Source organism: Hoeflea marina, assembly GCF_003182275.1.
Lineage (GTDB): Bacteria > Pseudomonadota > Alphaproteobacteria > Rhizobiales > Rhizobiaceae > Hoeflea > Hoeflea marina.
On sequence record NZ_QGTR01000002.1, the window covers coordinates 724,237 to 836,675 of the forward strand.

Here is a 112,439-nt window from a genome sequence, read left to right on the forward strand (position 1 = left end):
CAGAGCCACCGAGCCCTGCTGGGCCGGGACCTGATAGGCGTCGAGCGCGGAGGAATCGGCGAAGGCGGCGGTGGAGGCTGCCAGGCTGATGCCGAGAGCGATGATGATCTTCTTCATTGTCGTGTCCTTGGTGCGGACATTGGATCCGCGATTGAATTTGAAAACCGCTGCTGACGTCACCCTTGGGCGTCCTGGAGCGGTATCGGATGGGCTTGCCCAGTTGGGTTGTGCGCCGTTCGATGAGCTGTAGATGTGCCGATCGAAGTCCGATTGCAAACCACAAAAATGTAACCGGTGTTCACACAAATATGGTCTTGTAATTGTCATATCACTGACTATACCCCAATAAAATGCAGCAATATCAGATATATAAAATTATAAGCGTGCTTATGAAATTTCCCATCGCGCGCGATTAATCACGAAGAAAACGACTTCGCTCTCGCTTCCGTGACCGACGGTGTCAGCAGTGTGATCGGTCGGCGAGTGCATTGCAGCAAGCCGACAGCGATTCAGGGGCGGATATCGGCGGAGAGAAACTCGGCCACACTCTCGATATCGGCTTCGTTGTGGCCGGCTCCGGTGATTTCCTGCATCAGCAGGCTCGCGTGGTTCCTCACCACGTCCCTGGCCGCCTTGTCTCCGGAGGCATGGATGCGCGAAAACGTGCGGGCCAGTGCCTGCGCCATCAGGATGTTGTTGCGCGAGGCGCGCCGCAACGGATGAAACGATTGGCCGAAGAACTGCTTGAAGACCTGTTTTGGAATGATGAGCCGCACGACGCCTTCCGCATCGGTGAGCACTGTCGGTCCGGGATTGTGATGCTCGCGCCGGGAGAGCGCGTCCGACAAGCCGTCAGCGGCGGCAATCGCCGTGAACGTGTCATTGACGCCGGGGGAGAGCGCCCTGAGCGCGATCTCGACCAGCAGGTTGATCGAGAACTGCATTGAACCGTCCTCGTGGCGCGAGGAGCGTACGGGCAGGCATTCGAGAATGGCATCGACGGTTTCCTCATCCATCTCGCCGGTGGCTCGCGCGATGACTTCGCCGAACAGCACGAAATCCCCCGGCGCCTTGCTCAGTTGCAGCACCATGTCGGCTCGCGAAACGATATCCAGCAGCCGCTCCCTCCGTGCCGCGCCGATATAGCCGGCCTTCCGGCAACAGATGTCGACCGTGAATTCGTCGGAATCAGGCACCTTCTCGTGGGATTCCCCTGCTTCGCCGGTTGCCGTCAGCTTCTGGGAAAGCCGGGAGGAGATCTCGGCGATCTCGTCGTCCACCGAAACGCTCTGTGAGACATGGCGGACGAAATAGATCAGTTGAACGACGGAAATGACCGCCAGGGCGCCGGCGCCAAGAATGATGATCAGCGGCAGCCGGTCGACCCGCAGGACCAGCAGGGCGCCGAGCGCATAAAGGAACGTGCCGCCCAGAATGCCCGCGGTGACCTGGTTGACGAGTTCCGACGTAAAGCGCTTGAGCAGGCGAGGGCCGATATTGCCCGCCGCCAGCGTGAACACCACCAGCACCAGCGAGTAGGTCAGGCTGAGCGCCGTCATCGCTCCCCCGGCGACGACGGTGAGGAAGGCGCGCGCGCTCTCCACGTCGAAATCCAGATTCAGGAATGACATGATCGCCAGATCGGCATCGAATGTGAGGAAATGCAGCAGGTAGGGCAGCACACCGATGGTTGTGGCGATGCCGGCCGGCAGGGTGAGCAGCACGACGATGGGGCGCTGGAGAAAGTAGAATCTGTTCATGGCGCCATGGCGCCGCGAATGGTCGATGGGGCGCCTGCTATCGATATGGCGCCGTGGAACGGCAAATTCATAAGCAAACTCCTTTGATGCGGCTCACCGGTGTCGCGACCATCTGGAATGCGCGGAAGACTGTGCGGTTCCCAACTTCTTGCGTGGTTGGCCTGAAGCGTTCTTCCGAGCGCCAGGCGGGCGACGGCCCCTTCGGTGATGGAACAATTTCCGGGGCCGGCCATTGGTGCTAAAATCAGATTCAACAATCCGGAGTCCCCCTTGACCGACCTTGAAGCTACCCGCAAAAATCCCGAGGCACAATTCTTTGATATCCTCTCCGGCACCCGGGCGGTGATGCTTGGCCTCAGCGAGGCAGGCAACCAGATGCAGCCCAATCATCTCCAGCCGATGGCGCCGCAGACGGGCCCCGATGAGAGGGTTGTCTGGTTCTTCACCAAGACCGGTTCCGATCTGGCGCGAGCCGTCATGCAGAAAAGCCGGAGCAGGGCGCAGATGTGCGTGGTCAGTGACGACCATGACTATCACGCCTCCGTCAACGGCCACCTGTTCCTGGAGCGTGATCGCGAGGTGGTCGAGCGCTTCTGGTCGCCAGTCGTGTCAGCCTGGTTCGAGAACGGCCGCGACGATCCCGAACTGGCCGTGCTGCGTTTCGAGCCGGCGGAGGCACAGATCTGGGCGTCGACCGGCAGCGGCATCCGTTTTGCTTGGGAAATCGCCAAGGCCAATCTCACCGGTTCGGAGCCCGACATGGGCGAGGTGGCGCGGATCACCTTCAGTTCGGCCGGCATTGTCGGGGAAGCCGCTGAATGACCGCGGTCACCTTCCTCAAGGCCTGGGGCGTCGCTGCTTTCGTACTGCTCCTGGCCGACGGTATCTGGCTGGGGCTCGTTGCCGGCAATTTCTACCGGTCGAACCTCGGCGACCTGATGCGCAGCGACATCCGGTTCGGGGTGGCGGCCATATTCTACATCATGTTCGCTGCCGCGGTGGTCATTCTCGCCGGCATGCCCGGCGCCAGGGCCGCCCATTGGAGCGCAGCGCTGTTCTACGGCGCGGTGCTGGGATTTGCAGCCTACGGCACCTACGACTTCACCAATCTGGCGACGTTGAAGTCCTGGCCTGTCATTGTCACGATTGTCGACCTGTGCTGGGGAACAGCGCTCACCGCTGTTGCCGCGCTGGCGGCGAGTCTCGTGCTGCGCGTCTCCCACTGATCGGGACACCCCATATTGTCTGGAACAATCTTCCTGAAGCCGCGTTGGTGTCGGCTTGACATGAAGAGAGGCTAATATTATGCGCCTGGCGCTGCTGCTGAATGAGGGAAGCGGGACTTTCCGGACGCTCGATATGGACGACTTCGTCCGCAAGGCCGAGCGCGTTCTTGTCGATCACGGCCACGAGGTGAGTGTCGAGCGGGTGAGCGGCGACGCTCTCGTGCCGGCCATCAAGCGCATCGCCTCCGGCGAGGGCCTCGACGCCCTGCTTGTGGGTGGCGGCGACGGCACGATTTCGGCGGCCGCGGCCCAGGGATTCAGGATTGGCATCCCCATCGGCGTTGTCCCCGCCGGGACGATGAATCTCTATGCCCGTTCGCTGAAGTTGCCGATGGATCCGCTGGAGGCCATCGGCGTGCTTGCCGCCGGCGGGATCCGAAATGTCGACATCGCCACCGCGGACGATCGTCCGTTCGTGCACCAGTTTTCCGTGGGTCTGCACGCACGTCTGGTGCGGCTGCGCAACGCCCGGCACTTCAGCTCGCGCCGTGGCAAGATCGCCGCGACGCTGAGTGCGCTGTTCGACGTCATTCGCAACCCGCCATCCTTCACCGTCACGACCGATGCGGGCGACGGGCCGCGGACCCGCAAGGTGTCGGCTGTCTCGGTCTCGAACAACCGCTTCAATGATCAGCCGGTGCCCTATGCTGAGTTGCTCGACGAAGGCGTGCTCGGATTGTACCATGCCCGCGCCATGACGCCGGGCGAAATGCTCTCGCTTACCCTGGACGCGACGATGCGCCGGATGCAGGACAATGAGAGCATCGACGTGGCGACCGCGCGCGAGGTTCAGCTTGTGTTTCCGAGGCTGCGACGCGACTCCCGGGCCGTCATAGACGGCGAACTCGTGAAACTCGCTCCCGAGGTCGCCTTGAAATGCCATCCCGGCGCGCTCTCCTTGCTTGCCCCCCAACCTGCCTGAGCTTGCCCGTCCGTTGCCGTCCTCTTCCTCGGAACCCTTTTCCTCCCCGCCCGTTGGCTCCGTGAAGGAGTCGAACCCATGCAATCTCTCGCTGCCGTCATGCTCGTTGTGTCCTGCACCCAGGTGCCCGAAAAATGCACGGAGATTCCGGTCCCGGTGCCTGCCTACGAGACCATGGCAGCCTGTATGGACGACCTGCGACCGATGATGGGCCAGGCGGATGTCCGCAAGGGACAGATCATCGGTGCATGTGCCTCCTTCGATTCCGCGCTGTTCGAGCGCGACGCCGCCATCGTCTGGGACGTGAGCGCGGCCGGCCGTCTGAGCGTCGAACTGGAAGCGGATTCGATGGCTGTGGCGAGCGCCGAAACGACGGTTCTTCAGCGCTGAACGGAACCAATTCCCTGAAAGACCGTTTCAACCCAGAAGGCCCCAAGGCCCTCTGAACAATGAAGGAGACGACCATGAACTGGGATACGATCGAAGGCAAATGGAAGGAATATCGCGGCAAGGCTCAGGCCCAGTGGGGCAAGTTGACCGACGATGACCTTGACGTGATCGAAGGCCGCCGCGACGAGCTGGCCGGCAAGATCCAGGCGCGTTACGGCATTGCCCGCGACGAAGCCGAAAAGCAGATTGATGACTGGTCCAGCAGGCACTGAGCCAGTCAGGCCTGCCCGGTTCGCCGGGCAGGCCGTTCCGCAGGGGATAAGCCATGACCAAGCATACGCCGCAGCCGGCAGTCGATTCAGCGAACCCGCTCGTCGCGCGTCTGGGTGCATCGGTGTTGCTGACCGAGGACGAAATCGATTACCTGGCAGCCATGCAGGCCAGCACGATTGACCTTGCCAAGGGCGACGAGTTCGTACGCGACGGCGAGGACATGCGGGTGACCTTCCTGGTCCATGACGGATGGATCATCCGCTACAAGATGACTGCCGCCGGTCGGCGCCAGATCATCGGGGTGTCGCTTCCAGGCGATTTCATCGGATTGCATATCAACTTCTCCCGAAGTTCCACTTTCAATGCCATGGCTCTGACCAAGGCGCGTCTGGCTCTTGTCGAGCCTGAGCGAATCCTCGAAATCCACCGTCGGTACCCCATTCTCGCCTCGGGGCTGGACTGGATGACAGTACGCAGCGCCAATATTCTCAGCGAGCACAATGTCTCGCTCGGCGCCCGTCCCGCCCCCCAGCGCATCCTGCATTTCATGCTGGAGCTGTGGACGCGGCTCGTCACCGTCGGCCATGCCTCGTCCGACGGCTTTCACCTCAGGCTCAGCCAGGAGCAGATCGCCGATTGCATGGGCCTCTCCAGTGTGCATGCCAATCGCAGCCTGCGACGGCTGGTCCGTGAAAACCTGATTGCGGTAGACTCCGGCAATGTGAGTTTCCCACGTTGGAAGGCCGCGGTGGACTACGCGGACTTCGACGACCGGTACCTGCAGCCGTTCCTCCTGCCGGGCAATGCCAGGCTGCGGAGACGGACGAAGGCCGGCGCCGCCGCGTGAGCCGCTCATGAGTGCGCGGCGGTGCGATGACCACCGACGACCGGATGGACAGGTTTAGGACGCTCTTCGTCAGCCATGCCTGATATTCTTTTGCACTGTTAACATATGTTGTGGCCGCCTCGGCGCAGGCGCGGCAAGAAGCCCCTGCGGTCTGTCGGGATTCGACATTTTTGAGTGCGAACTGCTTTCACTCTCGGCCAGGCTTCGGGGGACATCCCATTAGACGGTTAACGCTGATTCGAAGTGTCATTGCGCAAATGCGACGGAATGCTAGAACGCATCGTCATTTCAATTCGGCTTTTCTCATCATGAGACGCATTCTTCCCGGTGTTATCTTCGCCAGTGTCGCTTCTGTTGGTCTTCTGATGGCCGCTGCATCCTGGTTTGCGGTTGATCAGGCCAACCGCATCAATTTCAGCGCCGTTGCCGATGAAGCCGTCCGGAGGATTTCGGATCGGGTGGAGAGCCACATCCTGCTCATCCGCAGCACCGGAGCCTTCTTTGCAGCCTCCGGCCGCGTTGTCAGCCGAACCGAACTTGCCCGCTACGTGGAGGAACTGAGGCTGAGCGACGCCTACGCAGGCGTGCAGGGCATCGGGTTTGCCCGCCTGGTGCCGGCGCAACCCGACGGCGACAGCGCAGTGTCCGCCGAAATTGGTGGCAATTACGGCGTCGATGTCACGCCGTGGCCGCCGACGGATCAGCCGGATCGGGCTGTCGTCACCATGCTGGAGCCGGCTACCGACCGCAATCTCATCGCCATGGGCTATGACATGTACGCCAATTCGGCCCGCCGCAGCGCCATGGATCTCGCTGTGAAAACCGGGTCTGTGCAGGCGTCCGGGCGGGTGGAGCTGGTCCAGAACCAGAGTCAGCCCAAGCAGGCCGGCTTCCTCATCTACTCGCCGTTCTATGGCCCGCAGGGCGGCAAGCCCGGCGCGCGCCCCATCGGCTTTGTCTATTCGCCATTCCGGGCCAATGACCTGTTCTCGGTTGCGCTCAACCGCAGCCCCGACCTGCCCATACGGATTACCATCTACGACACCACCGCGAGCGAGCAGAACCTGCTCTTCCGCTCGGAGGGAATGACTGCGGTTGATGCGGAGCAGTACAAGGTTTCGACGACGCTGCCGGTGGCAGGACGTCGCTGGATCATCGAAGCGCGGCCGTCCCCTGACTATGTCCCGCCCGCGGACCAGTCGCGGTCCTATATCCTGGCCATTGTCTCGATCCTGCTTGCCGCCGCGCTGGCGCTGTCGTCGCGGGCCCAGCAGCAGGCAGTCATGGTCGGCGAGGATCTGCAGAAGCAGACGCAGAAGAATCTCAACGACCGCGAACTTCTGCTGCAGGAAATGAAGCACCGCATCAAGAACATGATCGCGCGGGTGATGGCCATGGCCCGCCAGACCGCCCGCAACTCGGCGGACATCGACCAGTTCACAACCTCGTTCATAGCCAGGCTCGACGCCATGGCCACCTCCCAGGATCTGCTTGCAAGGTCGAAGTGGCAGCGCGCCGATCTGCGGACGCTGCTGGTGCAGGAGCTTCGCCAGGTGTTCGGGGAAGGCCTGGACGAAACGCGGTTGTCGGGCCCTGCCGTCCAGCTCAACGAGGCGGCGACCCAGGCCTTCGGGCTCACATTTCATGAACTGGCCACCAACGGTCTCAAATATGGCTTTGCCCGCAACGCCGACGGCGAACTCAGCGTGCGTTGGGTGTTCGAAACGGCCGGCAATGACAGCAATCTTGTCCTCAACTGGACCGAGCGTTGCGAGAACGAGATTCCGGAAACGCAAGCGGTCGTCGGCGGACGGGCGGGCGGATTCGGCACCCGGTTGATTGATGCGACCATGCGCATCGAACTGGGCGGCACCATCGAGCGTAATCTGGGCCCAAGAGGTCTCACCGTTGCCATCACGGTCCCGGTGAAGAAGATTCAACCCGGGACCTGAGCCGTCGGCGGATGCACTCGACGACGGACGGGGTTGAACCGTGACGCCGGAGATCAGCATCAGCGCGGTGAGGGCCACGAATACCGGCGCCCGGGCAAGTCCCGTGCGGATGCCGCCGACTCCGCGGAATCCGGGCAGGCAGGCGATGGCGAAATGCCGCGGAGAATGATGCTCCACACGAGCATGGGCTGCCCCGTTTCCGCGCCGGGGCCGACCATTTGCAACGACCCGTTCGATTTATTGTTCCATCCCGGTGGCCGACAGTTGCAGCGGACCGGAACTTCCACCGCTACGGCGCGTTTGAGCGCCAACAGAGGGTCATCATGCGCCAGAACCGCCAGCCGCCGCCCACCATCCGCCTGCAGCCCAAGACAGGCCTGGCGCTGGGACTTTCCACCGGGAGCCAGGTCTCCGTCATCCTGCTGGGCATCTTCGCCACCTTCATGGCGCTCGATGCGGCGCAGGTGATCATGGCGCCAGTGTCGCTGGCCATCGTCACCGGCTTGATGTTCTCGCCCATCGCCCTGGCGATGGAACGGCGGGGCCTGCCGGTATGGGCGTCCGCGACCGTTATCGTGCTGCTCTTCCTGCTCATAATCGGCATCACGACGCTGCTGTTTGCCTTTCCGCTATCCCTGTGGCTCGATCGGCTTCCGGCTATCTGGGCACAGCTGCAGGCGCAATTGACCAACTGGCGCCATATCTTTGAATCCCTTTCGGGGCTGCAGGAGCAGATCCGCGCCGTCACCGGTTCGGGCTCCACCATGACTGTCGATGTGGCGGATGCCTCGACGGTCACGGAGATCGCCGTCATCGCGCCGACGATCGCGGCACAGATCATCCTGTTTCTTGCAAGCCTCTATTTCTTCGTCGCCACCAGGCACATGATCCGATTGAGCGTTCTGTCGTTGTGCTTCAACCGGCGCGCGCGGCTGCGGGCGGCCCACATGTTCCGCGACGCGGAATGGTTCGTTTCACGCTATCTGCTGTCGATATCGATCGTCAATCTGGGCCTCGGCCTCGCGGTAGGCCTTGCCCTGTGGCTGGCCGGCGTGCCGTCTCCCTTCCTGTGGGGCATGCTCGCCTTTGTGCTCAACTATGTCATCTATATCGGCCCGGCGCTGGTGGCGGTCATCCTGCTGGGAGTGGGCCTGGCGACCTATGACTCGATGTCGCTGGTCTTCATGCCACCGGCTATCTACCTGATGCTGAATCTCATTGAGGCGCAGGTGGTCACTCCGCAGGTGATCGGCCGCACGCTGACGCTCAACCCCTTCTTCGTGCTGCTCTCCCTGTCATTCTGGATCTGGCTGTGGGGGCCGGCCGGCGGCTTTATTGCAGTGCCGTCAATGCTGCTGCTGATGGCGGTGCTTCGCAACATCCTGCCAGAGCGCAATGCTGCGGCCGTCGCCGGGTCGCCGTCGAGCACCCCTTCCGCAAATTGAGAATTATCGCGGGAACCAAATGGATGACGCACCGTTTAGTCCGTGTCACCTCCCGCCGAGGCTGCAGATGTGAGAGCCTGAGGCCCCGGCGGGCGTACATAAATCTTATGCACAAGGAACACTACCATGATCCGCACTCTTCTCGCCAGTACCGCAATTGCCGCAGTCATGTCGACTGCCGCTTTTGCCCAGGACACCACCACCACCGCGCCGGCAGCAACGCCGGAAGCGACCATGTCCACCACGACGAACACAAACGCCTCGGCTGAGACCGCCGTGATGGCCGATGGCATGCTTGCATCGGATGTCATCGGTGCAGCCGTCTACAATTCGTCTGCTGATGACGCCGAGAACATCGGCGACGTCAACGATATCGTGCTTGCCGACGATGGTTCGGTCGAATCCGTGGTCATCGGCGTCGGCGGCTTTCTCGGTCTGGGCGAAAAGCGCGTGGCCGTGCCGTTCGATCAGTTGTCCTGGGTGAACAAGAACAACGATCGCTGGCTCGTGGTTGAAGCGACCCGCGAGCAGCTCGAAGCCCAGCCTGCGTTCGACGTTTCGGCTTACCGCCCGCAGCCTGCCGCCAATGACACCGCCGCGATGGACCCTGCCGCAAACCCGGCAAATCCTGACGCGAACACCATGACGGCGGCTCCGGCCGACACGGCGGCCAGCACGACGACAGCCCCTGCCGACACGGCAACTGCTCCGGCCGACACGGCCGCCAGCACGGCAACGGCTCCCGCTGACACAGCTGCCACCGATACGGCGGCCAATGACACCGCCGCCACCACGCAGGACACCATGTCGACGTCCTCGATCGACCGTTCGGCCCTGGTGGTTGTCACCAATGACAAGCTCAGCGCTGACAATCTGATCGGTCGCACTGTCTATGGCGCCAACGACGAGAACATCGGCGAGATCAGCGACGTGCTGCTCGCCGACGGGAAGGTCGACGGCTTCGTCATCGATGTGGGCGGGTTCCTCGGCATGGGCGAAAAGCCCGTCGCTGTCTCGTCCGACAATCTCGACGTCATGGCCGACGCCAATGGCGACGTGACGGTGTTCACGCCGTTCACCGAAGAGCAGCTGAAGAACCAGCCGGAATATTCGGAAGAAGCCTACAAGTCCAATCCGGACTCGGTGATTCTGATCGCTCCCGCTGGCTGATCCAGAAAACTAGCCTTATCAATGGCTTCAATGGGCCGCCGGTGTTTACCGGCGGCTTTTTGCACTGCGGGGAACTTTCCCGCCGCCAGTGCATTGTACGGATATCACTCATATAAGGAGACTATTCATGGCCACCGCTTCCCGCGCCCGCAAATCCTTCACCGCCAAAGCTTCGCAGACGGAGGCCGGTCTTATGGCCCGCGCGGAGCAGCTGCGCGCCGACCTCGCTCGGCTGGCTGATTCGATCGGCGCCGCCGGTTCGGACAAGGCCGACAGCATCGGTGCCGAGACGGCCAAGCGCATTGAAAGTCTCCGCAGCGCCAGCGACGACATGATTTCTGAACTGAGCGACCAGCTTTCCGGTCTCGAGCGTCAGGTCTCCGGCACCATCCGGGAGCGCCCGCTGCAGTCGCTCGGCGTCGCAGTCGCGGCCGGCTTCCTCGTCGCCCTCATGCTGCGCCGGTAACCGGCATGTTCGGCGCACTCCGCATTGCGGCGCGGCTTGCGGGCGACACCTGGAACCGCCAGAAGCGACGCTTCGTCGTTTCGGCGGCCACCTGGGTGGCGATCGGGGTTTGCCTGTTCATGACGGTCGCCGCGTTGTTCGCGGCGTTTGCCGTGGAAATGGGTCAGCGCTATGGAGCCGTGCAGGGCTGTCTGGCTGCCGCCGGACTCGGCATCGGTCTGGCAGCGCTCGTGGCGATCGCCAGTGCCATCGCCGGAGCCGTCAATCGCCGCCGCGCTCGCCGCCGCACCAAGAACACCGAACTGCAGTCGCTGCTGCTGCTGGCATTGCCGGCAATGATCTCGCGTCACAGCCTGCCGGTCATGGTGGGCGCCGCCGCGCTGGGCTTCCTCGCCGCATCCGCGATTGGCCGCGACAGCGACGACTGAAGCCTGGAATCGAAAGGAATTGACAAATGGCAGAAGAACTCAAGCCGGATGAGGCCCGCCAGGGTCGCGAAGGCCGTCCCGTCCTCAACGTGCTCAGTGTCTCGATGATCCTGGCCGTGCTGGTCGGCGTCGGCATCTTCACCTGGTTCATGCTGTCGGGAGACAGCAGCAATTTCATGACCGACAATTCCGTGACTCAGACCGACGGAACAGCAACCGAGCCGGCGCCGGCAGCGCCCCCCTCATGACGCGTGCCGTTCCGCCATCTGACCAGACCAAACCGAAAGGAAGTTCCATGTCCACCAAGCACCAATCCGAGAGCCTTGCCTCCGTCGTGGCGATCGACAAGATGAACATCGGGCTGCAGGCCGCCTATCGGGCCGACATCTCGAAGGACCTGTCATCGATCCTGGCCGCGACTTACCGGCTGACCATCAAGAGCCATATCTATCACTGGAATGTTGTCGGTCCGGTTTTCAAGTCGCTTCATGAACTGCTCGAGGAGCACTACAATGCGCTTTTCGGCGCAGTCGATGTGATCGCCGAAAGGATCCGCGCGCTTGGACACCTCGCCCCGGTCAAGCTCGACAAGACCGAATCCTTTGCTCCGTCGCATGATTCCGTCGATCACAAGACCGCCCAGGACATGGTCGCCGATCTGATCGCCGACCATGAGGAGGCCGTCCGCGCAATGCGCAAGGCCGCCACCAAGGCCGGAGACAATGACGACGTTGTCACCGAGGACATGCTGACGGCACGCCTGACTTTCCATGAGAAGGCACTGTGGATGCTGCGGGCAGTCATCGCCGGTTGACGAGACCGCCGGCCTTTGATGGCCGGACATCTGCGTGCGCCCTTCCAGCCCGCGGCCGGTTCCCTCAGGAACCGGCCGCGGGCTTTCCTGTCACTGGCGCCGCGTCGCTTCTCATCCGACTCCGTCCCGATCTGACAACAAGCGATTGCGGGCACATGGCTCAATGCGGCCGGGGGACAAAAAAATGCCTGCCGGTGAGGGCAGGCATCTGAAGTGTGCCGAAGACATGGATCGATGATCAGCGGACGAAGGACCGACTGACCAGGGGGGCGGACGTGGCGTCCGGCCCGTAATCTGACTCGCCGTTGATCGACAAGAGCTCCTGCATGCGGACGCGGGCACGATTGACGCGGCTTTTCACTGTGCCGATGGCGCAGTCCGAAATCTCCGCGGCTTCCTCGTACGAGAAACCGGACGCACCGATCAGCAGAAGTGCCTCACGCTGGTCGTCGGGCAGCTCGGCCAGGGCCCTGCGGAAATCCTGCATGTCCATCCGGCCGTACTGCTCGGGATGGCTTGCCAGAGAGCCCGCCATCAATCCGTCCACGTCCTGGACCTCACGGCCCTTCTTGCGCATCTGGCTGAAGAACTCGTTGCGCAGGATCGTGAACAGCCACGCACGCATGTTGGTGCCGGGCTCGAACATGTGCTGCTTGGCCCATGCCTTCATGATCGTGTCCTGGACAAGGTCATCGGCGCGGTCGTGGCGTCCTGAGAGCGAAAGCGCAAATGCGCGCAGGGGCTTGAGAGTACCGAGCATTTCGCGCTTGAACTCTGCGGTCGGCAACTTTTGCTCGGACTGCGGGAGATCATTTGTCTCGGTTTGCATTTTGGGCTCTCTCCGCTTCATCCAGCTTTTCCAGAAGGTTCATCAGATGATCCGGAACTGGCTCGTCCTCAACGGATTGATAGAAACTCTTGAGTTTTCCGGCGATATCGACGGCCGGTTGGTGGGAAACGGTCCCCCGTCCGGAATCACGGTCATCGCCGTTGTCAAACATGATCATGCTGTTGCCTGCTTTGCTTGTCATTCTTAGTGGCTCTAGAATGCACGGCTCGCAAAAAAGTTCCAACTGTCTGGAACTTTTTTATTTACAGTGCGTTTTCGAGCCATCAGCCGCGTTCTTTGCGGCCCGAAAAGGGGATATCCATGACGACGCTTTCGATGCGTATTGCACCACATCTTCCATATCTTCGTCGATTCTCGCGCGCGGTCACCGGCTCGCAGACCTCCGGTGACGCCTTTGTCGCCGCCACACTGGAAGCCCTGATTGCCGATCTGTCCATTTTCCCAAAAACGTCAAACGATCGCGTCGGCCTCTATCGCCTGTTTACGGAACTGCTCGGCAAGCTGTCTGTTTCCATTCCGGAAGTCAGCTCCAGCTTTCCCTGGGAGAAGCGCGCGGCTGCCAATCTCGAGGCCATGACGCCGGCGGCTCGGCAGGCGTTCCTGCTGGTGGCGGTCGAGGGCTTCGACGCGGGGGAGGCGGCTGAAGTGCTTGCGGTCAGTCAAACCGAATTTTCGGATCTGATCAATACCGCATCGACGGAGATCTCGCGCCAGGTCGCCACCGACATCATGATCATCGAGGACGAACCCCTCATCGCCATGGACATCGAGGAAATGGTGGAATCGCTCGGTCATCGCGTCACCGGCATCGCCCGCACCCATGCCGAAGCGGTCGAGATGTTCAAGTCGGGCAAGCCCCGGATGGTCCTGGCCGATATTCAGCTGGCCGATGGCAGCTCCGGTATTGACGCAGTCAACGAAATCCTTAAAGAGACGGCAATTCCGGTGATCTTCATCACGGCCTTCCCGGAGCGCCTGCTCACCGGGGAAAAGCCGGAGCCTGCGTTTCTGGTGACCAAGCCGTTCAATCCTGACATGGTCAAGGCGTTGATCAGTCAGGCGCTGTATTTCGAGGCCGCTCAGAGCGTGAGCGCCTAGACCCGCCCGCGCGGGAACCATCTTGGGTGCGGGGCGTTGACATCGCACCCAAGATGAATTGGAGAATCTGATGCTGTACTATGCTCTAGTGTTCCTGGTCGTGGCCATCGTGGCTGGCGTGCTGGGATTCGGCGGCGTGGCTGGCGCATCGGCGGGAGTAGCCCAGGTGCTTTTCTTCCTGTTCCTCGCCTTCCTGCTGATTTCCATCATGTTCAATTTCACCCGAAAGGTGTGACCGCCAGAGCGGTCGTTCGTGGATTGAAGATGCGGTTCCGAGCGCAGGATGGCAGGCGACCCATGGTTGGCTGCCATTGATTTTAACTGAATTGAGGCCGGTTCGCAGCCTTGTTTGAGGATACCGAGTGAAGACGTCTGACGCCATCCAAGCGGATCGGTTGCGCATCCTTCTAGCGGGAATCCGTCGGACAGGAATAACCGTGCTCTATCAGGATGCGAAGCTCAGGTGCCACCTCGTCGCGAATTCGCCTCAGCATTGGCCGGCTTTCGAGGACATGCGGGAACTGTCGGACGATGTGCTGTTCGACGAGGATACCGCGGTTCGCGTCCTTAAGCTCAAACGGCGGGTGCTGGAAACCGGCGAGCCTGCCAAGATCGAGGCTTCGGTTGATGACGGAGGCAACCGTCATTGGTACGCATTCAGCATCGAGCCCGACATCGACGCCAATGGCGAGGTGAGCGGGCTTTTCACCACGGCCACCGACATTGACGATGTGAAATACCGCGAGCAGGTGCTCAAGACCCTGCTGCGCGAACTCAGCCATCGCTCCAAGAACCTGCTTGCCATAATCCAGGCGATTGCATCCCAAACGGCGCGCTCCTCGACGAGTCTCGACGGATTTCTGGTGGCGTTCCGCGGGCGGTTGCAGTCGCTGTCACGGTCGCAGGATCTGGTCACCGATTCCGACTGGCGCGGAGCGGGTTTCCGCGAACTTGTCGAGGGCCAGTTGGGCCTGTACACCGACAACTCGCAAAAGCAGATCGCGATATCCGGGGTTGACGCGCATCTGCTGCCCAATGCGGCGCTTCATCTCGGTCTGGCGCTGCACGAGCTCGCCGTCAACGCCGCCAGTCGCAGCGCCCTCTCATCACCCGACGGGCGGATTTCCATCGTTGCCCAGGTGCGCAAGGGCGAGAACGGCGAGGGGATGTTGCATGTGGACTGGAATGAGTCGTTTCCTCAATCCGATACCACCCCGCCGCTGCCCGACATCAATGGCTTCGGCAGCGTGGTGCTTGAGCGCATTGTCCCGCAGGCGCTGTCCGCCAAGGCGAAATACCAGATCGACGATGGTCGTGTGAGCTATTCCCTGGTGATCCCGTCCAGCCAGTTCGAGGACGGTTAGTCCGGACGCAATCGCGTTGAGTGCCGGTTCAGACCGAAACGGCGGCCCGCAGTTCGTCCTTGGAGAGCGTGGTCTTGTCGCCGGATTTGACCACCGCGCCGCGCTTGAGCACGACGAAGCGGTCGGCGAGCGCGTGGGCGAACTCGAAATACTGTTCCACCAGCACAATCGCCATAGTTCCTTCCGACCGGAGATGGCTGATCACCCTGCCGATCTGCTGGATGATGTTGGGCTGTATGCCCTCGGTCGGTTCGTCGAGCAGCAGCAGCTTCGGCCGCGTCACCAATGCCCGCGCGATCGACAATTGCTGCTGCTGGCCGCCCGACAGGTCGCCGCCGCGGCGGTGGCTCATGTCCTTGAGCACAGGAAACAAGTCGTAGATCTCGCCCGGCACCCGCCGCTCGCCCCGCGGCAGGCAGGCGAATCCGGTCTCGAGATTCTCGGCCACCGTCAGCAGTGGAAAGATGTCGCGCCCCTGCGGCACGTAGCCCACGCCCTTGGCGGCGAGAGCATAGGCAGGCGGCCTGGCGATCGGCTCGCCATCCAGCAGGTAATGGCCGCCGCTCCTCGGGTGCACGCCGGAAATTGCCTTGAGCAGGCTTGTCTTGCCCACCCCGTTGGTGCCCATCACGCAGGTGACCTGGCCGACATGCGCCTCCAGCGAAACGCCGTTGAGGATCTGCGACTGGCCGTAATGCAGTGTCAGGTCGGAAATTTGCAGCATGCTCATCCTAGCGGCCCAGATAGACGTCGATGACGTCGGGATTGGCGGTAACGTGGTCGAGCGAGCCCTCGGCCAACACCGAGCCCTCGTGCAGCACCGTCACCTGGCAGTCGAGCCGGCGGACGAATTCCATGTCGTGCTCGACCACGATGACGGCGCGGGTCCGGGCAGCAGCCTTGAGCAGGTCGGTGGTATGCTCGCGCTCGCCCAGCGTCATGCCGGCGGCCGGTTCGTCAACCAGCAGCAGCTTCGGGTCCTGGGCCAGCAGCATCCCGATCTCCAGCCATTGCTTCTGGCCGTGTGACAGTTCTCCGGAGCGCCGGTGCAGTTGCTCGGCCAGCCCCACCTCGGCCGCGATCTCCTCGATGCGCGTCCTGTCCTCCGCGCCGGTCCTGTGGCGGAGCACGGCAAACGGCGACCGGTCCTTCTTCAGCGCCATCAGCAGATTGTCGAACACGCTCTGCGCCTCGAACACGGTGGGGCGCTGGAATTTGCGGCCGATGCCGGCCCGCGCGATGTCGCTTTCCCTCAGCTTGAGCAGGTCGAGGGACTGCTCGCCAAAGCGCACCCGGCCGCTGTCGGGACGTGTCTTGCCGGTGACGATGTCCATGAAGGTGGTCTTGCCGGCGCCGTTCGGGCCGATAATGGCGCGCAGTTCGTGCCCGCCGATCTGGAACGAGAGGTTGTTGATGGCCCGGAAGCCGTCGAAGGACACGGAAACCGAGGTGACCTCCAGCAGCGCATTCATCGAACTGGCGTCGTGGATCATGCCGGTCATGAGACGTCCTTTCTGAACAGCCGGTCGAACATGCCGCCGATGCCGCGCGGCGCATAAAGCGTCACCAGCACGAAACCGAGGCCGAGCAGCACCTGCCACCAGTCCACCCATCTGACCGTGTAGAAGCCGAGCGGGATGTCGGGCGCCTGTCCGCCGGTGAACCAGGACGACAGCAGCGACACCAGCGCCGCGCCGATGACCGCGCCGTAGATGCGGCCGCGGCCGCCGATGGCGACCCAGACGGCGAGATAGATCGAGGCGATCGGCGCCACTTCGGCCGGGTTGATGATGCCTGCCTGCGGATAGTAGAGCGCGCCGGCGACGGCCGCGATGAGCGCGGAGAGCACGAACACGACCAGCTTGTAGGCTTCCACGGAATAGCCAAGGAAGCGGATCCGCGCCTCGTCGTCGCGGATGGCGCGGATGACATGGCCGAACTTGCCCGACACCACCCATGCGGTGCCGAGATAGCCGAGCGCCAGCGCCAGCGCCGAGGCCCAGAGGAACCAGATCGAGATCACCGACTGCGACAGGTCGGTGAGGCCGGGAATGTTTTGCAGCCCAGACAGGCCGTTGTTGCCCCTGAGGCCGGAGTCGTTCTGGAACAGGTAGAGCGACAGCGCCAGCGTCATCGCCTGGGTCAGGATCGACAGGTAGACGCCGGTCACCCGGCTGCGGAAGGCGAGCCAACCGAACACCAATGCCAGCAGCCCCGGCACCAGCAGCACCAGGATGAGCTGGATGGCGAGGCTGTCGGCGAAAGCCCAGATCGCAGGGATCCTGGAGCCGCCGACGACGCCGAAGATCTGCGTGCCGATCGCCTCGCGGATCTCGCCCGCCGTCGCCGGCAGTTCGGCGGTTGCCATCGAGGCGATGACGATGTCCTTGGTCCGCGCCCACATCAGCCACATGCCGATCATGTAGCCGCCGAGACCGAAGAAGGCGAAATGACCGAGCGAGAGAATGCCGCAATAGCCCCAGACCAGGTCCATGGCGATGGCGACCAGGCACAGGCACAGCGTCTTGCCGAGGATCTTGACGAAGCTGGTCGACATCAGTCCGAGGCCGTAGCCGTCCGACAGCACCGTTGCGCCGATGGTGAACAGCGCCAGCAGGCCGAGGAAGACCAGCACCGACGGCTGGCGGATGAGGAAGCTGCGCTCCATGGCTCAGTCCCCCGCCGCGCGGCCCTTGAGGGCGATGATGCCCTTTGGCCTGAACTGGATGAAGACGATGATGAAGATGATCATGTAGGTCTGGGCCGCCAGCGTGTTGGACGGGTTGAAGAACTCGATGGCCTTCTGCAGCGAGCCGATCATCGAGGCACCGGCCAGCGTGCCCCAGATGTTGCCGACGCCGCCGACCACCACGGTCATGAAGCTCTGGACGATGTAGCCGGAGCCGAGCTCCGAGGTGACCTTGGCAAACAGCCCGATGGCGACGCCGGCGATGCCGGCAATCCCGGATCCGAGGCCGAAGGTGAGCATGTTGATGCGGTCGGGATTGATGCCCATCGACGAGGCCATGCGCGGGTTCTGCGTTACCGCCCGCACCTCGAGGCCGAGGCGCGTCCGGTTGAGGATGAACAGCAGCAGCACCAGGAACACCAGGGCGAGCACGAAGATGGCGATGCGGATGTAGCTGATCGACACCACGTCGTTGAGCACCCAGGCGCCGTCGAGCCATGCCGGCGATGTGAGAGGCCGCGCCTGGGTGCCGAAGATGTTCTTGGCGATCTGCTGCAGCGCGATGGAGATGCCGAAGGTGGCAAGCAGCGTCTCCAGCGGCCGGTGCGCCAGGTGGCGGATGACCAGCCGCTCCAGGGCGACGCCGGCCAGGAAGGCGACGGCGAAGGCGAGCGGCAGCGCCAGCAGGATCGATGCGGTGTAGTTGGGGATGAACTGCTGCACCACGTAGCCCGTATAGGCGCCGATCATGATGAACTCGCCATGGGCCATGTTGATGACCCCCATCACCCCGAAGGTGATGGCGAGCCCGATGGCGGCGAGAAAGTAGATGGATGCCAGCGAGAGGCCGTCGAGCACCAGGTCGAGGAAGCGGTTGAAGCCCACCTGCAGGCTGATCGAGGACAGCGTGTCCTCCGCCGCCTCGGTCAGCGTCGGGTCGGTCTCGGCATAGGCCTCGTAGAAGCGGTACCGTGCGACTTCCGCCTGCTTCATCTCGAGGGTGATCAGCGGCGGCACCCTGCCGTCTGCCACCAGCGCCATGTAGGCGCGGTCGCGCGCCTCCTGGGTGTCGAGGCTTGCCACCGGAATGCCGCCGACCTGGCCATCGGCCATGTGGGCGATCAATGCCTGCTTTCTCGCCTCGGTGGAGACCACCCGCGGCGCCTTGTCGGCATCCACCAGCATGCCGTAGGCGGTGTCGAGATCGATGCTCTTGCCGGGCGTGAGCATGCGGGCGACATTGACGCCGGCGGGGAGGTCCTCGGCGAATCCGGGAGTGGTTGCCACCAGCGGATTGAGCGCGCCGCGGGCGTCGACGCCGAGATCGCCGGCAAACGAGCGGATGGCCTCGGCCCGCCGCGCCGCGTCGGAGCCGAAGCGGATGGTGATGAGGCGTTCGAGCCTGATCTTGCGGGCCTTGAGTGCCGGATCGGTTTCGCTTTCGATGGCGCCGCGCAACGGTTCGAGATGGCTCTCGTTGGCGTCGCGCTCAAGCGCCGTCAGGGCCTCCGTGCGGCGCAGCGGATCGGGGTCGGACAGCTGGAACTCGACCAGTGTCGAGGCGATGACGGCGCGCACGCCGCTGTTGGGCTTGAGCTGGTCGATCGCCGACTTGTCGGCGAGACCGGCTTCGGCGCCGGTGGCAATGTCGATGAGCATATACTGACCGCCGTCAGCGGGCCGGGCGAAGAAGAACCGGCCGTCGTCCTTGCGCTGCCAGACTTCCTTTTCGCGCCATTTCTCAAGAAAACTCGAGACCGAAGGCAGCTTGCTGGCCACCAGCGCATCGAGCACCGGCTCGATCGTGCTGCGCGAGGCCTTCTCGATGGCGGCGCGGTTGGCCTGCAGCAGCATCTGAAGGTCGGAATCCTGCGCCTTGACAGGCGACAGCAGAACCAAGGTTGCGATCAGGACGAGGCAATGGCGAAGCATCAGGGGAACCATTCGTCGGGTAAGGGCCGCGGGCCGGGTGAGGGGAAGCCGTGAAGGCTTCCCCCGCCGTTGCGTCAGTGCGGTGTCGAAGTCTTAATAGTTCGACTTCATCTGCACGCAGGTCTTGGTGTCGGTGTTGTACATGCCGCAGTTGAGATCCTTCCAGTCGGCTTCCAGGACCTTGGATTCCGGCAGGAAGTCGGTCCATGCATCGCCGGGGACCGGCTCGGTCTGGCTGACGATGTCGAACTGTCCGTCAGCCTGGATCTCACCGATGAGCACCGGCTTGGACAGGTGATGGTTGGGTAGCATTTCGGCGGTGCCGCCGGTCAGGTTCGGAAAGGTCTCGCCGATGATCGCGGCGGAGACGGCGTCGACGTCGGTGGTGCCGGCCTTCTCGACCGCCTTCACCCACATGTTGAAGCCGATATAGGTGGCTTCCATCGGGTCGTTGGTCACGCGCTTCTCGCCTGCAAACGCCTTCCATTCCTTGATGAATTCGGCATTGGCGGGGGCGTCGGCGGACTGGAAGTAGTTCCAGGCTGCCAGATGGCCGACCAGGTTGGAGGTGTCGAGGCCGGAGAGTTCTTCCTCGCCCACGGAGAAGGCCACGACCGGGATGTCGTCGGCGGAGATGCCGGCTGCGGCCAGTTCCTTGTAGAAGCCGATATTGGCGTCGCCGTTGATGGTCGAGATCACGCCGACCTTCTTGCCGTCGGCGCCGAGTGCGACCACGTCAGCGACGATCTTCGACCAGTCGGAATGACCGAAGGGCGTGTAGTTGATGAAGATGTCGCTTTCCGGAATGCCCTTCGACTTGAGATAGGCTTCGAGGATCTTGTTGGTCGTGCGCGGATAGACATAATCGGTGCCGAGCAGGGCGAATTTCTGCACGCCGAGCTCTTCCAGGAAGTAGTCGGTGGCGGGAATCGCCTGCTGGTTCGGGGCGGCGCCGGTGTAGAAGACGTTCTTCGAGGATTCCTCGCCTTCGTACTGGACCGGATAGAACAGCAGGCCGTTGAGTTCCTCGATGACCGGCAGGACCGACTTGCGGCTCACCGAGGTCCAGCAGCCGAACATCACGTCGACCTTGTCGACGGTGAGCAGCTCGCGGGCCTTTTCGGCGAACAGCGGCCAGTCGGACGCCGGGTCGACGACGACGGCCTCGAGCTTCTTGCCGAGAATGCCGCCCTTGGCATTCTGCTGCTCGATCAGCATCAGCATGGTGTCCTTGAGCGTTGTCTCCGAGATCGCCATCGTTCCCGACAGCGAGTGAAGGACGCCGATCTTGATGGTCTCGCCTTCGGCGAGCGCCGCATTGCTCAGAAGGGTCGATGTCAGCAGTGCGGCAACACCCGCCATGCGAAGTTTGGTCGTGAAATTCATGGAAGCCTCCGTGTAATTATGTCCACGAGACCTTCCTTGCAATTCCTTTGCCAGTTCCTTCCAGGTGCGTCCAAAAACAGCAAAAGCTAACAAATACAGCGGATTGCGCCCCCGCGGCGACGCTCTCGCTCCTCCGCGCTCCAGCGAATTGCCTAAATATAATGCGATGCGCAATGAATGAGCAGAAATTTGAGGCGATGCCATATCTGCGGTAGCCCGATGTTATAGGGTGTGTCGGCCCCGGGAGGTCGCTGTGACAGTTTGACCGCGCCGTGGACGGCCGGCGAGGGCGCCGCGGTCTTGCGTCGGACACGCCGGTTATGTATCGGTGATCGCGGAAGTCTTCGCGGAATTGGCGGAATTCATGGTCGGACAACGACGCCATCACGGGATTGCAGGCTGGGCGCGGTTCTTCTGCGTGCTGTCGCTGGTTCTGGTCGGCTTTGCGCATCGTCCGGTCGCTGTTGCTTCGCCCGCGGCCGCGGAACTCTCCGCCTACGCGCTGCCCGACGGATCGCTGCCGTCGTTCTGCCTGCCGGGCGACGGATCCGACGGCAAGTCCGGCGCAAGGTCGGGCCATTGCGAATTCTGCCGCATTGCCGCCGGCGCCATGCTGCCGTCGCCGCTGGCCGTTGCCGACACGATGTTCGTGCTCGTCGGTCAGGCGCACCCCCCGGCGGCCGATGACCGGCCGGCCTCCCGTGTCTTTGCTCCCGGCACCCCGCCGCGCGGGCCACCCTTGCTCAACGCTTGACCGTCTGAAAGGCCTATTCTGCGCCGTCTCCGGCGCGGGTGAGGGCCACAAGTCATCGTTCGGCGTCGGCCTTTCCGGCGCGCCAAAGCCAAGGATCAGATCCATGAAAACGCTTTCCCTGTTCGCAGCCGCCCTGTTTGCCGCCATCGCCACTCTGGCGGTTCCCACCGTCGCCGCGGCCCACGAGTTCAAGCTCGGCGATCTCGTCATCCACCATCCGCACATGAAGGGCACCCCGCCCAACGCCCCGGTGTCGGGCGGCTACCTGACCATCGAGAACACCGGCTCCGAAGCTGATCGTCTTGTCTCGGCCGACACCGGATTCGCCGGCCAGACCCAGATTCACGAGATGAGCATGGAAGGCGACGTCATGAAGATGCGCGAACTCCCGGATGGCCTGGAAATCCCGGCCGGCGGCTCGGTGGAGCTCAAGCCGGGCGGCTACCACGTCATGTTCATGCAGCTCAAGGAACAGATGAAGCCCGGCGAAATGCGCAAGGCGATCCTGACCTTCGAGAAGGCGGGCCAGATCGAGGTGGAGTTCAAGGTCGATGACATGAGTGGTGCCGGCACCGACCATTCGACCATGAAGATGGGCAACGGCGGCTGATACCCCGACGATCCTGAGGCTGCCGCCGGCAACTGCGGCAGCCCGACCGGACGAAACGGGCCCTCGGCCCGCGCAACCCTGCTCGCAGCGTCATCCGGCGCTGCGGTAGGTCCGGTCGCGCCCTTAAGTGCCATGCAATTTCTCTGTTTGTCTCAATCTGGTGCTGCGCGGCTTTTGCGGCCTGCGGCAGCCATTCACGAAAGCTCCCTCGATGACCGACATTTCCACCGAATTCCCCGGGCGGGAGGCTTCGCGGCGCGACAAGCCGCTGGCCAGCCGTTTCTATCTCGCAGCCTGGCGCTGGCATTTCTATGCCGGGCTCTATGTCGCTCCGTTCCTGCTGATGCTCGCCGTCACCGGGCTGATCATGCTCTATACGATGGTGTTTGACGGCCGGGACGGGGAGAAGATCACCGTCGAGCCGGGTCAGGCGGTGGCCGCGCTGTCGCTGCAGGCCGATGCCGCCCTGGCCGCCGTGCCGGGCTCCGAACTGGTCGAGTGGATCGGCCCGATGGACGCCCGTGGCGTCTCCGTCTTCCGTGTCTCGCAGGGCGACGCGCAGACGATGGTGGCAGTCGATCCCTATCGCACGGAGGTGGTCGAGACCTGGAACCGTCAGGCCGGCTGGTACGATTTTGCCAACGACATCCACGGATCACTGCTGATCGGCGATCTCGGCGATCGGCTCATCGAGATTGCCGCCGGCTTCGGCATCGTGCTCGTCATCACCGGGCTCTACATGTGGCTGCCGCGGCGCGGCCAGGACTGGCGCAGCGTGCTGGTGCCTGCCGTCTTCGCCAGGGGCCGGGAGCGCTGGAAATCGCTCCACCGCTCCGTCGGCTTCTACGTCGCGATCCTGCTGGTGGCCTTTCTCATCTCCGGCATGTCGTGGACCGGCATCTGGGGCGACCGTTTCGTGCAGGCCTGGAGCACGTTCCCGGCCGCCAAGTGGGACAATGTCCCCCTCTCCGACAAGACCCATGCCGCCATGAACCACGGCGCCACCAAGGATGTGCCCTGGGCGCTGGAGAAGACACCGATGCCGGAATCCGGTTCCGAGGTCGCGATCGAGGCCCGTTCGGCGGGCATGAACCCGGATGTCGGCGCCATTGCCGCACTGGGGCGCGATCTCGGCCTGGAAGGACGCTTCCGCATCAACTATCCCGCCGGAGACGCCGGCGTCTGGACGCTGTCGCAGGATTCCATGAGCTTTGATTCCACCGATCCGATGGTCGACCGCACCGTGCATGTCGACCGTTTCACCGGCAACATCCTCGCCGATGTCGGGTTTGCCGATTATTCGCTGCCGGGCAAGGCCATGGCCGTCGGCGTCGCGCTCCACGAAGGCACCGCGGGTTGGTGGAACGTCGCGCTCAACACCGTCTTCTGCCTGTCGGTGATATTCCTGTCGGTCTCAGGGATCGTCATGTGGTGGATGCGCCGGCCCTCGCAGGCGGTGCGCCTGGCGGCGCCGCCGCGCGGTGCCGAGATGCCGCTGTGGAAAGGTGCCGCCATCGTCATGGTGCTGGTGTCGCTGATGTTTCCGCTGGTCGGGCTGACGCTGATCGTGGTTCTGGCGCTCGATGCGCTCGTTATCCAGCGCATCGGCCCGTTGCGCCGCCTGGTCTCCTGACCCGGCCCCGGCGGGCGGCCGGGCCGCCCGCCGGGTTGAAAATGACCAGCCGATGCCGTCGGCGGGATTGCGCAAGGCGGCCGCCTTGCCTATTCATGGATGCGATGGTTCCGCCGAGCCCAAGGCAAGGCGGATGAAAAAGGGAACACGGTGAGGTCGACCCGATGAGGGACCGAAACCGTGGCTGCCCCCGCAACTGTGAGCAATGAGCGACATCCGGACGACCACTGGCCGAGGCCGGGAAGGTGGATGAAGCGACGATCTGCAAGCCAGGAGACCTGCCATCGAACGCCGGCGCGTCACGCGCCACAACCCGTCACGAAACCACACGGTGGGTGTGGAAAGGAAGAAAATCATGCATATCGAACCCGGCGTCGTTGATGGCGCCAAGATCGTCCTGAGTTACGCGACCGCCGCCGCCTCGCTGGGCCTGGTCGGCAAGATGGCCGTCGACACCGTGCGCGAGCATGGCAGCATTGCCGCCGCCGCGCTTCGCTCGGTCGCCACGACCGCACTCGTCTTCACCTTTTTCGAAGTCTTCCCGCATGAAGCGGTGGGCGTCTCCGAGGTGCACCTGATTCTCGGCTCGACGCTGTTCCTGGTTTTCGGAGCGGGTCCGGCCGCCATCGGCCTCGTGCTCGGCCTGCTGCTGCAGGGCGTGTTCTTCGCGCCGTTCGACCTGCCGCAATACGGCATGAACATCACCACGCTGATCGTGCCGCTGTTTGCCATGGCGGCGCTGGCCAAGCGGATCATCCCGGCCCGCACAGCCTACAAGGATGTGAGCTACATGCAGGCGCTGACCCTTTCGGTGACCTTCCAGGGCGGCATTGTCGCCTGGGTGGCGTTCTGGGTTGTCTATGGCCACGGCTTCGGCGCGGAGAACCTCGCTTCGGTCGCCACATTCGCCGCCGCCTACATGACGGTTGTCGTCGTCGAGCCGCTGATCGATCTCGGCGTGCTGGCAATCGCCAAGAATCTGCACGGCCTGGGCGGCGCCACGCTGTTCCAGAACCGTCTCTATCACGCCAACGCCTGAACCGGATGCCTGGTCCTTGTGAAAGTTTGGGCAGGCAGAATAAAATACAGATACGGCGGCCTCGGGTCGCCGTATTTTTTTGTCCGGCAACGATTTCTGGTTATAATCTACTGAATCTGTTATGTGTCGTCGCAGATTTGATATGCTCATGTCGTAATATATTCAATCTGATGATTTGGTAGATGCAATCGCGACAACGGATCGGGGTGCCTCATGGATTTCGTGCGCAAGGATGTCCACAACTCTGAACTTCCGGTTCTGTGCCGATCGTGCGAATCGCGCCACCGCGGCATCTGCGGCGTGCTCTCGCCAGAGCAACTCGTCCGGCTCAGCCGCCACTCGTCCCGCCACGGCGCCGGGGCCGGGCAGGAACTCAGCGGCGAAAGCCTGGAGACCAAATCCTACTCCAACATCATTTCCGGCGTGGTCAAGCTGTCCAAGATGATGGCCGATGGCCGCCAGCAGATTGTCGGGCTGCAGTTCGCGCCGGACTTTCTCGGCCGTCCGCTGCGCCAGGAGAACGGCGTCACCGCGGAAGCCGCCACCGATGTGGAATTGTGCAGCTTCCCGAAGGCGGCGATGGACCGCATGATCCGGGAAATGCCCGAACTGGAACACAAGCTGCATGAGCAGACCCTCAACGAGCTCGACGAGGCCCGCGACTGGATGCTCACCCTGGGACGCAAGACGGCGTCGGAAAAGGTGGCGAGCTTCCTGCTGCTGATTGCAACCCACGCCGACCCGGAGCTGGAAACGGACTGCTCCGACTTCGACCTGCCGATGAGCCGCGGTGACATCGGCGATTTCCTTGGCCTGACCATCGAGACCGTGTCCCGGCAGATGACCAAGCTGCGCAAGGAGGGGATCATCATCATCGACCACAACCGTCATGTGGTGGTGCCCGATCTCTCCCGGCTGGCCGACCGCGCCGCCATCTGAGCGGCGCCGTCGCCTCGGCGGGTCCACGGACCGCGCGCTTGTCTGCCGAACCGGCCTTCCCCGGGTTCCAACAGCCGAGCGCCGTGCAGAGCTCCGAGGCTTGGGCCTGCTCCCGCCCACGTGGCATGCGGTCATGAAAATCACGATTGCCAGAAACAACCCGTTGGTGCGCTGGCCGCCATGCGGTAGCGTCGACCGGTCGGCAGCGGCGGGGAGGCCGCACCGGCGGCAATGGGGGCGTCGTGTCGGAGGGGCGGCGGGATGGAATTCGATTATGTGGTCGTTGGCGGCGGCTCGGCCGGGTCGGTGCTGGCCGCACGGCTGTCGGAAGATCCCGGCGTGACGGTCTGCCTGCTGGAGGCGGGCGGCGACGGCCGGGGAATTCTGGTTCGCGCGCCGCTCGGCGTTGTGGCCATGCTGCCGGGAAGACCGAAAATCAACAATTGGGCTTACGCCACCGAACCGCAGGCGGGGCTCGACGGCCGCCGCGGGTTCCAGCCGCGCGGCCGGATGCTCGGCGGCTCGAGCGGCCTCAACGCCATGCTCTATGTCCGCGGCCATCCGTCCGACTATGACGACTGGGCCGCCTCCGGCTGCGAGGGCTGGGGCTGGGATGACATGCTGCCCTGGTTTGTCCGCTCCGAGCGCAACCAGCGCGGCGCGGACGGGTTACACGGCGGCTCCGGCCTGCTGCAGGTCTGCGACCAGCAGACGCCGCGCGCCATATCGCGCGCCTTTGTCGAGGCTGCGGCGCAGATGCAGATCCGCCGGAACGACGATTTCAATGGGCCGGAGCAGGAAGGCGCCGGGCTCTATCAGGTCACCCAGCATTTTGACCGGGGCAGGCGGGGCGAGCGCTGCTCGGTGGCGTCGGCCTATCTGCATCCGGTGATGTCCAGGCCCAATCTGCAGGTGATCACCGGCGCCCATGCGACCAAGGTGGACCTGGATGGCAGGCGCGCCGTCGGCGTGGCCTACCGTCGGCGCGGCCGCGACCGCAGCGTTCGCGCGCGCCGCGAAGTCATCCTCTGCGGCGGGGCATTCAACTCGCCGCAACTGCTGATGCTGTCGGGGATCGGGCCGGGGGCCGAGCTTCAGCGCCACGGCATCGGCGTCATCCAGGACCTGCCGGGTGTCGGCGCCAACCTGCAGGACCACATCAACTTCACGCTGCTCTACCGGACGGCCGATACCGAAGTGTTCGGGCTCGGCCTGGTCGGGGCGGCCAGGCTGGTGGGCGAGATCCTGCGCTGGCGCCGCGACGGCTCGGGACTAGTGGCCTCGCCGGGCGCCGAGGCCGGCGCCTTCGTCCGATCGGATCCGGCGCTGCCGCGGCCGGATCTGCAACTGCATTTCGTCGGCGGGATCGTCGACGACCACACACGCAAGCTGCATCTCGGTTTCGGCTACTCCGCCGATGTCTGCGTGCTCCGCCCCTGGTCGCGCGGCGAAGTGGGACTTTCCGGCCCGAACCCGCTGGCGGCCCCGCGCATCGACCCGAACTATCTCGGCGACGGGCGGGATGCGGATCTGCTGCTCAAGGGCGCCCGGCTGATCCGCTCGATCATGGAGGCGCCGGCGCTCGCCCGCTACAAGACCGGCGAGCTCTACACCGAGGGGGTGGAGAGCGATGCCGACTGGATGGCGCAGATCCGCGCCCGCGCCGACACGATCTATCATCCCGTCGGCACCTGCCGCATGGGCCGCGATCCGCTGGCGGTTACCGACCCGCAATTGCGCGTCCGCGGCATCGACCGCCTGCGGGTCGTCGATGCCTCGATCATGCCGACGCTGATCGGCGGCAACACCAACGCGCCGACAGTGGCGATTGCCGAAAAGGCGGCGTCAATGATCCGGTCTGGCTGAGGAGCGCGAAGACGCGAACTGCCCGGCCATCCGGGGAGGATGCCGGAAGGCCGGGCAGGGGCCGGAGCGGGCCGCTGAATCCCGCGCCGGCTGGGCGGGAAGCGGAAGGCGAAGGGTGGCCCTGCGCCGTTCAGCCCTTCACATAGGCTTCGAGGGTCGCCCGGGCGCCGTTCTTCCAGAGCGCTGCCACCGCCTTGGCGAAGGCGGCGCGGAAGATCTCGTTGTCCGACAGCGAGCCGAAGATGTCGCGCATGTCGAGAAACTTCAGTGGCTCGCTGCGGGCGGCGTGACCGTGGACGCGCAGCCGTTCGGCCGACGGGTCATCGATCGTGTAGCTGCTGCCGTCCTCGCGCTCTCCGGCGCAATAGCGGCACCACAGCGCCACTTCCAGCGCCAGTCCGTCAATCGATTGTCCCGCCTCGAGCCGCGCCGCGATCGTCGGCAGGATGAATTTCGGCTGCCGGTTGGAGCCGTCGAGACAGAGCCGCGCGATCGTGTCGCCGAGTGCCGCATTGCCGAAGCGCTCCGCCACCTTGTGGTAGTAGTCGGTGAGGCTGACGCCCGGAATCTCCGGCACGGTGGGGATCATCTCGGCGAATTCGAGTTTCTCCAGGAACCCGGCGATCAGCGGATCGGCCATGGCGTCATGGGCGAATTCGTGGCCGAGCAGCGCCGATGAGTAGGCGATCACCGCATGGCCGCCATTGAGAATCCGGAGCTTCATCAGTTCGTAGGGGGCGACGTCCTTGACGAATTCGACTCCCACCGTTTCCAGCGCCGGTCGGCCCTGCGGGAAATTGTCCTCCAGCACCCACTGCCGGAACGGCTCGCAGACCACGGGCGCCGCATCATCGATGCCGAAGCGATCCCTGACCAGGTCGATCTCGCGTGGCCCTGTGGCCGGCGTGATGCAGTCGACCATGCCGCAGGGAAAGGCGACATGGGCGGCGATGTGGGCGGCGATGTCGCCGGGCATCTGCCGCGCCAGGCCAAGCACGGCGGCGCGGGCGACATGGCCGTTCTCCGGCAGGTTGTCGCAGGACATCACCGTGAACGGAGCGAGGCCCGCCTGACGGCGGCGGTCTAGGGCTGCAACGATGATCCCGAACACCGTTTTCGGCGCAGCGGGCGTGCGGCTGTCGGCGACGATGTCGGGATGGGAGGCGTCGAAGCTGCCGGTCTTGGCGTCGATGTAGTATCCGCCCTCGGTAACAGTCAGCGAGACGATGCGGATGGCCGGATCGGCCATGGCGGCAATGGTGGCCTCGGCGTCGATTTCGGCGAAACCGATCATCGAGCCGGTGATCATGCCCGAGAAGCCCTTGGGGTCGAGCTCGACCACCGTTGTCAGCCAGTCCTGCGCCTTAAGCTTGCCGCGCATGGCGGCATCGAAGCTCTTGATGCCGGCGCCGATGATGGCCCAGTCGTGGTCGCGGCCGCTGTCGAACAGCCGGTGCAGGTAGTGCGCCTGGTGGGCGCGGTGAAAATTGCCCACCCCGACATGCACGATGCCGGCGCTGAGATCAGCGCGGCTGTAGCTCGGAACCGAGACGCGTTGGCCGAGGTCGGCGAGCGTCGAGAGCGCGGGTTTCAGAGTCATGCTGGCGTCCTTGTTGAGACCCGCCGGCGGCATGGACCGCGGCAGGCAATGCTGTCTTTTCGAGCCGGCCGGATGGCTCAGCTCATCCAGTTGCCGCCGTCGACATTGTAGGTCTGGGCGACGATGTAGTCGGCCTCCCTGGAGGCAAGGAAGATGGCCATGCCGGTGAGGTCCTCTGCCGTGCCCATGCGGCCGAACGGCACGGCGGCGCCGACCTGGCGGCGCTTCTCCCCCAGCGGCAGGTTCTCGTGCCTGGCAAACAGCGCGTCGACGCCGTCCCAGTGCTCGCCGTCGACGACGCCTGGGGCGATCGCGTTGACATTGATGCCGTGTGAAATCAGGTTCAGTCCCGCCGACTGGGTCAGGCTGATGACGGCCGCCTTCGTGGCGCAGTAGACACCGACAAGCGCCTCGCCGCGGCGACCGGCCTGGCTTGCCATGTTGATGATCTTGCCGCCGCGACCGTTGGCAATCATCACGCGTGCCACCGCCTGCAGGGTGAACAGGGTGCCGGCCACATTGATCGAGAACAGGCGGTCATAGCTTGCCCGGGTGATCTCGGTGATCGGCGCCAGGTCGAACAGCGCCGCATTGTTGATCAGGATGTCGATGCCGCCGTGGCGGGCAGCCACGGTCGCCACGCATTCCTCGATCGAGATCTGGCTGGAGACGTCGAGATGCACGGCGAAGGCGCGATCACCTATCGCCTCTGCGGTTTCCGTGGCGCGGCCGAGGTCGATGTCGGCGATGGCAACGGTGGCGCCCTCGCGCACATAGGCCTCGGCGAAGGCGCGGCCGATGCCGCGCGCCGAGCCGGTGATCAGCGCGATCTTGCCCTCGAGCCGCTTCATGCCAGGGTCTTTCCCTGGGCGTCGAAGCGGTGGATGCAGGCAGGGTCGGGCGTCAGATGCACCGGCGCGCCGTACTTGAGCGCCGTATCGCCCTCGGTGCGAACCGTCATCGTGTCCATGCCGTCCATGTGGACGTGCAGGAAGGTGTCGGATCCGAGCCGCTCGGTGACGCCGATCTTGCCGGCCCAGCCGCTGTCGGACAGCTTGAGGTGCTCGGGTCGGATGCCGATCGTGTCGGCGCCATGCTTGGCAGCCTCCGGACCGGTGACGAAGTTCATCTTCGGCGAGCCGATGAATCCGGCGACGAACTTGTTGGCCGGGTGGCGATACAGATCCAGCGGCGAGCCGACCTGCTCGATGCGGCCCGCCGACAGCACGACGATCTTGTCGGCCATGGTCATGGCTTCGACCTGGTCGTGGGTGACGTAGATCATCGTCGTCTTCAGCGACTGGTGCAGCTCGGAAATCTCAAGCCGCATGTTGACCCTGAGTGCCGCGTCCAGGTTCGACAGCGGCTCGTCGAACAGGAAGGCCTTCGGCTCGCGCACGATGGCCCGTCCGATGGCCACGCGCTGGCGTTGGCCGCCGGAGAGCTGGCCTGGGCGCCGGTCGAGATAGTCGGTCAGGTTGAGCACCTTGGCAGCGCCATTGACCTTGGCGTCGATCGCCGCCTGGTCCATGCCCGCCATCTTCAGCGGGAAGGCGATGTTCTTGCGCACGCTCATGTGCGGATAGAGCGCGTAGGACTGGAACACCATGGCGAGCCCGCGCTTGGCGGGCGGCGTGTGCGAGGCGTCCTGGCCGTCGATCAGGATCTGGCCCGAGGAAATGTCCTCAAGCCCGGCGATCAGCCTGAGCAGGGTCGACTTGCCGCATCCAGACGGCCCGACAAAGACCACGAACTCGCCTTCGCCGATCTCGAGGTCGAGCGGCCGGATGACATCGGTGTTGCCGAAGGATTTGGTGACCTGCTTGAGGGTAATCTGTCCCATGTTCGTCTCCCCTATTTCACGGCGCCGAAGGTCAACCCGCGGACCAATTGTTTCTGGCTGAACCAACCCATGATCAGGATCGGGGCGATGGCCATGGTCGAGGCGGCCGAAAGCTTGGCGTAAAACAGGCCTTCGGGGCTCGAATAGCTGGCGATGAACGCGGTCAGCGGCGCGGCGTTGGCCGCCGTCAGGTTGAGCGTCCAGAAGGCTTCGTTCCAGGCCAGGATGATGTTGAGCAGCAGTGTCGAGGCGATGCCCGGCACGGCCATCGGCGTGAGCACATGGATGATCTCGGACCAGAGCGTGGCGCCGTCCATGCGGGCCGCCTCGAGGATTTCGCCGGGGATTTCCTTGAAATAGGTGTAGAGCATCCAGACGATGATCGGCAGGTTGATCAGCGTCAGCACCACCACCAGGCCGGGGACGCTGTCGAGCAGGCCGGTGTCCCGGAAGATCAGGTAGATCGGGATCAGCACGCCCACCGGTGGCAGCATCTTGGTCGAGAGCATCCACATCAGGATGTCCTTGGTGCGCCGGGTGGGCACGAAGGCCATCGACCAGGCGGCCGGGATGGCGATGAGCAGGCCGAGGAGGGTCGAACCGACCGATATGACCACCGAGTTGTAGAAATGGCGCGCATAGTTGGAGCGCGACTGCACCTCGGTGTAGTTTTCCAGCGTCCAGCTGAAGTTGAGGAACGAGGGAGGGGAGGCGACGGCTTCGGCCTCGGTCTTGAAGCTGGTCAGCACGGTCCAAAGGATCGGAAAGAAGATCAGGAAGCCGATCGACCAGGCCAGGATCGTCACGATCGTCTTGTGGCGGGTGGATACTGCGCGGGCCATGGTCTACGCCTCCAGGTTCTTGCCGATCATCCGCATCAGGAAGATCGCAACGATATTGGCGAGGATGACGGCGACGATGCCGCCGGCGGAGCCGCCACCCACGTCGAACTGCAAGAGCGACTGGGCGTAGACGAGATAGGTGATGTTGGTCGATGCATTGCCCGGGCCGCCATTGGTGGTCACCAGGATCTCGGCGAACACCGAGAGCAGGAAGATGGTCTGGATCAGGATCACCACCGTGACCGCCCGCGTGAGGTGCGGCACGACGATGTAGATGAAGCGGCTGAAGGTGCCGGCGCCGTCCATTTCGGCGGCTTCCATCTGCTCGCGGTCGAGCGACTGCATGGCGGTAAGCAGGATCAGCGCTGCGAACGGCAGCCATTGCCAGGCGACGATGAGAATGATCGAGGCCAGCGGCGCCTGGCTGAGAAAATCGAACGGCTGCAGCCCGACCGCCTTGGCCATGTAGGCGAACAGCCCGTTGACGGGATTCATGAACATGTTCTTCCACACCAGCGCGGACACGGTGGGCATGACGAAGAAGGGGGCGATGACCATGATGCGGACGAAGCCCTGGCCGTACATCGCCTGGTCGAGCAGCAGGGCCAGCAGCGTGCCGCCGATGACGGTGATCAGCAGCACGCCGCCGACGAGCAGCAGCGTGTTCTTCAGTGCGGTGAAGAAGGCCGGGTCGGTGAGGAAGTAGGAATAGTTGTCGAAGCCTGCCCACTGCTCCATGCCGGGCATCAGCAGATTGTAGCGCAGGAACGAGAAATAGATCGTCATCGCCAGCGGCACGATCATCCAGCACAGCAGCATGAGAACTGCGGGTGCTAACATGAAGCGGGCGGCAATTCGAGAATGAGCGGTGGCCATGAGAGTCGTCCCCGTTGTTCAGCCGTCCCGTGCGGAAGTCGGCGGAAGGCGCATGAGCGGAATCGGGTAGTGTCTTGAAAAGCAGGGCCGGATCCCGAAGGATCCGGCCCTCTCCGGGAGGAGCGGTTACTTGATGTAACCAGCCTTGGTCATTTCGCGCGTCGCCAGGTTCTGGGCGTTGGCAAGCGCTTCATCGACGGAGGTGGTTCCGGCAAGCGCTGCCGAGAACTGCTGTCCGACTGCAGTGCCGAGGCCCTGGAACTCGGGAATCGCCACGAACTGCACGCCGGTGTAGGGGACTTCGTCCACTGTCGGCTTGGTCGGGTCGGCCGCGTTGATCGAGTCGATCGTCATCTTGGCGAACGGGATCTTGGCGTATTCCGGGTTTTCATAGAGCGAGGTGCGGGTGCCGGGAGGAACGTTGGCCCAGCCTTCCTTCTCGGCCACAAGCGCCAGGTAGTCCTTCGAGGTTGCCCAGGCGACGAACTTCTTGGCGGAATCGACCTTCTGCGAGCCGGCCGGGATGCCCAGCGACCAGGCCCAGAGCCAGTTGCCGCGCTTGCCCAGACCGTTGTCGGGAGCCAGCGCGAAACCGACCTGGTCGGCGACCTTGGAATCGGCGGGGTTGGTCACGAAGGATGCGGCCACCGTGGCGTCGATCCACATGCCGCACTTGCCCTGCTGGAACAGCGCCAGGTTCTCGTTGAAGCCGTTGTTGGATGCGCCGGGAGGGCCCGATGCGTTCATCATGTCGACATAGAAGGAGAGCGTGTTCTTCCAGGCTTCGCCGTCGAACTGCGGCTTCCAGTCCATGTCGAACCACTTGGCGCCGAACGAGTTGGCGGCAGCGGTGAGGAACGCCATGTTCTCGCCCCAGCCGGCCTTGCCGCGCAGGCAGATGCCGTAGATTTCGGCATCCTTGTCGGTCATCTTGGCGGCGGCTTCCTTGATGAAGTCCCAGGTGGGCGCATCGGGCATTTCCAGGCCGGCCTTCTCCATCAGGTCCTTGCGGTACATGACCATGGAGCTCTCGCCGTAGAACGGCGCCGCATAGAGATTGCCATCAACCGTCAGGCCGCCACGGATGGCGGGCAGGAGGTCATCGACGTCGTAGCTGGCGGGCAGGTCGTTGAGGCTGACGAGCCAGCCCTGCTTGCCCCAGATCGGCACTTCGTAGGTGCCGATCGTCATCACGTCGAACTGGCCGCCCTTGGTGGCGATGTCGGTGGTGACCTTCTGGCGCAGCACGTTCTCTTCGAGCGTGACCCATTCCAGGTCGATGTCGGGGTTCTTCGCCTTGAAATCATCCGTCAGCTTCTGCATGCGGATCATGTCGCCGTTGTTGACGGTGGCGATTGTGAGTGTCTCGGCCAGTGCCGGCGACATCGCGGCGCACAGCGCCGACGCACCCAGAAGGGCGCGAACGAAATTCTTCATAATTTCCTCCCAAACTCCGATGGGCAATTGCCATCAATACGGGCAATTGTTCACATTGGGGCGAGCGAATGTCAACGAGATTCGTTTCCGCGCTGCAGCATGAAAACAGAAAAACTCAGGTTTTTCATTGAGAATTCAAAAGATTGGGAGAAGGATTTTTTTGCTCACAGTTTGAGCAAATGTTCTGCCGTCATCTCGTTGGTGATCAGCCCGGTGATCAGCTCGCCGACCAGGGCGCCGTGAATCGCCCGGACCTTGGCCTCGCCCGCGGCGACGCCGATGACGGGATTGAGCGGACCCGAGACCAGCGGCGCACTGGCCACACGATCGTTTGCGAGCCCGTCGATCAACTGGCCGTTGCGATTGTAGACCCAGCTGGTGATCTCGCCGGCCGCGCCCGCCTGGCCCAGTGCGCGGATGTCGTCGCGCGACAGGAAACCGTCCAGGTGCAGCGGCGCCGTCATGTCGATGTTGCCGACACCGACAAAGGTGACGTCGGCCTGGCGGCAGAGTTCGAGGATGTTGTGCACCGGTTCCTGGTTGTGCAGGATCCGTTTTTCCTCCGGCGAGCGGGCAAACACCGGCAGCGGCATCGGGTAATGGCGCGCATTGACCCGCTCGGCCATGCGGATGACGACGTTGTAGGCCGTGGCGGAGCCGTCCGACATCATGTTGCCGAGCAGCGAGACGATGCGGTGCTGCGGGCAGTCCATCGGCGAGAGCTGTTCCACCGAGGCGCGCAGGGCCCTTCCGGTGCCGATGGCGATGATCTTGGGATGGTTGGACTTGAGGTGGCGTTCCATCTCGGCCGCGCAGGCCTGCGCGATGCCGGTCGTCGAGGCCGGCGCGTCGGGATCGCTCGGGACAATGCTGCAGACCTTGAGGTCGAAGCGCTCGGTCAGCCGGTGGCTCAGTTCCATGCAGTTGGCAATCGGATGGTCGAGTCGCACCTTGACGAGTTTCTCGCTGACGGCCAGCGACACCAGGCGTTGCGCCGACTGGCGCGAGACGCCGAGATTGCGGGCGATCTCGTCCTGGGTCTTGCCGGCGACATAGTACAGCCAGCCGGCGCGGGCGGCATCATCGAGCCTGCTGGTTTCCGTCTCGATCTTGCTAGCCATGCGCCTTTGCCCCTGCCGCTGGTCCGCGCAGATACGGTTCCAGTTCGAAGAACTCGGCCCACCGCGAAAAATGTCGAATGCCATCGGCGTCATCGGGCCCGGCAATGTCAAGTCCGCGCATGTGCGAGGCGCCGATAAAACGCCAGACAGGCATCCCCGCGGCCCTTGCAGCCTCGACCCCGGGGCGAGAATCCTCGATGACGAGACAGGCCTCCGGCGCCACTCCCATGGATTGCGCCGCGTATAGAAAAAGATCCGGCGCGGGCTTGCCGTTGGCCACCTGGGAGGCGGTGAAGACATGCTCGCCGAAGCTTGCGGCCAGTCCGGCGAGTTCAAGCGAGCGGCGCGCGCGCTTCGGGCTGGAGCTGGTGGCGACGCAGGACTTCACGCCGAGCCCGGCGATCACCGCTTCCACGCCGTCGACGGGGCGCAGTTCGGTCTCGAAGGCCGCAAGCAGGTCGCTGCGGTAGCGCTCCTCGAATTCGGTCCCGAGCGTGAGGCCATACTGGATGCGGATTTCCGCTGCGACCTTGGGCCAGCTGCGGCCGAGGAAATGCCTTTGCACATGGGCATGATCGACATGCACGCCGACATCGCCCAGCAGTCGGATGAGCACCCTCGAGCTGATGATCTCGCTGTCGATGAGCACACCGTCGCAATCGAAGATCACGAGTTCCGTGCAAGGCGTCCTGTTCACTGCGGCATCTCTCCCTGTCGGCGCGCGGGCCGGATATGCATAGGGGCGAAACGTGCCCGCATTGTCAATTGCCAACCATCTTGGCAATTGCCCGTCAGGTCCTGAGCACCCGGTAGATGGCCGGAATGACCAGCACCGTGAGCAACGTCGACGAGGCCAGCCCGAACAGCAGCGAGATCGCCAGGCCCTGGAAGATCGGGTCGGTCAGAATCACCGATGCGCCGATCATCGCCGCCAGCGCGGTGAGCAGGATCGGCTTGAAGCGGATGGCGCCGGCCTCGATCAGGATCTCGGTCAGCGGCCGCCCCGCCATGTCGGAATGGCGGATGAAGTCGACCAGCAGGATGGAGTTGCGCACAATGATGCCGGCCAGCGCGATGAAACCGATCATCGAGGTGGCCGAGAACGGCGCCCCGAACAGCCAGTGGCCGCCAAGAATGCCGATGAAGGTAAGCGGGATCGGCGTGAGGATCACCAGCGGCACCTTGAACGAGCCGAACTGCGCGACGACGAGAATGTAGATGCCGAGCAGCGCCACGCCGAAGGCTGCGCCCATGTCCCGGAACGTCACCCAGGTGACCTCCCATTCCCCGTCCCACAGCAGCGTCGGATGGCTCTCGTCGGCCGGCTGGCCGTGCAGCGCGACGACCGGCTTTTCGAGCCCGGTCCAGTCCTGCGCGTCGATGGCCTTCTGAACCGCCAGCATGCCATAGAGCGGCGCCTCGAAATCGCCGGCGAGCTCCGCCATGACCATTTCCGCCGCCCGCCCGTTGTGGCGGTAGACGGGGAAGGAGGCGCGCTCGTCGGTCACCCGGATGACGTCGCCCAGTTCGACGACGCCGCGCGCGCCGGGCAGCACATTGGCCGGGATCGGCGTGGTGAGGAAGCGCTCGTCCATCGTCCGCTCGCCGCGCGGTCGTTCCAGCCGGATGGCGATGGGCTGGCGTCCGCCGCCGCGGTGGGAATAGCCCACCGTCTGGCCGCGGTTGAGGATGCCGATCGTGTCGAAGACGTCGCTTTCGTCGACCTTGAAGAATTCCAGGTCGTCGGTCGAGATCGTCGCCCGCAGCCGTCGGGCCGGTTGGCCCCAGGAGTTGTCGACATCGACGATGAACGGCACGGATCGGAACGCCGCCTCGACCTTCGTTCCGACCTTACGCCGCGTCTCGGCGTCGGGACCGTAGATTTCGGCCAGCAGCGTCGCCAGCACTGGCGGGCCGGGCGGCGGTTCGACAACCTTCAGGCTGCCGCCCTCGGGCAGCGAAAGGCCCGCGATGCGGGCGCGGATGTCGAGCGCGATGGCGTGGCTGGAGCGCTCGCGCCCGGCCTTGGGCGTGAGGTTGATGGCCACGTCGCCCTGCCAGGTCTCGGCGCGCAGGAAGCTGTGGCGCACCAGGCCGTTGAAGTTGAAGGGCGCGGCGGTGCCGGCATGGGTCTGCGCCGAGTGCACTTCCTCGAGTTCAAGCACCTTGCGCGCCACCGCCTGCGCCACCGCATCGGTGGTCTCCACCGAGGTGCCTTCGGGCAGGTCGATGGTCACGGCCAGCTCCGACTTGTTGTCGAACGGCAGCAGCTTGACGGTGACATGCTGGGTGTAGAACAGCGACAGCGAAGCCATCGTGAGCAGGCCAACCACCAGCAGGAACAGCCAGGAGCGGGCCTTGCTGGCGAGAATCGGAGCCGCCGCGGCGCGATAGGCGCGGCCCAGCCTGCCGCCGGATCCCGCGCCTTCGCCATGGGCGTGCACCGGCGCGTGACCGGCGATTTTCAGCATCAGCCATGGCGTGACCATGACGGCGACGAAGAAGGAGAAGATCATTGCCGCCGATGCATTGGCCGGGATCGGGCTCATATAGGGACCCATCATGCCCGAAACGAACAGCATCGGCAGCAGCGCCGCCACGACGGTCAACGTGGCGACTATGGTGGGGTTGCCGACTTCGGCCACGGCCTCGATCGCCGCCTGCCTGCGGTCGCGATCGTCGCCCATGCCCCAGTGGCGGGCGATGTTCTCGATGACGACGATGGCGTCGTCGACGAGAATACCGATCGAGAAGATCAGCGCGAACAGCGACACGCGGTTGAGCGTGTAGCCCATGACGCGGGAGGCAAACAGGGTGAGCAGGATGGTCACGGGAATGACCACCGCCACCACCATCGCCTCGCGGCGGCCGATGGCAAGCCACACCAGCGCAATGATCGACAGAGTGGCCAGACCGAGATGATAGAGCAGCTCGTTGGCTTTTTCGTTGGCGGTGTCGCCGTAGTCCCGGGTGACCTCGACCGTCATCGATCGGGGCACCAGCGATCCCTGCAGCTGATCAACGCGGCTGAGGATCGAGTGGGCCACCAGCACCGCGTTCGACCCGGCGCGCTTGGCCAGCGCAATCGTCACCGCCGGCGTCCGGGTGACGCCGTCGCCATCGCGGCTGACGGTGGCGACGATGCGCTCGTCACCGGCGGAATCGAATCCGATCGTCGCCAGATCGCGGACATAGACCGGGCGGTCGTCCCGGCTTGTCACCAACAGGCTGCCGATCTCGTCGGGCGAGAACAGCGTTTCGCCCGCCATCAACTGGATCTGCTCGCCCCCGTCACGCAATGTGCCCGCCGGGAAGGCCCTGTTGGCGCCCGTCACCTTGGCCTGCAGTTGCTGCAGCGTGACACCGTAAAGCGCCAGCTTTTCGGTATCCGGGGCGATGCGGATGATGTCGTCGCCGGCTCCGACCAGATAGGTCAGCCCGACATTGTCGATCTTGGTCAGTTCGGTGCGCAGTTCCTGCGCCACCCGGGTGAGGTCGCCGACGGTGACGGCCGGGTCGGCGCCAGCACGGGGGCTCAGTGTCAGCGAGACGATGGCGACATCGTCGATGCCGCGTCCGACAATCAGCGGTTCGGGGATGCCGACCGGGATGGCGTTCATGTTGGCGCGGACCTTGTCGTGCACGCGCAGCACTGCGGCGTCGGAATTGGTGCCGACGAGAAACCTTGCGGTGACCAGCACCTGGTTGTCGCCAGTCTGGGAATAGACATGTTCGACGCCGTCGATTCCCTTGACGATGGTTTCAAGCGGCTCGGTGACGAGCTTGACCGCGTCCTCGGCCTTGAGCCCGTCGGCGCGGACGCTGATGTCGACCATCGGCACAGAGATCTGCGGTTCCTCCTCGCGCGGCAGGGTAACCAGGGCGACGATGCCGAAGGTGATGGCCGCCAGCAGGAACAGCGGCGTCAGCGGCGAGACGATGAAGACGCGCGTCAACTGGCCGGCGATGCCGAGCCGGGATGTCTTCGCGCTCATGGCAGCACCACCGTGTCGCCGGCCGAAAGTCCGCTCATGATCTCGACATTGGGCTTGCCGTCGATGTCGATGGTCTCGCCGCGAACGACAACCCGTTCCTCCACCTGGCCGGCATGGTCGACCGTGACGAAATCGAGTCCGTGCCGGGTCTGCAGCGCCGCCTCCGGCACCGCGAGGGCCTGTCTGCTGCCCACTGGCACCTGCACCAGGATGCGGGCATTGACGAATTCGGTGTCGAGCCCGTCCACCTCGACATCGGCGATCACCCGCCCGTTGTCGATCTGCGGATAGATCCGCACCAGCACGCCCCTGGCCTCGCCCTTGGCGGTGGCGATGCGGATGGGTGCGTCCTGCCGGAGTTCGGCGGCGAAGCGCTCGGGAATGGCGAGCCTGAGATAGAAGCCGCCCGATCCGATGTTGACGACCGCCTCGCCGGCGAGGATGACGGCGCCGCGGCTGCTGGGAATGGTCAGCACCCGTCCATCGGCGGGGGCCACCAGCGCGCCTTCGCTCTGCTGCTGGGTGATGACGTCGCGTTGCGCTTCCGCCGCGGCGAGCGCGTTGCGCGCCACCTCGGCGTCGGTTGAGAGTTGCCCCAGCCGCTGCCTCGTGATGACGCCCTGCGCCACCAGCGTCTCGCCGCGCTTGAGCTCCGCCTCGGCGGTGGAGAGCTGGGCCTGCAGTGCCGCGAGCTGGGCATCGAGCGCGGCAATCTGGAAGGCGATCTTGTCGTCCTTGATGAGGCCGATCTGCTCCCCGGCCTTGACCGGATCGCCCTCGTTGACGGTGAGCTCGACGATGACGCCGCCGATGCGCGCCCGGGCGGGCACCACGTCGCGTGATTCGACCTGGCCGTAGACGGTCTTCCACTCGGTCACCATGCTCGGCTCGAGCGTCAGAGTTGCGGCCTGGGTGCCCGTCAGGCCGGCGCCCGTGAGCAGGGAGAATAGGAGGATCTTGAGCATCTGGTTCGTTCCCGTGAGCTTTCCGCCGCGCTGCCCGGTGCGGGCGTGCTTGACGATGAAGGCGGAGGCAGAATGCGCCAGCCGGTCCGCGACCGCATTGCGCTGGAGCAATATATCCAACTTCATTTATATGCACAGATATAGATGTTTTTCGGGATTGCAAGGGCTGGCGGGACGGCAACGGCCTCAGCCGGCCGGGCGGGCAGGAACGCGGTCGCGTCCGCGGGGCTGTCGGCTTTGCTCTTGACTGATCCATATCCCGATGGTTATGGATAATCGCATAGCCAGCGAGTTATGGATTGTCATGCAACAGACTCAGGACCTGATCTTCAAGGCGCTTTCCGATCCCAGCCGACGGGCCATTTTCGAGCGGCTGTGCCGCGATGGGGACCAGACGGTCAGGGTGCTGACGGCCGGGTCCGGCATCTCCCAACCCGCGGTCTCCAAGCATCTCGGCATCCTCAAGCGGGCCGGGCTGGTCCGCGACCGGCCGGAGGGACGGCAGACGCACTACAGCGTCGCGCTCGACGCGCTGGCCCCGCTCGACGACTGGACGGTGCGGATGAAGCGCTTCTGGCAGGGCCGCTTCGACGACCTTGATGACCTGCTCAGGAGGATGGACCAATGACCGGGACACTGCCCGAAACCCGCACGGTGGTGGTCGAGCGCGACTTCGCGCATCCGCCCGAAAAGCTCTGGCGGGCGCTCTCTGAACCGCACCTGATCGCCGAATGGCTGATGGGCAACGATTTCCGGCCCGAGATCGGCCATCGCTTCAATCTGCAGGGAGACTGGGGGGGCGCGATCGACTGCGAAGTGATCGCCGTCGAGCCCGGCCGGACACTGTCCTACAGCTGGAATCACGTGCACGACGACCCCGACTACGACCTGACGAGCGTCGTCGCCTTCACCCTGACACCGACGCCGGCGGGCACGCGGCTGCGCATGGAGCAGTCGGGTTTCCGTCCCGGCCAGAAGCGGGCCTATGGCGGTGCCCGCGCCGGCTGGCCGCGGTTCCTGGACAGGCTCGACCAGTTGCTCGTGCGCACCGGGTGACGCGGTCATCGCCGCGAGCACAGACACCTTTTCCAACCCGTCAAGGAGAGACCCATGAGCAGATGGACACGGCAGATTCACCGCTGGCTGTCGATCGCCTTCACGCTGGCCGTGATTGCCAATTTCGCCACCATGGCGTTCATCGAGCCGCCGGCATGGGTGGTCTACGCACCGCTGCCGCCGCTGTTCCTGATGCTGGTATCGGGTCTGTATCTGTTCTTCCTGCCCTATGCGGGCAGGGCGCGACGGCGGACGGCGGGCGCCGAATAGCGGCGCCCGCAACTGCAACGGCATCACCATGAGGCAACGGAATTCGAGGTTGGACAAGCCATGACACCATCCGAACGCATCGACCGCTACATCGCCGAGACCGCCGGTTGGCGCGGCGAAACGCTCGCCCACCTCCGCCGGGCCATCCTGGCCGCCGACCCTGAGATCGTCGAGGAATGGAAGTGGATGGGAAGCCCGACCTGGTCGCGCGACGGCCTGATCGCGGTCGGCAACGCCCACAAGGCCAAGGTGAAGCTGACATTCGCCCACGGTGCGCGCCTGCCCGATCCTGCCGGACTGTTCAATGGAAATGACACCGGGGCCACGCGCCGCTCCATCGACCTGTTCGAGGGCGACGGCATCGACGAGGCCGCTTTGAGCGCGCTCGTGCTCGCCGCCATCGACCACAATCGTGCGCATCTGAAGAAGAACGCCGCCCTCCGGGCGAAAGCGGCCAGCGCCAAGTCGCCCTGACGCGGTTCCGTATCCCGGACATGCAGTGCCGGACCCGGAAATGCGTCGAGCCCGTCACGCGAATCCGGATGGATGCGGGTGACGGGCTCAAGCGTTCAGGTCCGTCTGCCGCGCAGAACGGCTGCGCGACACGTGTTGGCCGGGTTTACCTTGGTTCGGACATCAGCCCCTTGACCAGGGAAAAGGCGCCGCCGAGCAGCACGACGGCGAACGGAAAGCCGGTGGAAACCGCCATGGCCTGCAGGGCAACCAGGCCGCCGCCGAGCAGCAGGGCGATGGCCACCAGGCCTTCGAAGGTTGCCCAGAACACCCGCTGCGGCGTCGGCGCGTTGACCTTGCCACCCGCCGAGATCGTGTCGATCACCAGTGAACCGGAGTCCGACGATGTGACGAAGAACACGATCACCAGCACGATGCCGATGAACGATGTGATGCCGGTGAGCGGCAGTGGCGCCAGCATTTCGAACAGCTGCAGCTCCAGTGATGCGTCCTTGACGGTGGTCAGCCCGTCATTGACGAACTGGCTGATGGCGGTGCCGCCCAGCGCCGTCATCCACAGCACGGATACCAGCGACGGGATGAGCAGCACGGCGATGAGGAATTCGCGCACCGTGCGGCCACGGCTGACCCGGGCGATGAACATGCCGACAAAGGGTGACCAGGAAATCCACCAGGCCCAATAGAACGCGGTCCAGCCCTGCGAGAAATTCGCGTCGGCGCGACCGAAGGGATTGGAGAGCTGCGGCAGATACTCGACATAGGCGGCGAGGTTGAGGAAGAAGCCCGAAAAGATCTGCATCGTCGGGCCGACCGCGATGATGAACACCAGGAGCAGGGCGGCAAGCGCCATGTTGATCTCGGAGAGGATCCTGACCCCCTTGTCCATGCCGGCCACCACGGAGGCCGTGGCGATCGCCGTGATGCCGAGCACCAGCAGGATCATGGTCGTGTTGCCGGCGGGCACGCCGAAGAGGAAGTTGAGACCCGCACTTGCCTGTTGCGCGCCGATGCCGAGCGATGTCGACAGGCCGAAGATGGTCGCGAACACCGCCAGAATGTCGATGACGTGTCCCGGCCAGCCCCAGACCCGTTCGCCGAGGATCGGGTAGAAGATCGACCGCAGCGTCAGCGGCAGGCCCTTGTTGTAGGAGAACAGCCCGAGCGCCAGCGCGACCACGGCGTAGATCGCCCAGGGATGCAGGCCCCAGTGGAAGATCGTGGCCGCCATCGCCAGGCGGCGCGAGCCTTCCGCGTCGCCCATGGCACCGCCCAGCGGCGCCCAGTCGGTCCGCACGCCGTTCTCGACCACCGGCCCGGCCATCGAGGCGCTGAAGTGGCTCATCGGTTCGGAGACGCCGTAGAACATCAGCCCGATGCCCATGCCGGCGGCAAACAGCATCGAGAACCAGGAGATGTTGCGGTAGTCAGGCGTGGCGTCGGGTCCGCCCAGTCGGATCTTTCCCAGCGGCGAAAGGATCAGGCCGATGCAGAGCACGACGAAGACGTTGCCGGTGAGCAGGAAAAACCAGTCGAGATTGCTGGTCAGAAGATTGCGCAGCCCGGTGAAGGCCGGCTCCAGCGTGGTCTGGAAGGCGAGGGTGAAGAAGGTGAATGCCACCACGCCCAGCGCCGAAACCGTGAAGACCACATTGTGGATATCAAACTCGAGCTTGAAGCCGCGGCAGTAGCTGACATTGTCCTGCCCGATTTCATAGGAGGTTTCAATGACCTCCGTGTTGCCTTGCGGCGCTCGAATCGCTTCGAATTCGGGATCGGCATCGTCGATCACTTTGTCGGTCAAATGGATTTCCTTTGAAGAATGCGCCCGTGCGCCGGACGCATGAATGTTTGCAGTTTGCTGGACACACCGTCGCCACCGCGCCACCATCGACGATGGCGCATGCGAAGCCGACGGATCAGTGCTGCGAACAGGGGTAACTAGGGCGGAAATCGGGCAGGTCAACCACGGTTTTGCCACAAAGTGCCAGTGGCGTCGTTTGGTGGCTGTCCTACCAGCTCTTGCCGCGGGCGCTCACCGGCCACAGGCACTCGACGAGGCCGTTGCGCACACCGACATACCAGTCGTGGAGATTGCAGGTCGGGTCGCAATGGCCGGGCACAAGCTTGAGCCGGTCGTTGAGCCTCAGCACGCTGTCCGGATCTGCAATCACGCCATGCTCGTCGGAGCAGCCGAGATATCTGACATCGTCGCGGCCGAAGACCACCGGCAGGCCGGAATCCACAGACTGCACCTTCAGCCCCGCGTCGCAGATGGCGCGGCCGGGCTTCACATGGCTCATGATCGAGGTGAGCAGGAACAGCGCATGGGCGAATTCCGGCATCGTCGCGCCGGACTCATCGAGCACCGTGCGGTAATCGGCGTCCATGAAGGCATAGGAGCCGCACTGCAGCTCGGTATAGACGCCTGAACCGGCCTCGAAGGGATAGCTGCCGGTGCCGCCGCCGGTGACGGTCGGGCAGGGGATTCCCTCAGCCCGGAGCACTGCAAGCGCCTGCCGGGTGATCGCCAGCGACGCCTCGAAGGCCGCCTTGCGGGCTTCGAAATCCGCGATGTGCTGCATGGCGCCCTGGTAGGCCTGGATGCCGCCGAAGCTGAGCCCCGGGGCGGCGATGATCGCATGCGCCAGGGCCGCGAGATCCGGGCCCGGAGCCACGCCGCAGCGGTTTGCCCCCGAATCGATTTCCACCAGGCAGCGCAGTTCGGTGCCGTGCCGGGTCGCCGCTGCTGAAAGCTCGGCGACCGTGGCAAGGTCATCCACGCAAACGCCGATTCTGGTGCCCGAGGCGCCGAGCTTCGGCAGCCGCGCCAGCCGGTCGATCTTGTTCGGGTCGGTCACTTCGTTGGAGACAAGAATGTCCGCGATGCCGCCGCGGGCAAAGGCTTCCGCCTCGCTCACCTTCTGGCAGCAGATGCCGCTGGCCCCGCCGATCTCGTGCTGCAGCTTCGCCACATCGACCGATTTGTGCATTTTGCCATGCACCCGCAGCCCAACGCCGGCCGATCGGGCATAGTCTCCCATGGCCCGCAGATTGCACTCGAGTGCGGCAAGATCGAGCACCAGGCATGGCGTCTGGATCTCCGCTTCGCGCATGCCCGGAAGAGCCGGCACATCGTAACCGGGCTCAAGATCGCTCAATCTGCGCGCAACATCCATTCTGGTTCTCCGTGCCGTCGGTCTCGTTCCTCGAAACTATGGCATCGACCGCGAGCGAGCGATAGCACCCGCATCGGAGGTTGGCGGCAGGCTACCAGGTGTAGCGGATCCGGGCGCTGGCCTCGTAGGCCTGGGAGCTCGTCGACAGGGCGGTATCGACCTTGCCCAGAATCGAAACGCCGTTGCCGAAAGCCATTTCGGCGCCTGCGGAGAGCAGCAGCGAGTTCGAGGCGCCATCCGCTCCCTGGACAATGAAGGCGGAGTCGGGGATTGCCTGGAAGCTCGCCTGCGAGAAGGTGTCGGTGCTGGTGTCATGGGCCCAGGCTATCTTGCCGCGAAGCGTCAGCACTGAACCGTTTTCGAGCGCGATGGTGTCGTCGAAGCGTGCGCCCAGTTCGGTGTGCAGCGAATTGCTTGTGCGTGCGGCATAATCGAGCGCAAAGTCGGTCGACCCGGAGATGGTGGTTTCGCTGTAGGACGGCGTGCGGAAGGATTGCACCTGCAGCCCCGCATAGGGAGTGATTCCGATCGATCCGCCGGCGGAACCGGCATCGGTGAGAGCGAAGCGGTAGCCGGTTTCGACCCGCGCAGCGAAGTCATGGGCGTTGAAGTTGGCCCCGTAATGTCCCGTGCCGCCGATGGTCACGAACCGGTCGGTGGAAACATCGTTGAACGAATAGGCGAGTGCGCCTGCGACATAGGCGGGACCAAAATCCTGGCGGCCATAGACCGAGGCCTGCAGGATGTCGCTGTCGCCTCCGCCATGACCACCCGAGAGGTCGAATTCATTGTGCGCAATGCCGAGCGCGATGCCGACCATGGTCTCGGGGCTGACATCGAAATCGACGCCGGCGGCGAGACCGTGGGTGTTGATGGTCCGGTCATAGCTGCCGACCGCACTGTTGCCGTCGCTCTCGCTCCAGCCGCCATAGGCTGTCGCCCAGACGCTCCACAGCGGCGTCCTGATGGCAGCCGGCCTGCCGCCGAACGATGCCACCGCGTCTCCGGCGCGCGTCACCGGCGCCAGCGGGCCGTAGCCGAGCACGCGTACGGTGGCAGGGCCGGTGTCGGGCTGCTCGACCGGCGTCTGCTCAGGGGGAGTGGGGGCACGGGTGTCGTCAATCCGGTCGAATACCCGCGACAGGAAGGAATCCATCGCCTGGCGCCCCGCCGGGGCGACCGCAGTTGCGCCCTGGCCTGACAATTGCGCCAGCGCCGCCTGCAATTCGGTTGGCGACAGGAAGGCGATCAGCGCCGCGAAATCCACCGGCAGGCCGCCGGCACCGCTTGCCTGATCAAGAACGTCGGCCACGGCTGCGGTGTTGGTGTCACTTCCGGCGGTGACATCGCCGATTGCCGCGGCCTGGGCGATGCAGACCGAGATGGTGTTGGTATCGAGCGTCACCGCGCCGTTGCGCGCCAGGGCCGAGCCGCAGATGATGGTCGCCGTGGTGTCGAGCGTGATCGAGGTGAGTGCCATGATATTGCCGGCAAAAGCAGTGTCGGTTCCCAGTGTGGCAGAGGCCCCGACGACGAAATAGACATTTGCGCCCTGGGCGCCATTGACGAGCGAAACCACCGAGTTGCTTGCGGTGGTCAGGCTGCTGTCAACGGTAATGATGAAGACGGCGTTCGGGTTTCCCTGCGCGTCAAGGGTAAGCGTGCCCGTCAGCTCTGCCTCGTCGGCGAAGGAATAGACGCCGGCGGACAGCGTCAGCCCGCCAAGATCCTGGCCGGTCAGGTCCCTGGTCGCCGGCCGGTTCATGAACGTGGTATAAGCGGTGGTCAGGTCGCTCTGTGCCTGAATCGCGACGCCGTCATTGAGGTAGATGGCGTAGGGGGCGGTGACCACTCCAGGTCCGCCCGGATCATCAAAACCGGTAATGGCATTGTTGGGGCTGACGCCGACATTTCCGTTGATCACGGTAGCGCCGGTATTGGTCACCGTAGTGCCGGCGAGAACGCCGAAGCTCGAAAGTTCCTGGGCACCGGCTATATTGGCCAAGGCCAGCGGCGCGAGTGTGGCGATCACCACCGAAGTCGTATACAGACGGCTCATCTTTTCGCTCCGCAAATCTGTCTGCCGGCCAATGCCGGTTGTCTGGAGATAAGCGGTTCAGGACATTAATGGACGGTTAATTTTTATTTTTATTACTCTGGAACCAAGTTAAGATTGAAATACTTCATCTATTGAATCGATCGGTCGAAAGGACTTTTCCCGGAAATTGTCGCATTGCTTTTAGATGTTAACGGCCCTATTTTTTGCATTACGAATTTATTTAATATGAAATACATGGAAAATGTTGTGAAGGAACGGGCTGTATAGACTGCTATGTCATACTGAAGGTGGCGGGCGCGAACGTCTATCGAAGCACTATGACGGGAGTGCCCACGGAAACCTTGTCGAAAAGCTCAGTGATATCCTCATTGTACATGCGTATACATCCGTAGGAGACTCGCCCGCCGATGCTTTTCGGCTTGTTAGTGCCATGGATCGCATACTCACCTCCGGAAAGGGTCATGGCGGCCGCGCCCATGGGGTTGTGGCGGGACCCACCGGGAATCATGTCCGGCAGGTTCGGACTGTCCTTTTTCACTGCAGCAGGCGGCGCCCAGTTGGGGCGAATATATTTTCCGCTGATCTGTACATTTCCTGCCCATTGCCGCCCTGCACGGCCCACTCCGACCTTGTATCGGAGCGCCTGGTGGTTTCCGAGAATCAGATAGAGACGTCGTTCGCCGGTCCGTACCACGATGGTGCCGGTCTCGCCGGAAGGGTAACTTACCAATGTTCCGGCTGCTTGCGCGGTTCCGGGCAGCAGTGCCAGGCCACCCAGCGAAGCCATCATTGCCAGCATCTGCAATGTTGCGAAAACGGCCCGACCACGTCTTGTGTGTTGGCCTGCTCGCCCGCTTGTGTCCTGATTTTTCATCGGAAACCTCGCCGTGGACCGTGCGCCGACCTGCGAAGCGGGTGCGTGGCGGTGGATCCTGATTGCGAGCTAACGCCTTCCGGGCTCAACAAACGCCGTGTAAACTCTGTAAAATTGTAGCTATCACGATATCGAACCCGGCCTCGGTTCGAAGTGCCTTCCGGCAGCGGCCCCGTCAGTGCTGCCACTGAGCGCCCGGTTGCGGAGCGCCGGGCAATATGGAATGGTTATTCCACTTGAGTTGCGATTGGATAAGGCTTGAAAACCATGGATGATATCCCCGGTCTGGAGACCGGTACCTTACCCGCGCCGCGCACATTCGATGCCTTGAAGGATCTGGTCGCCACCGGCCATGCGAGACTGCCCAAGCGGCTGTCGCAGGCGGCGCAATACGCACTCGCCCATCCCGACGACATCGCCCTCGGCACAGCCGCCTCCATTGCCGCGGCTGCGGGCGTTCAGCCCTCGACGCTGGTGCGGCTGGCGCATCATTTCGGCTATGGCGGATTTTCGGATTTCCAGCTGGTGTTCCGCGACCGGCTCAAGAGCCGCGCCTCCACCTACGAGGAGCGGCTGCGCAAGATCGAGGACGGCACCCTTGGCGGATCGGATGAGGTCGCGCTGCTCGGCGGGTTCATTCAGGCCGCCCGTTCCTCGCTCGATGCACTTTCAGACAGCGTCAGCCCGGCGCAGTTCGCCCAGTGCGTCGATGTGCTCGCCGGGGCCGATACCATCTATCTGGTTGCCCGTCGCAGGGCCTACCCGCTGGCCGCCTACATGGCCTACGCCTTCGCCAAGCTCGGCATCCGCTCCGTGCTGCTCGATTCGGCGAATGGCATCGATGGCGAGATCGCCGATCTCGCCCGGCCCGGCGATGCCGCGATTGCCTGCAGCTTTTCCCCTTATGCGCCCGATTCCGTGGCCCAGGCAAAGGCGCTGTCCTCGGCCGGTGTTCCTCTGATCGCGCTGACGGACTCGGTGATGTCGCCGCTTGCGGCCTGCGCCACCCACTGGCTGGAGGTGTCGGAGAACGATTTCGGTGGCTTCCGCTCGCTGTCGGCCGGCATGACGCTGGCCATGGCGCTTCCGGTCGCCATAGCCGAACGCCGCCGCCACCAGGGCTGAGCCTGAGCAATGTCGGCATTCGAAAAAGCGCGTTTATTTCGGATTGACATTGATTTGGAAATTTTGTTTCATTTTTCCACGTCTCACGCCGAACGATGAGGCTGGAAGGACGCCATGGCAACCCGGAAACGCCCCACCCTTGACGTGATCACCATCGGTCGATCGTCGGTCGATCTGTACGGGGAGCAGATCGGCGGCCGGCTGGAGGACATGGGATCGTTTGCCAAATATATCGGCGGGTCGCCCACCAACATCGCCGCCGGCAGCGCGCGGCTCGGCCTCAAGTCGGGTCTGATCACCCGCGTCGGCCATGAGCACATGGGCCGCTTCATCCGCGAGCAGCTGGTGCGCGAGGGGGTCGATGTCCGCGGCGTCAAGACCGATCCCGACCGGCTCACTGCGCTGGTGCTGCTCGGCATTCGTGACCAGAACAGCTTTCCGCTGATCTTCTATCGCGAGAACTGCGCCGACATGGCGCTTTGCGAGGACGATATCGACCCGGCCTACATCGCCGACAGCCGCTGTGTCGCCGCCACCGGCACGCATCTGTCCAACCCGAACACCGAAGCCGCCGTGCTCAAGGCGCTCAGGCTGGCCCGCGCATTCGGCGCCCGGACCGCGCTCGACATCGACTATCGTCCCAACCTCTGGGGGCTGAGCGGCCATGGCGACGGCGAGGCCCGCTACATCGAAAGCGCCAAGGTGACGGCGAAGCTGAAGTCAACGCTGCATCTGTTCGATCTGATCGTCGGCACCGAGGAGGAGTTCCACATTGCCGGCGGCTCCCCCGACACGCTGTTGGCGCTCAGGGCGGTGCGCGCGGTGACACCTGCGACGCTCATCTGCAAGCGCGGCCCGATGGGCGCGGTCGCCTTCGTCGAGGCCATCCCGGCAAGCCTGGACGAGGGCATCAGCGGTCCCGGTTTTCCCATCGAGGTCTTCAACGTGCTTGGCGCCGGAGACGGCTTCATGTCCGGGCTGTTGCGCGGCTGGTTGATGGGCGCCGACTGGCCCACCGCGCTCACCTATGCCAATGCCTGTGGCGCCTTCGCCGTCTCCCGACATGGCTGCACGCCGGCCTATCCGTCCTGGGAGGAGCTGGAGTTCTTTCTCGGGCGCGGTGTGAAGATCCCGGCGCTGCGCAAGGATGCCGACCTCGAACAGATCCACTGGTCGACCAACCGCAGCGGTGACTGGTCGGCCATGCGGGTCTTCGCCTTCGACCACCGCATGCAGCTCGAGGCCATGGTCGAGGACACGGAGGTCGACCGCGCCCGCATCGGACGCTTCAAGCTGCTCTGCCTCGATGCCGTCCGCGAGGTCTCCGCCGGCCGGCCGGGCTACGGTTTCCTCTGCGATGGCCGCCTCGGGCGTCATGCGCTGCAGGCGGGCGCCGGATCAGGCCTGTGGATCGGCCGTCCGGTGGAATGGCCGGGCTCGCGGCCGCTCCGGCTCGAGCCCGAGCTGGGCGTCGATCTCGGCGGCTTGCGCGAATGGCCGCGCGACCAGGTGGTCAAGGTGCTGTGCTTCTGTCATCCAGACGATCCGGGCGAAATCCGCGCCGGACAGGAGGCGACGATCCTGCGCCTGTTTGCCGCCGCCCGGCGCAACCGGCTGGAATTCCTGCTCGAGGTCGTTCCCTCCAGGGTCGGCGAGGTCGATGAGATGACCACCGCCAGGCTGATCGAGCGCTTCTACGACATCGGCGTCTATCCCGACTGGTGGAAGCTCGAGCCGATGACTTCGGACGCGGCGTGGCGCCACACCTGCGCGGCCGTCAGCGCCCGCGATCCCCACACCCGCGGCATCGTCGTCCTCGGCCTTGACGCGCCCATGGCCGAGCTGGAAGAGAGCTTTGCCGCAGCCTCCCGCCACCCTCTGGTCAAGGGCTTTGCCGTCGGCCGTTCGATCTTCCGCGACGCCGCCCGCGCCTGGCTCGATGGCCAGGTGACGGACGCCGAGGCGGTCGCCATGATGGCGGAGAAATACCGGAACCTGTGCGCGAGCTGGGACCGGGTTCGCCGCCTTGCCGAAAACGAGGCCGCGCCGAGCGTGGTCGCCGCGGGAGAGACAGCATGACCAGCATCCGATTGACGGCCGCGCAGGCGATGATGAGGCATGTGTCGGCACAGATGAATGAGGACGGCGTGCCGTTTCTCGCCGGCTGCTGGGCGATCTTCGGCCACGGCAATGTCGCCGGCATCGGCGAGGCGCTGCACGGCGTGCGCGACGAATTTGCCACCTGGCGCGGCCACAACGAGCAGACCATGGCGCATGCGGCGATCGCCTATGCCAAGCAGTCGGGACGCCGGCGCGCCATGATGGTGACCTCGTCGATCGGCCCCGGCGCGCTCAACATGGTCACCGCCGCGGCCCTTGCCCATGTCAACCGGCTGCCGGTGCTCTTGGTGCCGGGCGATGTCTTCGCCGACCGCGCGCCCGATCCGGTCCTGCAGCAGCTCGAGGATTTCGGCGACGGCACCATGACCGTCAACGACTGCTTTCGCCCGGTGAGCCGCTATTTCGACCGCATCATGCGCCCCGAGCAGCTGTTGACCGCGCTGCCGCGCGCCTTCCGCACCATGCTCGACCCCGCCGATTGCGGCCCGGTGACCTTGTCCTTCTGCCAGGACGTTCAGGCGGAAGCCTGGGACTGGCCGGAGAGCTTCTTCGAGCCGAAGGTCTGGCGCCGGCGCCGGCCCGAGCCCGATGCGCATGAACTGGCTGCGGCCATTGTAGCGTTGCGCGAAGCGAAGAAACCGATCCTGATCGCCGGCGGCGGCGTGCATTATTCCGGCGCCAGCGACGAGCTCCGGCGCTTTGTCGGGGCGCACGGCATTCCGGTGGCCGAGACCCAGGCCGGCAAGTCGGCGCTGCCCTGGGACCACCCCCTCAATCTCGGCCCGATCGGGGTCACGGGGGCGGCCAGCGCCAACCGGGTCGCCGCGGACGCCGACCTGATCTTCGGCGTCGGCACCCGCTTTCAGGATTTCACCACCGGCTCCTGGAACCTGTTCAGGAACCCGGAGCGGCGCATCCTGGCGCTCAATGTCGCTCCGTTCGACAGCCACAAGCACGATGCGCTGCCGCTGGTGGCCGACGCCCGCATCGGGCTCGGGCGCCTGCACGCGGCGCTTGGATCGCACCGCTTCGCCGTCCCGCCGGCAGGCCTGAAGGCCGCGTGGTTCGCCGACGCCGATGCGGTCACCGCCGCGCCGGCGGGCGAGGGCAACGCGCTTGCCACCGACATGCAGGTGATCGGCGCCGTGCAGCGCTCCGCCGGCGAGGACACCGTGGTCATGTGCGCGGCAGGCACCATGCCGGGCGAGTTGCACAAATTGTGGAAGGCCGGGCGGCCGATGTCCTATCACATGGAGTACGGCTTCTCCTGCATGGGCTACGAGATCGCCGGCGGCATCGGCATCAAGATGGCGGAGCCCGAGCGCGACGTCGTCGTCATGCTCGGCGACGGCTCCTACATGATGGCCAATTCCGAACTCGCCACCGCCGTCACCATGGGCATCAGGCTCACCGTCGTCATCACCGACAACCGCGGCTTCGGCTGCATCAACCGGCTGCAGATGTCGACCGGCGGCGCCGAGTTCAACAACCTGCTCGACCATGCAAGCCATAAGGTGCCGTCCCGCATCGATTTCGCCGCCCATGCCGGCTCGATGGGCGCGGAGACCCGCAAGGCGGCCTCGATCGCCGATCTCGAGGCGGCGCTGGCCGAGGCGAAGACGGCGAAGGGGCCTTTCGTCATCGTCATCGACACCGACCCCTATCCGTCGACCGAGGCCGGCGGTACATGGTGGGACGTGGCGGTGCCGGAAGTCTCCGTCCGCCCGCAAGTCAACGCCGCCCGCAAGACCTACGAAACCCGACGCAAGGCCCGCACCGAATGATCCGCTACGGAACCAATCCCATCGCCTGGTCCAACGACGACGACCAGACGCTCGGCGCCCATATCAGCCTCGAGCAGTGCCTGACCGACACGGCTTCCATCGGCTTCGACGGCATCGAGAAGGGCCACAAGATGCCGTCCGACGGCGAGGAGCTCAAGCGGGTGCTTGCCGCCCACGGATTGGCCTTCGTCTCCGGCTGGCATTCGCTCAATCTGCTTACCCGTTCGGTCGAGGACGAAAAGCGCGCCATCGCCCCGCATCTGGCGATGCTCAAGGCCAATGACTGCAAGGTCTGCATTGTCTGCGAGACCTCCAATGCCATCCACGGCAACGACGCCGTCGCCGTCAACGACCGGCCGCAGCTCGCCGACGCCGACTGGCCGGACTTCGGCCGCAAGGTCGAGGCCATCGCCGCCCATTGCCTGGATCAGGGCATCCGGCTGGTCTATCATCACCACATGGGAACGATCGTCGAGACCGAGGCCGAGATCGACCGGCTGATGGCCGAGACCGGACCGCATACCGGGCTGCTGCTCGACACCGGCCACTGCTATTTCGGCGGCGGCAATCCGCTGGCGCTCGCCCGCCGCCACATCGACCGGGTCTTCCACATCCACGCCAAGAACATCCGCCTCGACGTCATGCGCGACGTCCGCTCCGAGGGCCTGTCCTTCCTCGAGGGCGTGCGCCGCGGCGTCTTCACCGTGCCGGGCGACCCCGACGGCATCATCGATTTCGAGCCGGTGCTGGCGGTGGCCGCCGACAACGGCTACGAGGGCTGGCTGGTGATCGAGGCCGAGCAGGATCCCGTGGCGCGCGACCCGGTGACCTACCAGAGCATGGGCCTGAAGGCACTCAGGCAGGCGGCGGTCGCCTCCGGGCTGGACGACGCATGACGCGCAAGAGGAAGCCGCTCAAGATCATCGATTTCAGCCACCCCTTCTACCGGCCGAAATGGCGGCGGGTGGCCATCCTTGTCGTCACCGTCCTGTGGACGCTCATGGAATTTGCCACCGGCAACCCGGCCTGGGGCACCGGCGCCGCGCTGCTGTCGGCCTATCTGGTCTGGGGTTTCTTCCTGGTGCCGTTGCCCGAGCCGCCGGTGGAAGGCGCCGTCGCCGACCCGAACCGCGAACCGGAGGACCGTTCATGAGCCAATCGCATCTCCTGATCCGGCCGCAAGGCACGGCCGGCCTTGTCACCAGCGTCACGCCCGAAAGCGCCGGCTGGACCCATGTCGGTTTCGAGCTGCACCGGCTTTCGCCGGGCGGGACCGTCCGCGGCGGAGATTCGAGCCGCGAAACCTGCCTGGTGTGGATCTCGGGCAAGGGCAGGGCGCGCGCCGGGGCCATGGATTTCGGCCTGCTCGGCCGCCGCATTACGCCCTTCGACGGCCCGCCCGCGGCCCTCTACCTGCCCGCCGGCATGGACTGGGAGGTCAGCGCCGAGACCGCGCTGGAGCTTGCTGTCTGCACCGCGCCCGACAGGAGCGGCGACCTGCCGCCGCGCGTCATCGACCCCGCCGCCATGGAGCGGCTCAGCCGCGGCGTCGGCACCAATGTCCGCCACGTCACCAACATCCTGCCCGAGGGCGAGCCGGCGCAGTCGCTGCTCGTCGTGGAGGTGATCACCCCCGGCGGCCACACCTCGTCCTACCCGCCGCACAAGCACGACGAGGACAACCTGCCGCATGAATCACAGCTGGAGGAAACCTATTACCACCGCTTCAACCCGCCGCAGGGGTTCGGCTTCCAGCGCGTCTACACCGACGACCGCTCGCTCGACGAGGCGATGGCGGTGGAGGACGGCGACGTCACCCTGGTGCCCAGGGGCTACCATCCGGTGGCCGCCTGCCACGGCTACGATCTCTATTACCTCAACGTCATGGCTGGGCCGAAGCGCACCTGGAAATTCCACAATGCCGCCGAGCACGAATGGCTGGTGAAAAAATAATGCGGGGGAACGCCGATTGGGTGTAAAATCCGCTGGGTGGGGGTTGCTGGCAACTGGCGTCCGGTCTATAGCAGCCCCGCTGGTCACGGAGTGTAGCGCAGCCTGGTAGCGCACGTCGTTCGGGACGACGGGGTCGGAGGTTCGAATCCTCTCACTCCGACCAGTCTTTTCCCTGATGTTTTTGATGAAGTTTGCTTTTGCCGATGACGAGTGGAGAACCACCGTCGCTCCTGCCTGCCGTGGACGAGAGTTCGTGTCGGAACATCTTCAAATGATGTCCGAGGCCTTTGATTTTATTTGAAATGTTCTGGTTGCTACACGAGTGTCAAAATCGGCCGGATAATCACTGGCGAAAGTGACGCGGCGCACCGCTTGCTCTTACTCCTTCCAAATAAATTCTATCGAGTTCAGAGATTTCGCCTGTGAACTCCGCCGACCTGGCTGCGCTTTCCATCGCAGGAGCGAAACAGTTCGACTTCTCTTCGGCATTCAGCCAAGCAGCGCCTACTGATAGCGAAGGGGCTGATTTGTACGTACCACCATGGACTATCCTGGCTGGCCTTGGCTCGCTGGATCGATGTGATCTCTGTAACCTGCTGGCAAGCGTGGAAGAAACCACACTGCTTGGGATCTCTGCAGACAAGGCCACCGATCTCCTCGCGCACTTTAAGACCCGTCGTCCGGATACCGAAGCGACGGCTTTCGCCCTCCGCATGAAGAACGCCGCCGACAAAATGGTGTCCTCTGGCGTTCCAGATCGGACCCTGCGTATCCGCTTGTGGTTCCGGATCATGGCGGCGCTTGAACTCGATCCGGTGCTTCCACTCTCAAAGCGGACAGCCAACGCCCACTGCGCTGCCGTTGCTTATAAAGCAGCGGCGATCTCGGGGACCAAACCAGTTGACGAAACCAGCGATGGCAACCCGCCGACGCGAATTCAGCACCTATGGAGCAACATCAAGTCGATCCGCGGTGGCCAGGCCGTTGAGTTCGCTTCCCTGGTTGTCGACCAGGCAGAACTGGTTTCGCGTGCCGTCGCCGAAGCAGCCGAAACCGATGTCCTGTCGGACGAAGAGAGAATAGCCCTTGGCGGAAGGGTTCTGCATTACATTGAAGAACGGACTCCCGAGTTGAGGGACGAGGCCATGCGCGCAGCGCTGAAGTCTGGCGACCGCGCCGCACTCGCTTTGCTGCTCACGGGCGGTACCGCATTGGGTATCGGCCTCGGAGTGAATCTCGCGGGCTTCAGCGCCTACATTCTCGCCGCCCAGGCTTCGGCCTTTATCCCGATGGCAGGCGGTCCCGCGGTCGTGGCGACACTCTTCATGCTGGCAAATCCGTGGTTCAGCATTCCGATGCTTGCCGGCGGCGTCTATTTTGCGAACAGGCATGTCACAGGCGGCCAGGGCGCTCGTCTGGCGTCCCTCGTTGCGGTCCAACTTGCTCTTCGCGGCCTTTCTGCCGATCAAGGCGGGTTGCGTGTTGCCCTGAGCGATTTCAGGTCAGCGACACATGCCGACTTCTCGGCGCTCCCTGACGATTTTCGGGACGAAACACTTCGCAAGATCAGAGCCACAGGCAAGGAAACGGGTGGCACCCTTCCCGACGCTCCTGGAGCGTACCGCGCGGACCCAAGTCAAGGCGATCGCATGAGCCACCTCCTTGACGGAATTCTTTCAAGGAGAACAAAGGATGAGCTGGAAGTGGCGGCCGTCGCGGCCATCACGGCCGGCGACATGCTTTACACCGCGGTCTCAATCGATCCCGCCGTTCTGAATGCCGCGGATTTCTCGAGATCGGCGGACATCGGAGACATCTTCCAGTTCGGTGCGTTCGCTGATGGAATTGGCGCGATGGGCTCGACCGCGGCTGCCGGGGCAGGAAACAATCTTCGAGGTTATGTGGCCGAGCAGATCGTGGCTGCGCGGCTTGTGGAGACCGGCCATGTCGTGACGTTTCCCGATACAGCCAACAATCCCGGTTTCGACCTTCTCGTCGATGGACACCCTTTCCAGGTCAAGTGCCTGCTCGATATCAACGGGCTCCGGGCACATTTCGGCGAATATCCCGACATGCCCGTTTACGCCAACAGCGAACTGGCTGAAAAAGTCATCGGCAGTGGTGAGATCTGGGCCGCCAAGGTCTTCTACATTGATGGCTATGATCGCGAAATTGCAGATTTTGTCATGACGACATCGCTGGAGGCGGGCGAAGCCCTTGGCGACTTCAATATCCCCTATATCGCCATGGCGGTTTCATCGGCCCGAAATTTGCATCGATGGTGGCGGGGCAGAATCCCGTTGTCCGACCTTCCTGCCGCCGTGGTGCTGGACGGCAGCATCAAGGGTGGCCTGGCGGCTGCGGGCGGACTGGCCGGGAAGCTCCTCGGGCTATTGGTCTTCGGTCCAGCGGGGGCTCTGGTGCTCGGTGGTGCGGGTGGGGTCGGTGCCCTTCTTGGCGCAGGCTGGACCCGCGATCAGGCGACCCGGCTTGTGTCGTCCGGGTGGCATGGTGATCTTGAACTGGCAACCGACAGGTTTCGAGTGGCGCTGATTGAGGCGATTCGGAACAAAGTCGATCTGCTTGCTGATAAGCGGGCGCAGACCCTTGCAACGGAACGCCCGGACTGCCGATGGCTGGCGGAGCGATTTTCCGATGACATCGTATCGCTCTGCGAGACGATGCACGAGCTGCGCGTTGACGTCCTGACCCTCCGTCAGCCTTCGAAAGCGCGCGCCTGCCTGGAGATCATGACCAAAGCGAGCGTCCACCCGATGCCTGTCGAAGCCGAGCTCACAGGCCTTCTGGAGATGCTCAAGGCCGAACCGTCGGTGATCGGCGCGGCGGGCAGGAGGGCGAACAAGGCGTGGAGCGCTTTGCGGTCGAAAAGTCGGCCGCAGATATGACGTCTATCTTATCGGCCTGCCTGCCGATTCCAGGTAGTCGGCGGGTTCGCCGGCCACCCAGGGCTGGCCAATTGGCATACCATGTTCATTGAAGTTGAGTGTCGTTCTGACCGCTTCACGGATGTCGTTGGCGAACTCCAAGGTTTGTTGGATAGTCAATTCGTTAGCTTCCTCGGCAACCATGTAACGTACTCTGACGTAGTCGTTCCGATCCTTAATCACGGCTGCTCTTTTGACGGCTCTTCCCGGCAGAACGAGACCAAAGAATTTTGTTTCATCTATCATAATGGTAAAATCGTGTTGCATTCTCCGCAAATCTACCACGGACATTCCGTTCGATCTAAGGTGCGTCTTCAAGAATAATTCGGCGGCGTGGTAGCACAGAAGACGGGTAGGGCCAGCAACGCCGAAAGGGGACACTTTAGCTGATGCGCGGGCGGCCTGCAGAAAATCATCGGCAAGCGAAAAAATTCCGAACGGGGTTGCTCCTGCGCTTTCTGGTGTCATTTCGGTGCGGCTCGCGGTTAGCTGTCACTGGAGTCTGCTTTAATTGCTTGCGGTTGTGGCAGCGCTCAATATGGTCCTTGGGATTAAAGAGATATCGGAGAAGTGCATTGCGCCTGTTTTTGGCCTTTTTAGGCACGTTTGTCGGGCTTACTGCTTGGATTTCTTCCACTGAGGCGGCCGTGAGCATACACCAGATTTCTGTGGATGGTGGCGCAAACATCATCGTCATTAAAGGTGAATTCGAGTTCGACGATGACTCAGCTGTACTGGCACGCGAGGTCGCGGCATCCAACGCGCAGATTGTCACCTTCGACAGCAATGGTGGGAATATTTACGCTGCCATGGCGTTTGGCCGGGCCATACGATCTCTGGGTCTCAAGACCGTTCAGATTCGCTCCGCAGAGTGTGCCTCAGCCTGCGCACTTGCTTTCGTAGGTGGCGCGATGCGTACTGCGGAGCCCGGCTCCATTGGAGTTCATCGCTCCTCGTTTTCCGCCGCGTCAGATATTGACGGTCATTCAGCGGTAGCCGCCGTTCAAGCCGCCACGGCTGACATCATGCTTTACCTCATCGAAATGGGTATTGACCCGACGCTGCTGCAGCTAAGCCTATCGGTTGATAGTTCGGACATGCGGTATTTAACCGCCAGCGAAATGGCGGTGTTCCGGGTCACGTCCAGTTCACCAAGTGAGGAGACGGTGGAGGTGAGGGCCGACAAGTCCGTTCCCGTCGTGATCGAGCCGCCAATAAAGGCCGATGCTCTGTCAGCAGTTTCGGTCCAGGATCGTGCGCTCCAGTTTGTGGCTCGATACCACGAAGCTTGGTCTTGGCCGAACCGGAGGGCAATCGATTTCATGGAAAACGCCTATGCAGACACCGTCGTATTCTATGGGAAGGCGATCAGCATGGACAAGGTGATTCAGGAAAAAGTCACGTTTGCGGAGAGGTGGCCGGAACGGGCCTACAGTGTGAAGCATGGTACTGAGCGGGCGAACTGCGCTTCGATGTGCACAGTCAGTGCGACCGTCGAATGGTACGCACATAGCTCCAAGCGAGCCCGATATTCCTCGGGGGCCGCGGAATTTGCGCTCACTTGGAATCCGGTGACCGGCAAAATCGAATCCGAAAATGGAAAGGTCATCCAAACGGACAAGAAAGTGCATGCGCCGATCCGAATCTTCTCTCAGTGGCAAGAGCAGAACGGACAATGCCGCGGGGGCCCGGGAGATTCTGAAGATACGATGAAAGCATGTGAGAGGAGGGAAGCGATCGGAGCCAAACTTGAAGCAATCGGATGGTGCTACGGTCGGCCGGGGGAGTACGGCTACCAGATAGACTGGCATGTCTGTGGCCAATGAATTCAACGCCAAACATCCGGTGAATGCCTCCGGTGCATCCGGTCCGCCGTGAGAGTCACCGCCGGGAAATTCCCCAGCCGGTTGGTCCAAAAAAAAGGGGTCCCACGTCAATCGATGGGACGAACTCAAATCAATTCTGGAGAAAATTCGCGGCGGCAGGTCAGCTTATGAATTCGCCTGCTCGGAATGGGCGTCACAGCCCACGGGCTTGCCCGCCGGACGTTTTTCATGGGCCGGATTAGAGGAAGAATCCGCCCTGGCGGGAAAAACAAGGATGTATTCCACATATACGGCAGGTTGAGCACCGGCTAGCCTGATCCCTGCCGCATGAGGAGGTTCGTGCGGCTGGAGGACATCATGGCAAACATTCGGAACCGCGGCCGGCCTATGGCCGCCGGACGTCGCACGTCCGTGTCTTTTCGCGCAAGCGAAATCTCCGGGCGATGGCCTCGGACCCACCGATGCCGCTTGCGAATGCGCCGGTGCGCCACGCGACCGTGGTCGTTGCCCGGACGCCGCTTCCGCGGGCACGTCGATCCCGGCTCCATCAGTCGTTTGTCATGCAGTGACAGCAACCTGGCGTGGCCTGATGGGCCGGGTCGGGGTATTTGCCAATCCTAAGGGAGAGAGAACATGTCGACATTCATTCAACGAGTGGCCGCCGCGGCCGCGCTTCTGACGCTTGGCGCGGGCATTGCGCATGCCGCCGAGACGGCGCAGCCGTCCGGACCCGGAGCCGCTGGCGACTGCACCGGGCTTCAGGGGCTTTCCATTCCCCGGCAACTCATCGGACTGCCGACATCCGGCGGCGAGGTTGCCAGCGCCGAGACTGTCGAGGCCAGCGGCGAGGGCGCTGCGGCGGTTCCCCGGCACTGCCTGGTCTCAGGGCTGATCCACCCGGTCGATCCGGATGCACCCGACATCCGGTTCGGCCTCGCGCTGCCGGCGGACTGGAACCGCAAGGCCCTGATGCTGGGCGGCGGCGGCTTCGACGGGTCGGTCCCCAAGCTGACCGGTAACGTGCCCGCTGGCCCGGCCGACAAGCCGCTGCCGCTGGCCCGCGGCTATGCAGTGTTCGGCAGCGACTCCGGGCACCAGGCCAACGAACTCGGCTCGCAGGATGGCTCCTTTGCTCTCAACCAGGAAGCGGCGCGCAATTTCGGCGGCGACGCGCTCAAGAAGACGCGCGATGCCGCAGTCTATCTCATCGAGCAGCACTACCGTGCCGACACGATCGACCAGGCCTATTTCGCCGGCGGATCGACCGGCGGGCGCGAGGCGCTGGCGGCCATCACCCGCTGGCCCGACGACTGGGACGGCGCCATCGCCTGGTACCCGGCGTGGAACGATGTTGCAGCCCTGCTCGGCGGGCACCGGGCCAACCGGGCGCTGGCCCAGCCCGGCGCCTATCCCGATACGCCGCAGCGTAAGCTGATCTTCGATGCCGCCATGGCTGCCTGCGACGCGCTGGACGGCGTGGCCGACGGGCTCATCAGCAACCAGACCAGGTGCAATGCGACCTTCGATCCCCGGACGGCCCGGTTCGAGGGCAGGCCGGTGCTCTGCGCCGGCGATGAAGCGCCCGAGGCGGTCTGTCTGTCCGAGGCGCAGGTGACGGCGCTGGAAGTCATGAACACGCAGACCCGGTTCGATTTCCCGCTCGCCAGCGGCGAGACCCAGTATCCTGGCTACAATGTCTGGGGATCCGATCTCGGCATCACGTCGCGCGAGGCGGCAGTGCAGCCGATCGTCACCTTCCTCGCCCTCGGCACGACCCCGCCGGTTCTGCCGATGGCCCGCACCACGCCCTATATCAGCCTGCTGCTCGACCAGTGGATCAAGTATTCGGTGACCGCCGATGCCGACTTCGATTCGCTGTCGCTCGATCCGGAAAGCCCCGGCGCCTGGGCGATGCGGATCAGCGAACTGAGCACCCTCCTCGACACGGCAGTCGATCTCGACCGCTTCGCCGCCAACGGCGGCAAGCTCCTGCTCGCCCACGGCCTGTCGGACGTGCTCGTCAGCACAAGGGCCACGCAGCAATATTATCTCAGGCTGCAGAGCCGCATGATGCCGGAGACCGTCGACGACTTCGCCCGATACTACGAGGTGCCTGGCTATGGCCACGCGGTCAGTTCCGACTTCAACGCCGCATGGGATTCGCTGACGGCGCTGGAGAAATGGGTCGAGGAGAAGGAGGCCCCCGAAGATCAGGTGGTCACCGACACCGTCGGTGTGCCCGGCCGCACGCGGCCGCTGTGCGACTATCCCGGTTGGCCGCGCTATGCGGGGACCGGCGACGTCGATGACGCAGCATCCTTCGAATGCGTCAACTGACAGGCGGGTCGGTGGCTTCCTTCCGGTCGACGGCGACCTGATCGCCGTCGCCCCTCCGGGGCCTGGGCCGGCGCCGTTGCGGACTATTTCCGGCGCAGCATGGCTTTCTGCATCGGAAGCGGGCGCATTGCCCGCGAATGCGGCGGCCATTGCCCGCAAATTGGGCTAGCTATGCGTTTTTGGAATAGCTGCACTGCAACATGAACTCTGTTCCAATTTCGCAGATGCAGTATGTTGTCCTTATCGAAGTGATGCACCTCCTCCCGCAAAGCTTCGATGATCAGACGGCCTTATCCTCCTCCCGAGGTTGTCTGTAGGAATGGCGGCACTCCTCCTCCCAGCCGCTGTTCGGTTCTTCCGGAAAAAGCCTGCCGCACCTCCTCCCGCGGCGGGCTTTTTCTTTGGAACCGGGAGCGGGGCCATCAGGCCGGCCGCGGCGCCGCTCCGTCGCATCGCCCCTCCATCCCGCGCGATGTCTTCCTCCCCGCCACAGCAGCAATGCATGCCCAAACCGCGCAGCGTCTCGGGATCACGGATGCATGCTGGAAAGAAGAAAGCCCGGTGGGTGGATCTGATTTCACGCACCGTGCCGCAAGGCGCCGCGGCACGGCCTCCAGACCCGTTTGGCCGTTCCTCGACCTTCCCCGCTGTGATCGGTGGTCGGGCGGCATGCCGAACTGTGGTGATTGCGTGTCCGGCAATCCCCAGATCGGACGAGTTGATCCTGGCGTTCATTGCGGGGATTAGGAGCATCGGTGAAATCCCGCCGTCTGCCTTGCGAAGACAAGAGCAGACGTCCCAGACGGATCGGAATGCAACGGTATGTGGTTTGGACGAGAAGCGCGTCACCATCCTGGCTTGACCAGAACATGGCTTGCACCGGCCGTGGTTGTAGCGGCCATCAGCACTGCGATGTCCGAATGCTGACGACCGGCACGAGGAGCCCGATGTGACGCTCAGGGCTGTCTTTCTCAATGACACCTCCGGCAATCACCATTTTGGATGCGCGCGGGTGATGCGCACCATCGAGGCAGCCCTCCAGGCGCGCGGGATCGAGGTGACGGCAAAGAGCCTGGTGCGCCAGGACTGGGAGCGTGACACAGCCTTTCTCAGGGCACTGGGTGCTGCCGACATCATCGTCATCAACGGGGAGGGCACCCTCCACCACGGATCACGCCATGCCGAGAAACTGCTCCGGGTCGTCCGTCATCCGAACCGGAAAAGCATACCGGTCGTCGTCCTGAATGCGCTTTTCCAGGACAACCCGCCGGAGTGGGATCATCTTCTCGCCGGGATGTCGCTGATTTCGGTGCGCGACTCCAGGAGCTTCGCGGAGCTGAAAGGCCGCTATCCCGGTGAGCTTCACCAGACGCTGGATTTCTCCCTTTACGAACCTTTCGTGGCCGGCAGCAGTGTGGAGCGGACATCACTGATTGTCGGAGACTCGGTTTTCACGGATGTCACCGAGGAACTGGCGACGCTGTCCGACAAGTCGGCCGCGGACATATTTCTGCCAATTGTCAGGACCATCAAGAGTTCCAGGCCGCAGCTGTCCCCCGCCAGGCGAAGGATCAGGGAGGCAGTCATCTTCATGCACCGGATTGTGTTCGGGTTGCGCCACCCGAAGGCCCGGTTTTGTCAAGATGAGTTCGACTATTTGACTGAGCTTTCGAAAGGAGAGCTCCATGTCACCGGCCGCTTTCATTCGGTCTGTTTCTCCTTGCTGACCTTGACGCCGTTTCTGGCCCTGAGTTCGAATTCCTGGAAGGTCGAGGCCCTGATCGAGGATCTTGGATTGTCGTCCGACCGCCTGATGGCGCTGAAGGATATCCGCCAGGCGATCGATGGCTCGGGCATGCATGGGTTTTCCGATGCGGAGCTGCTGGCAATCGAGAATGGCCTTGAAGGGAACAGAAGAGCGATCAGTCGCGTTTTTGATCGCGTCGCGGAACTCGCGGCCGGAGATGAAGCCCGGAAGATTTCATCATTGGACAGTCAATCGGGCCGAATGGCCGCCCGGAAACTGGCGCCGTCCTGATTTTTCAAAGCATCAGAAGGCATATCGCATGGATTTCTACATCATTCATCTAGAGCGGGCGCGGCAGCGCCGAGCCAATGTCGACAGGCTCGCGAGGACCCTGCCAGGCCGGGTGAAGGTGATTGAAGCCGTCGATGCCTCGCAACTGACCGACGACGAGGCCGGAAGGCATCACTGCAACGCCCGTCATCTGCCCCGCTACCCTTTCCGCATGCGACGCACGGAGGTTGCCTGTTTCCTCAGCCACAGGCTCGCGTGGAGCCAAATAGCCCGGGCGGACGGTTCCTTTGCCATGGTGCTTGAGGACGACTGCGCGATTGATCCGGCGGTGTTCGAGCGGGCCCTCGCTCTGGCCACATCGGTTGCCTCGGAAGACGACTTCATCCGCTTTCCAACCTCCCTGCGCGAAACACCGCTCCATGTCCTCAAACGCGACGGGGAGTTCTCGGTGTTCCAGCCCAGGCATTGCGGTCTGGGAATGCGGGCCCAGCTTGTCGGCAGATCCGCGGCGCGGCTGCTGCTGGATGCAACGGAAACCTTCGATCGTCCCGTCGACACCACGCTTCAGATGACCTGGGCCTGCTTGCGCGGGATCTCCACGGCCTGGCCATCGGGTGTCAGCGATATTTCGAACGAGCTGGGCGGCTCGACGATCGGCTTCGACAAGACGCTGGCGGAGCAGGTCCATCATGAACTGGCCCGTCCACCCTACAGGCTCGCGATCAATCTGCTTGGCAGCTGGCACGCCCGATGAAGACGGTGGCGATCGTCGGCAACGGGCCTTTGGAGGAGGCCGACAAGCGCTTTGTCGGCGCGGCGGACATCGTGACCCGCTTCAACCTGGTGCCCCGGGAGCATCTCGCCCTGTCGGACCGGACCGACGAGCATTTCCTGTCGTGCTCATCCAAGCAGGTGGGCGACTATCTGGCAGCGGGCAGCTACGAATCCGATCCCTGCTTCCGCAACGCCGGGCGGATCGTCCTGCCCTACCATCCCGGCATCATCGCTGCCTGCATGCCGCAGCCTTCGTGGCTTTCCCGCCTCAAGGGCCGGCGCGCCGACTGGACATCCGTCTGCGAGCGCGCCGCCGCCCGTTTCGGCAAGCAACTGGTCATTCTCACTGAGGAGGACTATCGGTCTGCATGCCGGGCCCTCGGCATCGGCGGCGAGGGCCGCGATTTCTACCCGAGCAGCGGCTATCTTGCAGTCATGCGGGCGCTGAAGATCTATCAGCCGTCGATGCACCGGATTCACCTGTTGGGTTTCGGCTTCCAGGGATGGAAGCGGCACCCCTGGCCGGCGGAGGAGGCAGCCATTCGCGCCCTGCATGCGCAGGACAGGCTGTCGCTGCATGCCGTTGCCTGAGATACAGCCATAGGGCGACCGATCGCAGCGGTCCGGGCCGCGAGGTGCAGAGACAGGCTCGGACAAGCTCGGCGACTCATGCTCACACTCGGAATGATGGTCGGGCATCGGTGATTCTCCGGCCTGCAGGGGTTCTTGCTCCTGATTGCGCAATTCGTCAGACGAGTGACCGTGCGTGCCTCATACCGAGATTTCTTGCCGGCGCACCGCTCGGCCTTCGTCACAGGCTGCCCCATGACCAGACTGCTCTTCGTCATTCCGCCCTATTTCAATGCCGCCGATTACATCGACAAGGTTCGCAATGCGGTGCTGCCCGCCTTCACCATTCCCTATGGCATCCTGTCGATGGAGACCTATCTCAAGGCCAATTGCGAGACCGCGGTGGAGATGCGGCTGGTCGATCTCAACGTGACGCTGAAGGCACTGGTCGAGGAGGGGCGAGCCGAGCACCACGAGGCGATCTTTGCCGCCGAACTCGCTTCCATCCTCGAAGATTTCAAGCCGGATATCGTCGGCGTTTCTGCCTTGTTCAATTCCTCCTTCCGCTACATCCAGTCGCTGGTCGCCACCGTGAAGGCGCATGACGACTCGATCCTGACCATTGCCGGCGGTGGTCTGCCGTCCGCCGCCCACGCGATGATGCTGGAGCGCTGCCCCGGTCTTGACGCCATCTGCAAGGGGGAGGGTGAGCGACCGCTGCAGGTCCTGCTCGATGCCGAGGATCGCGACCTCGTGCTTGCCGACCACAAGTCCTGGGTGACGCGCGAGGGCGTGGCGCGCGGCAAGGTGCCCGCGCATGATTTCATCGACAATCTGGACGACATCCCGCAGCTCAATTACGGGATCGTCGATCTCAGTCACTACAACAACCGCTCCATCGACAAGCGCTACGCCACCGAGCCGCGCCGCGAGATGGCCATCCACACCTCGCGCGGCTGTCCGTTCCTCTGCGTCTTCTGCTCCAACCCGTCGCTGCACGGCCGCACCGTGCGCTTCATGTCGATCGACCGCGTGGTCGAGGACGTGCGCCGCATGCGCGATGAGTTCGGCATGACGGTGCTGATGGTCGAGGACGATCATTTCTTCCAGGACAAGGAACGTGCCAAGCGGCTGCTGGCCGCCCTTGCCGATCTCGGCGTGCGGCTCGAATTCCCCAACGGAGTCGCCGTCTACGCCATCGATGAGGAAGTGGCCGAGCTGTTTGCGAAGGCCGGTGTGTCGGCCGTGGCGCTGGCGGTGGAATCGGGCTCCGACCATGTGCTCAACAATATCATCAAGAAGCCCTTGAAGAAGAAGCTGATCAAGCCGGCGGTCGAGGCGCTGCGCAAGTTCGGCGTCCGCAGCCATGTCTTCATCGTCGCGGGCCTTCCCGGCGAGGAGGACGAGCATCGCCAGGAAACGCTGGAGATGCTGCTCGACAACGGCTTCGACTGGACCCATGTCTATCTGGCGATTCCCATCTATGGCAGTCGCCTCTACGACATCTGCGTCGAGAACGGCTATCTCGAATCGGCCGACAACGACGATTTCGTCGCCACCAAGACGGTGTTGAAGATTCCTGGCCAGGACCCGAAGAAGCTCGAGGCCTATGCCTATGAGACCCAGTTGCGCGTCAATTTCATCGAGAACTACAACATGCGCACCGGCCGCTACGACGTGGCCATCCCCTACATGAAGAATGTCTGCGACAAGTATCCCGACCATGCGCTCGGACATTACTATCTTGCCCGCTGCTACGCCGCCAGCGGCGAGCAGGAACTCGCGGTCTCCCATGCGGCCACGGCGCTGGAAATCTTCGAGCGCGACCCATGGTGGCGGGAACTCGCCGGCCGTCACGGGGTGGATTATGCCGACTGCCTGCCGTTGGCTGGCGGAATGCCCGCATCCCCGCTCGCTCTCGCGGTCGGCGCCTGAGGCACGTCGTCGACGACGGATCCCGACGGCGAACTCTGCCGGCGTTTTCGACGCGGGACAGCGGAAGCTCATATTGTGGACGCTCGGGGATAGGGCGATTGCCTGCTTGCAGTGCACGCATGTCGTGCTACCGCAGGTCATGCGTATTCTCATCGTCAATGAACGAATGTCGAAGCGGACAGGCACGGAGATCGCCACCCGCGATCTCGCGCAGGGACTGAGCCATCGCAGGCACGAGGTCGTCGTTCTGGCCGAGGAGACAGGGCCCTTGGCAGAAGAGGTGCGGGCCGCCGGCGTCCCGGTCACCGACACCATTGCCGGCATCGGGATGTTTCCCGATGTGATTCACTTCAACGATCTCGGTATGGCGGTCGAGGTGTCGTCCGCGTTTCCCGCGGCCGCAGCCTGTCTGCAGTGGCACCGGACGGTACCGGCAACATTCTCCATCGCCGGCACCAACATCAGCGTGCTCTGCGGTGTTTCCCCGCGCATCAACGAGAAGATGGCCTGGTTCGGGGGTGTCGACACCGATGGCCTGCTCAACAACACCGTGGACCTGACCGGCTTTCGCGCCCGCGCCACGCCGCTTCCGCCGGTGCCGGGCAGATGGCTTCTCGTTGGCCAGCAGAAGCGTGGATACGGGTTGATGCTGAAATTGAAGTGGCTGGCGATGAGGCATGGCGCAACGCTGGATCTGGTGGGGCCGCGCTTTTTCCGCCGCGTCTCCAATCTGCCCGAGCACACCCGCAGTTACGATCTGGTCTTTGCATCCGGGCGCTGCGCCCTCGAGGCTGCCTGTTCGGGCGCAGGCGTGATCGTCACCGACTATCATGGAGTGGCCGACTTCCTGGGTTCAGGCAGGGTGAAGCGCTACTATCAGGGGAATTTTTCCTATCGGCTGTTCGGCTCGCCGGTGACTGCGAGATCCCTCGCAGCGGCGATCGCCGAGTATGATCCGGAACAGGCCGCGCTTGCGTCGGCCTGGCTACGCACCCATGCCGATCTTGAGGTCGGGCTCGACAGGACGCTCGCCCTCTACAGGCTGGCCATCGCCAGGCGCGCGGGCCGGTTGGCCTGAAGTCCGCGTGCGGGTGCCCGGAGAAACCCTTCCGGCCTTGAGCAGGCTCCGGCCGGTGGCGCGATGCCGCCGGCCGGGCGCTCACGTCGCCGGTCTATTTGCTCCGGTCCGGGCCACCGGTGTGGCCGCTGCGGGTGGCGGAGACCGGATCGCTGGCGGGGAAGCTGTCTTCCAGCCCTTCCTCAAGCTCGTCGTCGGCCTCCTGGTCGAAGGATTTCGACGGCTGGTCGCCCTTTGCGGCTTCGATGGCGAGTTCGCGGGTGGCGTAGACCGGCGAATGGCGGCCGTCGACCACGTAGGCCCAGCCGCCGTCCTTCTGTTCCAGTGTGTACTCTTCGCTTTTCATGTCGAACTCCTTTTCCTGCTTCCCAACGCCGCCGGTCGTTCATCGTTCCCTGCAGGGCGCGATCGCGATGCTGGTGTTCTCGGCCATTGGCGTGGCTTCCTAACGCGCTTCGAAGCTCTCAGCCGGACTCAGGGCACGAAGCGTCGATCGACCGAGTCCGGTCGGCCGGGCAGGTCAAGCCGCATCGGCGACTTCTCCCGCCGGGCGACGATCCTGCCGCCGGCCACCACCAGAAGCCGCGTGGCGCGCAGCCGCAGCGCCTCCACCGGGCTGCCCGCATCGAGCACCACAAGGCTCGCTTTCTTGCCGGCCTCCAGCCCGTAATCGGCAAGGCCCATGATTGCGGCACTCTCGGTGGTCACCATGTCGAAGCAGCGCCGCATTTCGGCAGGGCTGGTCATCTGCGCCACATGCAGGCCCATGAAGGCGACATCGAGCATGTCGGCGGTGCCGAGCGGATACCAGGGGTCGAGCACGCAATCTTGGCCGAAGCCGACGCGGATTCCGTGCGAGAGCATCTCCGGCACCCGGGTCATGCCGCGGCGCTTCGGATAGGTGTCGTGCCGGCCCTGGATGGTGATGTTGATCAGCGGATTGGGAATGGCCGAAACCCCCGCCTCGGCGATCAGCGGCAGCAGCTTGGAGACATAGTAATTGTCCATCGAATGCATCGAGGTCAGGTGCGAGCCCGCGACCCGGCCCTGCAGGCCGAGCCGCTGCGTCTCGTAGGCCAGCTGCTCGATGTGCCGCGACATCGGGTCGTCGGTCTCGTCGCAATGCATGTCCACCATCAGCCCGCGGTCCGCGGCGATCTCGCAGAGCTCGGTCACCGAGGCGCGGCCGTCTGCCATGGTGCGCTCGAAATGCGGAATGCCGCCGACCACGTCGACGCCCATGTCGAGCGCCCGCAGCGTGCAGTCGCGCGCCTGGGGCGACCGGTAGAGCCCGTCCTGAGGAAACGCCACCAGCTGCAGGTCGATATGGGGCGCCACCAGCCTGCGCACTTCCAGCAGCCCGCGCACGCCGATCATCGCCTTCTCGTCCGACGTGTCGACATGGCTGCGGATGGCCAGCAAGCCCATCGACACCGCCCAGTCGCAGTAGGAAAGCGCCCGCTCGATCACCGCCTCCTCGGTGATGATCTGCTTGAGCTCGCCCCACAGGCCGATGCCCTCGAGCAGCGTGCCCGACGCATTGATCCGCGGCTGGCCGTAGCTCAGCGTCGCATCCATGTGGAAATGCGGATCGACGAAGGGCGGCGAGACGAGCTGCCCGGAAATGTCGATCGTCTCGCCGGCTTCGCCATCGATGTGCGGGGCAATCGCGGCAATGCGGCCGCCGGAGATCGCGATGTCGGCGGTGCGGCCATCGGGCAGCACACCGCCCTTGAGAAGGATGTCGAAGCTCATCGCTCGCCTTTCTGGTAGGGGATCATCAGCGCCTTCGGATAGGTCGCGCGCCGGGCGACGATGACCAGCGCCGCGATCGACAGCACATAGGGCATCATCAGGAAAACCTGGTAGGGAATGGCGCCGCCGGTCAGTTGCTGCAGCCGCACCTGATAGGCGTCGAAGGCGGCGAACAGGATGGCGCCGAGCACCGCCTTGCCCGGCCGCCAGGAGCCGAACACCACGAGTGCTATGGCGATCCAGCCGCGTCCGTTGATCATCTCGAAGAAGAACGAGTTGAACGCCGACATGGTCAAGAACGCACCGCCGATCGCCATCAGCGCCGAGCCCGCCATCACCGCGCCGACGCGGATGGCGGACACCGAGATCCCCTGCGCCTCGACGGCGGACGGGTTTTCGCCCACCGCCCGCACCGCGATGCCCACCGGCGTGCGGTAGAGCACCCAGGCCACCAGCGCGACGGTGACATAGGCGAGATAGGTGAGCGGCGTCTGGTTGAACAGCGCCGGGCCGAGGATCGGGATCTCCGACAGGCCGGGCACCGCAAACGGCTGGAACGGCTCGATCTTCGGCGGCGAGGTGACTTCCGGCAGCAGAATCCGGTAGGTGAAATAGGTGAGGCTCGAGGCGAGCAGCGTGATGCCGATGCCGGTCACATGCTGAGACAGGCCGAGCGGCACGGTGAGAAAGCCGTGCAGCAGCCCCAGCATGGCCCCGACGAGGGCCGCCACCATGACTCCCGTCCACAGGTCGCCGCCGGAATAGACCGTGAACCAGCCGGCGAACGCGCCCGCCGTCATGATGCCCTCGATGCCGAGATTGAGCACGCCGGCGCGCTCGCAGATGAGCTCGCCCATGGTGGCGAAAATGAGCGGCGAGGCGATCCGGATCGCGGCGACCCAGAAGCTGGCGGTCAGCAGGATGTCGAAGGCCTCCATCAGCGGATGCCTCCGGTGTCGGCGACAGGCATTTCCGCCATTGACCGCTGTGGTGCCGGCGGCATTACCCCCCTCTGTCGGCTTCGCCGACATCTCCCCCACAGGGGGGGAGAGTGGGTGCCCGCATTGGCTGCGCAACGCAGAGCAACCCCACCCCCGGCTGCGCCGGACCCTCCCCTGGCAGGGGAGGGAAAACCATCGTGCCAGCGGCGACCTTCTCGGCCACCACTCCGGGAGATGGCAGCAGCATGGATCGAGCTGACAGGAACACGGTGCCCAAGGCGGGTTTTCCTCCCCCTTCGAGGGGGAGGTGGCTCGGCTCGTCCGGGCCGGAGGGGGTGTGCTTCAGGAGGGGAGGGGATTTCTGCGCCGGGAATTTTCAAAATTGACCACTGTGGTGCCGGCGGCATTACCCCCCTCTGTCGGCTTCGCCGACATCTCCCCCCTTGCGGGGGAGATGTCACCGCAGGTGACAGAGGGGGGTGAGTTCCCGAAAGTCCATGCTTCCCGATCATCATCGCCTCCACCTGATCCGGTAGCGCATCAGCATCATCGCGGTGACCATGGTCAGAAGCGCGGTGGCGACCATCACCTGGGCGATGTAGCTCGGCACATTGGCGCTGCGGCTCATGGCGTCGGCGCCGACGAAGATGCCGGCGACGAAGATCGCCGCGACCACGACGCCGAGCGGGTTGAGCATGGCGAGCATCGCCACGACGATGCCGGTGTAGCCATAGCCCGGAGACAGATCGAGCGTCAGGTTGCCCTTCAGCCCCGCTACCTCGGAGAAGCCGGCGAGCGCCGCCAGCCCGCCCGAGATCAGCGCGGTCTTGACGAGCACCATGTTGACCGGGATGCCGGCGAAGCGCGCGGCTTCCGCATTGTGGCCGACGGCGCGCATCTCGTAGCCGAGCACGGTCTTCTTGATGATCACCCAGACGATCCCGGCCGAGACCAGAGCCAGCACGAAGCCGTAGTGCAGCCGTTTTCCCTTGATCAGCCGCGGCAGCTGCGCCTCGGCGATGACCCGCTTCGACTGCGGCCAGCCCATGCCGGTGGGGTCCTTCAGCGGGCCTTCGAGCAGCATCGAGACGAACAGGATGATGATGAAGTTGAGGAGGAGCGTGGTGACCACCTCGTCGACGCCTAAGCGGGTCTTGAGCACGGCAGGGCCGAGGAGCAGCAGCGCGCCCGCAAGCATCGCCGCCATCATGATCAGCGGGATCAGCCCCGCCGACGGCATCTGGATGGCCCCGGTGCCAAGCACCACCGTCATCACCGCGCCGATATAAAGCTGCGCCTCGGCACCGATGTTCCACAGCCGCGCCCGGAAGGCCACGGCAACCGCAAGGCCGGTGAAGATCAGCGGCGTCGCCCGCGTCAGCGTTTCGAGCAGCGCGAACTGGCTCCCCGCCGCTCCCCTGGCCACCAGATAGAACACGGTGAAGGGCGAGGCGCCGGCGATGAGCACCAGGAGCGAGGTGAAGACCAGCGTGGCGGCGATGGCTGCCGCACCCCAGGCCAGATTGACGCCGAGCGACGTGGCGGCTCTCGGTTCAAGCCGCATCTGCGTCTCCCGCGGCAAGCCCGTGGCCCGCCATCAGCTGGCCGAGCTGCATGACGCTGCGCTCGCCTCGCGCCGACGCCGTCGACAGCCGTCCGCGCGACATCACAACGACGCGGTCGGACAGCACCTGGATCTCGTCAAGGTCCTCGGAGATGAGCAGGATCGCAGCCCCCCGGTCGCGGGCCTCGACGAGCCGCGCATGCACATAGGCCACCGCGCCGACATCGAGCCCGCGCGTCGGCTGGCTGGCGAGAATGACGTCCGGGTCACCGTCGAGCGCCCGGCCGAGAATGAGCTTCTGCATGTTGCCGCCCGACAAGAGCCGCACGCGGGCGGCGGGCGAGGGGCATTTGACGTCGTAGGCCTTGATGATGGAGGCGGCAAAGCGCGTCGCCGCCGCCCAGTCGAGCAGGCCGAAGCGGGAGAAGCGCCGGCTGCGATAGGCCTCTGAAATCACGTTTTCGGCGACACTCATGTCGCCGATCATGCCGGTTGCATGCCGGTCTTCGGGAATGCGGCCGATGCGGTTTTCGAGCGCCGTGCGCGGCGACCAGCCCGAGACCCGCCGGCCGCCCACCTGTATGCCGCCGCCGGTCATCTGCAGGGTGCCCGCGATCAGCGCGGCAAGCGCCGCCTGTCCGTTGCCGGAGATGCCCGCCAGCCCGGTGATCTCGCCGCCGCGAAGCTGCAGCGAGACGCCGTCGAGGCCCTGTCCGCCCATGGCCGGTGTGGACACGGAGCTGAGTTCGAACAGCACCGCGCCGGGCCGGCTGGGCGCGACGCCCAGCGTCGGCAGTTCGCCGCCGACCATCAGTTCCGCCAGCTCATGCGCGCTGGTCTCCCCGATCGGCCGCTCGCCGGCGACGCGGCCGCCGCGCAGCACGACCACCCGGTCGCTCACCGCCATCACCTCGTTGAGCTTGTGGGAGATGAAGATCACGGAGAGTCCGGCGCCGACCAGCTTCTTGAGCGTGGCAAACAGCGCTGCGGTCTCCATCGGGGTCAGCACGGCGGTGGGTTCGTCGAGGATCAGGATCCGGGCGTCGCGATAGAGCGCCTTGAGGATTTCCACCCGTTGCCGTTCGCCCACCGAGAGGTCCGAGACCAGTCGGTCGGGATCGACCGTGAGGCCGTAGTCGGCGGCAAGTGCGGTGATGCGGGCGCGCGCCGCGTTCCGGTCGTAGCCGGGCCGCCACAGCGGCACGGTGCCGAGCACGATGTTCTCGACCACGCTCATCTGGTCGGCGAGCGTGAAATGCTGGTGCACCATGCCGATGCCGGCGGTGAGCGCGGCATGCGGATCGCCCGCGGCAAGCGGCTTTCCGAAGACCTCGATCGTGCCCTCGTCGGCGGTGTAGTGGCCGAACAGGATGTTCATCAGCGTGGTCTTGCCGGCGCCGTTCTCGCCCAGCAGCGCCACGACTTCGCTCTTCGCCAGCGACAGCGAGATCGCGTCGTTGGCGGTCAGCGTCCCGAAGCGCTTGGTGATGCCGGCGAGGCGGAGAACGGTCCCCGCCTGCCGGTGGCTGCCTGCGTCCATCAGCTGGACTTGGGCTCTTCGTCGTTGATCTCGACCTCGAAGCTGCCGTCCTTGATCGCGGCTTCCTTCTCGGCGACCAGCTTCATGGCCTCCTCGGGGACCTTGCCCTCGAACGTGCCCAAAGGCGCCAGCGACGCGCCGCCCTCCTTCATGAAGGAGAACTTGCCGTAGTCGGCCGCCTTGAAGGTCTTGGCCTTGACCATTTCGATGGCGTGTTCGAGCGTCGGCTCGAAATGCCACAGCGCCGAGGCCACGACGGTGTCCGGATAGTCGGCCTGGGTGTCGATGACGTTGCCGATGGCGAGGATACCCTTTTCCTTGGCCGCATCCGAGACGCCGAAGCGTTCGGCATAGAGCACGTCGGCGCCGGCATCGATCTGGGCGAAGGCGGTTTCCTTGGCCTTGGGCGGGTCGAACCAGGAGCCGATGAAGGCGACCTGGAACTTGATCTCGGGATTGCTCTCCCTGGCGCCGGCCATGAAGGCATGCATCAGCCGGTTGACCTCCGGGATCGGGAAGCCGCCGACCATGCCGATATTGTTGCTCTTGGTCATGGCGCCGGCGATGATGCCCGACAGATAGGACGCGTCCTGGATGTAATTGTCGAAGACGGCGAAGTTCGGCAGCTCGTCCTTGGGCGCAAAGCTCGAGCCCATCAGATAGGCGGTTTCGGGATAGTCGGCCGCCACCTGTCGCGCGGCGTCCTCGACACCGAAGACCTCGCCGATGATGAGGTCGTGGCCGGCCTCGGAATATTCCCGCATCACCCGCTCATAGTCGGTGTTGGAGGTGTTTTCCGAATAGACGTATTCGATGTCGCCGCGTTCGACGGCGGCGTTTGCGGCCTTGTGGATGCGACTGACCCACTGCTGCTCCACCGGCACGGTGTAGATGGCGGCAACCTTCAGCTTTGCGCCCTGGGCGCGCACGGAGGTGAGAAAGCCGGGAAGCGCGAGCAGCGCCGCGCCGGCCGCCGCGCCCTTGAGGATCTGGCGGCGCTGGAAAAGGGTAGTGATGAAATCTGACATGGCTGATCGTCCCTGTTGCGGAGAGAGTGTGGCTGTACCCGGCTTGTTTTTTGACCAAAAGATAAAACGCAAGATCGCCCTTGGCAACAGCGCTCCTCGATGTTCTGCACAATGTTGAGGCGAATTCGCATCTTGCCTCTCGGCTGGGCGGCCCCGGCCCGCGCCATGGTGAGCGGCCGGGCTCCGGGGCGCCGGTTGCTTGACGCTGCGTCGGCGGTTTTCCCGTCTTTCGCGCCAGCGGAGACTTGCCAGGAGAATGGCTTTGCGCCAGTGTCGCCCCGTTCTCAGGGCGGGGTGCAACTCCCCACCGGCGGTATGCTGCGCAAGCGGCGAGCCCGCGAGCGCCCTTCCTTCGGGCAGGGGTCAGCAGACCAGGTGCGATGCCTGGGCCGACGGTCACAGTCCGGATGAGAGAGAACGCGCCGAAACGGACGCCAGCGATGGCGGACGCGCCGGCTCGTGATCGCCTTGGGTGACGTGTCTGTTGCTGAAAGGAGATCCAAATGACACACACCCGCTATGCATTCATCAAGGCCAACTGGCACGCCGAGATCGTCGATCAGGCGCTCGCCGGCTTTTGCGAACTCATTCCCGCCTCCCAGGTCGATGTCTTCGACGTGCCGGGCGCCTTCGAGATGCCGCTGCTTGCCCGTGACCTCGCGCAATCGGGCCGTTATGGCGCTGTTGCCGCGGCAGCTTTCGTCGTTGATGGTGGAATTTACCGCCACGATTTCGTGGCCCAGGCGGTGGTCGACGGGCTGATGCGCGCCGGCATGGATTCGGGCATTCCGGTGCTCTCGGTGTCGCTGACCCCGCACCATTACCAGGAGACAGATCACCACAGGGCGATCTACAAGGCGCATTTCGTCGAGAAGGGCCGCGAGGCCGCCCGTGCGGCCCTCATGATCGGCAGGACCCGCGCCGCACTCGCCGCCTGACGCCACCCCCCCGATCAATCCGGACGGCGTCCGCAGCGCCGTCCGGGCCCGCTCCGCAATTCCTGCGCGATGGCACCTGGCCTTGCAATCGCATTTGGCTTTTTTATTCCATGCAACTTCGCACATGACATTTTTATGACGGATTTGTGACAGTCGCGATTGCATTCCTTTCAAAAACGCAGCAGTCTTGCGAATGCCTGGGAGATCAGGACTGTTTTTGGGAGGAAACATCATGAAAAGAACACTTTACGCCTCTGCGGCGATGGCGGCCCTGTTGCTTGCCGGTTCGGGTGCCGCCCGCGCCGAGAGCGTGACGCTCTATTGCAGCGCCGACGAGGCCTGGTGCCAGCTGATGGCGCGCGGCTTCGAGGAGGAAACCGGCATCACCGTCGACATGACCCGCAAGAGCTCCGGCGAGACCTTCGCCCAGGTCAAGGCCGAGAGCGCCAATCCGAAGGGCGATATCTGGTGGGGCGGCACCGGCGACCCGCACCTGCAGGCGGCCGAGGAAGGCCTGACCGAGGCCTATGTCTCGCCCATGCGCAGCGAGCTCAATGACTGGGCGGTTCGCCAGGCGGAATCGGCGGGCGACCGCACCATCGGCATCTATTCCGGCGCGCTCGGCTTCGGCTACAACAAGAACCTGCTGGAAAAGAACAACCTCCCGGTGCCGGCCTGCTGGAAGGACCTGACCAAGCCCGAATACAAGGGCCACATCCAGATCGCCAACCCGAACTCCTCGGGCACGGCCTACACCACGCTCGCCACCATGGTGCAGCTTTTCGGCGAGGAGGGCGGCTTCGACTACATGAAGGCGCTGCACAAGAACATCAATCAGTACACCAAGTCCGGCTCGGCGCCGATCAAGGCGGCTGGGCTGGGCGAGAACACCATCGGCATCGTCTTCATGCATGACGCCGTCGCCCAGACGGCCAGCGGCTTCCCGATCGTTACCGTCGCCCCCTGCGAGGGCACGGGCTACGAAATCGGCTCGATGTCGCTGATCTCGGGCGCCCGCCATATGGACGCGGCCAAGAAGTTCTATGACTGGGCGCTGACGGCAGAGGTGCAGTCGCGCGCCAAGGATGTGAAGTCCTTCCAGGTCCCGTCCAACAAGAACGCCACCCAGTCGGAAATGGCGCCGGATCTCTCGTCGATCAAGCTGATCGATTACGATTTCAAGAAATACGGCTCCTCCGACGAGCGCAAGCGGCTGTTGCAAAAGTGGGATGAAGACGTCTCCACGCTGCCGCAATAGACTGTGAAGCGACACCGCAAGGACCACCTCCTGCATCCGACCGTCGTCCTGTGGATGGCGGTCGGGTGGCTCGGCTTCGCCGTGCTGCCCTGGTACGGGCTGGAGAGCAATTTCTTCGCCTTCGGCTGGCTGTCCCGCGGCTATCCCATGGAGCCCGAGCTGGCGCCGGCGCTGTTTCTTGTCGGCCAGGGCAAGACGCCCTGGCTGGCGCCCATGGCCTTGCTGCTGGCGCTGCCGCTCCTGGCCTGGCGGCGGCAGAAGAGCGACCCGTTCTTCGCCACACTCCTGATCACCGTCGGCGCGCTGGGCCTCGTCTGGTTCTTCCTGCAGGGCTACGGCATCGGCCTGCGCGGCTGGCGCTTCGAGTGGATGACCGCGCTGTTCGGCGAGCTCGGCGACCGTCAGTTCGGCATGGGCTACGGCGCCTTGCTGGTGGGCGGCTCCTTCCTTTTCCTCATGTCGCTCGGCATCGCCGCCCGCGGCGCGGTCGGCGGCGATGTCTTCGTCGTCAGCTCCATCGTCTTCGTCGTCGCCATGGTCACGCTGTTCATCTTCGTGCCGATCCTGCAGATGCTGGCCAACGCCATGCTCACCGACAAGGGCGGCTATTCGCTGGGCTCCTTCGGCGGAAAGCTGTTTGCCGCCAGGCTCTGGGGCCTCGACTGCCTGTCGGGATCGGGACGCTGCGGGGTGGCATGGAATTCGCTGTTCCTCGCGATCGTCGTCGGCATCGTCACCACACTGCTGGGACTGGTCTTCGCGCTCGTCGCCACGCGGACGAGCATGGGCTTCCGCAACGCCCTTCGCGCGCTCACCGTGCTGCCGATCATCACTCCGCCCTTCGTGATCGGCCTTGCCATCATCCTGCTCTTCGGACTTTCCGGGGCCGTCAACCAGGGCCTTGCGGAGGTCTTCGGCTATCAGCCGACCCGCTGGGTCTATGGCCTTCCCGGCCTGCTGATCGCCCAGGTGCTGGCGTTCACGCCGATCGCCTTTCTGGTTCTCATCGGCGTCGTCGAGGGAGTCAGCCCGTCGATGGAGGAGGCGGCGCAGACTCTGCGCGCCAACCGCTGGCAGACCTTCGTCCATGTCACCCTGCCGCTGATACGGCCCGGCCTTGCCAACGCCTTCCTGCTCGGCTTCATCGAGAGCATGGCCGATTTCGGCAACCCGCTGGTGCTGGGCGGCAATTTCGACGTGCTGTCGACGGAGATCTTCTTCGCCATCGTCGGCGCGCAGTACGACCAGGCCCAGGCAGCGGTGCTGGCGCTGGTGCTGCTCGCCTTCACGCTGACGGCGTTCTATGCGCAGCGCTTCTGGCTCGGCAAGAAGTCCTACACCACCGTGTCCGGCAAGGGTGACGCCGGCGTGCATCCGCCGCTGCCGCGGCCGGTGGCGCTCGCCATCTTCACCATCGCCGGCCTCTGGATCGTCTTCACGGTCATTGTCTACGCCACCATCTTCTACGCCAGCTTCGTCAGGCTCTGGGGCATCGACAATTCGCTGACGCTCGCCCACTACATCCAGGCCTTCTCCGTAGGCTGGAACGAATTCGGCATCCACTGGTCGGGTTCGGCCTGGAGTTCCTTCTTCACCACGATCATGATTTCGCTGATCTCGGCGCCGCTGACCGCCGTCATCGGGCTGATAACCGCCTATCTGCTGGTCCGGCAGAATTTCCGCGGCAAGCAGGGTTTCGAGTTCGGCACCATGCTCTCCTTCGCCATTCCCGGCACGGTGATCGGCGTCTCCTATGTCATCGCCTTCAACGTGCCGCCGATCGAGCTCACCGGCACCGGCATCATCCTGGTGCTGTCCTTCATCTTCCGCAACATGCCGGTGGGTGTGAGGGCAGGGGTGGCCTCGATGTCGCAGCTGGACAAGAGCCTCGACGAGGCGGCGCTGACGCTGGGCGCCAACTCGTTCCAGACCTTCCGCAAGGTTATTTTGCCGCTCTTGCGGCCGGCGATTCTCGCGGCGCTGGTCTATTCCTTCGTCCGCGCCATGACGGCGATCAGCGCCGTGATCTTCCTCGTCTCGGCGCGCTACGACATGGCCACCAGCTACATCGTCGGCCGCGTCGAGAACAATGAGTACGGCATCGCCATCGCCTATGCGACCATGATGATCTTCGTCATGCTCGTCGTCATCGGGCTGATGCAGCTCGCCGTCGGTCGCCGCGACATCGGCCGGCGCGACATCGGCGGCGATCCGCAGAAGGCGGGCTGGCGCTCCAATGTCAGCCTGCCCGCGGGCGGCGCCAATCAAGCCATCGCAGGAGGCGGTTGAATGACTGACATCAAGGGCAAGGCTGCCTCTGTCGAGTTCCGGAACGTCACCAAGGTCTATCCCAATGCCAGGGTGGCGGCGGTGGACCAGGTCTCGCTGTTCGTCGAGCCGGGCAGGCTGGTGACGCTGCTCGGTCCCTCGGGCTGCGGCAAGACCACCACTTTGCGGATGATCGCCGGGCTGGAGATGGTGACCAGCGGCCAGATCCTGATCGGCGGCGAGGACGTGTCCGCGCTGCCCGCCACCGATCGCGACGTCTCCATGGTGTTCCAGTCCTATGCGCTGTTTCCGCATATGAGCGTGCGCGAGAATGTCGAGTTCGGGCTGAAATTCTCGGGTTTCGCCAAACAGGAGATCGGCGATCGCGCCATCGCCGGGCTGAAGCTTGTCGGCCTCGACGGTTTTGGCGAGCGGTTGCCGAGCCAGCTCTCGGGCGGCCAGCAACAGCGCGTCGCCGTTGCCCGCGCCCTGGTGCTCGAGCCGCAGGTGCTGCTCTTCGACGAGCCGCTCTCCAATCTCGACGCCAAGCTCCGGCGCCATGTGCGCGAGGAGATCCGCGAGATCCAGCAGACGCTGGGGCTGACCGTGGTCTATGTCACCCATGACCAGGAGGAGGCGCTGGCGGTCTCCGACCGCATCATCGTCATGAACAACGCCGTCATCGCCCAGGAGGGCACGCCGCGCGATCTCTACGATGCGCCGGCGAGCGCCTTCGTCGCCGACTTCATCGGCGAGGCCAATCTGCTCGACTGCGAGATCCGCAGGGTGGACGGCGAGACCGCCACCGTCGCGCTCGGACCGGTGACGCTGTCGCTGGCTGCGCGCGGCCTGCCCGTCGGTCCCGGGCGGCTTGCCATCCGCCCCGACCGCATCGAGATCGCGCCGGCGGGCACCCCCAACAGCCTGCCCGCCACGCTGAAGAAGGTTACCTATGCCGGCAGCCATCTCGAATGCGTCGTCCAGAGCGGGGCCGGCGAGATCTTCGCCATCTGCGGCGATGTCGACGCCCCGATCAAGGCCGGCGACGCGGTCGGGCTGAGCTTCCCCGCGCGCGGGCCGGTGCTGATCGTGCCGTGAGGGCACTTCCATAGACAGAGAGATATCAGGCGCAGAGACTGAGCCTTTGCAGCAAGGCCTATCCGCCGCTGTCGGTCAGCCCACCCAGCCAATAGCGCGCATGACGACGCTCTCCGGTCCGCGTCAAGGCCCCTTTCAGGACCAGGTCGGCAAGATCGCGGGTTGCCGTGGGGCGCGATGTTCCCGTGATGGCGATATATTTCTCGGCGCTCAGGCCGCCCTTGAAGCCGTCCGGTCCTTCACGGAACATCCGCGCAATCGCCTTTTCCTGCCGCTCGTTCAATTGCCCGCGCAAGCGGACATAGAGTTTCGTCTTGGCGATCAGGTGCTCGATCAGGCTGAGGGAATAGTCTTGCGCCTTCAGGATTGTCTTCGCGAAATACACGAGCCAGACGGTGATCTCCGGGGCCTTGGTGTATTGTTGCAAATTGAGATAGTAGGCCTTTCTGTCGGCCTGGATCGTATGCGACAGCGCCAGTAGGGTTGGATGTCCCAGGCTTTGCGAGAGCGCCTTTTCCGCGATGGCCCGACCGATACGCCCGTTCCCGTCTAAGAACGGATGGATGGATTCGAAATAGAGATGCGCGATTCCTGCCCGGGTGACCGGCGGCAGCGCCCCACTGCCATTGAACCAGTCAAGAAACCGGGCCATCTCGGCCTTCACCTGTCTGGAGGGTGGCGCTTCGAAGTGAATTCTGGCGTCGTAGTCGGCTCCCGACACGATCTGCATTGGCTCGTCATGGGTCCGGTAGCGCCCGATATCGCCAAGATCCGTCCGCCCGCTTGTGACCATTTCGTGCCATTGGAACAACGCCAGATCACTCAGCGGATCGTCGAAGGTTTTGTACAGCGAAGTCATCATTTCGGCGATGCCCTGTTCGGCGGGCGTCGCCTTGCGGAAGGGGGCTCCCAGTCCGAAATTCCGTTTAATGGATGCCTGCACGGATTGACGATTGAGGATTTCGCCCTCGATCTCCGACGTCTTGACGGCCTCGGTGCTGATAAGCTCGACGATCAGATCATCTTTCTGGCTGTCACTGACATGTTTCAGCGCGCCCACGACAATGCCTGACTGGCGCTGAAACTGCGCCTCCAATGGGGCGAGCGCCGCGCTGTCATGGGTAAATTGCGGCCAATCCGGATGCTGCCAGTTCCAGGGCATGAGCTATAGAAGTCCTTTCTATAACTCATCATACCGCATTTTCATGATCGATAGAACCGGTTTCTATAACTCATGCTGCGATGTCGATTTGCCCAAAAACCCTGTGGGACCAGCCGCATGCCGGTCATTTGTGAATCAGTCCGGCAAGGAGTTCAAGCAGCTTCTACTTGACGAAATGCCGGTGGGCGATCTCGGCGATTGCGTCGTAGACGCCGGGTGCTCCCGCCAGCACCATCGTGCCCGACATCAGCACTGTCTCCGGATCCGGCTCGACGATTCTGCCGCCGGCTTCCTCGATCATCAGCAATCCAGCCAAACAATCCCAGGAGTTCATGTGCTCCTCGATATAGCCGATCAATCGGCCTGCGGCGACATAGGACAGCATCAGCCCACCCGAAGCATTGCGGAAGAAGATGCCGCCGGCATCCATGAGGTCGGCGATTATCGGTACGATGCCGCGCGGATTCTTGCGGCCGGAGAAGCCGGTGCCGACCGAGCCGTCCGACAGGCTCACCGACTTCGACACCGCCATTCGCTTGCCGTTGACGAAGGCGCCGTGGCCGCGCATCGCCGAGAATGTCTCGCCCGAGCAGGGTTCGTTGATGGCGCCGATTTCGGTGCGGCCCTTGTAGGTGACCGCGATGATGACGCACCATTGCGGGATGCCGCGGACGAAGTTGGCCGTCCCGTCGATCGGGTCGATAACCCAGTCCCAGCCGGTCGTCCCGCGCTTTGGTGCATCTTCCTCGCCGACGATGCCGTCGTCGGGATAGGCCTTGGCGATCTCGGCGCGGACGAAGGCCTCGGTCTCCTTGTCGGCGTTCGACACCAGGTCCTGATGCCCCTTGCTCTCGATCGTCAGGCTGTCGATGGAGCCGAAGGCCTCGAGCGCACGGGCGCCGGCGGCTTTGGAAAGGGCGATGGCGAAATCGAGACGGGACGTGTCGAGAGTCACGGAAAGGTCCTTTGGGGCGGGATTCGGCTACGCGGAAAGCAGTGCCGACAATAGCCATGGCTTGTGTCATGTCCAGCATTGGGCAGGCGATTTCGGCGTGGAAAGACGATGCGAGAGAGTCGAATGGCAGGCTGTAAATCAGCTATCCGGTCTGGACAGGATTTCTACCTCCCCCTTGAGGGCAGGTCGGAGAAGCGAGCGTAAGCGAAGCTGATCCGGGTGGGGGTCGCGAACCATCAGCGAGAGCCGAATCTGCGTTGGATCCCGGCACCCCCACCGGCTCTGTCCCGGCTCCGCCGGTCCAATCGCCGTCCTGCGGACCCCCTCAAGGGGGAGGCAGGGTGCCGCGCTCTCCGCATTTCCACCTTTCCCCTTGTGGGAGAGGAAGCAATTTCAGCGTCTTGACGCCTTCACCCCGGCCCGCGAGCCGGGGGACTCCTGGAGTGTCACCTCGAAAAGGAGTCTCTCAACGCGCTGACGCGCGGTGGCTGGGCCCCCGGCTCGGCGGCCGGGGCGACGGGTGAGGGTGCGGCGCGACGCGCTGGCTCGGAGTGTGTGGAGAAGCCCGCAGTGGTGCCTGACGTTCCTGCGGCCTCTCTCTTCGCCCTCATGCCGCCGGCGCCAAAGGGCGGCACGCTCTCTCTTCCGTCCCGGTCCGGCCACCTCCGAAATGTGTGAATCGCGTGGAGTTGGAGCCGCGGCGAAACTCGGATAAGAAGCGCCGAACCACGGAGACCGACATGAAGATCGTTGCCCTGACCATTTCCGACCGCGCCAGCCGCGGCGAATACGAGGATCTGAGCGGTCCGGCCATGGAAGCCTGGCTGCGCAAAGTGATCGCCTCGGAGTGCGAGATCGTCCGCAAGATCATTCCCGACGGCATGCAGAGCGTGCGCGACGCGCTGATCGCGCTCTGCGACGAGGACGGCGCCGATCTGGTGCTGACCACGGGCGGCACCGGACCGTCACCGCGCGATCTCACGCCCGAGGCTATGCGTGAGGTGATCACCATGGAGCTTCCGGGCTTCGGTGAACTGATGCGGCGCGTGAGCTTCGAGGAAGTGCCGACCGCGATCCTGTCGCGGCAGACGGCCGGCGTGCGCGGCCGGACGCTGATCATCAACGTTCCCGGCAAGCCGGCGGCGATCGACACCTGCCTGACCGCCGTCTTCCCGGCCGTGCCCTATTGCCTGGATCTCATCGGCGCCGGCCGCATCGAGACGCGCGACGACGTGCTCAAGGCGTTCCGGCCGAAGGGGGCGTGAGCCGCGCCCGGCGGCTGTGAGCGCAGCCTCCGGATCCCGCGGCAAATCCTTACTTCCGGCGTTGCCGACGGCGGCGGCTCAATTGCGGCGGAACGAGAAGCGCGACGTGTTGCGGGTCTGGCCGTCGACCTTGTCGATCACGGTCAGCTCAAAACTGTTCTCGCCCGAGCGGGTCAACACCATCTGCGCGGCGCGGTCGCCGTTGACAGGTCCATTCCAGGCCACGGCCAGGTTGAGCCGCTGGCCCTTCACCGCGCCGCTGAGCCGCGCCGGACCGGTCTTCGATCCCGTGTAGGTACCGGTGACGCGGTTGCCATCGGTGGATTTGAGCTTCAGCCCGAGCGCCTGGCGGAACACCAGCAGGCCGCAGTTGCCGCTCATGGCCACGGTGCGCGAGGCGCCGTCGACCGACAGCTTGCAGGTCGCCGAGACATCTCCCATCTTGGCGAGATAGGCCTTGCCCGACCCGGACCACTGGCCGGACAGGTCGGAGAAGAAGTCGCGGGTGGCAGCCTGGGCGGGCAGGGCCAGGGCGGCAAGCGACAGGGCGGCGGCGATCAGGGGGATTTTCATATGTGGGAACCTCATGTTGCGCAGACAACGCCAGGGCCGGCAAGATGTTCCGTCCGTCGAGGCGCACGGACGGCACCTCGCACAAGGACCAGCAGATCCTTGGGACAGGCCTGAGTATGACGGGTCCGACGGTTCCCGGACTTGACTAGGACTGGATGCCAATAGGCAGTGTCTGCGATTGGCTGCCGCGGAACCCTTTGCGGCTCGACACGTTCAGCCTGCGAGCCCCGAATTTTTGCAAGACAGGCAACCCACCCATGGATCTCGTTCGCATTCTCATCGCCATCCTGCTGCCGCCGCTCGGCGTGTTCCTTCAGGAGGGCCTCGGCAAGCATTTCTGGATCAATCTGCTGCTGACGCTGCTCGGCTACATTCCGGGCATCGTCCACGCCGTCTGGATCATCGCACGCCGATGAGCGCGGAACTGCGCCGCGAGCTCTCCAGGCTCGACACCCTTGCCAATGCGCTGGACTCGCAGTTCCGCATCCCGGGCATCGGCATGCGCATCGGCTGGGACGGGATTCTCGGCCTGGTGCCGGGCGTCGGCGATGCAGTCACGCTGCTGCCGGCGGCCTACCTGCTCTACAAGGGTCACAGGCTCGGGGCCCGCCGGATGACGCTGATGCAGATGGCGCTCAATTCCGGCATCGATCTCGCCATCGGCGCGGTGCCTCTGCTGGGCGATCTCTTCGACATCGGCTTCAAGGCCAACAAGCGCAATGTGGCGCTGTTGCGCCGCGACATCGAGGCTCGCATCGAAGAGGTGGCGTGACGCTTTGCGGCGGACCGGGAGTGTTGCCGGGATGGCGGCTCGGGATCTGCCAGACCGGTGTTTGTGGTTTGGCCGATGCGCGCTAGAATGAGGCGGGTCATTGTCCCGCGGTTAGAGATCATGCCGACCGATGCTGTCAGCCTGGATTTCCTGGCAAAGCAGGCCAAGCTGAACCTGGACGAGCTGCGGGTTGTCCGGAAGGAGATTGCGGAGATGATGCGCCTCATCTCCGCCAACTATGAGCTGACCAGGCGCGTCGCGCGGCGGCAGGGCGAACTCCGCGCTCCGATTGCGGGAAACGGAAATAGCACCAGGCCGGAACTCAGTCCCTGAACGTCCGGTCCAGCAGTCCCAGCCAGTTGTCGAGGCAGAGCTTCCTGACGAGCTCCTCGGAATAGCCGTGGACGCGCATTGCCTCGGTGAGCGCCGGCAGGCCGCTGACATCGGTGATCGGGTCGGGAATGGCTGCGCCATCGAAGTCGGACCCCATGCCGACATGATCCTCGCCGAGGATCCCGATCAGGTGGTCGAGATGCCGCAGCATCGGCTCGAGCGTCATGTCGCTGGAACGGCGCCCGTCGGGACGCAGGAACACGGTGGCGAAGTTGAGCCCGACCATGCCGCCGGATTCGGCGATCATCGACAGCTGCCGGTCAGTGAGATTGCGTGTCGACGGCGTCACCGCATGAGCGTTGGAATGGGTGGCGACCAGCGGTGCGTCGGAGAGTTTGGCGACATCGTCAAACCCCTTCTCGTTGAGATGCGACAGGTCGATCATGACCCTGAGTTCATTGCAGGTCTTGACGAGTCGCTTGCCGGCGTCGGTCAGGCCCGGCCCGGTGTCGGGCGTGCCCGGAAAGACGAAGGGCACGCCGTGGCCGAAGGCGGTCGGCCGGCTCCACACCGGGCCGATCGAGCGCAGGCCCATGGCGTGGAAGCTGTAGAGTGAATCAAGATCGGGATCGATAGCCTCGGCGCCCTCCATGTGCATGATGGCGGCAATCGCGCCGCGCGTGATCGTCTCCCGCACTTCGGAGGCCGTGCGACAGATCCTGAACCGGCCCTCGCTCGACCGCTCCATCCACAGGAGATGACCCGCCATCGCCAGCGCCACCGTCTGGGAATAGCCGAGATCGAGCTCCCGCGGCAGGTCGAGCGCGTAGGGCGGGTTGTCCATCAGGTCGTCGCGGTCGTCGGGCCGATCCTCCGGCGGCGAGGGGATGTAGATGGCGAAGAAGCCGCCGGCAAAGCCGCCCTTCCGCATTCGCGGCAGGTCGAGATGGCCGCTGCCGTCGCCCTCGAGCCATGTCGCGCCGCGCTTTTCCGGCGCGCGCAACAGGCGCAGCAGAAAGTCATTGTGTCCGTCGAAAACCGGAATCATCGTCATTGTGCGGTCCTGTGTCAGGCTGGAATGGCGGCTCGGGTGAAGCCAAGGCTCGCGGCCATCAGATTTCGTGTGTAGTCCTGGGTGGCCCGGCTGGCTTGCAGGGCTTCCCGAGTCAGCGCCTCCACGGCGAGGCCGTGCTGCATGACCAGCAGGCGTTCGCACATATGGGCGACCACGGCAAGGTCGTGGCTGACCAGCACATAGGTGAGCCCGCGCTCGGCGCGGAGCCGGTCGAGCAGGTTGAGCACCTCGGCCTGGATCGAGGCGTCAAGCGCCGACGTGGGCTCGTCGAGCAGCAGCACCTTCGGCTCCAGGATCAGCGCCCGGGCGATCGCCACGCGCTGGCGCTGGCCGCCGGACAATTGATGCGGGTAGCGGAACCGGAAGCCCTTGCCGAGGCCGACCTCGTCGAGCGCCTGCTCGATGCGGTTCTCGCGCCGGTCGAAGCCATGGATGGCCAGCGGTTCGGACAGCACCCTGTCGATGGTGTGGCGGGGATGCAGCGAGGCGTAGGGATCCTGGAACACCATCTGCACCCGGCGGTAGAAGGCCGGGTCGCGCGGAGTGGCAAGCGCCTTGCCGTCAAGCGTCACCGTGCCGCCGCTCATAGGCGTCAGCCCGCAGATGGCGCGCAGCACCGTCGACTTGCCCGAGCCGCTCTCGCCGACGATGCCGTAGCTCTCGCCTTCGTTCACGCTGAACGAGACCCCGCGCAACGCGTGCACGGCGCGGGCGCCGTGGCCGAAGGTGACCGCCAGGTCGTGGATATCGAGCATCGCCATGGTCAGCCCCCCGCTTTCAGCCAGGCGGCGTCGCGTGTGAGCACCGGCAGCGGCCGCACGCCGCCTTCGATCTTCGGCAGGCAGTTGAGCAGGCCGCGGGTGTAGGGATGCCTGGCGTTCTGCAGGTCGGCCGCATCGATTTCCTCGACCACCTGACCCGCATACATCACCAGCACCCGGTCGCAGAAGGTGGAGACCAGATGCAGGTCATGGCTGATGAAGATCAGTCCCATTCCGCGCTGCGTGACCAGATTGTCGAGAATGCGCAGCACCTCGATCTGGACGGTGACGTCGAGTGCCGAAGTCGGCTCGTCGGCGATCAGCAGGTCCGGTTCGGTGACCAGCATCATGGCGATCATCGCGCGCTGGCCCATGCCGCCGGAGAGCTCGTGCGGATAGGCGGCCATCACCCGTTCCGGGTCGCGGATCTGCACGGCTTCCAGCATCGCCAGCGACTTGTCGCGGGCCTCCGCCTTGCCGCCATGCAGTTTCACCGCCTCGATGAGCTGCTTGCCGATGGTCATCACCGGGTTGAGCGAGAATTTCGGGTCCTGCATCACCATCGACATGCGCGCGCCGCGCAACGAGCGCCAGGTCTTCGGCGTGGCGTGCCGGAGGTCGACGCCGTCGAATTCCAGCCTGTCGGCGGTGGCGCGCCCCGAGGGCGGCGTCAGCCCCAGCAGCGCCCGGCCGGTCTGCGACTTTCCGGAGCCGCTTTCGCCGACGATGCCGAGCCGCTCGCGCCCGAGCGTGAACGAGACGCCGCGCACCACTTCCACCGGGCCCTGCCGGGAGGGGAAGGAGATGCGCAGGTTTCTGACGTCGAGAAGCGGGCTCATTTCTGCGCCTTCGGATCAAGCACGTCGCGCAGCCCGTCGCCGAGGAAATTGAACCCGAGCGATACGATGAAGATGGCAATGCCGGGCATGGTCGCGACCCACCAGAAGTCGATGAGGAATCGGCGGCCGGCGGCGATCATCGCGCCCCATTCCGGCTGCGGCGGCTGCGCACCGAGGCCGAGGAAGCCCAGCCCCGCGGCGGTGAGGATGATGCCGGCCATGTCGAGCGTTACCCGGATGATGACCGAGGGCAGGCACAGCGGCACCACATGGCCCCAGATGATCCTGAGCGAGGAAGCGCCCTGCAGCCGGATTGCGTCGATGTGCTCGGCGTTGCGGATGGTCAGCGTCTCGGCGCGCGCCAGTCGCGCATAGGGCGGCCAGGAGGTGATCGCGATGGCGATGATGGCGTTCTCGATGCCGGGCCCGAGGGCCGCCACGAAGGCCAGCGCAAGGATCAGCCGCGGAAAGGCAAGGAAGATGTCGGTGACGCGCATGAGCACGGTGTCCACCCAGCCGCCGAAATAGCCCGCCGACGTGCCGACCAGCAAGCCGACCGGCGTGGCGATGGCTGCGACCAGCGCCACGACCACCAGCGTGACCCGCGAACCGTAGACGATGCGCGAGAAGATGTCGCGGGCGAGGTCGTCGGTGCCCATCAGGTGATCCCAGGAGGGCGGCAGCAGCCGGGCGGTGCGCAGGTCGCCGCCGGTCAGCGGATCGTAGGGTGCGATGAAGCCGGCGAAGATTGCCACCAGCACCAGCACCACGACGATGCCGAGTCCGATCATGCCGAGCCGGTTGGAGCGGAAGGCGAGCCAGGCGCGGTAGGACTGGCCGAAGCGGGCCTGCCGTCGCGAACTCGGCTGCTCGGAGAGCAGCCATTGGCGAAGGCCGGGCTTTGCCGGAAGGGTGTCGAGCGATGTCAAAGCCGTGTCCTCACGCGAGGATCGAGCAGCGTGTAGAGCAGATCCGAGAAGATGTTGAGACCGACAAAGACGATGCCGATGAGCAGCGTACCGCCGAGAACGGCGTTCATGTCGGCATTCTGCAGCGAATTGGTCAGGTATTGTCCGAGGCCGGGCCAGGCGAACACGGTTTCGGTCAGCACCGAGCCCTCGAGCAGATTGGCGTAGGACAGCGCGATCACGGTCACCAGCGGCACTGCGGCGTTCCTGAGCGCGTGCACCCAGATGATGCGCCATTCGGCCACGCCCTTGACCCGGGCGGTGACCACATATTCCTGCGCCAGTTCATTGAGCATGAAGCTTCGCGTCATCCGTGCGATATAGGCCATTGACAGATAGCCGAGCAGGCAGGCGGGCAGCGCGATGTGCGAGACCACGTTGCGGAAGGCCGCCCACTGGCCCTGCATGGCGGTGTCGAGCAGCATCAGCCCTGTGGTCGATGTGAAGGAGTACTCATAGGAAATGTCGATCCGCCCGGGACCGGCGACCAGTTCCCATTTGGCGTAGAACAGCAGGAGACCCATGAGGCCGAGCCAGAAGATCGGCGCCGAATAGCCCACGAGCCCGAAGATCCGCACCAGCTGGTCGATGAGCCGACCCTGGCGCACGGCCGCCCAGACGCCGGCCGGGATGCCGAGCAGCGTGCCGATGATGATGCCGACGGTGGCAAGCTCCAGCGTGGCCGGGAAGGCGCGGGCCAGGTCCGAGATGATCGGCTTCTTGGTGAGCAGGCTTTCGCCGAAGTCGCCGGTCACGGCCTTCTTGGCGTAGAGATAGAATTGTTCGTACAGCGGCCTGTCGAGCCCGAGCTCCAGATAGACCTTCTCGTAGGTCGATGGCGAGGCGCGGTCACCGACCACGGACAGGACCGGATCCACGGGGACCACGCGGCCGATCAGGAAGGTGACCAGCAGCAGGCCGAAAAGGGTGAACGCCACGGTAGCCGTCAGCTTGCCGAGCTTGAAAAGCCAGCCTGGAAGGGCGCTTGCGCGCCCTTCCGATTGAATGGTCATGTCCGTCACTTACTTGGTCACAGCCTTGAACGAGTTGTCGTTGAACGACGGTCCGACAATAAAGCCCTCGACGTTCTTGCGCCGTGCGATGACTTCGATTTCCTGGAACATGATGACGAAGGGCGAGGTTTCCTGAGATTCCTTCTGCAGTTCGACATACATCGCCGCCCGCTTGTCCGCATCGGGTTCCAGCACCGCCGCATCGGCCTTCTTGGTCATTTCCGGAATGTCCCACGCATTGCGCCAGGCCAGCGGCTTGGACTTTGCGTCGTCGGAATTGTCCGGATTGCGCGCGAAGGTGTCCGCATTGGTGTGCGGATCCTGGTAGTCCGGACCCCAGCGGCCGATATAGATGTCATGGGTGCGGGCGCGGTACTTGGTGAGCGTCTGGCCGCCGTCGCCGGGGATGATTTCCAGCTTGATGCCGGCCTCGGCGAAGGTCTGCTGCATCGCCTGCGCCATCGCGGTGATGTCGGGCGTGTTGCGGGTGTCCATGGTCACCGAGAAGCCGTCGGGCAGACCGGCTTCGGCCAGCAGTTCCTTGGCTTTCTCCACGTTGAGCGAGAACGGATTGTCTTCGAGCGCGCCCAGGAAGCCGAGCGGCAGGAAGGCCTGGTGCTTGATGACCATGCCCTTCATGATCGTGTCGGCGATGGTGTCGTAGTCGACGAGATACTTGAGCGCCTGGCGCACTTGCGGCTTGGCGAGATACTCGTTCTTCTGGTTCAGGCCGAGATAGTAGATCGAGCCCTTGACGCCCTTGTCGATGGCGATGTCGGGATTGCTCGAGAGCGCCTGGATTTCGTCCGGGCCGAGCTTGCGGGCGATGTCGATGTCGCCCTTCTCGAGCAGCAGCCGTTCGGTGGAGGCTTCCGGGATATGGCGGTAGATGGCGTGCGCCATCGGCGCGGCGTCGCCAGAATAATTGTCGTTGCGGTCGAGTGCCACGACTTCGTTGGCACGCCATTCGCGAATCGAGAATGCGCCCGAACCGGCATAGTTGGTCTTGAGCCAGTTGTAGCCGAAGTCGCCGTCGACCTCATGGCTCTTGACCAGCTCGCTGTCGACGATGAAGCCGACGGTCGCCGTCAGGCAGTAGAGCACCAGCGTCGGCGCGTAGTTCTTGTCCATCTCGAATTCGAACGTCATGTCGCCCGTCTTGCGGATCTTGGCGTCGACATTGTCGGCCGAGAAGCCGAACTGGGTCAGGATGAAGGCCGGCGATTTGTCGAGCTTGACCGCACGCTGCAGCGTGTAGACGGCGTCCTCGGCGGTGATCGGGTTGCCGGAGGCGAATTTCATGCCCGGACGGATGGTGAAGGTGAAGGTCTTGCCGTCTTCGGAGACTTCCCATTTCTCCGCCACGACGCCGAAGATCTTGGAGACGTCCTTGACGTCATAGCCGATCAGGCCCTGATAGGCGTTGCCCAGCAGTTCCGAGGCGGTGAATTCGAACACTTCCGCCGGATCCAGCGAAATGATGTCATCGATGGCCCAGGCCTGGATCAGCGTATCGGCGGGTGTTTCCGCCTGCGCGCCCTGCGGCAGAAAGGCCAGCATGGTCGACACTGTGGCCGCTGCCAACAGTTTGGATAGATGTTTCATTCAAGACACTCCCGGATCATTTATTGTAGCGTTTTCAAACACCTCTGGTCATGAGCAGGCCTCAGCCCGCCAGCCGGATGGAACGAAATAGAGTGCACGCGGCCCTGGCGCTGTCAAGCAATCGCGGAGCCAATTCGCCCCTGGCTGTGCACAGGCTTGTATCTGCATAAACTTTTGGCTGTCTGGTGGGCGATCTGCCCTCAAACGGGCCGCCGCCGATCCGATGTGCGCCCCTGCGCCGTCAGGCGGGAAGCATCAGTCGACCGCCGGCGGTTTCCAGGGCCGTGGCTATCTCGGCGTCCGGCGCCGCATCGGTGACCAGGTGGTCGATGCCCGAAAAGCCGCAGACCGACACCAGCCCGCGGCGTCCGAACTTGCTCCTGTCGGTCACCACATGCGTCCGCTCGCCGCGCGACAGAACCATGCGGGCGAATTCCGCCTCCTCGAGATCGTAATCCATCACGCCGGCCTCGGCATGCACCGCGCCGGCGGAGATGATGGCGTGCGCCACGGAGAACTTGGCGATGAACTCGATGGCGGAGACGCCGAAGGCGGCGCCGGAATCGCTGCGCAGCTCGCCGCCGGCCATGTAGACACGGTTGCCGTTGACGGTGGCCAGCGTCCTGGCAATGTCTGAGGAATTGGTCACCACGGTCAGCCTCCGGTGACCGAGCAGCTCGCGGGCGACAAAACTGGTGGTGGTGCCGGTGTCCAGCATGATCGAATCGCCGTCGCGGATCATGCCGGCCATGGTCCGGGCGATGGCGCGCTTGGCGTCGGCGTGCTCGCGCATGCGGCGCTGGAAGGGTGCTTCGCCCAGCTGGCCGGCAAGGCCGACCGCGCCGTGCATCTTCTGCACAGCGCCCGACTGGGTGAGCGGCCTGACATCGCGGCGCACCGTCTCCAGCGAGACACTCAGCCGTGCGGCGAGGTCGGCGATGGTGATCGTTCCTTCCTCCGACAGCAGCCGCAGGATTTCCGTGTGGCGCTTGGACAGCATCTCTTGTTCACTCCGGGTGCGGCGGGCTTCATCGGTTCTTCGCCCGTTTTCTATGCAGAAACCCGGATATTGGCAACCACATCGGCATCAAACGGGCACAAAAGGCAGAAATAACCACAAAACTTGATTGACAAGATCCTGAAGCTGGTGTGGGATCCACCCCTTGAGAACGAGAGTGCGCACCAGCAGGCCTCCCCGTTTGAGTGGCAGGCCCGGGACAAGCGTCGCCGGCACAAACCATTCATCGGGCGAACAGGAGGCACAGCATGCAGTCATCCACGAATACGGTCCGGAGATCGCTTAGATGCGGCGCGGCGGCGCTGGCCATGGCGGCGGCCTCCTGCGTGGCGCTCTCGGCTGTGTCCGCCCAGGAATCCACCGACACCATCACGCTCACCCTGCATGACTGGACGGGCCAGCTCATCACCACCAATATCATGGGCGAGGTGCTCAAGCAGGCGGGCTATTCGATCGAATACGTGCAGGCTGATTATCTCGCCCAGTTCGCCGGCCTCGAGACCGGCGATCTCGATATCGCCATGGAGATGTGGGAGACCACCGGCCGTGAGGCGATGGACGCGGCGACCGCCACCGGCAAGGTGGAGAATTTCGGTCCGACCGGCATGAAGGCCAAGGAAGAGTGGTGGTATCCCGAATACATGAAGGCCAAATGCCCGGGCCTGCCCGATTGGACTGCCTTGAAGGAGCCGGCCTGCGCCGAGGCCTTCTCGATTCCGGAGACCGCGCCCAAGGGCCGCTATCTCGGCGGTCCGGTCACCTGGGGCGGTTTTGACGATGAACGCGTCGAGGCGCTGGACCTGCCCTTCGAGGTCATTCACGCGGGTACCGATGCGGCCCTGTTCGCCGAACTCGAGAGCGCCTACCAGCGCGAAGCGCCGATCATGCTGTGGATCTATGCGCCACACTGGGCCCCGGCGAAGTACAAGGGCGAATGGGTCGAGTTCCCGGAATACACCGCCGAGTGTTATTCCGACCCGGCGTGGGGCTCCAACCCGGACATGGCCTATGACTGCGGCAAGCCGTTCGGCGAGATCTGGAAAGTCGGCTGGTCCGGCGTCAAGGACAAGTGGCCCGGCGCCTATCAGGCGGTCAAGGCGTTCACGCTCGACAATGACGAGATGGGGTCGATGATCACCGAGGTCGATCTCAACGGCAAGTCGGTCGATGCCGTGGTCGCCGACTGGATGGCGGCCAACAAGGATCGATGGTCGGGTTGGATCAAGAAATAAGCCCTGAATTCCTGATTCAACCGAAGGACTGGTGGACCGCGCGGCGGCAGGCGTAACGAGTATTTGCCGCCGCGCGGGATCTTGCCACAGTTCGACCCGTGATGCCGAACCGGGCGCAGGTCCGGGCGGTCGAGGCCAGCCAGGCGCTTGCCCGCCCGCGATGCCGATGGATCCGACATGAGCTTCCCCGACCCCAAACTAGTCTGCCGCAATGTGTGGAAGCTGTTCGGCGCCGATGCACGGTCCTGGCTCGAGGCGGGCGGCACCGCCGCCGATGGCGAAGGCATGGCCGCAGCTGGCCTGGTGGGCGCCGTCCGCGATGTCAATCTCGAGGTGCGCGAGGGCGAGATCTTCGTCATCATGGGCCTGTCGGGCTCCGGCAAATCGACGCTGGTGCGCTGCCTGTCGCGGCTGATCGAGCCCACGAGCGGCGAGATCCTGTTCAAGGGCGAGAACCTGCTTGCCGCCTCCAGCCAGCGCATGATCGAGATCCGCCGTCATCTCATGGGCATGGTGTTTCAGCATTTCGCGCTGCTGCCGCATCTGAGCGTCCTCGACAATGTCGCCTTTCCGCTCGACATCCAGGGCATGGGCCGGGCAGGGCGCGAGGCCCGCGCCCGCGAGGTCATCGATCTGGTCGGGCTTGCGGGCAGGGAGGACGCCTTTCCGCGCCAGCTCTCCGGCGGCCAGCAGCAGCGCGTCGGCATCGCCCGCTCGCTTGCCGTCGAGCCGGAGATCTGGTTCCTCGACGAGCCGTTCTCGGCGCTCGATCCGCTGATCCGCCGCGAGATGCAGGACGAGTTCATGCGCTTGCAGTCGGTGCTGAGGAAGACCATCGTCTTCATCACCCATGATTTCGACGAGGCGATCAGGCTTGCCGACCGCATCGCCATCATGAAGGACGGGGTGATCGTCCAGGCCGGCACGCCCGAGGAGATCGTGCTCAAGCCGGCGACGGACTATGTGTCCGAATTCACCCGCAACGTCACCCGCGCCAAGGTGGTGCGTGCCGAAAGCCTGATGACGGCCGGCGGCTCCGAAGACGCCGGTCCGAAGGTCGACGCCCGCGCCACCATCGCCGAGGCGGCGCCCCTGTTTCTCGACGGCGCTTCGCAATTGGGCGTCACCGGTGCCGACGGCGCCGTCATCGGCACGCTTCACCGCGACGCCGTCGTCTCCCTGATGCTGAAGGGCTGAGCATGGCGAGCCCGGACGCACACCTCTCCTCCCCAGCGGCCGGCCCGTGGTCCGCAAGTCACGCGTCGCGCGTGCCGGTCGTCTGGGGAGTGGTGCTCATCGCCTTCGTCGGCTTCTGGCTCTATGGCCGGTCGCTCGCCGGCTGGGCCTTCGATTATCCGCGCGGCTGGACCGTGCCGGCGGCGCGCTGGATCTCGGCGGCGATGAAATGGCTGATCAACGACGCCACCTTCGGCCTGTTCAGCTTCACCGACATGACCCGCTTCATCTCCGCCATCGTCGAACTGCCCTACCGGCTGGCGCAGAGCCTGCTGTCGACCGGCTTCCTGGAGGGCAGCGGCTCGTCTGCCGTACAGATCCTGCCGCCGCTGCCCTGGCTGGCGGTGGTCGGGGCCGTGGCCCTGATGGGCCATGCGCTGGGCGGCCGGCGGCTGGCGGCTCTGGTGTCGGCCTGTTTCCTGTTCATAGCCGTCTTCGGCCAGTGGTCGAGCGCCATGACCACGCTGGCCTCGATCCTGGTGGCCGCCCCGCTTGGCGTCATTCTGGGCCTGCTCTGCGGCGTCGCCGCCGTCCGCTGGCGCGGCTTCGAGCGGGCGCTGTCGCCGCTGCTCGACCTGATGCAGACGATCCCGGTCTTCGCCTATCTGGTGCCGGTGCTCTTCCTCTTCGGCTTCGGCCCGACGGCGGCGGTGATCGCAACGCTCATCTATGCGACGCCGCCGATGACCCGCATCACCATCCTGTCGCTGCGCGCCGTGCCCTCCGAGGTCATCGACCTGGGCAATATGGTCGGCTGCACCCGGCGGCAGATGACCTGGCGCATCCTGGTGCCGACGGCGCGCGAAAGCCTGATGGTCGGCATGAACCAGGTGATCATGCTGTCGCTCAACATGGTCATCATCGCCTCGATGATCGGCGCCGGCGGTCTCGGCTTCGACGTTCTGGCGGCGCTGCGGCGCCTCGATTTCGGAGCCGGGCTTGAGGCTGGCCTGGCGATCGTCGCGCTCGCCATCGCGCTCGACCGGTTGAGCCAGGCCGCCGCCCACCGGCTGGCGACGCCGCTCAAGTCCGATGCGCGGAAGGGTTTCGCCGCCCGCCATCCCTATCTGCTGGCGGCGCTTGCCACCATCGGCATCGCCAGCCTGCTGGCGCTGGTGCTGCCCTGGGTGCACACCTATCCGCAGTCCATGCAGCTCTCCACCGGCGCCTTCTGGTCCGACGTGGTGGCCTGGATCAATGTCAACTACTTCGACACGCTCGAAGCGGCCAAGAACGCGGTGCTGCTCAACATCCTCATTCCCTTCAAGCGGCTCCTGGCGACGCTGCCCTGGCTCGGCGTGGTCGGCCTGCTCGGCTTTGCCGGCTTCAGGCTGGGCGGGCTGCGGCTGGCGCTGCTGACGGCGGGGCTGTCGTTTCTCATCGCCGCCACCGGGCAATGGGAGAAGGCGATGATCACCGTCTATCTCTGCGGCATCTCCGTCATCATCGCCTCGCTGATCGGCATCCCGATCGGCATCGTCACCGCCTCGCGCGACCGGCTCTGGTCGGTGGTCCAGGTGATCATCGACACGCTGCAGACGCTGCCGAGCTTCGTCTACCTGATGCCGGCGGTGATGCTGTTCCGCGTCGGCGATTTCACCGCCATGATCGCCATCGTTGCCTTCGCCGTGGCGCCGGCCATCCGCTACACCGTGCTCGGCATCCGCAAGGTCGACCCAAGGCTGATTGAGGCCGGCCGCGCCATGGGCTGCACCGAGTGGCAGCTGCTCACCCGCATCAAGCTCAAGCTCGCCTTTCCGGAAATCATGCTCGGTCTCAACCAGACCATCATGTTCGCGCTCTCCATGCTGGTCATCACCGCGCTGGTGGGCACCCGCGATCTCGGCCAGGAAGTCTACATCGCACTCACCAAGGCCGACACGGGCAGGGGGCTGGTGGCGGGCCTCGCAGTGGCCTTCATCGCCATCATCGCCGACCGGCTGATCTCGGCCGGCGCCGGCCGGGTGCGGGCCCGGCTGGGGCTGGAGTGAGCGTCATGGCGGACATCATTCGACCCGCAACCGAAAACCGCATCCGGGCGCTGCCGTGCTTTTCCGGCGCCATCGCCATCGAGCCGCTCAAGGGCGGGCTGTCGAATGAAAGCTGGCTGGTATCCGACCGTGCCGGCCGCCATGTGGTGCGCTTCGGCAGTGATTATCCCTTCCACCATGTCATCCGCGAACGCGAGATCATGACCGCGCGCGCCGCGCATGAGGCGGGTTTCGCCCCCAGGGTGGAACATGCCGAACCCGGCATCATGGTCTCGGAGTTCATCGACGCGCGCACCTTGGACGCCGCCGATGTGTGCGCCAATGCCGGTCGCATCGGCCGTTTCATCGGCGATTTTCACCGCACCATGCCGCGCCATGTCCGCGGTCCCGGCTTCATGTTCTGGGTCTTCCACGTCATCCGCGATTATGCCCGTACGCTGGAGCAGGGCGGCTCGCGCATGGCCGAACGCCTCGGCTTCTGGCTGGCGATGGCCGAGGAATTCGAGGCGGCGCAGGTGCCGCTGCCCGTCGTCTTCGGCCACAATGACCTGCTCCCGGCCAACTTCATGGATGACGGCTCCCGGCTCTGGCTGATCGATTTCGAATATTCCGGCTTCAACACCGCCCTGTTCGACATCGCCGGCGCCGCCTCCAATGCCGGCATGGCCGCGGAGCAATCCGCCGAACTCATTCAGTCCTGCATCGGTCATGCGCCCGACGCGGCCTTCCTGCGCGCCTTCGAAGCCATGCAGTGTGCCTCGCTGCTGCGCGAAACGCTGTGGAGCCTCGTCTCCGAACTGCATCTCGATGCCCCCGGCGTCGACTATCAGGCCTATACGGCGGAGAACCTAGCCCGCTTTCAATCCGCCCTCGACAATTGGCGAACCACCCACGGCATCAAGACCAACGGAAAGATCCATCCATGACCCTCCCGGACAGAGCCCAGATCGTCGTCATCGGCGGCGGCATCATCGGCTGCTCCACCGCCTACCATCTGGCCCGCGATCACAAGGCCGATGTCGTGCTCATCGAACAGGGCAAGCTCACTTCCGGCTCGACCTGGCATGCGGCAGGCCTGGTCGGCCAGTTGCGCTCCTCGGCCTCGATCACCAAGGTGCTCAAATATTCGGTCGATCTCTACAAGCGGCTCGACGCCGAGACCGGGCTCGAAACCGGCTGGAAGATGACCGGCTGCCTCAGGCTTGCCACCAATGAGGACCGGTGGACCGAATTCAAGCGGCTCGCCACCACTGCCGGCTCCTTCGGCATGGACATGCACCTGCTTTCGCCCGCCGAGGTGAAAGCCATGTGGCCGCTGATGAATGTCGATGATCTGGTCGGCGCCAGCTGGCTGCCGACCGACGGGCAGGCGAGCCCGTCGGACATCACCCAGTCGCTGGCCAAGGGCGCGCGCATGCACGGCGCCAGAATCCACGAAAATGTTCGTGTCACCGGCTTTGACATGCATGAGGGCCACATCGTCGCGGTGAAGACCGACCGGGGCGACATTGCCTGCGACAAGGTGGTCAACTGCGGCGGCCAGTGGGCCCGGCAGCTGGGCGCGATGGCCGGCATCAACGTGCCGCTGCAGCCGGTCAAGCACCAGTACATCATCACCGATCGCATCGAGGGGCTCGCGTCCGACGCGCCCACCATTCGCGATCCCGACCGGCGCACCTATTTCAAGGAGGAGGTCGGAGGCCTGGTGATGGGCGGCTACGAACCCAACCCGCAGGCCTGGACGACGGGCGACGTGCCCAGCGACTGGGAGTTCCGGCTCTTCGACGACGACTTCGACCATTTCGAGCAGCACATGACTCAGGCCATGGAGCGGATTCCGGCGCTCGGCCAGGTCGGCGTCAAGCAGATGATCAACGGCCCGGAGAGCTTCACGCCGGACGGCAATTTTATCCTCGGTGCAGCACCCGAATGTGACAACATGTATGTCGGCGCCGGCTTCAACGCCTTCGGCATCGCCTCGGGCGGCGGCGCCGGCTGGGTGCTGGCCGAATGGGTGATGGCGGGCGAAGCGCCGCTCGATCTCTGGGTGGTCGACATCCGCCGCTTCGCCGGGATGCACAGCGACCGGCAATGGGTCTGCGACCGCACGCTCGAGGCCTACGGCAAGCACTACACGATCGGCTTCCCGCACGAGGAGTACACTTCGGGGCGGCCCCGCATCGTCTCGCCGCTTTACGAACGGCTGAAATCGCACCGCGCCGTCTTCGGCTCCAAGCTCGGCTGGGAACGGCCGAACTGGTTCGCGCCCGAGGGCGTCGAGCCGCGCGACATCCCCGCGATGGGCCGGCAGAACTGGTTTGATGCGGTGGGCCTCGAGCATCGCCATGTGCGAGAGCATGTCGGCATTTTCGACCAGTCCTCCTTCGCCAAGTACGAAATGACCGGCGCGGACGCGCTGGCTGCACTCAACCGGATCTGCGCCAACAGGATCGACAGGCCGGTGGGCCGGCTCACCTACACGCAGCTCCTCAACTCAAGGGGCGGTATCGAGGCGGACCTGACCGTGGCGCGGCTCGGCGAGGAGCGCTTCTACATCGTCACCGGCACCGGCTTCCGCACCCATGATCTGGCCTGGATCCGCGAGCACCTGCCGGAGGGGGGCGATGTCACGCTCACCGACATCACCGAGACCTTCGGTACCTTGTCGCTGATGGGGCCGGACGCCCGCCATGTGCTGGAGAAGGTCACCGACGCGGGTGTCGGGAACGTGGCGTTCCCCTTCGGCCATGCCCGCGAGATCGCCATCGCCGGCCACACGGTCCGGGCGCTGCGCGTCACCTATGTAGGCGAACTCGGCTGGGAACTGCATGTGCCGATTGCGGCCACCGGCGAGGTCTTCGACGCGTTGATGGCGGCCGGTGCGCCGTTCGACATCCGCCCGGTGGGCTACCGGGCGCTGGAATCATTGAGACTCGAAAAGGGTTACCGCGCCTGGGGCTCCGACATCACCCCCAACGACACCCCCTTCGAGGCGGGACTCGGCTGGGCGGTGAAGCTGAAGTCCAACATCGACTTCATCGGCGCCAGGGCCTTGCGGGCGATTGCCGGCAAGCCCTTGACCAAACGGCTGGCCGCTTTCGTCATCGACGATCCGGATGCGGTGCTGGTCGGGCGCGAGACCATCCTGCGCAACGGCCAGCCGGTGGGCTATCTCACCTCGGGCGGATACGGCTACACGGTCGGAAAATCCATCGGCTACGGCTACGTCCGCGACGAGGACGGCGTGTCCGATGACTTCCTTGCTAGGGGCGATTACGAACTGGTCATCGCGCTCGCGAAATTCCCGGCGCGCATCCATCTCGCACCGCCGGTCGATCCGGACAACGCGAGGGTGAAGGCCTGATCTCCGGAAGCGGGCAGCGCAATGCCATGTTTTCGGCGCAGCCGGATCACAGGCAAACCAAAGGGCGCGAAATCTCTCTCGCGCCCTTTGGCAAATCAGGAGGGGCGGCCAGGATCAGAACCCGATCTGGAACTTGCGGATCAGGCCGATGCGGGCGGTGTACTGGTCCTTCGAGCCGGCGGCGATCAGCGGCGAATCGGCCGCGTCGCCCACCAGTCGGTTCCAGCTGGCGCCGGCTTCGCCCGCCCAATGGTCGTTGAAATCATAGCGCGCATTGACCGCCACGCCGACCGACTTGAGCCCGCCGCCGGCGCTGTAGGCCGAGTAGCCCGACGTGATCGATTCCGCGGGGGTCACGCCGAAATAGGCATTCATGTAGTCGGCCGAGGCGAAGGAAAGGCGCGGTCCGGCCGACAGCGTCAGCCGCGACACCGGCTCGATCAGATAGTCCGCGCCGATTTCCGCCACGATGCCGTGGTGGCCCGACACGCCGTAGCGGACGTCGCCGAAGACGCTGACCGGGCCGGCGGTGTATTTGAGGCCGGCGCCGAGCTCGATCGCGGCATCGACCGGCTCCATGCCGGTGAGAGCCGGCTCGTCGCCGGCGTCACGCTCGCCGATGTAGCGGAAGGACGGTCGGAAGTTGAGGCCCTCGTTGTCGCCGCCGCCGAGCGAAAAGCCGTTGGAGAGCCTGAGATAGTTGAAGCTGATGATCGGATAGGGGCTGAGCAGATAGCGGTTCGAGCCCTCGTAGCTGGGTGCCACCATGCCGCCAAGGCCGACTTCGAAGCCGATGCCCGGCGCCGATGCGTCCTGGGCCGAGGCCGAAAGCGGCAGCACAAGCATCGCCGCTCCGCAGCCAAGCATCAGGGTCGTGGTGCGCAATCTCTGCATGGTCATGAACGTCGCTTTCATTGGATCTCGGCCGGCCGGGCAGGGCGGTGGTAGCACCCATTAAGCGGCGCGATCCCTAAATATTGTCTTTCATTTTTGCAAATCGGCCGCTTTCCCCCTCACCGTACCTTCATTGCCACACAGCGGCTCGGTTCGGTGCCGGCTTCGCCGGGCATCGAGATGTAGGGGCCGGTGTCGTCGATCAGCTTGAGCATTCCCTTTTCCTCGAAGGAGGCCACATGGGCGCCGAAGCTGCTCGCCCACATGAGATCCTTGATGGTCAGCACGATCACGCCCCCGGGCCGGCAGATGCGGACGAGGTCATCGAGCCCTTCCGATCCGACATGGCCGGCAGTGAACACGCCGGTCGAGATAATGGCGGCGAAACGGTCGCTCGGAAACGGCAGCTCGCCGCCGAGCGGTGCCCGGTGCAGCGCGGTATAGATGCGCTTGCGTTCGGCCACCTTGAGCATGCCCTCGGAGATGTCGAGCGCCTCGGCTTCGGGATAGCCGAGGATCGCCAGCCACTCGCCGATCAGGCCGGTGCCGGCGCCGGCGTCGAGCAGCGGCGCCGCGCCTTTTTCGACATGGCGCGCGAGCATGGCGAGAGCGATCGCCGGGTGGCGGTAGCCGACCTTGGACATGTCGGCGTCGTAGTTCTCCGCCCAGTCGTTGTAGAGACTGGCGAGTTCCTCGGGCTTTTGCGCCGAATAGACCCCGCTGAGCCGCGCCGTCTTGTCCTGGTCGTTCATTGCGTTCTCCGATCGCGATTGCATCTTTGCCTGCCAAACCATAACCTTGGCCCGGACTTTGTGAAACTGTGCCGGACAAGATATTGCGGCGGGCCGGGCCGGCGGAGGCGAGAGCATGGACACGGAATCCGAACACCGGCTTCAGCATGCGCTGGCGACCATCGCCGCGCTGGACGGTCACATTGGTCCGGTCGAACGGCTCGGCGGCCTGACCAATCTTGTCTTCCGCGTCGGCGACTACTGCCTCAGGCTGCCGGGCAAGGGCACGGAGGAGTACATCAACCGCGCCCATGAGGCGGTCGCGGCGCGCGAGGCGGCCGGCGCCGGCGTCAGCCCAGAGGTGGTCCATGTCGATGCCGCCACCGGCATCATGGTCACCTGTTTCATCGAGGGGGCGAGGACGATGTCGCCGAGGGCCTTCCGCGACGACCCCGGCTCGGTGCGCCGCGCCGGGGAGGCGTTCAGGCAGTTGCACGGCTCGGGCGCGCAATTCCCCTCCACCTTCGACCTCTTCGCCATGATCGACGACTATCTGTCGATCCTGTCGAAAAAGGACGTGGCGCTGCCTCATGGCTATCATGATGCCGTAGCCCTGGCGGAGAATGTCCGTGCCGCGCTCGCCGCCCGTTCACTGCCGTCCGTCACCTGCCATTGCGACCCGCTGTGCGAGAACTTCCTCGACACGGGCGAACGCATCTGGATCGTCGACTGGGAATATTCCGGCATGAACGATCCGATGTGGGATCTCGGCGACCTGTCGGTGGAGGGCGAATTCGACGCCGACCAGGACGAGGCGTTGCTCGATGCCTATTTCGGCGGCGTGCCTGCTCCCGCCGATCGCGGTCGCATGGTCATCTACAAGGCGATGTGCGATCTTCTGTGGACCCTGTGGGGACTGATCCAGCTCGCCAACGGCAATCCCGCGGATGATTTCCGCGCCTATGCAGAGCGCCGATTTGCCCGCTGCCGCAAGCTGATGGCATCGGTGGAATTCGCCACCAGTCTCGAAGCGGTGCGCCGCGGCTGATGGTTCGTGTGTCCGTGTCTGGAGCAGAGCAATGAACGAGGTCGAGCTCAAGCTGATCGTCGACGAGGCCCGGAGCGCGCAGATCTGGCCGCGCGCGGTGGAGCTCGGCCTCTGTCCGGAGCTGCCGGCGCCGCGCGAGCTCGATTCCACCTATTTCGACACGCCCGGCCACGATCTCAAACGCGCGGGGATCGCGCTCCGGCTCCGGCATGACGGTCCCGACTGGGTCCAGACGGTCAAATGCGGGCGGCAGTTGCATGGCGGGCTTTCGCGGGCGACCGAACTTGAATGTCTTGTGCCCGAAGACCGGATCGACATCGAGGTCATTGCCGACAGGCGGCTGCGCAAGCGCATTCGTCGCCTGGTCGGTGAAGCCGCGCTGGAGCCCGTCTGCCGGACGCGCATGCAGCGCATGTCGGGTCATCTGTCGCTCGCCGACGGGTCCCGGGTCGAGCTTGCCGTCGACATCGGCCGAATTTCGGCGGGCGACAGGTCCGCGGACTTTCGTGAAATGGAGATCGAACTCATCGAGGGCGAAGCGGCATCGCTGTTCCGGCTGGCGGGCGAGTTGCTGCCCGCTGGCGGCCTGCGGTTTTCACGCCACTCCAAGTCGGAGCGCGGTTACATGCTGGCCGAGCAGGGCCATATCGAGCCGCCGCTTTCGCCGCGCAAGGCCGCGTCCGTGCCGCTCTCGCCCCACTGGCCGCTCGATCGCGCGGTGCTGGAAACGCTGCGCGAATGCATGGAGCAGATCTCGGTCAACACGGTGGTGACCTGTCGGATCGAAGACCCGGAAGGACCCCATCAGCTGCGCATCGGGCTTCGCCGGCTGCGAAGCCTGTTCTCTGTCTTCGCTCCGGTCATGACCGGGCCGGACATTCGCGCCCTGCGCAACGAGGCCCGCTGGCTCGGCCGTGAGGTTGGTCGCCTTCGCGACAGCGATGCCGTCGCCCGCGACGTCGTCGCGCCGCTGGCGGGTCGAAACCGCGAGGATCCGGGATTTGCCGCGCTGCTCGTGGCCATGGACGTGGAAACAGCCGAGCGCCGCAATGCCCTGCGCACCGTGCTCGCGGGTCCGCGCACCCAGGCCCTGCTGCTGGATCTCGCCCGGGTGATCGAGACATGGGGCGAGCGGGCACCGGCCGACGCCGAACGGGCCGAACTGCTTGCCCGGCCGGTGGGCGGCTTTGCCGCCAAGGCGCTTGACCGGCGCTGGCGCAAGGTGCGCGCGAAGTCCGGCGGGCTCGACGACCCGGCAGTCGAGGCGCGCCATGAACTGCGCAAGGAATTGAAGAAGCTGCGCTACACGACGGAATTCCTCGCGCCGGTCTACCGCGCCCGGCGGGTCCGACCGTTTCTCCGGCACCTCAAGCGGCTGCAAGCCATTTTCGGAGGATTCATGGATGCGGAAACCACGCAGTCGCTGCTCACGGGATACGAGCTCGCCGGAAACCCGGATCTGGCCCTCCAGCGCGCCATAGGCTGGACCATCGGCGCCAGCCAGACGCGCGCCGAGCTGAACTGGACCGATGCCAGGAAGCGATGGGCGGATCTCGAAAAGGTGAAGCCGTTCTGGAAGTAGCCGCGCTCACCGCCCGGCGCCATCGTCACGCGACCTGGCGGGGCTTTTCGGCTCTTGAGCTTTTCACCGAGTAGGCCTGGACGGCCGAACCCGCGCCAGGGGGCGCCACCTCAATGCGGTTCTTGCCATTGCGCTTGGCTTCATAGAGCGCATCGTCGGCCCGTCGCATCAGCGCTTCCGCTGTTGCGTCCCCCTGCCGGATCGCCAGGCCGATGCTGACGGTGACCTTCGTCGCCGTGGCGCTGCCGGGCTCGGCCAGCCGCAGGGATTCGATCGCCGAACGGATCCGCTCGGCCACGCCGGCAGCATGAGTGGGGGAGGTGTCGGTGAGCACGATGAGAAATTCCTCCCCGCCATATCGCGAGACAATGTCGCTGTCGCGCAGCACCTCGCGGATTTCGACCGCGACCGCCTTGATGCAGGTGTCACCGGCGGTGTGGCCGTAGGTGTCGTTGAGGCGCTTGAAGTCGTCGATATCGATCATCAGGAAGGCGATTTCCGACTGGGAATTGTCTCCCTCATTCCAGATCGTGTCGATATGGACTTGCGTGGAGCGGCGGTTCTGGATCCCGGTCAGCGGATCGAGATTGGCCACCAGCTGCAGTTCGTCATAGAGCCGGGCGAGTTCCGCCTGGTCGCGCAGCTCGCGGATGCGGGATTTGAATCCGTTCCACTGGCTGCGCAGCGCCGCCCTGCGGGTGGTGGCGAATGTCAGCATGGCCGAGCTGTAGAAGACGCCGACCATTAATGCATGCGCGGGTTCGGTCGTCGGGCCGAGCACAAGCAGTGCGACATGCAGCGTCACGGCGGTCAGCACGCCGGCTATGGTCCAGCGGAATTCGATCGGGAAGAACAGGATCGCGGTGGCGACGGTGAACAGTCCGCCGGTGAGGTAGCGCTCATAGAGGGGGAAGCCCCCCAGGGCGCCGATCGCGCCGGCTTCCAGCATGACGGTGATCGCGACGGCCGTCAGCGTCGCCCCCTGGACCCAACGCGGCCGCTGTTGGCCCCAGACCATGTAGATCGCAAACAGAATCGAGGATCCGAAGATCCCGCGGATGACCAGACTCGGCACCAGTACGGCGGGATCGAGAACCGTGTCGAAGAGGATCAGCAGCAGGTTGAAGAAGAAGGTCCATTTGAGCCAGGACCGCGGCTTCAGAGAGTGAGCCGCCCAGTAATAGCGGTCGTAGATCTCGATGAGCTCCGGCGAGCTGGCACCAAAACTGCTGGCGGCGGCAAGCTCGCTGTCGGGCAAAATGTCGCTGTTGGCGGTCGCCGCGCTCAAGGCGTCATGATAGACGCGCCGGCTGTCGTTCCGGTGCTTTTCGGCGGTGTGTTTCAACATCGAGACAAGGTGGCCTCAATTCATGAACAAAGCCTGCGCCGGTTGATGAAACTTTTCATCAGCTGAAAATAGCAGTTGGCCGACGGACGACGCCCGTCCGCATCCGCTATTCGGTGTTCTCGATCCGGCTCTCGGAGCGATGCGTGGCCGCGAAGTCGCTTTCACGGAAACGTCCATGAGATGTGTGCGCAGGGTGATGGTCAAAGTTGAGGTACATTTGCCGCTGGCTGGGGTAAGGATGATTTTCCGAATTCGCTTAGCCAGCAAAGCTGTTGCCGGGGGCATTCGCGCAAAATCGCAGCAATCGGCTATCGAGGACGCCGGCCTGGCGATGGACCATCGCCTCGCGATAGATCGGGTCTTTCATCATGTCCACAAAAGCCCCGACGCTTGGATATTCTGCAACAAACGCAATGTGCCAGACCTCGCTTTGCGGTCCGACCATTGTCAATTCGTGTCCACCGCGCCAAACGATCTTGCCGCCTAATAGCTCAAATACGGGCGCGCTGATGTCACTGTAGCGAGTGTAAGCCTCTGCCCCCGTGGAAGCGCGGCCATCGGCGTAGTCCGCGTGGTCGCGCAGTCGGATGAGGTTCAGCATCTGGAGTGGACCCGGTCGCTGAGCGGTCTTGAATGCCTCCCATGTCTGTTTGGAGAAGCTTGTGTGAAAATCGTGATCTGACATTTCAATTTCCTTTGTAGTGTGGCGTCCGTCGGGCGATCCAGGCGTTCAGGCCTTCATGAACATCGTTGGTTGCGGCCATGCGGGCGAATTGTTCGCGTTCAATCAGCAGGCCTTGCTCAATGGTGGTGTTAAGGCCCCTGGTAACAGCCGTGATGATCCGCGCGGCGGCGAGAGACGAATGCCGGATGATGCGTTCCGCCAGATCAAAGGCTGCGGGCAGCAGGTGCTCATGCGGCACGACTGAGTTCACCAGCCCCAACTCGAAGGCTCGCCCGGGAGAGAAAGTTTCGCCCGTCAAAAGCAGTTCCAGCGCCCGCTTGCGCCCCGCCAGCCGGGGCAATCGCTGGGTTCCGCCAAATGTGGGCGGAATCCCTATGTTGATTTCCGGTTTGGCAAAGATTGCCTTCTCACTGGCCACGGCGAGATGCACGGCTTCGGTGATTTCACATCCGCCACCGAAGGCAATTCCATTGACAGCCGCGATGATCGGTTTCGGAAAAGACTCCAGCCGGGCCGTCATCGTCTGGCCACGCTTGCAAAAATCTCTGACGGCAATGTCCACGCCTGCTTTGACGCTTTGCGCGAACTCATGGATGTCGCCGCCGGCCGAAAATGCCCGGTCACCCGCGCCGGTCAGAACAATGGCCCTGACCGATGGATCGCACTCGATCTCATCCAGCAAGGTCAGCAGTCGCTCATTTGTGGCATAGTTGAGCGCGTTGAGTTTTTCGGGCCGGTTCAGTGTCAGAAGGGCGATTGCCCCTTTGGTCTCATAGGTGATCATGTCCATTATCAATGGTCTCCGCTTGTTTCCGAAAACCATACCGGCGCTCCGGATTGACGTATACTCACTGAGTAGTATACATGGCCATGACCACAGAGAACCGCTCCGCGAAAGACCGTATTCTGGATGCCGCTAACCAGCTGTTTTATGGGGAAGGAATTCGCGCCGTAAGCGTCGATGCGATCGCCGCCAGGGCCGGGGTAACGAAAAAGACGCTCTACTATCATTTCAAAAGCAAGGACGATTTGATCGAGGCCTATCTGGCGTCGCGCGATCAGCCCAACCTTGCTCTGTTCAAGAAGTGGTTTGATGAGGCCGAAGGCCTGCTCGCCGGCAAGGTTGAGGCAATTTTCTCCAATCTCTCAACTTCGGCACGTCATCCTAGATGGAAGGGATGCGGCTTTCTTCGTACAGCTGCAGAGCTGGCGAACATGCCGGGGCATCCGGCCATGAAGGTTGGAGCCGGGCACAAGAAGAAATTCGAGGCTTGGCTTTGTGAGGAATTCCGGGCCCGGGGAGCAGAAGGTCCGGAAGAACTGGCCCGTCACATCGTCTTGCTGATGGATGGCGCATTCTCGACCGTGCTGGTGCATCGCGATCCGGACTACATTCTGTCCGCCGGACGTGCCGCCAGCCAGATGGTGGCGCGCGCCACGCAGTCAACTGGCTGATCCGGACTGCACCGGCTTGGGACCAAGCAAGGGAGCCAACGAAGCCTTCTCGGCCAGAGAGATCCGGCCGCCGCCTTGGCAAAGTCGGCTACGCCCCAACAACTCAATCATGTTCTGATTGAAAACAGCCAAGTCGATTGGTCGTTCAATGAAGCGCGATCAGTCAAGGCCGTTCTCAGGCTCCGATCAGTAGCGACTTTGGTGAGATGATGTGGGGTTCGTCGCCAAACAGAGAAACCCCACATGAGATACGTCTTCTACTCCCCCTCAACCTCCTCCGGCCCGGACACCTTGATCTCCGCCCTGTGTGCCCGGGCGAAATCGCTCTCGCGGAAGGCTTCGGCAAGATGGGCGGGCAGGGTGATGGTCACCCGGTCCTGGTCGCCGTCATGGCCGAGGCTGCCCGGCCGGCCGCGCTTGCCCTCGATCATGCCGCCGGCCACCGTGTTGTTGGTCTCGGGATCGATGAGGATGAAGGCGCCGGTCTGCCGGTTGGTGTCGTAGGCGTCGAAGATCGCGGTTTCCTCGAAGTCGAGATGCACCGTGCCGATGGTGTTGAGCGGCAGCCGGGTGGCCGGCGACCAGGCGCCGGAGGCGAGGTCGAGGGCCGTCACCGGGCTCACCTGCACCCGCTGGCGCCGCGAACCGGCTTTCAGCCAGTAGCGCTTGCCGGCCTCGATGCCGTCGGGCGACAGCGCCACCAGCCGCGCCGAGAACGCCGTACCGGTGAGCGGCCGCTGGTCGATGGCGGCAATCATATCGCCACGGGCGATGTCGACCGGGCGGTCGAGCACCAGCGTGATGGCGTCGCCGGCGACGGCGGCGTTGCGGATGAGGTCGAAGGTGACGATCTGCCTGACATTGGCCTCGACGCCGGAGGGAAGCACCACGACGCTGTCGCCGGGCTTGATCGAGCCGCCGGTGACCGTGCCCTGATAGCCGCGGAAGCCTTCGCCGGGCCGCGAGACACGCTGCACGCCCATGCGGAAACCGGTCGACTGGCCGGCGCGCTGGGTGGCCTTCTCCAGCGCGTCGACCAGCGTCTGGCCTTCATACCAGGGCATCGAGCCGGTCGCCGGATAGACGATGTTCTCGCCCCTCAGCGCCGAGACCGGAATGGCGACGACATTGCGCACGCCGAGCGTCAGCGCCAGCTCGCGGAACTGCCGCGCGATGGCGTGAAAGCCGGCCTCGTCATAGTCGGTCAGGTCGATCTTGTTGACCGCCAGCACGAACTGGCGGATGCCCATCAGGGCCGCGATGGTGGCGTGGCGGCGGGTCTGTTCGAGCAGGCCGGTGCGGGCGTCGACCAGCAGCACGGCGAGGTCGGCGGTCGAGGCGCCGGTGGCCATGTTGCGGGTGTACTGCACGTGGCCGGGCGTGTCGGCGACGATGAAGGAGCGGCGGTCGGTGGCGAAATAGCGATAGGCGACATCGATGGTGATGCCCTGTTCGCGTTCGGCCTGCAGACCGTCGAGCAGCAGCGCGAAATCCGGCAGGCCGAGATCGTTCTGCTTGCCGGAATCGCGGTTGAGCGCCGCGGCCTGGTCCTCCTTGACCGCCTTGGTGTCCCACAGCAGCCGGCCGATCAGCGTCGACTTGCCGTCGTCCACCGAGCCGCAGGTGATGAAGCGCAGCGGCCGCGAGTCGCGCGTCACCGTGGAGGCTTCGGCCACGGGGACGATCGTCTGCTGCTCAATGGCGGGGGAAAGCTGGGCGGCCATCAGAAATATCCTTCGCGTTTCTTCTTTTCCATCGATCCGGCCTGGTCGCGGTCGATGGCGCGGCCCTGGCGTTCGGAGACGGTGGCAATTTCGAGCTCGTCGATGACTTCGGAAAGGGTCGTGGCCTGCGAGCGGATGGCGCCGGTCAGCGGAAAGCAACCCAGCGTCCGGAACCGGACCATCTCGGTTGTGATTTCCTCGCCCGGCAGCAGCTCGAGCCGTTCGTCCTCGGCGAGGATCAGCATGCCGTCGCGGTCGACCACCTTGCGCGGAGCGGCGTAATAGAGCGGCACCAGGTCGATTTCCTCGGCCTCGATGTAGCGCCAGATGTCGACTTCGGTCCAGTTGGACAGCGGAAAGGCGCGCACGCTCTCGCCCGGCCGGATCATGCCGTTGTAGATCGACCAGAGTTCCGGGCGCTGGTTGCGCGGGTCCCAGCTGTGCTCGGGCGTGCGGAACGAGTAGATCCGCTCCTTGGCGCGCGAGGCCTCCTCGTCGCGCCGCGCGCCGCCGAAGGCCGCGTCGAACTTGCCGGCGTCGAGCGCCTGCTTGAGCGCCTCGGTCTTCATGATGTCGGTGTAGCGCGAGGAGCCGTGGCTGAACGGGGTCACGCCCTCCGCCTTGCCGCGCGGATTGCTGTGCACGATCAGGTCGAGGCCGAGGCGGTCGGCGACCGAATCGCGGAAGGCGATCATCTCGCGGAACTTCCAGCCGGTGTCGACATGCAGCAGCGGGAAGGGGATCTTGCCGGGGTGGAACGCCTTGCGCGCCAGGTGCAGCAGCACCGAGGAATCCTTGCCGATCGAATAGAGCATCACTGGCCGCTCGAATTCGGCCGCCACCTCGCGGAAGATGTGGATGGCCTCGTTCTCCAGCGCCTTCAGGTGCGGATCGAGCGGCGGCCGGCCCCGGCCGTGCTCGACGAGCTTCAGGTGCCCGGCGGGCGCCGGATGGGTGGTGGTCATGGTCATGGGGTCAACCTTGAATCTGGGCGGTGGCGGGCACGACATGCAGGCCGCATTCGCGCTTGGCGTCGGCCTCCCACCACCAGCGGCCGGCGCGCTCGTTCTCGCCGGGCTTGATGGCGCGGGTGCAGGGCTCGCAGCCGATGGAGGGATAGCCGCGTGCATGCAGCGGATTGACCGGTATGTCGTCGGCCCGGACGCGCGCTTCCAGCGCATCGAGGGCGAAATCGGCCAGCGGATTGATCTTGATGACGCCGTGGGTGGCATCCCAGCTGGCGAACGGCGCGTCGGCGCGGTTCCGCGACTGGCCGCGGCGGATGCCGGTGATCCAGACGTCGGCGCCGGCGAGCGCGCGCGCCAGCGGCATCACTTTGCGCGCGTCGCAGCAGGCGTGGCGGGCCTCGACGCTGTCGTAGAAACCGTTGAGTCCGTACTGGGCGACGAAGCCGTCGACATCCTCGCGCCAGG

General features: G+C 64.3%; 103 protein-coding genes, 1 tRNA gene and 2 riboswitches (1 of these 106 running past the window's edge). Of the genes, 57 read left to right on the top strand and 47 right to left on the bottom strand.

Annotated elements, in window-relative coordinates; translation table 11 throughout:
- Positions 1–509: 509 nt before the first annotated feature.
- Positions 510–1,760: a DUF2254 domain-containing protein gene (locus DFR52_RS09835; RefSeq protein ID WP_110031748.1), complete on the bottom strand. Its 1,251-nt coding sequence runs from the start codon at positions 1,758–1,760 to the stop codon at positions 510–512.
- Positions 1,761–2,030: 270 nt separating this feature from the next.
- Between DFR52_RS09835 and DFR52_RS09840 the strand changes: the two genes are divergently transcribed.
- The 13 genes from DFR52_RS09840 (at position 2,031) to DFR52_RS09900 (ending at position 11,753) form a co-directional block, all read left to right on the top strand.
- Positions 2,031–2,582, top strand: a complete 552-nt coding sequence (locus DFR52_RS09840; protein WP_158284923.1) for a pyridoxamine 5'-phosphate oxidase family protein — start codon at positions 2,031–2,033, stop codon at positions 2,580–2,582.
- Positions 2,579–2,986, top strand: a complete 408-nt coding sequence (locus tag DFR52_RS09845) for a DUF2177 family protein (RefSeq protein WP_110031750.1) — start codon at positions 2,579–2,581, stop codon at positions 2,984–2,986. Before DFR52_RS09840 ends, DFR52_RS09845 begins: the two co-directional genes overlap by 4 nt.
- A gap of 79 nt (positions 2,987–3,065) precedes the next feature.
- A complete protein-coding gene (locus tag DFR52_RS09850; RefSeq protein ID WP_110031751.1) occupies positions 3,066–3,968 on the top strand; it encodes a diacylglycerol/lipid kinase family protein in 903 nt (300 codons plus the stop codon).
- Between the two features lie 78 nt (positions 3,969–4,046).
- Positions 4,047–4,358: a hypothetical protein gene (locus DFR52_RS09855; protein WP_110031752.1), complete on the top strand. Its 312-nt coding sequence runs from the start codon at positions 4,047–4,049 to the stop codon at positions 4,356–4,358.
- A 74-nt stretch (positions 4,359–4,432) separates the two neighbouring features.
- Positions 4,433–4,630 (top strand): CsbD family protein, encoded by a 198-nt coding sequence (locus DFR52_RS09860; RefSeq protein ID WP_110031753.1) that lies wholly within the window; start codon positions 4,433–4,435, stop codon positions 4,628–4,630.
- A gap of 53 nt (positions 4,631–4,683) precedes the next feature.
- Positions 4,684–5,478: a Crp/Fnr family transcriptional regulator gene (locus DFR52_RS09865; protein WP_110031754.1), complete on the top strand. Its 795-nt coding sequence runs from the start codon at positions 4,684–4,686 to the stop codon at positions 5,476–5,478.
- A 365-nt stretch (positions 5,479–5,843) separates the two neighbouring features.
- The gene (locus DFR52_RS09870) at positions 5,844–7,430 is read left to right on the top strand and encodes a CHASE domain-containing protein (protein ID WP_158284924.1); all 1,587 of its coding nucleotides are present in this window, start codon (positions 5,844–5,846) and stop codon (positions 7,428–7,430) included.
- Between the two features lie 323 nt (positions 7,431–7,753).
- Complete coding sequence (locus DFR52_RS09875) at positions 7,754–8,875, top strand: AI-2E family transporter (RefSeq protein ID WP_110031756.1); 1,122 nt, start codon at positions 7,754–7,756, stop codon at positions 8,873–8,875.
- 126 nt (positions 8,876–9,001) lie between these two features.
- A complete protein-coding gene (locus DFR52_RS09880) occupies positions 9,002–10,045 on the top strand; it encodes a PRC-barrel domain-containing protein (RefSeq protein WP_110031757.1) in 1,044 nt (347 codons plus the stop codon).
- A gap of 127 nt (positions 10,046–10,172) precedes the next feature.
- Entirely contained in the window at positions 10,173–10,511 is a 339-nt protein-coding gene (locus DFR52_RS09885) for an ElaB/YgaM/YqjD family protein (RefSeq protein WP_110031758.1), read from the top strand.
- 5 nt (positions 10,512–10,516) lie between these two features.
- Positions 10,517–10,939 (top strand): hypothetical protein, encoded by a 423-nt coding sequence (locus DFR52_RS09890; RefSeq protein WP_110031759.1) that lies wholly within the window; start codon positions 10,517–10,519, stop codon positions 10,937–10,939.
- A 26-nt stretch (positions 10,940–10,965) separates the two neighbouring features.
- Positions 10,966–11,187 carry a flagellar basal body-associated FliL family protein gene (locus tag DFR52_RS09895; protein WP_110031760.1) on the top strand — a complete coding sequence of 74 codons (222 nt, stop codon included), beginning with the start codon at positions 10,966–10,968 and terminating at the stop codon, positions 11,185–11,187.
- Positions 11,188–11,234: 47 nt separating this feature from the next.
- Positions 11,235–11,753, top strand: a complete 519-nt coding sequence (locus DFR52_RS09900) for a Dps family protein (protein ID WP_110031761.1) — start codon at positions 11,235–11,237, stop codon at positions 11,751–11,753.
- 238 nt (positions 11,754–11,991) lie between these two features.
- Here DFR52_RS09900 and DFR52_RS09905 read toward each other — a convergent pair whose 3' ends face one another.
- Together DFR52_RS09905 and DFR52_RS09910 are read right to left on the bottom strand one after the other, a co-directional pair.
- Positions 11,992–12,582 carry an RNA polymerase sigma factor gene (locus tag DFR52_RS09905; protein WP_245415271.1) on the bottom strand — a complete coding sequence of 197 codons (591 nt, stop codon included), beginning with the start codon at positions 12,580–12,582 and terminating at the stop codon, positions 11,992–11,994.
- Positions 12,563–12,760, bottom strand: coding sequence for a NepR family anti-sigma factor (locus tag DFR52_RS09910; protein ID WP_110031763.1), 198 nt, complete (start codon positions 12,758–12,760; stop codon positions 12,563–12,565). Before DFR52_RS09910 ends, DFR52_RS09905 begins: the two co-directional genes overlap by 20 nt.
- Before the next feature lie 143 nt (positions 12,761–12,903).
- On the opposite strand from DFR52_RS09910, the gene DFR52_RS09915 reads away from it, so the two are divergent.
- The 3 genes from DFR52_RS09915 to DFR52_RS09925 all read left to right on the top strand — a co-directional run bounded on the left by DFR52_RS09915 (position 12,904) and on the right by DFR52_RS09925 (position 15,065).
- Positions 12,904–13,701, top strand: coding sequence for a response regulator (locus DFR52_RS09915; RefSeq protein WP_110031764.1), 798 nt, complete (start codon positions 12,904–12,906; stop codon positions 13,699–13,701).
- A 70-nt stretch (positions 13,702–13,771) separates the two neighbouring features.
- Positions 13,772–13,936: a DUF1328 domain-containing protein gene (locus tag DFR52_RS09920; protein ID WP_110031765.1), complete on the top strand. Its 165-nt coding sequence runs from the start codon at positions 13,772–13,774 to the stop codon at positions 13,934–13,936.
- Between the two features lie 202 nt (positions 13,937–14,138).
- Entirely contained in the window at positions 14,139–15,065 is a 927-nt protein-coding gene (locus tag DFR52_RS09925; protein ID WP_342587900.1) for a sensor histidine kinase, read from the top strand.
- 28 nt (positions 15,066–15,093) lie between these two features.
- On the opposite strand, the gene urtE is transcribed toward DFR52_RS09925, so the two are convergent.
- From urtE to urtA, 5 genes are all read right to left on the bottom strand, one after another.
- Complete coding sequence (gene urtE, locus DFR52_RS09930; protein WP_110031766.1) at positions 15,094–15,789, bottom strand: urea ABC transporter ATP-binding subunit UrtE; 696 nt, start codon at positions 15,787–15,789, stop codon at positions 15,094–15,096.
- A gap of 7 nt (positions 15,790–15,796) precedes the next feature.
- Positions 15,797–16,567 carry an urea ABC transporter ATP-binding protein UrtD gene (gene urtD / locus DFR52_RS09935; RefSeq protein ID WP_210205812.1) on the bottom strand — a complete coding sequence of 257 codons (771 nt, stop codon included), beginning with the start codon at positions 16,565–16,567 and terminating at the stop codon, positions 15,797–15,799.
- On the bottom strand, positions 16,564–17,733 hold the full coding sequence (gene urtC / locus DFR52_RS09940; protein WP_110031767.1) for an urea ABC transporter permease subunit UrtC: 1,170 nt from the start codon (positions 17,731–17,733) through the stop codon (positions 16,564–16,566). The genes urtD and urtC overlap by 4 nt, the downstream gene beginning before the upstream one ends.
- A 3-nt stretch (positions 17,734–17,736) precedes the next feature.
- Positions 17,737–19,686, bottom strand: a complete 1,950-nt coding sequence (gene urtB, locus DFR52_RS09945) for an urea ABC transporter permease subunit UrtB (protein WP_110031768.1) — start codon at positions 19,684–19,686, stop codon at positions 17,737–17,739.
- A 93-nt stretch (positions 19,687–19,779) separates the two neighbouring features.
- On the bottom strand, positions 19,780–21,048 hold the full coding sequence (gene urtA / locus DFR52_RS09950; RefSeq protein ID WP_110032055.1) for an urea ABC transporter substrate-binding protein: 1,269 nt from the start codon (positions 21,046–21,048) through the stop codon (positions 19,780–19,782).
- Between the two features lie 388 nt (positions 21,049–21,436).
- Between urtA and DFR52_RS09955 the strand changes: the two genes are divergently transcribed.
- The 6 genes from DFR52_RS09955 to DFR52_RS09980 all read left to right on the top strand — a co-directional run bounded on the left by DFR52_RS09955 (position 21,437) and on the right by DFR52_RS09980 (position 27,913).
- Positions 21,437–21,826, top strand: a complete 390-nt coding sequence (locus DFR52_RS09955; RefSeq protein WP_146215581.1) for a hypothetical protein — start codon at positions 21,437–21,439, stop codon at positions 21,824–21,826.
- 103 nt (positions 21,827–21,929) lie between these two features.
- Positions 21,930–22,436 (top strand): copper chaperone PCu(A)C, encoded by a 507-nt coding sequence (locus tag DFR52_RS09960; RefSeq protein WP_110031770.1) that lies wholly within the window; start codon positions 21,930–21,932, stop codon positions 22,434–22,436.
- 211 nt (positions 22,437–22,647) lie between these two features.
- On the top strand, positions 22,648–24,069 hold the full coding sequence (locus tag DFR52_RS09965; RefSeq protein ID WP_210205814.1) for a PepSY-associated TM helix domain-containing protein: 1,422 nt from the start codon (positions 22,648–22,650) through the stop codon (positions 24,067–24,069).
- An 88-nt stretch (positions 24,070–24,157) separates the two neighbouring features.
- Positions 24,158–24,369: riboswitch (cobalamin riboswitch) on the top strand.
- A 55-nt stretch (positions 24,370–24,424) separates the two neighbouring features.
- Positions 24,425–25,108 carry an energy-coupling factor ABC transporter permease gene (locus DFR52_RS09970; protein WP_110031771.1) on the top strand — a complete coding sequence of 228 codons (684 nt, stop codon included), beginning with the start codon at positions 24,425–24,427 and terminating at the stop codon, positions 25,106–25,108.
- A gap of 213 nt (positions 25,109–25,321) precedes the next feature.
- Positions 25,322–26,047, top strand: coding sequence for a Crp/Fnr family transcriptional regulator (locus DFR52_RS09975; RefSeq protein WP_110031772.1), 726 nt, complete (start codon positions 25,322–25,324; stop codon positions 26,045–26,047).
- A gap of 261 nt (positions 26,048–26,308) precedes the next feature.
- Entirely contained in the window at positions 26,309–27,913 is a 1,605-nt protein-coding gene (locus DFR52_RS09980) for a GMC family oxidoreductase (protein ID WP_110031773.1), read from the top strand.
- 130 nt (positions 27,914–28,043) lie between these two features.
- Here DFR52_RS09980 and DFR52_RS09985 read toward each other — a convergent pair whose 3' ends face one another.
- The 10 genes from DFR52_RS09985 to DFR52_RS10030 all read right to left on the bottom strand — a co-directional run bounded on the left by DFR52_RS09985 (position 28,044) and on the right by DFR52_RS10030 (position 40,712).
- Positions 28,044–29,513, bottom strand: coding sequence for a mannitol dehydrogenase family protein (locus tag DFR52_RS09985; RefSeq protein WP_110032057.1), 1,470 nt, complete (start codon positions 29,511–29,513; stop codon positions 28,044–28,046).
- A gap of 77 nt (positions 29,514–29,590) precedes the next feature.
- Positions 29,591–30,364 carry an L-iditol 2-dehydrogenase gene (locus DFR52_RS09990; protein WP_110031774.1) on the bottom strand — a complete coding sequence of 258 codons (774 nt, stop codon included), beginning with the start codon at positions 30,362–30,364 and terminating at the stop codon, positions 29,591–29,593.
- Positions 30,361–31,356: an ABC transporter ATP-binding protein gene (locus DFR52_RS09995; protein WP_110031775.1), complete on the bottom strand. Its 996-nt coding sequence runs from the start codon at positions 31,354–31,356 to the stop codon at positions 30,361–30,363. The genes DFR52_RS09990 and DFR52_RS09995 overlap by 4 nt, the downstream gene beginning before the upstream one ends.
- A gap of 11 nt (positions 31,357–31,367) precedes the next feature.
- The gene (locus DFR52_RS10000; protein ID WP_110031776.1) at positions 31,368–32,198 is read right to left on the bottom strand and encodes a carbohydrate ABC transporter permease; all 831 of its coding nucleotides are present in this window, start codon (positions 32,196–32,198) and stop codon (positions 31,368–31,370) included.
- A 3-nt stretch (positions 32,199–32,201) separates the two neighbouring features.
- Complete coding sequence (locus tag DFR52_RS10005) at positions 32,202–33,074, bottom strand: carbohydrate ABC transporter permease (protein WP_110031777.1); 873 nt, start codon at positions 33,072–33,074, stop codon at positions 32,202–32,204.
- Between the two features lie 126 nt (positions 33,075–33,200).
- On the bottom strand, positions 33,201–34,511 hold the full coding sequence (locus DFR52_RS10010; RefSeq protein ID WP_110031778.1) for an ABC transporter substrate-binding protein: 1,311 nt from the start codon (positions 34,509–34,511) through the stop codon (positions 33,201–33,203).
- Positions 34,512–34,675: 164 nt separating this feature from the next.
- Complete coding sequence (locus DFR52_RS10015; protein WP_110031779.1) at positions 34,676–35,632, bottom strand: sugar-binding transcriptional regulator; 957 nt, start codon at positions 35,630–35,632, stop codon at positions 34,676–34,678.
- On the bottom strand, positions 35,625–36,329 hold the full coding sequence (locus tag DFR52_RS10020) for an HAD family hydrolase (protein WP_110031780.1): 705 nt from the start codon (positions 36,327–36,329) through the stop codon (positions 35,625–35,627). The genes DFR52_RS10015 and DFR52_RS10020 overlap by 8 nt, the downstream gene beginning before the upstream one ends.
- Positions 36,330–36,423: 94 nt before the next feature.
- Positions 36,424–39,627, bottom strand: a complete 3,204-nt coding sequence (locus tag DFR52_RS10025) for an efflux RND transporter permease subunit (RefSeq protein WP_110031781.1) — start codon at positions 39,625–39,627, stop codon at positions 36,424–36,426.
- Positions 39,624–40,712 (bottom strand): efflux RND transporter periplasmic adaptor subunit, encoded by a 1,089-nt coding sequence (locus tag DFR52_RS10030; protein WP_245415273.1) that lies wholly within the window; start codon positions 40,710–40,712, stop codon positions 39,624–39,626. Before DFR52_RS10030 ends, DFR52_RS10025 begins: the two co-directional genes overlap by 4 nt.
- Positions 40,713–40,896: 184 nt before the next feature.
- Here DFR52_RS10030 and DFR52_RS10035 point away from each other — a divergent pair, with 184 nt between their 5' ends.
- The 4 genes from DFR52_RS10035 to DFR52_RS10050 are packed head-to-tail and all read left to right on the top strand — an operon-like array spanning position 40,897 to position 42,392.
- Complete coding sequence (locus DFR52_RS10035) at positions 40,897–41,220, top strand: ArsR/SmtB family transcription factor (protein WP_110031782.1); 324 nt, start codon at positions 40,897–40,899, stop codon at positions 41,218–41,220.
- The gene (locus DFR52_RS10040) at positions 41,217–41,648 is read left to right on the top strand and encodes an SRPBCC family protein (protein ID WP_110031783.1); all 432 of its coding nucleotides are present in this window, start codon (positions 41,217–41,219) and stop codon (positions 41,646–41,648) included. Before DFR52_RS10035 ends, DFR52_RS10040 begins: the two co-directional genes overlap by 4 nt.
- Before the next feature lie 54 nt (positions 41,649–41,702).
- A complete protein-coding gene (locus DFR52_RS10045) occupies positions 41,703–41,918 on the top strand; it encodes a hypothetical protein (RefSeq protein WP_110031784.1) in 216 nt (71 codons plus the stop codon).
- A gap of 60 nt (positions 41,919–41,978) precedes the next feature.
- Positions 41,979–42,392 carry a DUF1801 domain-containing protein gene (locus tag DFR52_RS10050; protein WP_110031785.1) on the top strand — a complete coding sequence of 138 codons (414 nt, stop codon included), beginning with the start codon at positions 41,979–41,981 and terminating at the stop codon, positions 42,390–42,392.
- 145 nt (positions 42,393–42,537) lie between these two features.
- Here the strand turns inward: DFR52_RS10050 and DFR52_RS10055 are convergent, their stop codons facing one another.
- The 4 genes from DFR52_RS10055 to DFR52_RS10070 all read right to left on the bottom strand — a co-directional run bounded on the left by DFR52_RS10055 (position 42,538) and on the right by DFR52_RS10070 (position 48,426).
- On the bottom strand, positions 42,538–44,193 hold the full coding sequence (locus DFR52_RS10055; RefSeq protein ID WP_245415274.1) for a BCCT family transporter: 1,656 nt from the start codon (positions 44,191–44,193) through the stop codon (positions 42,538–42,540).
- Positions 44,194–44,401: 208 nt separating this feature from the next.
- Positions 44,402–45,568 (bottom strand): DSD1 family PLP-dependent enzyme, encoded by a 1,167-nt coding sequence (locus DFR52_RS10060; RefSeq protein WP_110031787.1) that lies wholly within the window; start codon positions 45,566–45,568, stop codon positions 44,402–44,404.
- Between the two features lie 91 nt (positions 45,569–45,659).
- Entirely contained in the window at positions 45,660–47,627 is a 1,968-nt protein-coding gene (locus tag DFR52_RS10065) for an ice-binding family protein (RefSeq protein ID WP_110031788.1), read from the bottom strand.
- Between the two features lie 304 nt (positions 47,628–47,931).
- Positions 47,932–48,426, bottom strand: coding sequence for a L,D-transpeptidase (locus tag DFR52_RS10070; protein ID WP_110031789.1), 495 nt, complete (start codon positions 48,424–48,426; stop codon positions 47,932–47,934).
- 342 nt (positions 48,427–48,768) lie between these two features.
- On the opposite strand from DFR52_RS10070, the gene DFR52_RS10075 reads away from it, so the two are divergent.
- The 8 genes from DFR52_RS10075 (at position 48,769) to DFR52_RS10110 (ending at position 58,390) form a co-directional block, all read left to right on the top strand.
- Complete coding sequence (locus DFR52_RS10075; protein ID WP_110031790.1) at positions 48,769–49,626, top strand: MurR/RpiR family transcriptional regulator; 858 nt, start codon at positions 48,769–48,771, stop codon at positions 49,624–49,626.
- 114 nt (positions 49,627–49,740) lie between these two features.
- Complete coding sequence (locus DFR52_RS10080) at positions 49,741–51,705, top strand: bifunctional 5-dehydro-2-deoxygluconokinase/5-dehydro-2-deoxyphosphogluconate aldolase (protein ID WP_110031791.1); 1,965 nt, start codon at positions 49,741–49,743, stop codon at positions 51,703–51,705.
- A complete protein-coding gene (iolD, locus tag DFR52_RS10085) occupies positions 51,702–53,531 on the top strand; it encodes a 3D-(3,5/4)-trihydroxycyclohexane-1,2-dione acylhydrolase (decyclizing) (protein ID WP_110031792.1) in 1,830 nt (609 codons plus the stop codon). Before DFR52_RS10080 ends, iolD begins: the two co-directional genes overlap by 4 nt.
- Positions 53,528–54,427, top strand: a complete 900-nt coding sequence (iolE, locus tag DFR52_RS10090; RefSeq protein ID WP_110031793.1) for a myo-inosose-2 dehydratase — start codon at positions 53,528–53,530, stop codon at positions 54,425–54,427. Before iolD ends, iolE begins: the two co-directional genes overlap by 4 nt.
- On the top strand, positions 54,424–54,684 hold the full coding sequence (locus DFR52_RS24705; protein WP_110031794.1) for a hypothetical protein: 261 nt from the start codon (positions 54,424–54,426) through the stop codon (positions 54,682–54,684). Before iolE ends, DFR52_RS24705 begins: the two co-directional genes overlap by 4 nt.
- The gene (gene iolB / locus DFR52_RS10100; protein ID WP_110031795.1) at positions 54,681–55,484 is read left to right on the top strand and encodes a 5-deoxy-glucuronate isomerase; all 804 of its coding nucleotides are present in this window, start codon (positions 54,681–54,683) and stop codon (positions 55,482–55,484) included. Before DFR52_RS24705 ends, iolB begins: the two co-directional genes overlap by 4 nt.
- 86 nt (positions 55,485–55,570) lie before the next feature.
- A tRNA-Pro gene (locus DFR52_RS10105) sits at positions 55,571–55,647 on the top strand.
- Between the two features lie 259 nt (positions 55,648–55,906).
- On the top strand, positions 55,907–58,390 hold the full coding sequence (locus tag DFR52_RS10110) for a hypothetical protein (protein ID WP_245415275.1): 2,484 nt from the start codon (positions 55,907–55,909) through the stop codon (positions 58,388–58,390).
- A 3-nt stretch (positions 58,391–58,393) separates the two neighbouring features.
- On the opposite strand, the gene DFR52_RS24250 is transcribed toward DFR52_RS10110, so the two are convergent.
- Entirely contained in the window at positions 58,394–58,897 is a 504-nt protein-coding gene (locus tag DFR52_RS24250) for a HEPN domain-containing protein (protein WP_146215582.1), read from the bottom strand.
- A gap of 107 nt (positions 58,898–59,004) precedes the next feature.
- Between DFR52_RS24250 and DFR52_RS24850 the strand changes: the two genes are divergently transcribed.
- From DFR52_RS24850 to DFR52_RS10150, 7 genes are all read left to right on the top strand, one after another.
- Positions 59,005–60,255 (top strand): COG3904 family protein, encoded by a 1,251-nt coding sequence (locus DFR52_RS24850; RefSeq protein WP_245415276.1) that lies wholly within the window; start codon positions 59,005–59,007, stop codon positions 60,253–60,255.
- A gap of 633 nt (positions 60,256–60,888) precedes the next feature.
- Positions 60,889–62,592, top strand: a complete 1,704-nt coding sequence (locus DFR52_RS10125; protein WP_110031797.1) for a tannase/feruloyl esterase family alpha/beta hydrolase — start codon at positions 60,889–60,891, stop codon at positions 62,590–62,592.
- Positions 62,593–63,541: 949 nt separating this feature from the next.
- A complete protein-coding gene (locus tag DFR52_RS10130) occupies positions 63,542–64,630 on the top strand; it encodes a polysaccharide pyruvyl transferase family protein (protein WP_110031798.1) in 1,089 nt (362 codons plus the stop codon).
- 28 nt (positions 64,631–64,658) lie between these two features.
- Positions 64,659–65,384, top strand: coding sequence for a glycosyltransferase family 25 protein (locus DFR52_RS10135; protein WP_158284926.1), 726 nt, complete (start codon positions 64,659–64,661; stop codon positions 65,382–65,384).
- A complete protein-coding gene (locus DFR52_RS10140) occupies positions 65,381–65,995 on the top strand; it encodes a hypothetical protein (protein ID WP_110031800.1) in 615 nt (204 codons plus the stop codon). Before DFR52_RS10135 ends, DFR52_RS10140 begins: the two co-directional genes overlap by 4 nt.
- A gap of 234 nt (positions 65,996–66,229) precedes the next feature.
- A complete protein-coding gene (locus DFR52_RS10145; protein WP_110032061.1) occupies positions 66,230–67,909 on the top strand; it encodes a B12-binding domain-containing radical SAM protein in 1,680 nt (559 codons plus the stop codon).
- A 166-nt stretch (positions 67,910–68,075) separates the two neighbouring features.
- Positions 68,076–68,987: a glycosyltransferase family protein gene (locus DFR52_RS10150; protein ID WP_110031801.1), complete on the top strand. Its 912-nt coding sequence runs from the start codon at positions 68,076–68,078 to the stop codon at positions 68,985–68,987.
- Positions 68,988–69,081: 94 nt separating this feature from the next.
- On the opposite strand, the gene DFR52_RS10155 is transcribed toward DFR52_RS10150, so the two are convergent.
- The 6 genes from DFR52_RS10155 to DFR52_RS10180 form a co-directional block, all read right to left on the bottom strand.
- The gene (locus tag DFR52_RS10155) at positions 69,082–69,333 is read right to left on the bottom strand and encodes a hypothetical protein (protein WP_110031802.1); all 252 of its coding nucleotides are present in this window, start codon (positions 69,331–69,333) and stop codon (positions 69,082–69,084) included.
- A gap of 128 nt (positions 69,334–69,461) precedes the next feature.
- Complete coding sequence (locus DFR52_RS10160; RefSeq protein WP_110031803.1) at positions 69,462–70,742, bottom strand: amidohydrolase family protein; 1,281 nt, start codon at positions 70,740–70,742, stop codon at positions 69,462–69,464.
- Complete coding sequence (locus DFR52_RS10165) at positions 70,739–71,680, bottom strand: ABC transporter permease (protein WP_110031804.1); 942 nt, start codon at positions 71,678–71,680, stop codon at positions 70,739–70,741. The genes DFR52_RS10160 and DFR52_RS10165 overlap by 4 nt, the downstream gene beginning before the upstream one ends.
- Before the next feature lie 514 nt (positions 71,681–72,194).
- Positions 72,195–73,247, bottom strand: a complete 1,053-nt coding sequence (locus DFR52_RS10170; RefSeq protein WP_110031805.1) for an ABC transporter permease — start codon at positions 73,245–73,247, stop codon at positions 72,195–72,197.
- Positions 73,237–74,787 (bottom strand): ABC transporter ATP-binding protein, encoded by a 1,551-nt coding sequence (locus tag DFR52_RS10175; RefSeq protein ID WP_110031806.1) that lies wholly within the window; start codon positions 74,785–74,787, stop codon positions 73,237–73,239. The genes DFR52_RS10170 and DFR52_RS10175 overlap by 11 nt, the downstream gene beginning before the upstream one ends.
- A complete protein-coding gene (locus tag DFR52_RS10180) occupies positions 74,787–75,815 on the bottom strand; it encodes a BMP family protein (protein ID WP_110031807.1) in 1,029 nt (342 codons plus the stop codon). Before DFR52_RS10180 ends, DFR52_RS10175 begins: the two co-directional genes overlap by 1 nt.
- Positions 75,816–76,091: 276 nt before the next feature.
- Positions 76,092–76,238, top strand: a riboswitch (FMN riboswitch).
- A gap of 80 nt (positions 76,239–76,318) precedes the next feature.
- Here DFR52_RS10180 and DFR52_RS10185 point away from each other — a divergent pair.
- The 4 genes from DFR52_RS10185 (at position 76,319) to DFR52_RS10200 (ending at position 81,377) form a co-directional block, all read left to right on the top strand.
- Positions 76,319–76,753, top strand: a complete 435-nt coding sequence (locus DFR52_RS10185; protein ID WP_110031808.1) for a 6,7-dimethyl-8-ribityllumazine synthase — start codon at positions 76,319–76,321, stop codon at positions 76,751–76,753.
- Between the two features lie 232 nt (positions 76,754–76,985).
- The gene (locus DFR52_RS10190) at positions 76,986–78,011 is read left to right on the top strand and encodes an ABC transporter substrate-binding protein (RefSeq protein ID WP_110031809.1); all 1,026 of its coding nucleotides are present in this window, start codon (positions 76,986–76,988) and stop codon (positions 78,009–78,011) included.
- A gap of 54 nt (positions 78,012–78,065) precedes the next feature.
- Positions 78,066–80,300 carry an ABC transporter permease gene (locus DFR52_RS10195; RefSeq protein ID WP_110032062.1) on the top strand — a complete coding sequence of 745 codons (2,235 nt, stop codon included), beginning with the start codon at positions 78,066–78,068 and terminating at the stop codon, positions 80,298–80,300.
- Entirely contained in the window at positions 80,301–81,377 is a 1,077-nt protein-coding gene (locus tag DFR52_RS10200; RefSeq protein ID WP_110031810.1) for an ABC transporter ATP-binding protein, read from the top strand.
- Between the two features lie 58 nt (positions 81,378–81,435).
- Here the strand turns inward: DFR52_RS10200 and DFR52_RS10205 are convergent, their stop codons facing one another.
- Positions 81,436–82,539 carry a Fic family protein gene (locus DFR52_RS10205; RefSeq protein ID WP_110031811.1) on the bottom strand — a complete coding sequence of 368 codons (1,104 nt, stop codon included), beginning with the start codon at positions 82,537–82,539 and terminating at the stop codon, positions 81,436–81,438.
- A 163-nt stretch (positions 82,540–82,702) separates the two neighbouring features.
- Entirely contained in the window at positions 82,703–83,494 is a 792-nt protein-coding gene (locus tag DFR52_RS10210; RefSeq protein WP_110031812.1) for an inositol monophosphatase family protein, read from the bottom strand.
- A 740-nt stretch (positions 83,495–84,234) separates the two neighbouring features.
- Between DFR52_RS10210 and mog the strand changes: the two genes are divergently transcribed.
- Positions 84,235–84,759 carry a molybdopterin adenylyltransferase gene (gene mog, locus DFR52_RS10215; protein WP_110031813.1) on the top strand — a complete coding sequence of 175 codons (525 nt, stop codon included), beginning with the start codon at positions 84,235–84,237 and terminating at the stop codon, positions 84,757–84,759.
- A gap of 78 nt (positions 84,760–84,837) precedes the next feature.
- Here mog and DFR52_RS10220 read toward each other — a convergent pair whose 3' ends face one another.
- Complete coding sequence (locus tag DFR52_RS10220) at positions 84,838–85,332, bottom strand: hypothetical protein (RefSeq protein ID WP_110031814.1); 495 nt, start codon at positions 85,330–85,332, stop codon at positions 84,838–84,840.
- Between the two features lie 257 nt (positions 85,333–85,589).
- On the opposite strand from DFR52_RS10220, the gene DFR52_RS10225 reads away from it, so the two are divergent.
- The 3 genes from DFR52_RS10225 (at position 85,590) to DFR52_RS10235 (ending at position 86,437) form a co-directional block, all read left to right on the top strand.
- A complete protein-coding gene (locus tag DFR52_RS10225; RefSeq protein WP_110031815.1) occupies positions 85,590–85,748 on the top strand; it encodes a YqaE/Pmp3 family membrane protein in 159 nt (52 codons plus the stop codon).
- Entirely contained in the window at positions 85,745–86,104 is a 360-nt protein-coding gene (locus DFR52_RS10230; RefSeq protein WP_110031816.1) for a DUF4112 domain-containing protein, read from the top strand. Before DFR52_RS10225 ends, DFR52_RS10230 begins: the two co-directional genes overlap by 4 nt.
- 120 nt (positions 86,105–86,224) lie before the next feature.
- On the top strand, positions 86,225–86,437 hold the full coding sequence (locus DFR52_RS10235; RefSeq protein WP_110031817.1) for a hypothetical protein: 213 nt from the start codon (positions 86,225–86,227) through the stop codon (positions 86,435–86,437).
- Here the strand turns inward: DFR52_RS10235 and DFR52_RS10240 are convergent.
- The 7 genes from DFR52_RS10240 to DFR52_RS10270 all read right to left on the bottom strand — a co-directional run bounded on the left by DFR52_RS10240 (position 86,427) and on the right by DFR52_RS10270 (position 93,698).
- On the bottom strand, positions 86,427–87,491 hold the full coding sequence (locus tag DFR52_RS10240; RefSeq protein WP_110031818.1) for a dipeptidase: 1,065 nt from the start codon (positions 87,489–87,491) through the stop codon (positions 86,427–86,429). The genes DFR52_RS10235 and DFR52_RS10240 overlap by 11 nt on opposite strands.
- Before the next feature lie 14 nt (positions 87,492–87,505).
- A complete protein-coding gene (locus DFR52_RS10245; RefSeq protein ID WP_210205824.1) occupies positions 87,506–88,267 on the bottom strand; it encodes an ABC transporter ATP-binding protein in 762 nt (253 codons plus the stop codon).
- An 8-nt stretch (positions 88,268–88,275) separates the two neighbouring features.
- Complete coding sequence (locus DFR52_RS10250; protein ID WP_110031820.1) at positions 88,276–89,112, bottom strand: ABC transporter ATP-binding protein; 837 nt, start codon at positions 89,110–89,112, stop codon at positions 88,276–88,278.
- Positions 89,109–90,041: an ABC transporter permease gene (locus DFR52_RS10255; protein WP_110031821.1), complete on the bottom strand. Its 933-nt coding sequence runs from the start codon at positions 90,039–90,041 to the stop codon at positions 89,109–89,111. Before DFR52_RS10255 ends, DFR52_RS10250 begins: the two co-directional genes overlap by 4 nt.
- The gene (locus DFR52_RS10260; RefSeq protein ID WP_110032063.1) at positions 90,038–91,093 is read right to left on the bottom strand and encodes an ABC transporter permease; all 1,056 of its coding nucleotides are present in this window, start codon (positions 91,091–91,093) and stop codon (positions 90,038–90,040) included. Before DFR52_RS10260 ends, DFR52_RS10255 begins: the two co-directional genes overlap by 4 nt.
- 9 nt (positions 91,094–91,102) lie before the next feature.
- The gene (locus DFR52_RS10265) at positions 91,103–92,698 is read right to left on the bottom strand and encodes an ABC transporter substrate-binding protein (RefSeq protein ID WP_110031822.1); all 1,596 of its coding nucleotides are present in this window, start codon (positions 92,696–92,698) and stop codon (positions 91,103–91,105) included.
- Positions 92,699–92,939: 241 nt separating this feature from the next.
- Positions 92,940–93,698: a DeoR/GlpR family DNA-binding transcription regulator gene (locus tag DFR52_RS10270; protein WP_110031823.1), complete on the bottom strand. Its 759-nt coding sequence runs from the start codon at positions 93,696–93,698 to the stop codon at positions 92,940–92,942.
- A 266-nt stretch (positions 93,699–93,964) separates the two neighbouring features.
- Between DFR52_RS10270 and DFR52_RS10275 the strand changes: the two genes are divergently transcribed.
- From DFR52_RS10275 to DFR52_RS10295, 5 genes are all read left to right on the top strand, one after another.
- Positions 93,965–94,948: an ABC transporter substrate-binding protein gene (locus DFR52_RS10275; protein WP_170132244.1), complete on the top strand. Its 984-nt coding sequence runs from the start codon at positions 93,965–93,967 to the stop codon at positions 94,946–94,948.
- Positions 94,949–95,125: 177 nt separating this feature from the next.
- Entirely contained in the window at positions 95,126–96,145 is a 1,020-nt protein-coding gene (locus DFR52_RS10280) for a quaternary amine ABC transporter ATP-binding protein (RefSeq protein ID WP_110031825.1), read from the top strand.
- 2 nt (positions 96,146–96,147) lie between these two features.
- Positions 96,148–98,175, top strand: coding sequence for an ABC transporter permease (locus DFR52_RS10285; protein ID WP_110031826.1), 2,028 nt, complete (start codon positions 96,148–96,150; stop codon positions 98,173–98,175).
- Between the two features lie 5 nt (positions 98,176–98,180).
- Positions 98,181–99,101 (top strand): choline/ethanolamine kinase family protein, encoded by a 921-nt coding sequence (locus DFR52_RS10290; protein WP_110031827.1) that lies wholly within the window; start codon positions 98,181–98,183, stop codon positions 99,099–99,101.
- Positions 99,098–101,539, top strand: a complete 2,442-nt coding sequence (locus DFR52_RS10295; protein ID WP_110031828.1) for a GcvT family protein — start codon at positions 99,098–99,100, stop codon at positions 101,537–101,539. The genes DFR52_RS10290 and DFR52_RS10295 overlap by 4 nt, the downstream gene beginning before the upstream one ends.
- A gap of 114 nt (positions 101,540–101,653) precedes the next feature.
- Here DFR52_RS10295 and DFR52_RS10300 read toward each other — a convergent pair whose 3' ends face one another.
- Together DFR52_RS10300 and DFR52_RS10305 are read right to left on the bottom strand one after the other, a co-directional pair.
- Positions 101,654–102,439: a MipA/OmpV family protein gene (locus tag DFR52_RS10300; RefSeq protein ID WP_158284927.1), complete on the bottom strand. Its 786-nt coding sequence runs from the start codon at positions 102,437–102,439 to the stop codon at positions 101,654–101,656.
- Between the two features lie 113 nt (positions 102,440–102,552).
- Positions 102,553–103,185 (bottom strand): class I SAM-dependent DNA methyltransferase, encoded by a 633-nt coding sequence (locus DFR52_RS10305; RefSeq protein WP_110031830.1) that lies wholly within the window; start codon positions 103,183–103,185, stop codon positions 102,553–102,555.
- A 115-nt stretch (positions 103,186–103,300) separates the two neighbouring features.
- Between DFR52_RS10305 and DFR52_RS10310 the strand changes: the two genes are divergently transcribed.
- Positions 103,301–104,212: a phosphotransferase family protein gene (locus tag DFR52_RS10310; protein WP_110031831.1), complete on the top strand. Its 912-nt coding sequence runs from the start codon at positions 103,301–103,303 to the stop codon at positions 104,210–104,212.
- A gap of 31 nt (positions 104,213–104,243) precedes the next feature.
- Positions 104,244–105,794: a CYTH and CHAD domain-containing protein gene (locus DFR52_RS10315; RefSeq protein ID WP_110031832.1), complete on the top strand. Its 1,551-nt coding sequence runs from the start codon at positions 104,244–104,246 to the stop codon at positions 105,792–105,794.
- A gap of 25 nt (positions 105,795–105,819) precedes the next feature.
- Here DFR52_RS10315 and DFR52_RS10320 read toward each other — a convergent pair whose 3' ends face one another.
- The 3 genes from DFR52_RS10320 to DFR52_RS10330 form a co-directional block, all read right to left on the bottom strand.
- A complete protein-coding gene (locus DFR52_RS10320) occupies positions 105,820–107,142 on the bottom strand; it encodes a GGDEF domain-containing protein (protein WP_110031833.1) in 1,323 nt (440 codons plus the stop codon).
- Between the two features lie 256 nt (positions 107,143–107,398).
- Positions 107,399–107,827 carry a DUF1330 domain-containing protein gene (locus DFR52_RS10325; protein WP_110031834.1) on the bottom strand — a complete coding sequence of 143 codons (429 nt, stop codon included), beginning with the start codon at positions 107,825–107,827 and terminating at the stop codon, positions 107,399–107,401.
- A gap of 1 nt (position 107,828) precedes the next feature.
- Positions 107,829–108,617, bottom strand: a complete 789-nt coding sequence (locus tag DFR52_RS10330) for a crotonase/enoyl-CoA hydratase family protein (protein ID WP_210205815.1) — start codon at positions 108,615–108,617, stop codon at positions 107,829–107,831.
- Positions 108,618–108,697: 80 nt separating this feature from the next.
- On the opposite strand from DFR52_RS10330, the gene DFR52_RS10335 reads away from it, so the two are divergent.
- A complete protein-coding gene (locus tag DFR52_RS10335; RefSeq protein WP_110032065.1) occupies positions 108,698–109,282 on the top strand; it encodes a TetR/AcrR family transcriptional regulator in 585 nt (194 codons plus the stop codon).
- Between the two features lie 257 nt (positions 109,283–109,539).
- Here DFR52_RS10335 and cysN read toward each other — a convergent pair whose 3' ends face one another.
- The 3 genes in view from cysN to DFR52_RS10350 are tightly spaced (at most 10 nt apart) and all read right to left on the bottom strand, a layout consistent with a single transcriptional unit that may run on beyond the window.
- Positions 109,540–111,006 (bottom strand): sulfate adenylyltransferase subunit CysN, encoded by a 1,467-nt coding sequence (cysN, locus tag DFR52_RS10340; RefSeq protein ID WP_110031835.1) that lies wholly within the window; start codon positions 111,004–111,006, stop codon positions 109,540–109,542.
- A complete protein-coding gene (gene cysD / locus DFR52_RS10345; RefSeq protein ID WP_110032066.1) occupies positions 111,006–111,971 on the bottom strand; it encodes a sulfate adenylyltransferase subunit CysD in 966 nt (321 codons plus the stop codon). The genes cysN and cysD overlap by 1 nt, the downstream gene beginning before the upstream one ends.
- 10 nt (positions 111,972–111,981) lie before the next feature.
- Positions 111,982–112,439, bottom strand: partial view of a phosphoadenylyl-sulfate reductase gene (locus tag DFR52_RS10350; RefSeq protein WP_110031836.1) — the 3' portion only. It continues 322 nt past the right edge of the window; 458 of the gene's 780 nt are visible here — the last part of the coding sequence; its start codon lies off the right edge, out of view; the stop codon is at positions 111,982–111,984.

What these genes read in the sequence shown, in the direction of transcription:
- DFR52_RS09835 (WP_110031748.1), bottom strand. Translation starts at nt 1,760, where the DNA reads ATGAACAGATTCTACTTTCTCCAGCGCCCCATCGTCGTGCTGCTCACC.
- DFR52_RS09845 (WP_110031750.1), top strand. Translation starts at nt 2,579, where the DNA reads ATGACCGCGGTCACCTTCCTCAAGGCCTGGGGCGTCGCTGCTTTCGTA.
- DFR52_RS09850 (WP_110031751.1), top strand. Translation starts at nt 3,066, where the DNA reads ATGCGCCTGGCGCTGCTGCTGAATGAGGGAAGCGGGACTTTCCGGACG.
- DFR52_RS09855 (WP_110031752.1), top strand. Translation starts at nt 4,047, where the DNA reads ATGCAATCTCTCGCTGCCGTCATGCTCGTTGTGTCCTGCACCCAGGTG.
- DFR52_RS09860 (WP_110031753.1), top strand. Translation starts at nt 4,433, where the DNA reads ATGAACTGGGATACGATCGAAGGCAAATGGAAGGAATATCGCGGCAAG.
- DFR52_RS09865 (WP_110031754.1), top strand. Translation starts at nt 4,684, where the DNA reads ATGACCAAGCATACGCCGCAGCCGGCAGTCGATTCAGCGAACCCGCTC.
- DFR52_RS09870 (WP_158284924.1), top strand. Translation starts at nt 5,844, where the DNA reads ATGGCCGCTGCATCCTGGTTTGCGGTTGATCAGGCCAACCGCATCAAT.
- DFR52_RS09875 (WP_110031756.1), top strand. Translation starts at nt 7,754, where the DNA reads ATGCGCCAGAACCGCCAGCCGCCGCCCACCATCCGCCTGCAGCCCAAG.
- DFR52_RS09880 (WP_110031757.1), top strand. Translation starts at nt 9,002, where the DNA reads ATGATCCGCACTCTTCTCGCCAGTACCGCAATTGCCGCAGTCATGTCG.
- DFR52_RS09885 (WP_110031758.1), top strand. Translation starts at nt 10,173, where the DNA reads ATGGCCACCGCTTCCCGCGCCCGCAAATCCTTCACCGCCAAAGCTTCG.
- DFR52_RS09890 (WP_110031759.1), top strand. Translation starts at nt 10,517, where the DNA reads ATGTTCGGCGCACTCCGCATTGCGGCGCGGCTTGCGGGCGACACCTGG.
- DFR52_RS09895 (WP_110031760.1), top strand. Translation starts at nt 10,966, where the DNA reads ATGGCAGAAGAACTCAAGCCGGATGAGGCCCGCCAGGGTCGCGAAGGC.
- DFR52_RS09900 (WP_110031761.1), top strand. Translation starts at nt 11,235, where the DNA reads ATGTCCACCAAGCACCAATCCGAGAGCCTTGCCTCCGTCGTGGCGATC.
- DFR52_RS09905 (WP_245415271.1), bottom strand. Translation starts at nt 12,582, where the DNA reads ATGCAAACCGAGACAAATGATCTCCCGCAGTCCGAGCAAAAGTTGCCG.
- DFR52_RS09910 (WP_110031763.1), bottom strand. Translation starts at nt 12,760, where the DNA reads ATGATCATGTTTGACAACGGCGATGACCGTGATTCCGGACGGGGGACC.
- DFR52_RS09915 (WP_110031764.1), top strand. Translation starts at nt 12,904, where the DNA reads ATGACGACGCTTTCGATGCGTATTGCACCACATCTTCCATATCTTCGT.
- DFR52_RS09920 (WP_110031765.1), top strand. Translation starts at nt 13,772, where the DNA reads ATGCTGTACTATGCTCTAGTGTTCCTGGTCGTGGCCATCGTGGCTGGC.
- urtE (WP_110031766.1), bottom strand. Translation starts at nt 15,789, where the DNA reads ATGCTGCAAATTTCCGACCTGACACTGCATTACGGCCAGTCGCAGATC.
- urtD (WP_210205812.1), bottom strand. Translation starts at nt 16,567, where the DNA reads ATGACCGGCATGATCCACGACGCCAGTTCGATGAATGCGCTGCTGGAG.
- urtC (WP_110031767.1), bottom strand. Translation starts at nt 17,733, where the DNA reads ATGGAGCGCAGCTTCCTCATCCGCCAGCCGTCGGTGCTGGTCTTCCTC.
- urtB (WP_110031768.1), bottom strand. Translation starts at nt 19,686, where the DNA reads ATGCTTCGCCATTGCCTCGTCCTGATCGCAACCTTGGTTCTGCTGTCG.
- urtA (WP_110032055.1), bottom strand. Translation starts at nt 21,048, where the DNA reads ATGGCGGGTGTTGCCGCACTGCTGACATCGACCCTTCTGAGCAATGCG.
- DFR52_RS09955 (WP_146215581.1), top strand. Translation starts at nt 21,437, where the DNA reads ATGGTCGGACAACGACGCCATCACGGGATTGCAGGCTGGGCGCGGTTC.
- DFR52_RS09960 (WP_110031770.1), top strand. Translation starts at nt 21,930, where the DNA reads ATGAAAACGCTTTCCCTGTTCGCAGCCGCCCTGTTTGCCGCCATCGCC.
- DFR52_RS09965 (WP_210205814.1), top strand. Translation starts at nt 22,648, where the DNA reads ATGACCGACATTTCCACCGAATTCCCCGGGCGGGAGGCTTCGCGGCGC.
- DFR52_RS09970 (WP_110031771.1), top strand. Translation starts at nt 24,425, where the DNA reads ATGCATATCGAACCCGGCGTCGTTGATGGCGCCAAGATCGTCCTGAGT.
- DFR52_RS09975 (WP_110031772.1), top strand. Translation starts at nt 25,322, where the DNA reads ATGGATTTCGTGCGCAAGGATGTCCACAACTCTGAACTTCCGGTTCTG.
- DFR52_RS09980 (WP_110031773.1), top strand. Translation starts at nt 26,309, where the DNA reads ATGGAATTCGATTATGTGGTCGTTGGCGGCGGCTCGGCCGGGTCGGTG.
- DFR52_RS09985 (WP_110032057.1), bottom strand. Translation starts at nt 29,513, where the DNA reads ATGACTCTGAAACCCGCGCTCTCGACGCTCGCCGACCTCGGCCAACGC.
- DFR52_RS09990 (WP_110031774.1), bottom strand. Translation starts at nt 30,364, where the DNA reads ATGAAGCGGCTCGAGGGCAAGATCGCGCTGATCACCGGCTCGGCGCGC.
- DFR52_RS09995 (WP_110031775.1), bottom strand. Translation starts at nt 31,356, where the DNA reads ATGGGACAGATTACCCTCAAGCAGGTCACCAAATCCTTCGGCAACACC.
- DFR52_RS10000 (WP_110031776.1), bottom strand. Translation starts at nt 32,198, where the DNA reads ATGGCCCGCGCAGTATCCACCCGCCACAAGACGATCGTGACGATCCTG.
- DFR52_RS10005 (WP_110031777.1), bottom strand. Translation starts at nt 33,074, where the DNA reads ATGGCCACCGCTCATTCTCGAATTGCCGCCCGCTTCATGTTAGCACCC.
- DFR52_RS10010 (WP_110031778.1), bottom strand. Translation starts at nt 34,511, where the DNA reads ATGAAGAATTTCGTTCGCGCCCTTCTGGGTGCGTCGGCGCTGTGCGCC.
- DFR52_RS10015 (WP_110031779.1), bottom strand. Translation starts at nt 35,632, where the DNA reads ATGGCTAGCAAGATCGAGACGGAAACCAGCAGGCTCGATGATGCCGCC.
- DFR52_RS10025 (WP_110031781.1), bottom strand. Translation starts at nt 39,627, where the DNA reads ATGAGCGCGAAGACATCCCGGCTCGGCATCGCCGGCCAGTTGACGCGC.
- DFR52_RS10035 (WP_110031782.1), top strand. Translation starts at nt 40,897, where the DNA reads ATGCAACAGACTCAGGACCTGATCTTCAAGGCGCTTTCCGATCCCAGC.
- DFR52_RS10040 (WP_110031783.1), top strand. Translation starts at nt 41,217, where the DNA reads ATGACCGGGACACTGCCCGAAACCCGCACGGTGGTGGTCGAGCGCGAC.
- DFR52_RS10045 (WP_110031784.1), top strand. Translation starts at nt 41,703, where the DNA reads ATGAGCAGATGGACACGGCAGATTCACCGCTGGCTGTCGATCGCCTTC.
- DFR52_RS10050 (WP_110031785.1), top strand. Translation starts at nt 41,979, where the DNA reads ATGACACCATCCGAACGCATCGACCGCTACATCGCCGAGACCGCCGGT.
- DFR52_RS10060 (WP_110031787.1), bottom strand. Translation starts at nt 45,568, where the DNA reads ATGGATGTTGCGCGCAGATTGAGCGATCTTGAGCCCGGTTACGATGTG.
- DFR52_RS10065 (WP_110031788.1), bottom strand. Translation starts at nt 47,627, where the DNA reads ATGAGCCGTCTGTATACGACTTCGGTGGTGATCGCCACACTCGCGCCG.
- DFR52_RS10070 (WP_110031789.1), bottom strand. Translation starts at nt 48,426, where the DNA reads ATGCTGGCAATGATGGCTTCGCTGGGTGGCCTGGCACTGCTGCCCGGA.
- DFR52_RS10075 (WP_110031790.1), top strand. Translation starts at nt 48,769, where the DNA reads ATGGATGATATCCCCGGTCTGGAGACCGGTACCTTACCCGCGCCGCGC.
- DFR52_RS10080 (WP_110031791.1), top strand. Translation starts at nt 49,741, where the DNA reads ATGGCAACCCGGAAACGCCCCACCCTTGACGTGATCACCATCGGTCGA.
- iolD (WP_110031792.1), top strand. Translation starts at nt 51,702, where the DNA reads ATGACCAGCATCCGATTGACGGCCGCGCAGGCGATGATGAGGCATGTG.
- iolE (WP_110031793.1), top strand. Translation starts at nt 53,528, where the DNA reads ATGATCCGCTACGGAACCAATCCCATCGCCTGGTCCAACGACGACGAC.
- DFR52_RS24705 (WP_110031794.1), top strand. Translation starts at nt 54,424, where the DNA reads ATGACGCGCAAGAGGAAGCCGCTCAAGATCATCGATTTCAGCCACCCC.
- iolB (WP_110031795.1), top strand. Translation starts at nt 54,681, where the DNA reads ATGAGCCAATCGCATCTCCTGATCCGGCCGCAAGGCACGGCCGGCCTT.
- DFR52_RS24250 (WP_146215582.1), bottom strand. Translation starts at nt 58,897, where the DNA reads ATGACACCAGAAAGCGCAGGAGCAACCCCGTTCGGAATTTTTTCGCTT.
- DFR52_RS10125 (WP_110031797.1), top strand. Translation starts at nt 60,889, where the DNA reads ATGTCGACATTCATTCAACGAGTGGCCGCCGCGGCCGCGCTTCTGACG.
- DFR52_RS10135 (WP_158284926.1), top strand. Translation starts at nt 64,659, where the DNA reads ATGGATTTCTACATCATTCATCTAGAGCGGGCGCGGCAGCGCCGAGCC.
- DFR52_RS10140 (WP_110031800.1), top strand. Translation starts at nt 65,381, where the DNA reads ATGAAGACGGTGGCGATCGTCGGCAACGGGCCTTTGGAGGAGGCCGAC.
- DFR52_RS10145 (WP_110032061.1), top strand. Translation starts at nt 66,230, where the DNA reads ATGACCAGACTGCTCTTCGTCATTCCGCCCTATTTCAATGCCGCCGAT.
- DFR52_RS10150 (WP_110031801.1), top strand. Translation starts at nt 68,076, where the DNA reads ATGTCGAAGCGGACAGGCACGGAGATCGCCACCCGCGATCTCGCGCAG.
- DFR52_RS10155 (WP_110031802.1), bottom strand. Translation starts at nt 69,333, where the DNA reads ATGAAAAGCGAAGAGTACACACTGGAACAGAAGGACGGCGGCTGGGCC.
- DFR52_RS10160 (WP_110031803.1), bottom strand. Translation starts at nt 70,742, where the DNA reads ATGAGCTTCGACATCCTTCTCAAGGGCGGTGTGCTGCCCGATGGCCGC.
- DFR52_RS10165 (WP_110031804.1), bottom strand. Translation starts at nt 71,680, where the DNA reads ATGGAGGCCTTCGACATCCTGCTGACCGCCAGCTTCTGGGTCGCCGCG.
- DFR52_RS10170 (WP_110031805.1), bottom strand. Translation starts at nt 73,247, where the DNA reads ATGCGGCTTGAACCGAGAGCCGCCACGTCGCTCGGCGTCAATCTGGCC.
- DFR52_RS10175 (WP_110031806.1), bottom strand. Translation starts at nt 74,787, where the DNA reads ATGGACGCAGGCAGCCACCGGCAGGCGGGGACCGTTCTCCGCCTCGCC.
- DFR52_RS10180 (WP_110031807.1), bottom strand. Translation starts at nt 75,815, where the DNA reads ATGTCAGATTTCATCACTACCCTTTTCCAGCGCCGCCAGATCCTCAAG.
- DFR52_RS10185 (WP_110031808.1), top strand. Translation starts at nt 76,319, where the DNA reads ATGACACACACCCGCTATGCATTCATCAAGGCCAACTGGCACGCCGAG.
- DFR52_RS10190 (WP_110031809.1), top strand. Translation starts at nt 76,986, where the DNA reads ATGAAAAGAACACTTTACGCCTCTGCGGCGATGGCGGCCCTGTTGCTT.
- DFR52_RS10195 (WP_110032062.1), top strand. Translation starts at nt 78,066, where the DNA reads ATGGCGGTCGGGTGGCTCGGCTTCGCCGTGCTGCCCTGGTACGGGCTG.
- DFR52_RS10200 (WP_110031810.1), top strand. Translation starts at nt 80,301, where the DNA reads ATGACTGACATCAAGGGCAAGGCTGCCTCTGTCGAGTTCCGGAACGTC.
- DFR52_RS10205 (WP_110031811.1), bottom strand. Translation starts at nt 82,539, where the DNA reads ATGCCCTGGAACTGGCAGCATCCGGATTGGCCGCAATTTACCCATGAC.
- mog (WP_110031813.1), top strand. Translation starts at nt 84,235, where the DNA reads ATGAAGATCGTTGCCCTGACCATTTCCGACCGCGCCAGCCGCGGCGAA.
- DFR52_RS10220 (WP_110031814.1), bottom strand. Translation starts at nt 85,332, where the DNA reads ATGAAAATCCCCCTGATCGCCGCCGCCCTGTCGCTTGCCGCCCTGGCC.
- DFR52_RS10225 (WP_110031815.1), top strand. Translation starts at nt 85,590, where the DNA reads ATGGATCTCGTTCGCATTCTCATCGCCATCCTGCTGCCGCCGCTCGGC.
- DFR52_RS10230 (WP_110031816.1), top strand. Translation starts at nt 85,745, where the DNA reads ATGAGCGCGGAACTGCGCCGCGAGCTCTCCAGGCTCGACACCCTTGCC.
- DFR52_RS10235 (WP_110031817.1), top strand. Translation starts at nt 86,225, where the DNA reads ATGCCGACCGATGCTGTCAGCCTGGATTTCCTGGCAAAGCAGGCCAAG.
- DFR52_RS10240 (WP_110031818.1), bottom strand. Translation starts at nt 87,491, where the DNA reads ATGACGATGATTCCGGTTTTCGACGGACACAATGACTTTCTGCTGCGC.
- DFR52_RS10245 (WP_210205824.1), bottom strand. Translation starts at nt 88,267, where the DNA reads ATGCTCGATATCCACGACCTGGCGGTCACCTTCGGCCACGGCGCCCGC.
- DFR52_RS10250 (WP_110031820.1), bottom strand. Translation starts at nt 89,112, where the DNA reads ATGAGCCCGCTTCTCGACGTCAGAAACCTGCGCATCTCCTTCCCCTCC.
- DFR52_RS10260 (WP_110032063.1), bottom strand. Translation starts at nt 91,093, where the DNA reads ATGACCATTCAATCGGAAGGGCGCGCAAGCGCCCTTCCAGGCTGGCTT.
- DFR52_RS10265 (WP_110031822.1), bottom strand. Translation starts at nt 92,698, where the DNA reads ATGAAACATCTATCCAAACTGTTGGCAGCGGCCACAGTGTCGACCATG.
- DFR52_RS10270 (WP_110031823.1), bottom strand. Translation starts at nt 93,698, where the DNA reads ATGCTGTCCAAGCGCCACACGGAAATCCTGCGGCTGCTGTCGGAGGAA.
- DFR52_RS10275 (WP_170132244.1), top strand. Translation starts at nt 93,965, where the DNA reads ATGCAGTCATCCACGAATACGGTCCGGAGATCGCTTAGATGCGGCGCG.
- DFR52_RS10280 (WP_110031825.1), top strand. Translation starts at nt 95,126, where the DNA reads ATGAGCTTCCCCGACCCCAAACTAGTCTGCCGCAATGTGTGGAAGCTG.
- DFR52_RS10285 (WP_110031826.1), top strand. Translation starts at nt 96,148, where the DNA reads ATGGCGAGCCCGGACGCACACCTCTCCTCCCCAGCGGCCGGCCCGTGG.
- DFR52_RS10290 (WP_110031827.1), top strand. Translation starts at nt 98,181, where the DNA reads ATGGCGGACATCATTCGACCCGCAACCGAAAACCGCATCCGGGCGCTG.
- DFR52_RS10295 (WP_110031828.1), top strand. Translation starts at nt 99,098, where the DNA reads ATGACCCTCCCGGACAGAGCCCAGATCGTCGTCATCGGCGGCGGCATC.
- DFR52_RS10300 (WP_158284927.1), bottom strand. Translation starts at nt 102,439, where the DNA reads ATGACCATGCAGAGATTGCGCACCACGACCCTGATGCTTGGCTGCGGA.
- DFR52_RS10305 (WP_110031830.1), bottom strand. Translation starts at nt 103,185, where the DNA reads ATGAACGACCAGGACAAGACGGCGCGGCTCAGCGGGGTCTATTCGGCG.
- DFR52_RS10310 (WP_110031831.1), top strand. Translation starts at nt 103,301, where the DNA reads ATGGACACGGAATCCGAACACCGGCTTCAGCATGCGCTGGCGACCATC.
- DFR52_RS10315 (WP_110031832.1), top strand. Translation starts at nt 104,244, where the DNA reads ATGAACGAGGTCGAGCTCAAGCTGATCGTCGACGAGGCCCGGAGCGCG.
- DFR52_RS10320 (WP_110031833.1), bottom strand. Translation starts at nt 107,142, where the DNA reads ATGTTGAAACACACCGCCGAAAAGCACCGGAACGACAGCCGGCGCGTC.
- DFR52_RS10325 (WP_110031834.1), bottom strand. Translation starts at nt 107,827, where the DNA reads ATGTCAGATCACGATTTTCACACAAGCTTCTCCAAACAGACATGGGAG.
- DFR52_RS10330 (WP_210205815.1), bottom strand. Translation starts at nt 108,617, where the DNA reads ATGGACATGATCACCTATGAGACCAAAGGGGCAATCGCCCTTCTGACA.
- DFR52_RS10335 (WP_110032065.1), top strand. Translation starts at nt 108,698, where the DNA reads ATGACCACAGAGAACCGCTCCGCGAAAGACCGTATTCTGGATGCCGCT.
- cysN (WP_110031835.1), bottom strand. Translation starts at nt 111,006, where the DNA reads ATGGCCGCCCAGCTTTCCCCCGCCATTGAGCAGCAGACGATCGTCCCC.
- cysD (WP_110032066.1), bottom strand. Translation starts at nt 111,971, where the DNA reads ATGACCACCACCCATCCGGCGCCCGCCGGGCACCTGAAGCTCGTCGAG.